This window comes from Bradyrhizobium sp. CAR08 (assembly GCF_052871955.1).
Genome location: NZ_JBIXJX010000009.1, coordinates 169,698 through 278,395, shown reverse-complemented (window position 1 = coordinate 278,395; position 108,698 = coordinate 169,698). Strand labels below are relative to the sequence as shown.

The 108,698-nt window shown below is 64.2% G+C and carries 114 protein-coding genes and 1 tRNA gene (2 of these 115 cut by a window edge); 61 read left to right on the top strand and 54 right to left on the bottom strand.

Annotation, left to right across the window (positions count from 1 at the left end; translation table 11 throughout):
• Positions 1-1,930 carry the 5' portion of a lytic transglycosylase domain-containing protein gene (locus ACIPUD_RS20880; protein WP_446481455.1) on the bottom strand. 260 nt of this gene lie to the left of the window's left edge, so 1,930 of the gene's 2,190 nt are visible here — the first part of the coding sequence; the start codon lies at positions 1,928-1,930; the stop codon falls past the left edge of the window.
• 324 nt (positions 1,931-2,254) lie between these two features.
• On the opposite strand from ACIPUD_RS20880, the gene ACIPUD_RS20875 reads away from it, so the two are divergent.
• The 3 genes from ACIPUD_RS20875 (at position 2,255) to ACIPUD_RS20865 (ending at position 4,635) form a co-directional block, all read left to right on the top strand.
• Positions 2,255-3,991, top strand: a complete 1,737-nt coding sequence (locus ACIPUD_RS20875; RefSeq protein ID WP_018458045.1) for an adenylate/guanylate cyclase domain-containing protein — start codon at positions 2,255-2,257, stop codon at positions 3,989-3,991.
• A gap of 105 nt (positions 3,992-4,096) precedes the next feature.
• Positions 4,097-4,273: a hypothetical protein gene (locus tag ACIPUD_RS20870; RefSeq protein WP_018458044.1), complete on the top strand. Its 177-nt coding sequence runs from the start codon at positions 4,097-4,099 to the stop codon at positions 4,271-4,273.
• Positions 4,274-4,422: 149 nt separating this feature from the next.
• Positions 4,423-4,635, top strand: coding sequence for a hypothetical protein (locus tag ACIPUD_RS20865; RefSeq protein WP_018458043.1), 213 nt, complete (start codon positions 4,423-4,425; stop codon positions 4,633-4,635).
• Between the two features lie 152 nt (positions 4,636-4,787).
• On the opposite strand, the gene ACIPUD_RS20860 is transcribed toward ACIPUD_RS20865, so the two are convergent.
• Entirely contained in the window at positions 4,788-4,961 is a 174-nt protein-coding gene (locus ACIPUD_RS20860; protein ID WP_018458042.1) for a hypothetical protein, read from the bottom strand.
• 200 nt (positions 4,962-5,161) lie between these two features.
• Here ACIPUD_RS20860 and ACIPUD_RS20855 point away from each other — a divergent pair, with 200 nt between their 5' ends.
• Entirely contained in the window at positions 5,162-5,740 is a 579-nt protein-coding gene (locus tag ACIPUD_RS20855; protein ID WP_446481454.1) for a hypothetical protein, read from the top strand.
• 26 nt (positions 5,741-5,766) lie between these two features.
• Here ACIPUD_RS20855 and ACIPUD_RS20850 read toward each other — a convergent pair whose 3' ends face one another.
• Complete coding sequence (locus ACIPUD_RS20850; protein WP_446481453.1) at positions 5,767-5,988, bottom strand: hypothetical protein; 222 nt, start codon at positions 5,986-5,988, stop codon at positions 5,767-5,769.
• On the bottom strand, positions 5,988-6,440 hold the full coding sequence (locus ACIPUD_RS20845) for a hypothetical protein (RefSeq protein ID WP_446481452.1): 453 nt from the start codon (positions 6,438-6,440) through the stop codon (positions 5,988-5,990). The genes ACIPUD_RS20850 and ACIPUD_RS20845 overlap by 1 nt, the downstream gene beginning before the upstream one ends.
• 84 nt (positions 6,441-6,524) lie before the next feature.
• Between ACIPUD_RS20845 and ACIPUD_RS20840 the strand changes: the two genes are divergently transcribed.
• The 3 genes from ACIPUD_RS20840 to ACIPUD_RS20830 all read left to right on the top strand — a co-directional run bounded on the left by ACIPUD_RS20840 (position 6,525) and on the right by ACIPUD_RS20830 (position 10,698).
• Positions 6,525-6,923, top strand: coding sequence for a MerR family transcriptional regulator (locus ACIPUD_RS20840; RefSeq protein WP_317244184.1), 399 nt, complete (start codon positions 6,525-6,527; stop codon positions 6,921-6,923).
• 1,242 nt (positions 6,924-8,165) lie between these two features.
• Entirely contained in the window at positions 8,166-9,890 is a 1,725-nt protein-coding gene (gene ilvD / locus ACIPUD_RS20835) for a dihydroxy-acid dehydratase (protein ID WP_446481451.1), read from the top strand.
• A complete protein-coding gene (locus tag ACIPUD_RS20830) occupies positions 9,877-10,698 on the top strand; it encodes a tetratricopeptide repeat protein (protein WP_007590646.1) in 822 nt (273 codons plus the stop codon). The genes ilvD and ACIPUD_RS20830 overlap by 14 nt, the downstream gene beginning before the upstream one ends.
• A gap of 15 nt (positions 10,699-10,713) precedes the next feature.
• Here ACIPUD_RS20830 and xth read toward each other — a convergent pair whose 3' ends face one another.
• Positions 10,714-11,511, bottom strand: a complete 798-nt coding sequence (gene xth, locus ACIPUD_RS20825) for an exodeoxyribonuclease III (protein ID WP_247487485.1) — start codon at positions 11,509-11,511, stop codon at positions 10,714-10,716.
• 133 nt (positions 11,512-11,644) lie between these two features.
• On the opposite strand from xth, the gene ACIPUD_RS20820 reads away from it, so the two are divergent.
• On the top strand, positions 11,645-13,966 hold the full coding sequence (locus tag ACIPUD_RS20820) for an ATP-binding protein (protein WP_446481450.1): 2,322 nt from the start codon (positions 11,645-11,647) through the stop codon (positions 13,964-13,966).
• Positions 13,967-13,975: 9 nt separating this feature from the next.
• Here ACIPUD_RS20820 and erpA read toward each other — a convergent pair whose 3' ends face one another.
• Complete coding sequence (erpA, locus tag ACIPUD_RS20815; protein ID WP_007610737.1) at positions 13,976-14,305, bottom strand: iron-sulfur cluster insertion protein ErpA; 330 nt, start codon at positions 14,303-14,305, stop codon at positions 13,976-13,978.
• 134 nt (positions 14,306-14,439) lie between these two features.
• Between erpA and ACIPUD_RS20810 the strand changes: the two genes are divergently transcribed.
• The 12 genes from ACIPUD_RS20810 to surE all read left to right on the top strand — a co-directional run bounded on the left by ACIPUD_RS20810 (position 14,440) and on the right by surE (position 26,563).
• Positions 14,440-15,648, top strand: coding sequence for a deoxyguanosinetriphosphate triphosphohydrolase (locus tag ACIPUD_RS20810; protein ID WP_026233487.1), 1,209 nt, complete (start codon positions 14,440-14,442; stop codon positions 15,646-15,648).
• Between the two features lie 9 nt (positions 15,649-15,657).
• Positions 15,658-17,448, top strand: a complete 1,791-nt coding sequence (gene argS / locus ACIPUD_RS20805; protein ID WP_446481449.1) for an arginine--tRNA ligase — start codon at positions 15,658-15,660, stop codon at positions 17,446-17,448.
• Positions 17,449-17,587: 139 nt separating this feature from the next.
• Positions 17,588-19,162, top strand: coding sequence for an SPOR domain-containing protein (locus ACIPUD_RS20800; protein WP_446481488.1), 1,575 nt, complete (start codon positions 17,588-17,590; stop codon positions 19,160-19,162).
• Positions 19,163-19,207: 45 nt separating this feature from the next.
• Positions 19,208-20,236: a beta-N-acetylhexosaminidase gene (gene nagZ / locus ACIPUD_RS20795; protein WP_446481448.1), complete on the top strand. Its 1,029-nt coding sequence runs from the start codon at positions 19,208-19,210 to the stop codon at positions 20,234-20,236.
• On the top strand, positions 20,233-21,072 hold the full coding sequence (locus ACIPUD_RS20790) for a segregation and condensation protein A (protein WP_027518127.1): 840 nt from the start codon (positions 20,233-20,235) through the stop codon (positions 21,070-21,072). Before nagZ ends, ACIPUD_RS20790 begins: the two co-directional genes overlap by 4 nt.
• Positions 21,073-21,092: 20 nt before the next feature.
• Complete coding sequence (gene scpB, locus ACIPUD_RS20785) at positions 21,093-21,845, top strand: SMC-Scp complex subunit ScpB (protein ID WP_018458030.1); 753 nt, start codon at positions 21,093-21,095, stop codon at positions 21,843-21,845.
• A gap of 166 nt (positions 21,846-22,011) precedes the next feature.
• On the top strand, positions 22,012-22,248 hold the full coding sequence (locus tag ACIPUD_RS20780; RefSeq protein ID WP_007610722.1) for a twin-arginine translocase TatA/TatE family subunit: 237 nt from the start codon (positions 22,012-22,014) through the stop codon (positions 22,246-22,248).
• An 88-nt stretch (positions 22,249-22,336) separates the two neighbouring features.
• Positions 22,337-22,891 carry a Sec-independent protein translocase protein TatB gene (tatB, locus tag ACIPUD_RS20775; RefSeq protein ID WP_018458029.1) on the top strand — a complete coding sequence of 185 codons (555 nt, stop codon included), beginning with the start codon at positions 22,337-22,339 and terminating at the stop codon, positions 22,889-22,891.
• Positions 22,888-23,700 carry a twin-arginine translocase subunit TatC gene (tatC, locus tag ACIPUD_RS20770; protein WP_018458028.1) on the top strand — a complete coding sequence of 271 codons (813 nt, stop codon included), beginning with the start codon at positions 22,888-22,890 and terminating at the stop codon, positions 23,698-23,700. The genes tatB and tatC overlap by 4 nt, the downstream gene beginning before the upstream one ends.
• Positions 23,701-23,899: 199 nt before the next feature.
• Positions 23,900-25,231: a serine--tRNA ligase gene (gene serS / locus ACIPUD_RS20765; RefSeq protein ID WP_018458027.1), complete on the top strand. Its 1,332-nt coding sequence runs from the start codon at positions 23,900-23,902 to the stop codon at positions 25,229-25,231.
• A gap of 94 nt (positions 25,232-25,325) precedes the next feature.
• The gene (locus ACIPUD_RS20760; RefSeq protein ID WP_247392816.1) at positions 25,326-25,688 is read left to right on the top strand and encodes a hypothetical protein; all 363 of its coding nucleotides are present in this window, start codon (positions 25,326-25,328) and stop codon (positions 25,686-25,688) included.
• A 107-nt stretch (positions 25,689-25,795) separates the two neighbouring features.
• Entirely contained in the window at positions 25,796-26,563 is a 768-nt protein-coding gene (gene surE, locus ACIPUD_RS20755) for a 5'/3'-nucleotidase SurE (protein ID WP_085353192.1), read from the top strand.
• A 35-nt stretch (positions 26,564-26,598) separates the two neighbouring features.
• Here surE and ACIPUD_RS20750 read toward each other — a convergent pair whose 3' ends face one another.
• The gene (locus ACIPUD_RS20750; protein ID WP_007590670.1) at positions 26,599-26,970 is read right to left on the bottom strand and encodes a response regulator; all 372 of its coding nucleotides are present in this window, start codon (positions 26,968-26,970) and stop codon (positions 26,599-26,601) included.
• Between the two features lie 225 nt (positions 26,971-27,195).
• Between ACIPUD_RS20750 and ACIPUD_RS20745 the strand changes: the two genes are divergently transcribed.
• The gene (locus ACIPUD_RS20745) at positions 27,196-27,846 is read left to right on the top strand and encodes a protein-L-isoaspartate(D-aspartate) O-methyltransferase (protein WP_026233485.1); all 651 of its coding nucleotides are present in this window, start codon (positions 27,196-27,198) and stop codon (positions 27,844-27,846) included.
• Positions 27,847-27,955: 109 nt separating this feature from the next.
• Positions 27,956-29,341 (top strand): LysM peptidoglycan-binding domain-containing M23 family metallopeptidase, encoded by a 1,386-nt coding sequence (locus ACIPUD_RS20740; protein ID WP_204511287.1) that lies wholly within the window; start codon positions 27,956-27,958, stop codon positions 29,339-29,341.
• 157 nt (positions 29,342-29,498) lie between these two features.
• Here ACIPUD_RS20740 and ACIPUD_RS20735 read toward each other — a convergent pair whose 3' ends face one another.
• Positions 29,499-30,515 (bottom strand): ATP-binding protein, encoded by a 1,017-nt coding sequence (locus ACIPUD_RS20735; RefSeq protein ID WP_317244189.1) that lies wholly within the window; start codon positions 30,513-30,515, stop codon positions 29,499-29,501.
• 180 nt (positions 30,516-30,695) lie between these two features.
• Here ACIPUD_RS20735 and yajC point away from each other — a divergent pair, with 180 nt between their 5' ends.
• From yajC to ACIPUD_RS20705, 6 genes are read left to right on the top strand one after another with little or no spacing between them, the layout of a single operon-like run.
• Positions 30,696-31,061, top strand: coding sequence for a preprotein translocase subunit YajC (yajC, locus tag ACIPUD_RS20730; protein ID WP_007610701.1), 366 nt, complete (start codon positions 30,696-30,698; stop codon positions 31,059-31,061).
• Between the two features lie 59 nt (positions 31,062-31,120).
• Complete coding sequence (gene secD / locus ACIPUD_RS20725) at positions 31,121-32,725, top strand: protein translocase subunit SecD (RefSeq protein WP_018458020.1); 1,605 nt, start codon at positions 31,121-31,123, stop codon at positions 32,723-32,725.
• A gap of 10 nt (positions 32,726-32,735) precedes the next feature.
• Positions 32,736-33,755, top strand: coding sequence for a protein translocase subunit SecF (gene secF, locus ACIPUD_RS20720; RefSeq protein WP_018458019.1), 1,020 nt, complete (start codon positions 32,736-32,738; stop codon positions 33,753-33,755).
• A gap of 60 nt (positions 33,756-33,815) precedes the next feature.
• Entirely contained in the window at positions 33,816-34,199 is a 384-nt protein-coding gene (locus tag ACIPUD_RS20715; RefSeq protein WP_018458018.1) for an Mth938-like domain-containing protein, read from the top strand.
• Complete coding sequence (locus ACIPUD_RS20710) at positions 34,196-35,059, top strand: phytoene/squalene synthase family protein (protein WP_317244190.1); 864 nt, start codon at positions 34,196-34,198, stop codon at positions 35,057-35,059. The genes ACIPUD_RS20715 and ACIPUD_RS20710 overlap by 4 nt, the downstream gene beginning before the upstream one ends.
• Before the next feature lie 45 nt (positions 35,060-35,104).
• Positions 35,105-36,349, top strand: a complete 1,245-nt coding sequence (locus ACIPUD_RS20705) for a threonine ammonia-lyase (RefSeq protein WP_018458016.1) — start codon at positions 35,105-35,107, stop codon at positions 36,347-36,349.
• A gap of 16 nt (positions 36,350-36,365) precedes the next feature.
• On the opposite strand, the gene ACIPUD_RS20700 is transcribed toward ACIPUD_RS20705, so the two are convergent.
• The 5 genes from ACIPUD_RS20700 to ACIPUD_RS20680 form a co-directional block, all read right to left on the bottom strand.
• A complete protein-coding gene (locus tag ACIPUD_RS20700; protein WP_368508006.1) occupies positions 36,366-37,544 on the bottom strand; it encodes an aminotransferase class V-fold PLP-dependent enzyme in 1,179 nt (392 codons plus the stop codon).
• Between the two features lie 78 nt (positions 37,545-37,622).
• The gene (locus ACIPUD_RS20695; protein ID WP_085384636.1) at positions 37,623-38,180 is read right to left on the bottom strand and encodes a CAP domain-containing protein; all 558 of its coding nucleotides are present in this window, start codon (positions 38,178-38,180) and stop codon (positions 37,623-37,625) included.
• A gap of 105 nt (positions 38,181-38,285) precedes the next feature.
• Positions 38,286-39,380, bottom strand: coding sequence for a serine/threonine protein kinase (locus ACIPUD_RS20690; protein WP_446481447.1), 1,095 nt, complete (start codon positions 39,378-39,380; stop codon positions 38,286-38,288).
• A 7-nt stretch (positions 39,381-39,387) separates the two neighbouring features.
• Complete coding sequence (trmFO, locus tag ACIPUD_RS20685) at positions 39,388-40,815, bottom strand: methylenetetrahydrofolate--tRNA-(uracil(54)-C(5))-methyltransferase (FADH(2)-oxidizing) TrmFO (RefSeq protein ID WP_446481446.1); 1,428 nt, start codon at positions 40,813-40,815, stop codon at positions 39,388-39,390.
• 126 nt (positions 40,816-40,941) lie between these two features.
• Positions 40,942-41,094, bottom strand: coding sequence for a DUF1127 domain-containing protein (locus ACIPUD_RS20680; RefSeq protein ID WP_018458011.1), 153 nt, complete (start codon positions 41,092-41,094; stop codon positions 40,942-40,944).
• A 617-nt stretch (positions 41,095-41,711) separates the two neighbouring features.
• Here ACIPUD_RS20680 and ACIPUD_RS20675 point away from each other — a divergent pair.
• Positions 41,712-42,038: a hypothetical protein gene (locus tag ACIPUD_RS20675; RefSeq protein ID WP_018458010.1), complete on the top strand. Its 327-nt coding sequence runs from the start codon at positions 41,712-41,714 to the stop codon at positions 42,036-42,038.
• Between the two features lie 76 nt (positions 42,039-42,114).
• Here ACIPUD_RS20675 and ACIPUD_RS20670 read toward each other — a convergent pair whose 3' ends face one another.
• Entirely contained in the window at positions 42,115-42,939 is an 825-nt protein-coding gene (locus tag ACIPUD_RS20670; RefSeq protein WP_446481445.1) for a lytic murein transglycosylase, read from the bottom strand.
• Between the two features lie 130 nt (positions 42,940-43,069).
• Entirely contained in the window at positions 43,070-43,978 is a 909-nt protein-coding gene (locus tag ACIPUD_RS20665) for a DUF2189 domain-containing protein (protein WP_026233481.1), read from the bottom strand.
• Between the two features lie 334 nt (positions 43,979-44,312).
• Here ACIPUD_RS20665 and ACIPUD_RS20660 point away from each other — a divergent pair, with 334 nt between their 5' ends.
• On the top strand, positions 44,313-44,696 hold the full coding sequence (locus ACIPUD_RS20660; RefSeq protein ID WP_085384623.1) for a DUF3597 domain-containing protein: 384 nt from the start codon (positions 44,313-44,315) through the stop codon (positions 44,694-44,696).
• Between the two features lie 53 nt (positions 44,697-44,749).
• Here the strand turns inward: ACIPUD_RS20660 and ACIPUD_RS20655 are convergent, their stop codons facing one another.
• The gene (locus ACIPUD_RS20655; RefSeq protein WP_018458006.1) at positions 44,750-45,025 is read right to left on the bottom strand and encodes a GNAT family N-acetyltransferase; all 276 of its coding nucleotides are present in this window, start codon (positions 45,023-45,025) and stop codon (positions 44,750-44,752) included.
• 248 nt (positions 45,026-45,273) lie between these two features.
• Positions 45,274-45,630, bottom strand: coding sequence for a hypothetical protein (locus ACIPUD_RS20650; protein ID WP_018458005.1), 357 nt, complete (start codon positions 45,628-45,630; stop codon positions 45,274-45,276).
• Positions 45,631-45,809: 179 nt separating this feature from the next.
• Here ACIPUD_RS20650 and ACIPUD_RS20645 point away from each other — a divergent pair, with 179 nt between their 5' ends.
• Positions 45,810-47,417, top strand: coding sequence for an acyl-CoA synthetase (locus tag ACIPUD_RS20645; protein ID WP_446481444.1), 1,608 nt, complete (start codon positions 45,810-45,812; stop codon positions 47,415-47,417).
• A gap of 9 nt (positions 47,418-47,426) precedes the next feature.
• Positions 47,427-48,287 carry a PCC domain-containing protein gene (locus ACIPUD_RS20640; protein ID WP_247401917.1) on the top strand — a complete coding sequence of 287 codons (861 nt, stop codon included), beginning with the start codon at positions 47,427-47,429 and terminating at the stop codon, positions 48,285-48,287.
• Positions 48,288-48,303: 16 nt separating this feature from the next.
• Here ACIPUD_RS20640 and ACIPUD_RS20635 read toward each other — a convergent pair whose 3' ends face one another.
• Positions 48,304-50,376, bottom strand: coding sequence for a DUF1217 domain-containing protein (locus ACIPUD_RS20635; RefSeq protein ID WP_446481443.1), 2,073 nt, complete (start codon positions 50,374-50,376; stop codon positions 48,304-48,306).
• Between the two features lie 1,163 nt (positions 50,377-51,539).
• On the opposite strand from ACIPUD_RS20635, the gene ACIPUD_RS20630 reads away from it, so the two are divergent.
• Both ACIPUD_RS20630 and ACIPUD_RS20625 read left to right on the top strand, forming a co-directional pair.
• Complete coding sequence (locus ACIPUD_RS20630; protein WP_018458001.1) at positions 51,540-52,121, top strand: SRPBCC family protein; 582 nt, start codon at positions 51,540-51,542, stop codon at positions 52,119-52,121.
• A gap of 2 nt (positions 52,122-52,123) precedes the next feature.
• Complete coding sequence (locus ACIPUD_RS20625; protein WP_018458000.1) at positions 52,124-53,077, top strand: YVTN family beta-propeller repeat protein; 954 nt, start codon at positions 52,124-52,126, stop codon at positions 53,075-53,077.
• A 48-nt stretch (positions 53,078-53,125) separates the two neighbouring features.
• Here ACIPUD_RS20625 and ACIPUD_RS20620 read toward each other — a convergent pair whose 3' ends face one another.
• The 5 genes from ACIPUD_RS20620 to ACIPUD_RS20600 all read right to left on the bottom strand — a co-directional run bounded on the left by ACIPUD_RS20620 (position 53,126) and on the right by ACIPUD_RS20600 (position 59,395).
• A complete protein-coding gene (locus ACIPUD_RS20620) occupies positions 53,126-53,800 on the bottom strand; it encodes an HAD family hydrolase (RefSeq protein WP_018457999.1) in 675 nt (224 codons plus the stop codon).
• A gap of 18 nt (positions 53,801-53,818) precedes the next feature.
• Positions 53,819-54,382 carry a DinB family protein gene (locus tag ACIPUD_RS20615; protein ID WP_026233478.1) on the bottom strand — a complete coding sequence of 188 codons (564 nt, stop codon included), beginning with the start codon at positions 54,380-54,382 and terminating at the stop codon, positions 53,819-53,821.
• 46 nt (positions 54,383-54,428) lie between these two features.
• Positions 54,429-57,410: an excinuclease ABC subunit UvrA gene (gene uvrA / locus ACIPUD_RS20610; protein WP_018457997.1), complete on the bottom strand. Its 2,982-nt coding sequence runs from the start codon at positions 57,408-57,410 to the stop codon at positions 54,429-54,431.
• 282 nt (positions 57,411-57,692) lie between these two features.
• Entirely contained in the window at positions 57,693-58,382 is a 690-nt protein-coding gene (locus ACIPUD_RS20605) for an outer membrane protein (RefSeq protein ID WP_018457996.1), read from the bottom strand.
• Positions 58,383-58,612: 230 nt separating this feature from the next.
• Positions 58,613-59,395 (bottom strand): outer membrane protein, encoded by a 783-nt coding sequence (locus ACIPUD_RS20600; RefSeq protein WP_026233477.1) that lies wholly within the window; start codon positions 59,393-59,395, stop codon positions 58,613-58,615.
• 458 nt (positions 59,396-59,853) lie between these two features.
• Between ACIPUD_RS20600 and ACIPUD_RS20595 the strand changes: the two genes are divergently transcribed.
• Positions 59,854-60,351 (top strand): single-stranded DNA-binding protein, encoded by a 498-nt coding sequence (locus ACIPUD_RS20595; RefSeq protein ID WP_446481442.1) that lies wholly within the window; start codon positions 59,854-59,856, stop codon positions 60,349-60,351.
• Between the two features lie 371 nt (positions 60,352-60,722).
• A complete protein-coding gene (gene gyrA, locus ACIPUD_RS20590; protein ID WP_085353167.1) occupies positions 60,723-63,467 on the top strand; it encodes a DNA gyrase subunit A in 2,745 nt (914 codons plus the stop codon).
• Positions 63,468-63,572: 105 nt separating this feature from the next.
• Here gyrA and ACIPUD_RS20585 read toward each other — a convergent pair whose 3' ends face one another.
• Positions 63,573-65,426 (bottom strand): potassium transporter Kup, encoded by a 1,854-nt coding sequence (locus tag ACIPUD_RS20585; RefSeq protein ID WP_085353166.1) that lies wholly within the window; start codon positions 65,424-65,426, stop codon positions 63,573-63,575.
• A 206-nt stretch (positions 65,427-65,632) separates the two neighbouring features.
• Positions 65,633-65,890 (bottom strand): hypothetical protein, encoded by a 258-nt coding sequence (locus tag ACIPUD_RS20580; RefSeq protein WP_018457991.1) that lies wholly within the window; start codon positions 65,888-65,890, stop codon positions 65,633-65,635.
• Positions 65,891-66,137: 247 nt separating this feature from the next.
• Between ACIPUD_RS20580 and coaD the strand changes: the two genes are divergently transcribed.
• From coaD to ACIPUD_RS20540, 8 genes are all read left to right on the top strand, one after another.
• Positions 66,138-66,632, top strand: a complete 495-nt coding sequence (gene coaD, locus ACIPUD_RS20575; protein WP_018457990.1) for a pantetheine-phosphate adenylyltransferase — start codon at positions 66,138-66,140, stop codon at positions 66,630-66,632.
• Positions 66,633-66,673: 41 nt separating this feature from the next.
• Positions 66,674-67,237, top strand: a complete 564-nt coding sequence (locus ACIPUD_RS20570) for a peptidylprolyl isomerase (protein ID WP_018457989.1) — start codon at positions 66,674-66,676, stop codon at positions 67,235-67,237.
• Positions 67,238-67,245: 8 nt separating this feature from the next.
• Entirely contained in the window at positions 67,246-67,671 is a 426-nt protein-coding gene (locus tag ACIPUD_RS20565; RefSeq protein ID WP_446481441.1) for a hypothetical protein, read from the top strand.
• Entirely contained in the window at positions 67,668-68,132 is a 465-nt protein-coding gene (locus ACIPUD_RS20560; protein WP_018457987.1) for a peptidylprolyl isomerase, read from the top strand. Before ACIPUD_RS20565 ends, ACIPUD_RS20560 begins: the two co-directional genes overlap by 4 nt.
• Positions 68,133-68,274: 142 nt before the next feature.
• Positions 68,275-69,348 (top strand): tRNA preQ1(34) S-adenosylmethionine ribosyltransferase-isomerase QueA, encoded by a 1,074-nt coding sequence (gene queA / locus ACIPUD_RS20555; RefSeq protein ID WP_446481440.1) that lies wholly within the window; start codon positions 68,275-68,277, stop codon positions 69,346-69,348.
• Positions 69,349-69,405: 57 nt separating this feature from the next.
• The gene (locus tag ACIPUD_RS20550; protein ID WP_018457985.1) at positions 69,406-69,648 is read left to right on the top strand and encodes a type II toxin-antitoxin system VapB family antitoxin; all 243 of its coding nucleotides are present in this window, start codon (positions 69,406-69,408) and stop codon (positions 69,646-69,648) included.
• The gene (locus tag ACIPUD_RS20545; RefSeq protein WP_018457984.1) at positions 69,648-69,809 is read left to right on the top strand and encodes a type II toxin-antitoxin system VapC family toxin; all 162 of its coding nucleotides are present in this window, start codon (positions 69,648-69,650) and stop codon (positions 69,807-69,809) included. Before ACIPUD_RS20550 ends, ACIPUD_RS20545 begins: the two co-directional genes overlap by 1 nt.
• Positions 69,806-70,021, top strand: coding sequence for a hypothetical protein (locus ACIPUD_RS20540; protein WP_446481439.1), 216 nt, complete (start codon positions 69,806-69,808; stop codon positions 70,019-70,021). Before ACIPUD_RS20545 ends, ACIPUD_RS20540 begins: the two co-directional genes overlap by 4 nt.
• A 113-nt stretch (positions 70,022-70,134) precedes the next feature.
• Here ACIPUD_RS20540 and ACIPUD_RS20535 read toward each other — a convergent pair whose 3' ends face one another.
• The 4 genes from ACIPUD_RS20535 to ACIPUD_RS20520 form a co-directional block, all read right to left on the bottom strand.
• On the bottom strand, positions 70,135-71,172 hold the full coding sequence (locus ACIPUD_RS20535) for an aspartate-semialdehyde dehydrogenase (RefSeq protein WP_446481438.1): 1,038 nt from the start codon (positions 71,170-71,172) through the stop codon (positions 70,135-70,137).
• Positions 71,173-71,391: 219 nt separating this feature from the next.
• Positions 71,392-71,994 (bottom strand): PepSY domain-containing protein, encoded by a 603-nt coding sequence (locus ACIPUD_RS20530; protein ID WP_018457982.1) that lies wholly within the window; start codon positions 71,992-71,994, stop codon positions 71,392-71,394.
• 247 nt (positions 71,995-72,241) lie between these two features.
• A complete protein-coding gene (locus tag ACIPUD_RS20525) occupies positions 72,242-72,988 on the bottom strand; it encodes a TetR/AcrR family transcriptional regulator (RefSeq protein ID WP_018457980.1) in 747 nt (248 codons plus the stop codon).
• A gap of 133 nt (positions 72,989-73,121) precedes the next feature.
• On the bottom strand, positions 73,122-74,306 hold the full coding sequence (locus tag ACIPUD_RS20520; protein WP_085384037.1) for a patatin-like phospholipase family protein: 1,185 nt from the start codon (positions 74,304-74,306) through the stop codon (positions 73,122-73,124).
• Between the two features lie 227 nt (positions 74,307-74,533).
• On the opposite strand from ACIPUD_RS20520, the gene tgt reads away from it, so the two are divergent.
• Entirely contained in the window at positions 74,534-75,682 is a 1,149-nt protein-coding gene (gene tgt / locus ACIPUD_RS20515; protein ID WP_247296644.1) for a tRNA guanosine(34) transglycosylase Tgt, read from the top strand.
• Positions 75,683-75,697: 15 nt separating this feature from the next.
• On the opposite strand, the gene ACIPUD_RS20510 is transcribed toward tgt, so the two are convergent.
• Positions 75,698-75,916, bottom strand: a complete 219-nt coding sequence (locus tag ACIPUD_RS20510) for a hypothetical protein (RefSeq protein ID WP_026233474.1) — start codon at positions 75,914-75,916, stop codon at positions 75,698-75,700.
• Positions 75,917-76,115: 199 nt separating this feature from the next.
• On the opposite strand from ACIPUD_RS20510, the gene cysK reads away from it, so the two are divergent.
• Together cysK and ACIPUD_RS20500 are read left to right on the top strand one after the other, a co-directional pair.
• Positions 76,116-77,093, top strand: a complete 978-nt coding sequence (cysK, locus tag ACIPUD_RS20505; RefSeq protein WP_018457976.1) for a cysteine synthase A — start codon at positions 76,116-76,118, stop codon at positions 77,091-77,093.
• 3 nt (positions 77,094-77,096) lie between these two features.
• A complete protein-coding gene (locus tag ACIPUD_RS20500; protein WP_007610629.1) occupies positions 77,097-77,339 on the top strand; it encodes a BrnA antitoxin family protein in 243 nt (80 codons plus the stop codon).
• Between the two features lie 75 nt (positions 77,340-77,414).
• On the opposite strand, the gene ACIPUD_RS20495 is transcribed toward ACIPUD_RS20500, so the two are convergent.
• Together ACIPUD_RS20495 and ACIPUD_RS20490 are read right to left on the bottom strand one after the other, a co-directional pair.
• Positions 77,415-78,845, bottom strand: a complete 1,431-nt coding sequence (locus ACIPUD_RS20495) for a caspase family protein (RefSeq protein ID WP_018457974.1) — start codon at positions 78,843-78,845, stop codon at positions 77,415-77,417.
• A gap of 203 nt (positions 78,846-79,048) precedes the next feature.
• Entirely contained in the window at positions 79,049-79,924 is an 876-nt protein-coding gene (locus ACIPUD_RS20490) for a DMT family transporter (RefSeq protein ID WP_085353150.1), read from the bottom strand.
• Positions 79,925-80,075: 151 nt separating this feature from the next.
• Between ACIPUD_RS20490 and ACIPUD_RS20485 the strand changes: the two genes are divergently transcribed.
• Entirely contained in the window at positions 80,076-80,474 is a 399-nt protein-coding gene (locus ACIPUD_RS20485; protein ID WP_247392007.1) for a RidA family protein, read from the top strand.
• A 52-nt stretch (positions 80,475-80,526) separates the two neighbouring features.
• On the opposite strand, the gene ACIPUD_RS20480 is transcribed toward ACIPUD_RS20485, so the two are convergent.
• The 3 genes from ACIPUD_RS20480 to ACIPUD_RS20470 form a co-directional block, all read right to left on the bottom strand.
• Positions 80,527-81,072 (bottom strand): hypothetical protein, encoded by a 546-nt coding sequence (locus ACIPUD_RS20480; RefSeq protein WP_026233473.1) that lies wholly within the window; start codon positions 81,070-81,072, stop codon positions 80,527-80,529.
• Positions 81,017-81,361 (bottom strand): hypothetical protein, encoded by a 345-nt coding sequence (locus tag ACIPUD_RS20475; protein WP_018457970.1) that lies wholly within the window; start codon positions 81,359-81,361, stop codon positions 81,017-81,019. The genes ACIPUD_RS20480 and ACIPUD_RS20475 overlap by 56 nt, the downstream gene beginning before the upstream one ends.
• Positions 81,362-81,560: 199 nt before the next feature.
• The gene (locus ACIPUD_RS20470; protein WP_018457969.1) at positions 81,561-82,148 is read right to left on the bottom strand and encodes a formyltransferase family protein; all 588 of its coding nucleotides are present in this window, start codon (positions 82,146-82,148) and stop codon (positions 81,561-81,563) included.
• Positions 82,149-82,334: 186 nt separating this feature from the next.
• Between ACIPUD_RS20470 and ACIPUD_RS20465 the strand changes: the two genes are divergently transcribed.
• Both ACIPUD_RS20465 and ACIPUD_RS20460 read left to right on the top strand, forming a co-directional pair.
• Entirely contained in the window at positions 82,335-82,523 is a 189-nt protein-coding gene (locus tag ACIPUD_RS20465; protein ID WP_446481437.1) for a hypothetical protein, read from the top strand.
• A 437-nt stretch (positions 82,524-82,960) separates the two neighbouring features.
• Positions 82,961-83,197, top strand: coding sequence for a hypothetical protein (locus tag ACIPUD_RS20460; protein ID WP_026233472.1), 237 nt, complete (start codon positions 82,961-82,963; stop codon positions 83,195-83,197).
• Between the two features lie 3 nt (positions 83,198-83,200).
• Here ACIPUD_RS20460 and ACIPUD_RS20455 read toward each other — a convergent pair whose 3' ends face one another.
• The 3 genes from ACIPUD_RS20455 to ACIPUD_RS20445 all read right to left on the bottom strand — a co-directional run bounded on the left by ACIPUD_RS20455 (position 83,201) and on the right by ACIPUD_RS20445 (position 85,989).
• Entirely contained in the window at positions 83,201-83,503 is a 303-nt protein-coding gene (locus ACIPUD_RS20455) for a hypothetical protein (protein WP_026233471.1), read from the bottom strand.
• Between the two features lie 91 nt (positions 83,504-83,594).
• A complete protein-coding gene (locus tag ACIPUD_RS20450) occupies positions 83,595-85,643 on the bottom strand; it encodes an acetoacetate--CoA ligase (RefSeq protein ID WP_446481436.1) in 2,049 nt (682 codons plus the stop codon).
• Between the two features lie 118 nt (positions 85,644-85,761).
• Positions 85,762-85,989: a hypothetical protein gene (locus ACIPUD_RS20445; RefSeq protein WP_018457964.1), complete on the bottom strand. Its 228-nt coding sequence runs from the start codon at positions 85,987-85,989 to the stop codon at positions 85,762-85,764.
• Between the two features lie 518 nt (positions 85,990-86,507).
• Here ACIPUD_RS20445 and ACIPUD_RS20440 point away from each other — a divergent pair.
• Positions 86,508-87,617: an AI-2E family transporter gene (locus ACIPUD_RS20440; protein ID WP_026233470.1), complete on the top strand. Its 1,110-nt coding sequence runs from the start codon at positions 86,508-86,510 to the stop codon at positions 87,615-87,617.
• A gap of 145 nt (positions 87,618-87,762) precedes the next feature.
• A complete protein-coding gene (locus ACIPUD_RS20435; RefSeq protein WP_026233469.1) occupies positions 87,763-88,149 on the top strand; it encodes an NUDIX hydrolase in 387 nt (128 codons plus the stop codon).
• A 1-nt stretch (position 88,150) separates the two neighbouring features.
• Here the strand turns inward: ACIPUD_RS20435 and ACIPUD_RS20430 are convergent, their stop codons facing one another.
• The 4 genes from ACIPUD_RS20430 to ACIPUD_RS20415 form a co-directional block, all read right to left on the bottom strand.
• Positions 88,151-88,441: a hypothetical protein gene (locus ACIPUD_RS20430; protein WP_446481435.1), complete on the bottom strand. Its 291-nt coding sequence runs from the start codon at positions 88,439-88,441 to the stop codon at positions 88,151-88,153.
• Positions 88,442-88,545: 104 nt separating this feature from the next.
• The gene (locus ACIPUD_RS20425) at positions 88,546-88,773 is read right to left on the bottom strand and encodes a hypothetical protein (protein ID WP_018457959.1); all 228 of its coding nucleotides are present in this window, start codon (positions 88,771-88,773) and stop codon (positions 88,546-88,548) included.
• A 133-nt stretch (positions 88,774-88,906) separates the two neighbouring features.
• Positions 88,907-89,149 (bottom strand): hypothetical protein, encoded by a 243-nt coding sequence (locus ACIPUD_RS20420; protein WP_007590794.1) that lies wholly within the window; start codon positions 89,147-89,149, stop codon positions 88,907-88,909.
• Positions 89,150-89,470: 321 nt separating this feature from the next.
• Positions 89,471-89,641 carry a hypothetical protein gene (locus ACIPUD_RS20415; RefSeq protein WP_007590796.1) on the bottom strand — a complete coding sequence of 57 codons (171 nt, stop codon included), beginning with the start codon at positions 89,639-89,641 and terminating at the stop codon, positions 89,471-89,473.
• A gap of 488 nt (positions 89,642-90,129) precedes the next feature.
• On the opposite strand from ACIPUD_RS20415, the gene ACIPUD_RS20410 reads away from it, so the two are divergent.
• The gene (locus ACIPUD_RS20410) at positions 90,130-90,792 is read left to right on the top strand and encodes a hypothetical protein (protein WP_446481434.1); all 663 of its coding nucleotides are present in this window, start codon (positions 90,130-90,132) and stop codon (positions 90,790-90,792) included.
• 174 nt (positions 90,793-90,966) lie between these two features.
• On the opposite strand, the gene ACIPUD_RS20405 is transcribed toward ACIPUD_RS20410, so the two are convergent.
• Positions 90,967-91,326 (bottom strand): hypothetical protein, encoded by a 360-nt coding sequence (locus ACIPUD_RS20405; protein ID WP_143273397.1) that lies wholly within the window; start codon positions 91,324-91,326, stop codon positions 90,967-90,969.
• Positions 91,327-91,487: 161 nt separating this feature from the next.
• Here ACIPUD_RS20405 and ACIPUD_RS20400 point away from each other — a divergent pair, with 161 nt between their 5' ends.
• Complete coding sequence (locus ACIPUD_RS20400; RefSeq protein ID WP_446481433.1) at positions 91,488-91,694, top strand: hypothetical protein; 207 nt, start codon at positions 91,488-91,490, stop codon at positions 91,692-91,694.
• An 83-nt stretch (positions 91,695-91,777) separates the two neighbouring features.
• On the opposite strand, the gene ACIPUD_RS20395 is transcribed toward ACIPUD_RS20400, so the two are convergent.
• The 7 genes from ACIPUD_RS20395 to ACIPUD_RS20365 all read right to left on the bottom strand — a co-directional run bounded on the left by ACIPUD_RS20395 (position 91,778) and on the right by ACIPUD_RS20365 (position 97,687).
• The gene (locus ACIPUD_RS20395; protein ID WP_018457954.1) at positions 91,778-91,960 is read right to left on the bottom strand and encodes a hypothetical protein; all 183 of its coding nucleotides are present in this window, start codon (positions 91,958-91,960) and stop codon (positions 91,778-91,780) included.
• Between the two features lie 69 nt (positions 91,961-92,029).
• A complete protein-coding gene (locus ACIPUD_RS20390; protein ID WP_446481432.1) occupies positions 92,030-92,221 on the bottom strand; it encodes a hypothetical protein in 192 nt (63 codons plus the stop codon).
• Between the two features lie 48 nt (positions 92,222-92,269).
• Entirely contained in the window at positions 92,270-92,653 is a 384-nt protein-coding gene (locus ACIPUD_RS20385; protein ID WP_446481431.1) for a hypothetical protein, read from the bottom strand.
• A 113-nt stretch (positions 92,654-92,766) separates the two neighbouring features.
• A complete protein-coding gene (locus ACIPUD_RS20380; RefSeq protein ID WP_446481430.1) occupies positions 92,767-93,123 on the bottom strand; it encodes a hypothetical protein in 357 nt (118 codons plus the stop codon).
• A gap of 674 nt (positions 93,124-93,797) precedes the next feature.
• Positions 93,798-93,873, bottom strand: a tRNA-Lys gene (locus tag ACIPUD_RS20375).
• Positions 93,874-94,191: 318 nt separating this feature from the next.
• Positions 94,192-96,867: a glycosyltransferase gene (locus ACIPUD_RS20370; RefSeq protein ID WP_446481429.1), complete on the bottom strand. Its 2,676-nt coding sequence runs from the start codon at positions 96,865-96,867 to the stop codon at positions 94,192-94,194.
• A gap of 214 nt (positions 96,868-97,081) precedes the next feature.
• Positions 97,082-97,687, bottom strand: coding sequence for a beta-1,3-glucan biosynthesis protein (locus ACIPUD_RS20365; protein WP_018457948.1), 606 nt, complete (start codon positions 97,685-97,687; stop codon positions 97,082-97,084).
• Between the two features lie 329 nt (positions 97,688-98,016).
• Between ACIPUD_RS20365 and ACIPUD_RS20360 the strand changes: the two genes are divergently transcribed.
• Positions 98,017-99,576 (top strand): glycoside hydrolase family 17 protein, encoded by a 1,560-nt coding sequence (locus ACIPUD_RS20360; RefSeq protein ID WP_162496338.1) that lies wholly within the window; start codon positions 98,017-98,019, stop codon positions 99,574-99,576.
• Here the strand turns inward: ACIPUD_RS20360 and ACIPUD_RS20355 are convergent.
• Together ACIPUD_RS20355 and ACIPUD_RS20350 are read right to left on the bottom strand one after the other, a co-directional pair.
• On the bottom strand, positions 99,536-99,916 hold the full coding sequence (locus ACIPUD_RS20355) for a hypothetical protein (protein WP_018457946.1): 381 nt from the start codon (positions 99,914-99,916) through the stop codon (positions 99,536-99,538). The genes ACIPUD_RS20360 and ACIPUD_RS20355 overlap by 41 nt on opposite strands.
• 110 nt (positions 99,917-100,026) lie before the next feature.
• Entirely contained in the window at positions 100,027-101,409 is a 1,383-nt protein-coding gene (locus tag ACIPUD_RS20350) for a hypothetical protein (RefSeq protein WP_446481428.1), read from the bottom strand.
• A gap of 174 nt (positions 101,410-101,583) precedes the next feature.
• Between ACIPUD_RS20350 and glmU the strand changes: the two genes are divergently transcribed.
• Entirely contained in the window at positions 101,584-102,939 is a 1,356-nt protein-coding gene (gene glmU / locus ACIPUD_RS20345) for a bifunctional UDP-N-acetylglucosamine diphosphorylase/glucosamine-1-phosphate N-acetyltransferase GlmU (RefSeq protein ID WP_204511261.1), read from the top strand.
• A gap of 6 nt (positions 102,940-102,945) precedes the next feature.
• Here the strand turns inward: glmU and ACIPUD_RS20340 are convergent, their stop codons facing one another.
• Positions 102,946-103,164 (bottom strand): hypothetical protein, encoded by a 219-nt coding sequence (locus ACIPUD_RS20340; RefSeq protein ID WP_018457943.1) that lies wholly within the window; start codon positions 103,162-103,164, stop codon positions 102,946-102,948.
• Between the two features lie 220 nt (positions 103,165-103,384).
• Here ACIPUD_RS20340 and glmS point away from each other — a divergent pair, with 220 nt between their 5' ends.
• The 3 genes from glmS (at position 103,385) to ACIPUD_RS20325 (ending at position 107,036) form a co-directional block, all read left to right on the top strand.
• Positions 103,385-105,211, top strand: a complete 1,827-nt coding sequence (glmS, locus tag ACIPUD_RS20335; RefSeq protein ID WP_204511260.1) for a glutamine--fructose-6-phosphate transaminase (isomerizing) — start codon at positions 103,385-103,387, stop codon at positions 105,209-105,211.
• A gap of 89 nt (positions 105,212-105,300) precedes the next feature.
• A complete protein-coding gene (locus ACIPUD_RS20330; RefSeq protein ID WP_204511259.1) occupies positions 105,301-106,074 on the top strand; it encodes a DUF502 domain-containing protein in 774 nt (257 codons plus the stop codon).
• A 104-nt stretch (positions 106,075-106,178) separates the two neighbouring features.
• Entirely contained in the window at positions 106,179-107,036 is an 858-nt protein-coding gene (locus tag ACIPUD_RS20325) for an NAD(P)-dependent oxidoreductase (protein WP_085353114.1), read from the top strand.
• Between the two features lie 28 nt (positions 107,037-107,064).
• Here the strand turns inward: ACIPUD_RS20325 and ACIPUD_RS20320 are convergent, their stop codons facing one another.
• Positions 107,065-107,580 (bottom strand): adenylate kinase, encoded by a 516-nt coding sequence (locus ACIPUD_RS20320; RefSeq protein WP_018457939.1) that lies wholly within the window; start codon positions 107,578-107,580, stop codon positions 107,065-107,067.
• A gap of 178 nt (positions 107,581-107,758) precedes the next feature.
• Here ACIPUD_RS20320 and ACIPUD_RS20315 point away from each other — a divergent pair, with 178 nt between their 5' ends.
• Both ACIPUD_RS20315 and ACIPUD_RS20310 read left to right on the top strand, forming a co-directional pair.
• Positions 107,759-108,148 carry a hypothetical protein gene (locus ACIPUD_RS20315; RefSeq protein ID WP_018457938.1) on the top strand — a complete coding sequence of 130 codons (390 nt, stop codon included), beginning with the start codon at positions 107,759-107,761 and terminating at the stop codon, positions 108,146-108,148.
• Positions 108,149-108,254: 106 nt separating this feature from the next.
• A protein-coding gene (locus ACIPUD_RS20310) for a helix-turn-helix domain-containing protein (protein ID WP_377790927.1) crosses the window boundary here: on the top strand, positions 108,255-108,698 show its 5' portion. It continues 387 nt past the right edge of the window; the window shows 444 of its 831 coding nt (coding positions 1-444); the start codon lies at positions 108,255-108,257; the stop codon falls past the right edge of the window.

Sequence of the window (108,698 nt, the reverse complement as noted above, 5' to 3'; positions counted from 1 at the left end):
TGTAGCCGGCGAAGGTCATGATCTGGTTGCCGCGATATTCCGACATGAGCGCACTGAGCTCGGCCGCGCCCATCTGCGTGTTGTAGACGGGATCGGAGACCATCTTGTCCCAGTCATAGGTCAGGCCGAAGCGCTTTGCGGTGTCGCGGCCCGCTTCCGGCGTCACCTGCATCAGCCCGACTGCGTTGGCGGCCGATTTGTCGCGCTGGTCGAACGAGCTTTCGGTGCGCGCCACCGAATAGATCACGCTGGGATCGATCGCGGGCGCCACCTGCTTATGTTCAGGGATGCCGATGGTCGGGAAGGCGTAGTGATCGAGCGCGAGCCCGCGCGCCAGCGCCGACTTGCCGACCTCCAGCATCACGCGCGCATCGTTGCGCCGGCCGGCGAGCTCGCCGAGCGCTTCGAGTGCGGCGACGTCGGTGCTCTCCTTGGCAAAATCCTCGGCGAAGTAAAACACCATGTCGCGCTCACCGACGCCGTAGAGCATGTCGGCGGCGCGCACGCGCTCGTCCGCGGGCGGCGCGTCGACTGCTGCCAGCACGGGCGAGGGCGCACGCAGCTCGATGCGGTCGAGACCGAGCCTGGCGCGGGCGAGCTGGCCGTAATAGGCGGTCGGATAGCGCGCCGCCGCCTGATAGCTCAGGCGCGCATCGGCCGGTGCGTTCATTGCCTCGGCCGCGCGGCCGCGCCAATAATGCGCGCGCGACAGCGCGATCGGATTGGCGGAGCCTTCGTCGATCGCGGCGAAATGCGTCATCGCCGCCTTGGGATCATCGAGATAGCGCAGCGCGATCCAGCCGCACATGAAGTGATAGTCGGCGCGATAGACCTCCATCGCGGGCACGGCTGCCGAGCGCACCAAATCATAGGCGGTTTTGAACTTGCCCTGATCGAGCAGCTTTCGCGCGAGCAGGCGGCGCTCGCGCCACCAGGCGTCGGTGTCTTGCGCCGCCATCGTATCGGGCGCGGCGGCCAGGATCACCTCGGCCGCGTCGTCGATGCGGTCATTCTGGAGATGCCATTGCGCGCGGCACAGCACATAGCCGAGGTCGCGGCGCGCCTCGGCCGAAATGTCCTCCAGGTAATCCTTGGCCTTGCTGGCCTTGCCGGTGACTGCGGCGCAGGCCTTGACGATCGCGAGCGCATCCTCGCCGAGCCGCTTGGCTGCGCGCCGCGCCCCCGCATAGTCCTTGGCGCCGAGCCGCTTGTCCATGCGGGCGCGATGATCCTCGGCGGTCAGGAGATCGCGGAACGCTTGGTAGGAATCCTCCTCACTGCGCTCGGACAATTCGTCCGTGCGCCAGGCATCGCGCACAAGACGCGCGGCCCTGTCGCTGTCGCCCTCGGTCATTAGCACGCGGGCGAGCGCGAACTTGCCCTTGGCGCTGGTCGGCCGGTCCATCGTGAATTTGTGCACGGTCGCCGCGTCGGCCTTCTCCTGCCACAGCCGCGCCTCGGCGCGGCGGCGGAGCAGCTCGCTGCTCGGCCAGTCCGGATTGGCGGCGAGGAAGGCGGCGTAGCGCTTGAAATTCGCCGTGCTTTCGGAATGGCGCAGCATGAACCAGTCGGCGAGTTTCTGTCCGGCCGGGTCGGCAATGCGGTCGCGCGCCGCGCTGGCGTCCTCGGTCTTGCCCTTCCGCGCGAGATCGATGGCATCCTTCAGCGCGGCGAGATCGCCAGTCAGCGGCGGGGCTGCCGGCTTGTCCGAGGGCGCGTCGTCCTGCTTCTTCGACTTGCGCTTGGCCTCGGCATGCTTGCCGTGCCGCGCCTTGCCGGCGGAGGCGTGGCGCTGCTTGCCGGTTTTCGCCTCATGCGTCTTCTTCGGCGCGGACGATTTGTGACCGCTCTTCGCTGCCAGCTCTGTAGGGATGAAGGCCAAAGCGGCCACGGCAACGACACACGCGAGCGAGCGTAGGCACTGGTTCATTCCGTGGTCCCCCTGCGAAACCAGTACAAACCAAAGTCCGCGACGAGATGCGGCTCGAGAATCAAAACGGCGTCAAAATGGTGACACGACGTCGTTTCGCATCCTGAAGCTGTTCCAACAATGCGGCGAAATACGGATGGAGCCAGGGAACCTGTGCAACGGCGGGGCGAGCGGGTCTCTTAACCTTCATTAACGAATACGGCTCGCGCGACGGTTGCGGCGGTTCAGGACGCCTCGAAGCGGCCAAATTGCGCGTATTCCCGGCGGCAAATCCGTTGTATTGGGTTCCAAAGCCTTTCCCCTTCAGCCCATTGTTCCGCGCCCATGCCGATTTTCAACCAGTCGATCCGGCGCAAGATCGTCGGGATTGCGCTCGGCCTCATCATCCTGATGGTCGTCACCGCGATCCTGTCGATGGTGATGTCCAGCCGCGTCGGCCATCTTCTGGATGAGCTGACCGCGCGGTATATTCCGGCTTACGGCCACCTGGCGCGGTCCAATGTGCGTTCGCTGGAGCGGGCGCTGGCGATGCGGCGCATGGTGATCGCCAAAATGCAAACGCCGCCGGACGAGGAGGGCTTTGCGGCGCGGCTGAAGATCTTCAGGGAAACGGACGCCCAGGTCGAGCAGGAGGCCGAAGCCGCGCGAAAGCTGATCAACGCGATCATCGACGATGAGAGCACACCGTCGGACAACGCGGCACTCGCCCGGATCGAGACGCGCATCGAGAATGCAGTCAAGGAGCTTCGCCGCGAACTCGACGAGGAGGACGCCAAGCTGCTCCGGCTGCTCGATGCCAAGGACTTTGCGGCCACGCGCGACGTGCTCGTCCATGTGGACGCGCTCCGCGATCTCTTCACCCAGCGGATCGATGCGATCCGCGCCGAGATGCTCTCGCAGGTGTTCGTGAGCACCGCGCAGGTGATCCGCCATCAGCGCCAGGCGATCATCGTCTCGGGCATCGTGACCATCCTCGCGGCGATCGTCGGACTTGCCTTTGCGATCATGGTCTCCACCGGGATCACGCGACCGGTCCGGCTCTTGCTGGCCGGCACCCGCGAAGTCGAGGCGGGCCGCTTCGACAAGACCATCAGTGTCTCGACGCAGGACGAGATTGGCGAACTCGCCTCCGCCTTCAATCGCATGGTCGAGCAATTGCGCCAGAACGAGCGCATCCGCGAGACCTTTGGCCGCTACATCGATCCCAAGGTGGTGCAGGGGCTGATTGACCGGCCGGAGGTCGCCGTCGACGGCCAGCGCCGGGTGATGACCATCATGTTCTGCGACATGAGCGGCTTCACCGCGATGAGCGAGGGCATGACCCCGCGCGGCCTGGTCAAGGTGATGAACCACTATTTTACCGTCATGTCCGGTCCGATCAGGAGCAACCGCGGCATCATCGACAAATATATCGGCGACGCCATCATGGCCTATTGGGGCCCTCCCTTCATCGAGGAGGAAGAGCCGGCGCTGCTCGCAGGCCTTGCTGCGATCGAAATGGCCGATCAGGTGCCCGCGCTGCAGAAGCAATTGCCGGATCTGCTCGGCATCCGCGCCATGCCCGGGCTTTGCGATCTGCGGATCGGCATCGCCACCGGCGAGGTCCTGACCGGCAGCATCGGCTCCGAGCTGATGATGAGCTTCACCGTGATGGGCGACGCCGTGAACCTCGCCTCACGACTGGAGGCCGTCAACAAGACCTATGGCACCCGTATCCTGATCTCGCAGGCGACGGCGGACGCGATCGGCTCGCACCTCGGATTGCGCGAGGTCGACCGTCTTGCGGTCGCCGGCCAGAGCGCGCCGCAAACGATCTTCGAGGTGATGGGCCGGGCAGGCGCACTCACGGCCGCGCATGAGAGCCTGCGTTCTCACTACGCCGAAGGCCTCGCCGCCTATCGCGCCCGCCGCTTCGACGAGGCCCGCGCGGGCTTCAACGCGGCACTTGAAGCCGTCCCAGGCGACGGCCCCTCGCGGGCAATGCTTGCTCGTATCACGCGGTTCGAGGCCCATCCGCCGGACGAGGGCTGGGACGGCGCCTGGCGGTTGGAGCAGAAATAGTCGGCCGCGCGGGAAAAATTGATTCTACTCGATAACGATGTTCGCAGTGACCTATTTCCCGGGCTTAGGTTTGGTGTCCTTGAGGCGTTTGATGGGGACACGCCGATGACAGAACTTGAGAACAGGCTCGAACGGTTCGAGACGCTCACCGCCGAATGCGAGCTGATCGCCAGGCTCGCCACCGACAGCACCAAGCGTGAGTTTTATCTGAAGCTCTCGGAGCGGTATCGCCAGCTGGCGGTGGACATGCGGCAGGCCATAGCGAGCCAAGCTGCGGCCTGACGCCGGCAATCCGTTCTTAACACTTGGCGCGCATCCTCAATGCAGATGCGGGGACGCCTCCGGTGATTTCCCGCTGTGGTAATGCCGGGGCTCGCTGCGGTGCAGCGCGCGTCGCGAGATTGTTTTGTCGTGCCTAGCAGGGCGATCCCATGCGCCTTTTTGCGGTCATCATGTTTGGACTCATGACGGCAGCCTGCAACCAGGAGCAGGAGATCACCGGCTCGACCCCGGTCTGCGCGATGCGGAACTACACTTCCTTCAATCCCCGCGACATGACCCAGTGCGTTGCCGCCTGCAAGGCGTGCGACCACGGCAACACGGTCACCTGCAGCACGTCGTGCACGCTCAAGGGCGCCCGCTGAGCGGCTCCGCCTCCTGGTTCGGGGCCGATGGTGTCTCGACGGTGTTTTGGCACCGGAACGATTCACATGGATCAATCATTGAAGGGATGGCAGGACGCGGAGTCCTTTGGAATGGGTATGCTCGATCCCGGTCGGTTCCTGGTGTCATGCTCTCACTGCGCAGCCTGGCCGATGGCCGCCAATGTAAGACGTTCGAGCTGGTCGGCTTCGCCGAACGAGGTCCGCTTCGTTTGCCCGCGCTGCCGCCGCGAGGAGACCGCGATCATCTCCGCCTCCGGCGAGTTGACGCCGATCCGGCGCGTCGACGTCCCGCCGCGCGACGTCACCGCGGCCTGGGCTCAGGCCCAGCGCCCAAGAGGGCGAGCGTAGCCCGCCGTTTAAGGAGAAGAGGGCCGAGCGCAGCCAGCTGAGGGCAAGAGGGCGCGCGTCACCATCCGTCGGGACCTCTGATGAGGCGGTTGGAACTGCCGCGGGAGGTGATCCAAGCAGGTGCAAATGTGCTAGGATCGTCGGCATGAGTTCATCCATGCCCCGTCCAATCCTGCCGCCCCTCGGCGGCCGTTTCCGCCTTAACCCGGTCGCGGTGCGCCTTGCGCCGCTGTTCGGCTTCGCGCTGCTGATCGTGTCATGCGCGCTGGGAAGCTTTGCATTGGCCTGTGCCACGCCGTTTGCGGCTTGCGCGGTTGTCGCCGCCGCCATGCTGCCGCTGCGTCCGGCGCTGCTCGTCGTCACGGGCGCCTGGCTGGTGAACCAGGGCATCGGCTTCGGCGCGCTGCACTATCCGATCGACCCCAGCACTATCGCCTGGGGCTTCGTCATCGGCGCTGCTGCGCTGCTATCGACCGCAGCAGCATCGACGGTCCTCCGTAGGCTGCCGCAAGGCCGCACGCCGCTGATGCTTGCGATTGCATTCGTTGCCGCCTACGCGGTCTATGAGTTCGCGCTGCTTGCCGCGACGCCGGTCCTGGGCGGCGAGGGCGCCTTCACCGCCGCCATCGAGACCCGGATCGGGCTGACCAGCGCCATCTGGCTCGCCGGCCTCGTCGCCGCCTGTGAGATCGTCCGTCTGGCCGATCCGTTCGGGCGCGCGATGCGGAACGCCTGAGCGCCAACCAAGGCACTGAAGTCCGGTCATGCCGATAACCGGACCTTTGCCCAGCGCTGCAAGGCGACCGCTGTCCAAACCGTCTCGACAAACTCGAACGGCCAGGCGCCCTGGAGAAAGCCATAGACCCCGCTGAGCGCGCAGGCTGCCGCGAAGGCCAGCACGAAATGCGGTCCGCGCGGCTCGAGCGCGTAAAACAGCAGCATCGCACTGACCGACAGCAGTCCGAAGATTGTGATTGCGTGCATCAGCCGGCCGGAGGCTTCGGCTTCTTGGCGACACCGAGGGTGTGGAAGACGGCGGGCCCCATCACCGGCCACAGCGCGGCCGTCGCGGTCAGAACGGTCGCGGCGCACATTGCAGCCAGCACGGACGATCGGATTTTCAAGCCGCGCGTCCGCGATCGACAGACGATCCAGACCCAGGCGCAGACCACGACGGCGATGGACAGTTTCGTCATCAGCCCGTGCGCATGGTCGAGCACCGCGATCAGGCTGCCCACGCTGGCGAGCACGACAGCGGGTAGGGTGAACGGCAGCACACAGCACGCCGTGCAGGCTGCCGCGACAACCGCGGTTGCGACCGCCGTGCCGGCGGCCTTGCCGCCGCCTGGTTCGACCCTTGGTTCGGTCTGGGCTCCGCAGCCGCATCCTGGCGACGTCTCGGACGAAAGGCTGCAGGACGGTCCTATAACGCTCATGTGATTCTCCTCATGCTTGTGCGCCACGGACCGGATCGCTACGCCCTCAAGCCACTTGAGGTTCAAGCGAAAAGTGAGAGCTCCATGAGAATTGGCGTCCTCGCCAAGACGGCCGGCGTTTCGGTTCCCACCATCCGCTACTACGAGAGCATCGGTCTTCTGACGCCGCCGGCGCGCCAGGGCGGCCAGCGCATCTACGGCAGCGACGCTCTCGGGACGCTCAGCCTTGTCAGGCATTGCCGTGAGCTCGACTTCTCCATCGACGAGACGCGCGACATCCTCGCATCGGTTCAGCGGCGCTTGCCCTGCAGCGATACGAAGACATTTGCAGAGAAGCATCTCGGATCGATCAGGAAGAAAATTGCGGAGTTGCGGACACTGGAAGCGACCATGGTCGCGCTGGTCAGCGGCTGTGAGACGACGTGCAGCGGCAGTGCTGCGCCGGACTGCGTGATCCTGCAGCCAGGATGCGGGCCCGCCTGATCCCGGATAGCGCCTTGAAGTGCACGATGCCGTTGCGGTTGCCTGTCGGGCAAAACACTTGATCATTTCCCGACATGTCCGTGTCAAGCCGGGGCATCCAAAATATTCCGCTTTACCGAAATTCGGAAATGGCGTATGTGTCGCGCATCCCGGCTCATCCTTGAGGGCGATCTTGTGGTCGTCATGTTCGCGAGCCGGGCTTGCGGTGGACGCGGCAGCGTTCGGGTGCGAGAGGCCAAGGGCAGGGCGGATTGCTCTCCGTGAGCCCAAGGCTGCGTTCCGACGAGCGGCGCTGCTAGGCTTCGTCTCGTCTGTAAGTTTTCGGCTCCACGACAGGGCTGGAAAAACTGCGGCGAAATGGCGAGCCGTGCGTACGGCAAAACCGTGTGGTCCTGGCCGTCGTTGCTACCGTCAAGCTCTTGCGGATGCGGCATCTGCGTCAACCGGCGCGGTACCGGTGACTTCTGCAAGGGCGAGGGAGGCCAGAGAGAATTCGGCTCCCGGGAGAGCACGGCATAAGCCGTCCAACCATCGCGCAGGGAAGGCCGAGTGATTGGCTACACCTGTATGCTGCTGTGCGGTTCTCTCTGCGTGTGCTTTTCGCGCAGCGGACCGCGGGTGCCAGCCGGCACCCGGCCTTCCCTGCGCCCTCTTGGATAAAGGGGCGGAATGACCAAGCAAAGCTCGGGCGAAATATGCCGCGAGGACGCGAAGCGTGTCTGCAATCAAAATGCGAGCTGGAAGAGTGCCGCTGCCGCCTCATAGTCCGTCATTGCTGCGCTCAAAGACGATGTGGAGAGAGTGTGCACAACACTTCGATCTGTGGCCTGGACGCAGCGCCCTTGCGGCGCGTCCGGACAGGCGGGGAGATGATGAAGCGCCGACTCACCTTGGCTGCGCCTCGTGGTCGCGCCGAAGTTGCAACGCAGGCACGCACCGGAAACTTGAAGTTGTGGATTGTCCTCCCGCCGGGGGTATCGCAGTAAGCTCGATCGTGTCCTCACGGCCACGATTGTGCCGTCCGTGCAACACCCGTCACGGATTTAACCATCTTCTCTGTCCGTTCGCAACGACGCCGCTTTTTGGCCACACCCGAGCATGAATAAAATCACTCGAATATTTTAGCGGCAGCGGTGATCCTGGAAGACGACGGAAATCCCCAAGGTCGATTCAAAAGGTCGATTCAAATCTTGGCTCTGATTTTTCGGGTCTGAAAGGGTTGGCCGGGGAAACTGGTTTGCGATGGACGCGAAGAGCAACATCAAGCAGAGGCTGCCGAGCCGTCACGTGACGGAAGGTCCTGCGCGCGCGCCCCATCGCTCCTACCTCTACGCCATGGGTCTGACCACCGACCAGATCCACCAGCCCTTCGTCGGCGTCGCCTCGTGCTGGAACGAGGCCGCGCCCTGCAACATCTCCCTGATGCGCCAGGCGCAGGCGGTGAAGAAGGGCGTCGCAGCCGCCGGCGGCACACCGCGCGAATTCTGCACCATCACCGTAACCGACGGCATCGCGATGGGGCATGACGGCATGCGCTCCTCGCTGCCGTCGCGCGAATGCATCGCCGATTCCGTCGAATTGACGATCCGCGGCCACGCCTATGACGCTCTCGTTGGCCTGGCCGGCTGCGACAAGTCGCTGCCGGGCATGATGATGGCGATGGTCCGTCTCAACGTGCCCTCGATCTTCATCTATGGCGGCTCGATCCTGCCCGGCAATTTCCGGGGCCAGCAGGTGACCGTGCAGGACATGTTCGAAGCCGTCGGCAAGCACTCGGTCGGCGCAATGTCGGACGAGGACCTCGACGAGATCGAGCGCGTGGCGTGCCCCTCGGCGGGTGCCTGCGGCGCGCAGTTCACCGCCAACACGATGGCGACCGTCTCCGAGGCGATCGGGCTGGCCTTGCCGTACTCGGCCGGTGCTCCGGCACCCTATGAAATTCGCGACGCCTTCTGCATGACCGCGGGCGAGCAGGTCATGGAGCTGATCGCCCAAAACATCCGGCCACGCGACATCGTCACCCTCAAGGCGCTGGAGAATGCCGCCGCCGTGGTCGCCGCGTCCGGTGGCTCGACTAATGCTGCACTGCACCTGCCGGCAATCGCGCACGAGTGCGGCATCAAGTTCGACCTGTTCGACGTCGCCGAAATCTTCAAAAAGACACCGTACGTCGCGGATTTGAAGCCAGGCGGCCGTTATGTCGCCAAAGACATGTTTGAAGTAGGTGGCATACCGCTTCTGATGAAGACGCTGCTCGACAACGGATTTCTCCACGGTGACTGCATGACCGTCACCGGTCGAACGATCGCCGAAAACCTCAAAAGCGTGAAGTGGAATCCGCACCAGGACGTGGTGCACCCGGCAGACAAGCCCATCACCGTCACCGGCGGTGTGGTCGGTCTGAAGGGCAATCTGGCGCCAGAAGGTGCGATCGTGAAAGTCGCGGGAATGTCCAACCTCAGGTTCACCGGTCCGGCCAGGTGCTTCGACCGTGAGGAGGATGCTTTCGAGGCCGTCCAGAAGCGCACCTACCGCGAAGGCGAAGTCATCGTGATCCGCTACGAGGGGCCGAAGGGCGGTCCCGGCATGCGGGAAATGCTCCAGACCACCGCGGCGCTGACCGGCCAGGGCATGGGCGGCAAGATCGCGCTCATCACCGACGGCCGCTTCTCCGGCGCCACCCGCGGCTTCTGCATCGGCCATGTCGGGCCGGAAGCCGCCATCGGCGGCCCGATCGGGTTGCTGGAGGACGGCGATATCATCGAAATCGACGCGGTCGCCGGTACCCTTAACGTAAAATTGAGCGACCAGGAGCTTGCCAAACGCAAGACCAAATGGACCGCTCGCGCGACTAACCACACGACGGGCGCGCTCTGGAAATATGCTCAGCAGGTTGGACCAGCGGTCGGTGGGGCAGTGACCCATCCGGGCGGCGCGCACGAGAAACAGTGCTATGCGGACATCTAGGCGTACCATCGTTGCATTTGTGTTGGGGGCTACTGCGCTGGCCGCGCCGGCGCTCGCCTTTGACGGCGCACCCGTCAGCCAGAAGGATGCGACCATCCCGGTGGTCACGACCTTGCCGGGCGCAGCAGGCAAGGTGCGCAATGTACCGCCAGTCGTGCCCCAGGAAACCTCGCTCAGCGCCCTGCAATATGCCGCGGAGGGTGGCCACCCCATCGCGCAGTGGAAGCTCGGCCGCATGTACGCCAATGGCGACGGCGTCGCCCAGGACGATGTGCGTGCGTTCGAGTATTTCACCCGCATCGCCAACGCGCACGCCGAAGACAGCCCGTCCGCGCCGCAGGCGCAGATCGTCGCCAACGCCTTTGTGGCGCTCGGCCGCTATTATCTCAGCGGCATCCCGAATTCGAAGGTCAAGCCGGACCAGGAGCGGGCGCGGGAGATGTTTTCCTATGCCGCGTCCTATTTCGGCAATGCGGATGCGCAATACGATCTCGCCCGCCTGTACCTGAAGACGCCGGACGCTTCGCGCGAGGATTTCCGCTACGGCGCGCGCTGGCTTGGGCTCGCCGCGCAGAAGGGTCAGCACGAGGCCCAGGCGCTGCTCGGCCAGATGCTGTTCAACGGCGACCGCCTGCCGCGGCAGGCCGCCCGCGGCCTGATGTGGCTGACGCTGGCGCGCGACAGCGCAGGCAGCGACGAGACCTGGATCAAGGAAAACTACAACCGCGCCTTCGCAAAGGCCTCCGACGACGATCGCGCCATGTGCCTGCAGATGCTGGAGCAATGGGTGCAGGGTCGACGGGAGTGATGGGTTGAGGCGGCCTCACGCCGCCTCAAGATCGAGATCCGCCCACACCGGCACGTGGTCCGACGGCTTCTCCCAGCTGCGCACATAGCTGTCGATGCCGACATTGGCGAGCCGGTCGCTGGCCTGTGGCGACAGCAGAAGGTGGTCGATCCGCAGGCCATGGTTCTTCTGCCAGGCGCCGGCCTGGTAGTCCCAGAAAGTGTAGAGCCCGGGCTCGTCGGTGACGGCCCGAAGCGCATCGGTCAGGCCGAGGCCGAGCAGGGACTGAAAACTCTCCCGCGTCTCGGCCTTGAACAGGGCGTCCTCGGTCCAGGCGGCGGGATTATGGACGTCCCGGGCATGCGGGATGACGTTGAAGTCGCCTGCGAGGATCAGCGGCTCCTCGGTCTTGAGGCGCTCCTTCGAATACTCAAGAAGCCGCGACATCCATTTGAGCTTGTAGGGATATTTCTCGGTCCCGACCGGGTTGCCATTGGGCAGATAGAGGCAGGCGATGCGCAGCACGCCGGACTTAAGCGTCACCACGCCTTCGAGGAAGCGGGCATGCGCATCCTCGTCGTCGCCGGCCAGCCCCGACTTGGTCTCGTCGAACCGGAGCTTGGAGAGCAGGGCGACACCGTTGAACGTCTTCTGCCCGTGGGTGACCACGTTGTAGCCGAGCGCCTCGATCTCCAGCCGCGGGAAGGCGTCGTCGACGCATTTGATCTCCTGGAGGCAGACGATGTCCGGCTGGCACTCCTTCAGCCAGGTCAGGAGGAGATCGATGCGCTGCCGGACCGAGTTCACGTTCCAGGTGGCTATTCTGATGGGCATCTTGGCGGCTCCGGGCAGGGGCCATGGTTAGAACAAAATGCAAACGCGCCCGTCAAGGACGCTGCGAAATCTCCCACAAAATTAACCCGGCTTAAGTCGGGCCTGGGCCATTGATCGTGAAAAGGTTTTTCGAATGGGACGGCCGAACAAAGCCATGAAGCGAACCGAGCCCCGCGACGGGTTGATCGGCGCGTTCCTGTACTGGCTCGGCGGCTACGAGATCGAGGACGGCCTGACCGCCGGTCTCAGCGAGCGCGAGCTGAGCCGCATCCGTGCCAAGCAGATCGACGCGGTGATACGCCTGATCCCGGTGACGATGGCCGTCACTATGCTCAACGTCGCGGTGGTGCTGATTTTGTTCTGGGGCCGTGGCTGGAACGCGATCTGGGGCATGACCCTCGCCACCGCCGCCTCGCTCGCGGTGCGCGCGTGGCGGCGCTCCCACCAAAGCCCGCCGCAGGAAGCCTCGCCCCGCGCCGCGCGGCAGATGTTGCGGCAGGCGTTTTTCCTCGCCGCAATCTGGGGCACGCTGCCGGTCGCGCTGTTCAGCCGCATCGAGCCGACCAGCCAGCTCGTCCTGGCTTGCCTGATGGTCGGCATGATGTCCGGCGGTGCCTTCACGCTCTCGACCTTCCCGCGCGCGGGCCTCGTCTATCTCGCGACGACGACGATCGCCTGCGTCGCGGCGTTGCTGTTGTGCGGCACCGGGCCGTATCTCGTGACCGCGGTGTTCCTGCTGCTGTTCGCGTTCTTCATGGCGCGCAATATCGTCTCGCAAGGCAATCTGTTCCTTGGCAATCTCAAGGCCCAGCTCGAGCTCGAGCGGCAGACCGAGATCATTTCGCTGTTGCTGAAGGATTTTCAGGAGAATGCCAGCGACTGGCTGTGGCAGACGGACGCCGAGGGGCATCTGGTCGACGTGCCCGAGCGCTTCGCCGCGGTCGCACAGCTGCCACTGGCCTTGCTGAAGGGCTCGCATTTCGCCGACGTGCTCGACATGCTGTGCCCCGAAGACAAGAGCGCGGCCTACAATGTCGTCGGCCTGATGGAGCACGCCGAACCGCTGCACGAGATGAACCTCAAGGTCGTCGCCGGCGGCGAGGCGCGGCTGTGGTCGCTCACCGCGAAGCCGGCCTACGACCGCGACGGTCAATTCCTCGGCTATCGCGGCTTCGGCCGCGACGTGACCGAGCGCTGGCGCGCGGAAAAGGCCGAGGCCGAGAGCCGCGCCAAATCGGATTTCCTCGCGGTGATGAGCCACGAGATCCGCACGCCGATGAACGGCGTGCTCGGGCTTGCCAGCATGCTGCTGGAGACAAAACTCGATCCGGAGCAGCACGAGGCCGTCATCACGATCCGCGAGTCCGGCGACAATCTCCAGCGCATCCTCAACGACATCCTGGACCTCTCCAAACTCGAGGCTGGACGCTTCGCGTTCGAGGTGATCGACTTCGCGCCGCAGGCGCTGGTAGAGACATTGGCGACCGTCGTGCGCGCGAGTGCCAAGAGCAAGGGGCTCACGGTCAAGGTCAAGCTCGATCCGAACCTGCCGCCGACGCTGCGCGGCGATGTCGCGCGTATCCGCCAGGTCCTGCTCAACCTCGCATCCAACGCGGTGAAGTTCACCGACCAAGGCGAAGTCACGATCGCAGCCGTCTGTCAGGCCCGCCGCGATCTGCTCGCCACCGTCGAATGGAGCGTGACCGACAGCGGTATCGGCATCGCCCCCGAGAAGCTTGGCCAGCTCTTCTCCGACTTCGCGCAGGCCGACGCCTCGATCAGCCGCCGCTTCGGCGGGACCGGGCTTGGGCTTGCGATCTCCCGGCGCATCATCGAACAGATGGGCGGCACCATCGGCGTCACCTCGACGCCGGGCGAGGGCTCGACATTCAGCTTCACGCTGGTGCTGCCCTGGAGCCAGGAGCAGGCATCCGACTACATTGCCGACCGCGACGAAGCCGACTACCTCAAGGCGCGTATCGCGAGTCTCGACCGACCGCTGAGGGTGCTGGTCGCCGAGGACGACGCCGTCAACCGCATGGTCGTGAGCAAGATGTTAGGGGCCTTCGACGTCGAGCTGCGCGTCGTCACCGACGGCGTCGAGGCCGTCGCGGCGGCCTCGGAGGAAGACTACGATCTCGTGCTGATGGACGTGCGGATGCCCGACATGGACGGCCTTGCCGCAACCCGGGCGATCCGTGCGCAAGGTGGCCGATTCGAATCCTTGCCGATCATCGCGCTCACCGCCAATGCCTTCCCCGAGGACGTCAAGATCTGCCGCGAGGCCGGCATGTCGGACTTCCTGGCCAAGCCGCTACGCAAACCCGCGCTGCTGGCGGCGCTGCTGCGCGCGCTCGATGGACATGTGATGGCGGGAGACGCACCACTTCAGCCGGAGCTCATGTCGGTCGACGTGGAGTGGACGGACGAGGAAAGGCAGATGACCGGCGCCTAGCCGGCGACGTCAGATCGAGAAGCTGGTCCCGCAGCCGCAGGACGCCGTGGCGTTCGGATTGTTGACGCGGAACGAGGCGCCGATCAGATCGTCGACGAAATCGACCTGCGACCCCGCCAGGAACGGCTGCGAGGCGGAATCGACCAGCACCACCGCATTGTCCTGCTCGATCACGAGATCGTCGTCAGTGCGGGCACGGTCAATGTCGAACTTGTACTGGAAGCCGGAACAGCCTCCGCCCTCGACCGAGATCCGCAGCATCGCGCCAGACCCTTCGCCCTTGAGGATCTCCCCAATCCGGCGTGCGGCCTTGTCACTGATGGTCACGTCAGTCGTCATCGTTCGTCTCCGATAGGCCCGCGGTCACACCAAGGTCACCTGAAGGTCACGTGCCCTATTCAGTTGGTATCCCGCGTCCGGCATAGTTAAGTGCCACCATACGCAGAATCAAATGGATAGAGACTAAATTCGCCGTGTCCGTCGGAATGGCTGCCCCCCACGCGCCCTATGCCTGCGATCCGGAGCGCAGTCGCGGCCGATTGGTCGCGGAACCGCCAAGCCGGACCCGCAGCCCGTTTCGACGGGATTGCGACCGGGTGATCCATTCCACCGCGTTCCGCCGGCTGAAATACAAGACCCAGGTGTTCGTCTTCCACGAGGGCGACCACTACCGCACCCGGCTGACCCATTCGCTGGAGGTGGCGCAGATCGCCCGCGCGCTGGCCCGGCAGCTCGGGCTGGACGAGGACCTCACGGAAACCCTGGCGCTCGCCCACGATCTCGGCCATCCGCCGTTCGGGCACGCCGGCGAGCGGGCGCTGGACGCCTGCCTGAAGGATTTTGGCGGCTTCGATCACAACGCCCAGACGCTCCGCGTCGTTGCGGCCCTGGAACAGCGCTATCCCGAATTCGACGGGCTCAACCTGACCTGGGAAGCGCTGGAGGGCATCGTCAAGCACAACGGCCCGCTGACCGATCGCAGCGGTGCGCCGGCCGGGCGTTATCGCGAGCGCGGCGTTCCCGTCGGCATCGCCGACTACATCAAGATCTATGATCTCGAATTGTGGAGTTTCGCCTCGCTGGAGGCACAGGTCGCCGCGATCGCGGACGACATCGCCTATGATGCCCACGATATCGACGACGGTCTGCGCGCCGGCCTGTTTCACCTCGACGACCTCAAGGTGATGCCGCTGACCGCGGAGATTATCGCCGAGACTTCTGCGCATTACCCCGATCTCGAAGACGTCAGGCGCGGCGCCGAGCTGGTGCGCGAGCTGATCTCACACTTGATCGGTGCCGTGTTCGCCGAGGCCCAGATAAACCTTGCCGCCGTGAAACCGCAATCCGCACAGGACGTGCGCCAGCAGAGCCGGGCATTGATCGCATTCCCCGCCGCGGTCGCCGAGGAGGAGGCCGCCATCAAGCGCTTTCTCTATCAGCACATGTACCGCCACAAGCGGGTCATGCGGGTGATGGGCGAGGCGGAACAGATCCTGTTCGACCTGTTCGCAAAATACCTCACCTCGCCCGGCGAGCTGCCGCCGGAATGGCTGGTCGGGGCGGAGGCGGACAATGAGGGCGACCGGGCCCGCCGGATCGGGAATTTCATTGCCGGAATGACCGACCGTTTCGCCCTGACCGAGCACCAGCGGCTCTTTGACTCGACCCCGGATTTGCGTTAGGCGGCGCCCATGCCCGACACATCCTCAGCACTGCACCTGTTCGCCGACGTGCTCGCACGCGTGCACGCGGTCTGCCGCGCGCTCGCGGCGGAAGCCAACTGGCCCGAGGGCATCGATTTCTCGCGCGTGGTGGTCGAGCCGCCGCGCGATGCTTCCCATGGCGACATGGCGACCAACGCAGCCATGGTGCTTGCGAAAGAGGCAAAGGCAAAGCCGCGCGACCTCGCCGAGCAGATCGCCGAACGGCTGCGCGCGGACCCGTTGATCGCCAAGGTCGACATCGCAGGTCCAGGCTTCATCAACCTGACGCTGGAGCCGGCCGCATGGGCCGAGGCGCTACGGACCGTGCTGCGCGAGGGCGCCGATTACGGCCGCGTCCGCGGCGGCTCCAAGGTCAACGTCGAATATGTCTCCGCCAACCCCACCGGACCGATGCATGTCGGCCATTGCCGCGGCGCCGTGTTCGGCGATGCGCTGGCGAGCCTGCTTGAATTCGCAGGCCGTGACGTCACGCGCGAATATTACATCAACGACGCCGGCGCGCAGGTCGACGTGCTCGCCCGCTCCGCGTTCCTCCGGTATCGCGAGGCGCTCGGCGAAGACATCGGCGCGATGCCGGAAGGCCTTTATCCCGGCGACTATCTGAAGCCGGTCGGGCAGGCGCTGGCGCAGGAGCACGGCGACAAGCTCCTCGCCGTGAGCGAGGGCGCGTGGCTACCGACGGTGCGCGCCAAGGCGATCGCGATGATGATGGACGAGATCAAGGATGATCTCGCCGCGCTCAACATCCGCCACGACGTGTTCTTCTCCGAGCGCTCGCTGCAGGACGCCGGCAACAACAAGGTCGCCGAGACCATCGATTTCCTGCGCGCCAAGGGCGACGTCTACCAGGGCCGTCTGCCGCCCCCAAAGGGGGCTCCGGCCGAGGATTGGGAAGATCGCGAGCAGTTGCTGTTCAAGGCGACCGCCTATGGCGACGACGTCGATCGCCCGCTGGTCAAGTCGGATAATTCCTACACCTACTTCGCCGCCGATATCGCCTACCACAAGAACAAGTTCGACCGTGGTTTCGCGGAGATGATCGACGTCTGGGGCGCCGACCATGGCGGCTACATCAAGCGGATGCAGGCGGCGGTGAAGGCGACGACCTCCGGCAAGGGGGCGCTCGACGTCAAGATCGTCCAGCTGGTGAAGTTGCTGCGCAACGGCGAGCCGGTGAAAATGTCCAAGCGGAGCGGGGACTTCGTCACCTTGCGTGAGGTGGTGGATGAAGTCGGCCAGGACGCCGTCCGCTTCATGATGCTCTACCGCAAGAACGACGCGGTGCTCGACTTCGACCTCGCCAAGGTCATGGAACAGTCGCGCGACAACCCGGTGTTCTACGTGCAGTACGGCCACGCCCGCGGCCACTCGATCTTCCGCAACGCCCGGGCCGAGGTGTTCCCGGAACTCCCGGAGGAAACGGAAAAGCGCATCGCCTGGCTGGGTGAGTCGGCGGTGGAACGGCTGTCGGACCCGGCTGAACTCGACCTTCTTAAGCGGCTCGCAATATTTCCGCGCATGCTGGAAGCGGCCGCAACCGCCCACGAGCCGCACCGAATTGCCTTCTATCTCTATGATTTAGCCAGCGAATTTCATGCACTTTGGACGAAGGGGCGCGATTTGCCCTATTTACGCTTCATTATCAATAATGATGCAGATCTAACGAAGGCGCGGCTGGCCATGGTCCAGGGCGTCGTCTCTGTCCTGGCATCGGGCCTCGCCATCCTCGGCGTCCATGCTCCGGACGAGATGCGGTAGTTTGGGGCGAACTACTTAAGGGATTTCGGGGGTAACCGGCAGAAGCCGGATCGCTTAGACTTGGTTGAAAGCCTTGTGGGTCGAAAGCCGCGCCTTGGTCGAGGGGCGCGCGGCTTTCCCGAAGGGACGCATCATCACGATGGCCGAACGATATCAGGACAGACCGTTTCCTTCCGATGACTATCGCGGTGGCGATCAGCATGGGAGGGCGGAGAGCGGTGATCCCTTGGCCGAACTTGCCCGCCTGATCGGGCAGACCGATCCGTTCGCAGCGCAAGGGCGGCCGGGCGTGCACCCGCCTGCAGCACCTGCGCCTGCCCAGAGCTACCAGGACGACGACTATCGCCAGGACGATGGCCAGCAGGACTATGCCGAGCAGGCCCCGCCGCCGCCCGGGCCACCCTCATGGATGCGGCGCGCCAATGTGCAGCCGCAGACGGTGCCAGCTGAGCCTGCCTATCCCGCTTCCGTAAACCCGGTTCATCCACTGCATCGTTATTCAGCCCAGCCGACTGCGCCCGAGCCTGAACCTGATTATCGTCAGCCGCAGGCCTATCCGGATCAGGCCTATCAAGCTCGCACCCATCAGGGGCAGGCCTATCAGGATCAGGCATATCAGCAGCCCGATCAGGCTTACCAGGAGCAAGCCCACCAGCAGCCCGATCCGGCGCGCTACGACGAGGCGCTCTACGGACGGCTGGAGGCGGGCGAGCAGGACTATCAGCGCGATCCCGCCTATCCCGACGATCCTTACGCGTTCCAGAGCGACTATCCCGAGGCCGATCTCGACGAGCCGAAGAAGCAGCGCGGCGGCATGATGACCGTCGCGGCGATCCTGGCCCTTGCCGTGGTCGGGACCGGCGCTGCGTTCGCTTACAAGACCTATGTGGGCTCGCCCCGCAGCGGCGAGCCGCCGATCATCAAGGCCGACAACACGCCGACCAAAATCGTGCCGGCGCCGTCGGACTCCTCGGCCAAGGTACCGGACCGCATGGTCACCGGAGATGGCGCCGAGAAGATCGTGCCGCGCGAGGAGGCGCCTGTCGACGTCAACGCCAAGGCGGGAGGTCCCCGCGTGGTGTTCCCGGCGCTGAACCAGAACGCGAACCCGCCGCCAGTCGCGAGCGTGTCGCCGTCCAGCATTCCGCTGTCGAGTGCGGGCCCGAATCCGAGCAACGGCACGCTGCCGAACAATTCGCCGCGCGCGATCAGGACCGTGGCCGTGAAGGGCGATCAGACCGACGCCACCGCGTCGCAAGCGGCCACGGCCGCGAAACCGACAGCTCTCCCGAAGCCCGTTGCGGCACCAGCTGCACCACGCACGCCGCCGACCTCGGCCAATGCCAGTGCCAATCAGCCGCTCTCGCTTGCGCCGCAATCGGCGTCGGCCGCGGAGCCACCGCAGCGGATGGCTGCGACCAATCCGACGCAAATTGCGCCCGCGAGCAGCGGTGGCGGCGGCTACGTCGTGCAGGTCTCCTCGCAGCAGACCGAGGATAGCGCCCACGCCTCGTACCGGGTGCTTCAGAGCAAGTACGGCAGCGTGCTTGGCTCCCGCGCACCCGTGGTCAAGCGGGTCGACCTGACCGACAAGGGCAAGGGAATCGTCTACCGCGCCTTCGCTGGGCCGTACGGATCGCTCGAAGAGGCGAACCAGGCCTGCAACAGTTTGAAATCCGCTGGCCTGTCTGCCTGCTTCGTCCAGAGGAATTAACGGCCGTTTCCTTGACCCTCTCGCGGGTCAGGGTTAATCGGCCGTATGAGCACGCGGGCCTTCATTACCGGCGTTTCCGGAACGGAACTAACCGCCGCCGAGCGGGAGTTTATCCGCAGCGAACGCCCGTGGGGCTTCATCCTCTTCAAGCGCAATGTCGAGACGCCGGCTCAAGTTGCTGCACTCGTTGCGGAATTGCGGGCGGTTGCGGGTCTCGCTGATGCCCCTGTCCTGATCGATCAGGAGGGTGGGCGGGTGCAGCGCCTGACGCCGCCGCATTGGCCGGTCTATCCGCCGGGCGCTATTTTCGCAGGCCTCTACGATACTGATTCGGCGCTCGGGCTGACCGCGGCGCGCCTCAGCGCCCGGCTGATCGCGTGCGATCTCGCAGATCTCGGCATTACCGTGGATTGCTTGCCGCTGGCCGACGTGCCGGTGGCTGGCGCCAACGCCGTCATCGGGAACAGGGCTTACGGCACCGAACCGGGAAAGGTCGCCGCGATCGCCCGCGCGGTCACTGAGGGCCTGGAACAGGGTGGCGTGTTGCCGGTGCTCAAGCACATCCCCGGCCATGGCCGAGCTACGGCCGATACCCATTTCAATCTGCCGACGGTCGACACGTCGCGCGACGAACTGGATCGCACCGACTTCGCGGCATTCAAGCCTTTGGCGGATTTGCCGATGGCCATGACTGCACATGTTGTGTTTAGCGCGGTCGACCCCGCCCATCCGGCGACGACATCTGCGACAATGATCGCTGAGGTGATTCGCGGCGCAATCGGGTTCCAGGGTTTGTTAATGAGTGATGACGTGTCGATGAACGCGCTGTCGGGCAACATCGCCGAACGGACCCGCGCCATTTTTGCGGCCGGCTGCGACATGGCCCTGCATTGCAACGGCAACATCGAGGAAATGCGTGAGGTCGCCGGCCAGACACCCGAACTGGCGGGCAGGGCGCTGGAGCGGGCGAACGCCGCGCTCGCTGCGCGTAAAGGACCGCAACCGTTCGATCGCGCGGCCGCGCGCGCCGAACTGGAGGCATTGATCGCACGGGCAAACACGGCATCGGCATGACCGCAGAAATCCTATCGTTTGAAACCGGGCGGCCCGCAGAGCTCGCCGAGGGTGAGCCGGCGTTGGTGGTGGACGTCGAGGGTTATGAAGGTCCGCTCGACCTGCTGCTCGCACTGGCGCGGCAGCAGAAGGTAGATCTCGCCAAGATCTCGATCCTGGCGCTCGCCGACCAATATCTCCACTTCATCGAAGCCGCGCGAAAGATCCGCCTCGAGCTCGCCGCCGACTATCTCGTGATGGCGGCATGGCTCGCCTTCTTGAAATCGCGTCTGCTGCTGCCGGAGCCGCCGAGTGCGGAAGGCCCGAGCGCCGAGCAGATGGCAACGGCGCTCGCCAATCGGCTGCGCCGGCTGGAGGCCATTCGTGAAGCCGCCAACCGGCTGATGAACCGGCAGCAATTGCTGCGCGACATTTTCCCGCGCGGCGAGCCCGAGCAGATCGCCGAGATCAGGCATCCGAAATATACCGCGACGCTCTATGACCTGCTCACCGCCTATGCCGCGCAGCGCCAGTCGCGCGTGCTGGCGAGCGTGCATCTGGCCAAGCGCACGGTGTGGTCGCTCGCCGAGGCGCGCGCCACGCTGGAGCGGCTGGTCGGCAGCATCAGCGAGCAAGACGATTGGGGCGTTCTCGACGATTTTCTGCTTCAGCATGTCGCCGATCCGACGCAGCGCGCGACGGTGCTCGCCTCGAGTTTCGCGGCTGCGCTCGAGCTGGTGCGCGAAGGTCAGCTCGAGCTGAATCAGAAAGAGGCGTTTGCGCCCATCTATTTCCGGAAGGGGCGCCCCAAGCCGGTCATGGACGCAGCTCCTGCGCCCGATGCGCCGGTCGCTTAGTGCAACAAGGAGAATCTGCCATGGCAAGCCTGGCTGAAGTGCGGGTAGAAGAGGCCGAGCCGATGGAGAACGAGTCCCAGGCACGTCCCGAAGAATTGCGGCTGCTGGAAGCGCTGCTGTTCGCTTCGAATGAACCGCTGGACACCGCGACGCTGGCCAAGCGCATGCCCGAGGGCGTCGACGTGAAGGCCGCGCTCGAGCAGTTGCAGGCCGACTACTCCCTGCGCGGCGTGAATCTCGTGCGGGTCGCCAACAAATGGACCTTCCGTACCGCGGGCGATCTCGCCTGGCTGATGACCCGCGAGAGCACCGAGACCCGCCGCCTGTCGCGCGCCGCGATCGAAGTGCTGGCGATCATCGCCTATCACCAGCCGGTGACGCGCGCCGAGATCGAGGAGATCCGCGGCGTCGTCACCTCGAAGGGCACGCTGGACGTGCTGCTGGAAACCGGCTGGATCAAGCCGCGCGGTCGTCGCAAGACGCCGGGCCGTCCCTTGACCTTCGGAACCACCGAGGACTTCCTGTCGCAGTTTACTCTGGAACAGCTCGGCGATTTGCCGGGCCTGGAGGAGCTGAAGGGCACGGGCCTGCTGGATTCGCGCCTGCCGACCGGATTCAGCGTGCCGACGCCGTCGGATGACCCGACTTTGCGGGAAGACGAGGATCCGCTGGAGCCGGGCGAGGACCTTGATCTGGCGCTGGCGCCCGCGGTCGAGCCCGAGACGCCGCCGGAAGGCGGCCATGAGGGGGGCGGGGGTGGCAGCGAGGACTGAAGTCCCGGCCTTTTACCGGCCGCCTGCGACCAGTTAACACTAGCAAAATTACGTAGCGCCAACAGCGAATTGGCGCTGCCTTGGTCCTTGTTTTTGACACCTGCCAAGCCTAGGTTTCGGTGAAGATCGGCCGGTCCCCGGCCATGCGCGTTTGGAGGGTTGCAGGATGGGTTCACTCAGCATTTGGCACTGGGTCCTGGTGATCGCAGTGGTCCTGCTGCTGTTCGGTCGCGGCAAGATCTCGGATCTGATGGGCGACGTGGCGCAGGGCATCAAGGCGTTCAAGAAGGGCATGCAGGACGACGACAAGGTCGCCGACAAGCCCGAGCCGGCCAAGTCCATCGAGCACAACAATGCCGCGCCGACCGCGGCACGGTCGGACGTCGGCAGCAAGGCCGTCTGAGCCAGAGAGCACGCGAGACGCGGGTAGCGGACCCGATCCTGCGCGCGAGGGATTGGGCCGGCTGCGGCTGGCGTGAACGGAAGACCTCATGTTCGACATCGGGTGGAGTGAACTGGTCCTGATCGGGGTCGTGGCCCTGATCGCCATCGGCCCGAAAGAGCTGCCGGGCGTGCTGCGCATGGTCGGGCAGTGGATGGGCAAGGCGCGCAAGATGGCCGCCGAATTCCAGGGCCAATTCCAGGAAGCGATGCGCGAGGCCGAAATGGCCGACCTCAAGAAGAGCTTCGACGAGGTCAAGGAAGCGGCTTCCGGCTTCGCCGGCAACAATTTGATGACCTCGCTCCAGAAAGACGTCAGCGACGCGCTCCGCGTCGATGCGCTGGACAAGCCCGCCGAGACCTCGATCTCCACCGCTGTCGAACCGTCGGCGACTTCAAGCGAAGCGCTGACGACGCCCACCACGCCGGAAGCGCCGACGCCGGAGACCTTCGTGGAAGCCGAGGCACATGCGGCCGTGAACGAGCCGCTCGCCATCACCCGTGAGGTCGAGCAGGCGCAGGTCGCTCAAGGTTCGGTCACGCAAGATTCGGTCACCCAGGACACTGCGCCGGCCGAGGCGATTAAGGGCGCCAAAGCGTCATGAGCGCCGCCGATATCGAGGCCAGCAAAGCTCCCCTGATGGACCATTTGATCGAGCTGCGTTCGCGGCTGATCAAAGCGCTGCTCGGCTTCGGCATTGCCTTCATCTTCTGCTTCTTCTTCGCCAAGCAGATCTACAACGTGCTGGTCTGGCCGTTCGTGTGGATCGCGGGTCCCGAGAACTCGAAATTCATCTACACCGCGCTGCTGGAATATTTCATCACCCAGCTCAAGCTCGCGCTGTTCGGCGCCGGCTTCATCTCGTTCCCGATCGTCGCGACACAAATCTATAAGTTCGTCGCTCCCGGACTCTACAAGCACGAGAAGCAGGCCTTCCTGCCGTATCTGGTCGCGACCCCGTTCTTCTTCGTGCTGGGCGCAGCACTGGTCTATTTCGTCGTGCTGCCCATGCTGGTCCGCTTCTCGCTCGGCATGCAGCAGGCCGGCAGTGACGAGACCGCGCAGATCCAGCTGCTGCCCAAGGTCGGCGAATATCTGTCGCTGATGATGTCGCTGATCTTCGCCTTCGGCATCGCCTTCCAGCTTCCGGTGATCCTGACGCTGCTGGGGCGCATCGGCATCGTCACGTCTAAAATGCTGCGCGAGAAGCGCCGCTATTTCATCGTCGTTGCCTTCGTCATCGCGGCCGTTCTGACCCCGCCCGATGTGCTCAGCCAGTGCTCGCTCGCGATTCCCTTGCTCGCGCTCTACGAGGGCTCGATCATCGCGGTGGGAATTGTGGAGAAGAAGGCTGCAGCTTCGCAAGCCTCTAGCGGCACCGACGTATCGACGCCGGCCAATCCGGCAGAGTAGGGCGCCCCATACTCCGGTGTCATTCCCCGCGAAAGCGGGGAATCCAGTACGCCGCGGCCTATCGGGGAATCAGTGATGTTTCTGGAATACTGGATCGCCCGCTTTCGCGGGCGATGACAGCCGTGCTAGGGGAAGCAGCCATTTGCATAAATGCAAATCCAGGATTTGCAGGGTTGCAACAAGCCCCAGGACCACGGCCATGCACGACATCAAATCGATCCGCGACAACCCGCAAGCCTTCGACGCCGGCCTCGCACGACGCGGCCTGAAGCCGATGTCGGCATCGCTGCTTGCGATCGACGAGACCCGGCGTGCGGCGATCCTGGCTTCCGAGCAGGCGCAGGCGCGGCGCAATGCGGCCTCAAAGGAAATCGGCGATGCCAAGAAGACGAAGGACGAGGCGCGCGCGGCGAAGCTGATGGCGGAGGTCGCCGAGCTCAAGACCACCATGCCGGAGCTCGAGGCGACCGCGAAGGCTGCCGACGAGGAGCTCGCCAAGGAGCTGGCGGCGATCCCCAATCTGCCGCTCGGCGAGGTGCCCGATGGTGTCGACGAGCACGGCAATGTGCAGCGCCATGTCTTCGGCAACAGGCGCAACTACGCGTTCGTGCCAAAACCCCATGACGATCTCGGCGCCGCGCTCGGTGACATGGATTTCGAGACCGCAGCGAAGCTCTCCGGCGCGCGCTTCGTCGTGTTGAAGAAGGGACTGGCGCGGCTCGAACGCGCGCTCGGCCAGTTCATGCTGAATCTACACGTTGACGAGCACGGCTATACCGAGATCAATCCGCCGCTGCTCGTGCGCAACGAGATCATGTTCGGCACCGGACAATTGCCGAAGTTCGAGGACGACCAGTTCTGGGCGATCAAGGGCGAATTGCTCGCCGCGCCCGACCATGAGCGGCTCCGGACCGAGCGTCTCGGGATCATTCCGACCGCGGAGGTGGCGCTCACCAATCTCGTCCGAGAATCCATCCTCGACGAAAAGCAGCTGCCGATGCGGCTGACTGCGCTGACGCCGTGTTTTCGCGCGGAGGCGGGCGCCGCAGGGCGCGACACCCGCGGCATGATCCGGCAGCACCAGTTCACCAAGGTCGAACTGGTCTCGATCACGACGCCGGAGACGAGCAAGGACGAGCACGAGCGCATGCTCGCCTGTGCCGAGGAAGTGCTGCGACGGCTTGAGCTGCATTACCGCGTGATGACGCTGTGCACCGGGGATATGGGTTTCTCGTCGCAAAAAACCTATGACATCGAGGTCTGGATGCCGGGTCAGGGCGACGGCGGGGCATTCCGCGAGATCTCAAGCTGCTCGGTTTGCGGCGATTTCCAGGCCCGCCGGATGGACGCGCGCTCGCGCGGCCCCGATGGCAAGCCGCGGTTCGTGCACACGCTCAACGGCTCCGGCACAGCGCTAGGCCGCGCGTTGATCGCCGTGATGGAGACCTATCAGCAAGAGGACGGCTCGATTGCGGTCCCCAGCGTGCTCCAGCCCTATATGGGCGGGCTGAAGGTGGTCGCACGCGACTAGGCGTGCCGCCAATCTGAAACGGAGAAACGTTTGGTTGCGAAGATCGGGCGGCCGGTTATCCTGCCGGCCACCCGACAACGCGAACCGATCGTTCATGGCCTTGCACCGCGATATCTTCTGGGTCGGCAGACAATGGGCGGTGACGGGTGCCGGTATCCAGGCCGTCGATCAGCGGCTGCGTGGCGTGCTCGACATCGCGATCACGCGGCTCTGGGACGACGATCTGGTCCAGAGCCGGCGCGCCAAGCCCGGTGTGAATGCCGCGGATTTCGACCAGGCACTGTCGCTGGCACGCGAACGCTTTCCGCAGGCGCCGGTGCCGGACGCGTTCGTCGCACAGCTGGAGGCGCTCGGCGTCATCGAGGCTCCCATCGTGAGCCCGGTCGTGCCGGCGATGAAATTGCACGCGGAGGGCCGGCTGGCGCGCTTCCTGCCGCAATGGCGCGTTCGCCGATAGCCGGCCAAGCCGGCAACAACCGGGTGCCGCCCCCAGCCGGCCGGTTTGCCTGATCGGCCCCGGCCGGATAAGACGGCTCAGACCCGCTTCAGGAATCGACCTTTCCCATGCGCATTCTCTGCACCAATGACGACGGCATCCACGCCCCCGGCCTCAAGGTCCTGGAGGAGATCGCGCGTGCATTGTCCGATGACGTCTGGGTGGTCGCGCCTGAGCTCGACCAGTCCGGCGTGTCGCATTCGCTGTCGCTGAACGATCCGCTGCGCCTACGCGAGGTCGGACCGCGGCATTTCGCGGTGCGCGGCACGCCGACCGACTGCGTCATCATGGGCGCGCGCCACATCCTCGGCGCCAAGCTGCCCGATGTCGTGCTGTCCGGCGTCAACAAGGGCCGCAACGTCGCCGAGGACGTGGTCTATTCCGGCACCATCGCCGGCGCGCTGGAGGGCACCATCCTGGGGCTGCCGTCCTTCGCCCTGTCGCAGGAGTTCAGCGTGGAGACCCGCGACCGGCCGCTGTGGGACACGGCCCGCAAATTCGGGCCCGACATCCTGCGCAAGGTGATCGCCGCCGGCATCCCGAAGGACACCGTCATCAACGTCAACTTCCCGGCCTGCGCGCCGGAGGATGTGCTGGGCATCCGCGTGACGCGGCAAGGCAAGCGCAATCTCGGCTTCCTAAGGATCGACGAGCGCAGGGACGGCCGTGGCAATCCGTATTTCTGGATCGGCTTCGAGCGCACCGCGATGATGGATACGCCGGCCGACGGCACCGATCTCGCGGCGCTCCGCGAACGCTACGTCTCCGTCACGCCGCTCAGGCTCGACCGGACCAACGAGGCGTTTTCCGAGGCGCTGAGTGCGACGCTGAAGTAAGTCCGACGCTGAAGTAATCCGACCTGGAATGGGGCCTAGCCGCCGCGAAGCGCGGCTTCGATGGTCTTGCCGAGGGCGTCGAGCTGAAATGGCTTCTGAAGCGCCGGCCGATCGCGGTACTGCTCGGGCAGGCCCGAGGAACCGTATCCGGTGGCGAAGATGAACGGGCAGCCCTTCGCCTTGATGACATCGGCGACCGGCGAGATGACCTTGCCGTTGACGTTGACGTCGAGAATGGCGATGTCGAACTCGGTTGCCTGGGCGAGCCGCATGGCTTCGGTGATGTCGCCCGCCTCGGCTGCGATCTTGTAGCCAAGCTCTTCGAGCATGTCCGCGACCATCATCCTGATCATCACCTCGTCTTCGACGAGGAATACAGAGCGGCCAGTAAGCCCCGTCGCGGTCATGGTCGAGTCCTTGCCCATTGCCAAAAACGTTCGCAGATAACATGAATCGACGCAATGCGCGTTTCGACGAACGGATGCCTGAAAATGGCCATCGCGGCTCGCCCGTTGCAAGCCAATTTATGGTCAACTACGCCATCCGAAGCCTATCATGGGTTCCCTGAGCCGGAACAGGAATCTCGCGCCCGGGTTGGGCGTCCCGGACCGCAAACACAGCACAAGCAGGCAATGACCCCCCATCAGCACCCGCCGGAAAAGATGATGTTTCAGCTCACGCTGAGGCGTCGGGGCATCAGCGACCAGGCGGTCCTGAGGGCCATGGAGGAGGTGCCGCGCGATCAATTCGTCGACGACGCCGATCGGGACGGCGCATATCGCGACAGCGCGCTCCCGATCGCCTGCGGGCAGACCATCAGCCAGCCCTTTGTCGTCGCCTACATGACCGAGCAGCTCCAGCTTCAGAAGAAGCACCGCGTCCTCGAGATCGGCGCCGGCTCGGGCTACCAGGCGGCGGTGCTGTCGCGGCTCGCCGGCCAGGTGTTGACGGTCGAGCGCTACCGCAAGCTTGCGGATGCCGCACGTATCAGGCTTGAAAAACTCAACTATCACAACGTCGAGGTGATGCTGGGCGACGGACTCAATCTGCCCCCCAATATTGGCCCGTTCGATCGCATCATCGTCACGGCCGCGATGGAGCAGCTCCCGGAGAACCTGGTCGAGCGGCTGGAGGTGGGTGGCATCCTGATCGCGCCCGTCGGCCCGCATCAGGGGGTGCAGACGCTGATCCGGCTGAGCCGGACCGAAGCCGGGATCGAGCGCAAGGAACTCGTCGAGGTCCGCTTCGTGCCGGCGCTGCCCGGCGTGGCGCGGGAGCTGTAGAATTCCAGATTGGCTGCGCTGCCAACATCTTATTGGGAGGGTTAAGCCGTTATTTACTCGGCGCGTGTTTACTTAAAACACCAGTTCTGTTGCGTACGAGTGAGTAACCATGTCCGTTGCCGCCGAGTTGCTTTACTCGCGCCGTGTGCCGCAGGTCGCGGTGCTGGCGCTGATCTCCTTCAGCTTCGCAGGGTGCAGCGCCGACATGTCGTCGCGCATGTCCCAGTCGAACTTCTCCAATCCCTTCGCGCAGGAATCGACCGGTTCGGTGCAGCAGGCCCCGCCGCCGCAGCGTGAGTTGCCGCAATATTCGCGGCCGCAGACGCAGTCCGGTTATTATCAGTCGCAGCCTTTGCCGCCGGCGGTATCCACGCCGCAATCCTACCCCGTTGCAGCAGGCGGTGTGTCCGGAGGCGGACGCGGCGTGGGCTCCTACGCACCCCCGGCGCAGCCGCATCTCGAGACCACGGCCACCGTGCCGCCACGCTCGGTTGCAGCCGCCCAGCCGGTCGGCGGAACCAAGATCATCGTCGGCACCAGCGATACGCTCGACCTGCTTGCCAAACGCTATCGCGTCACGCCGCAGGCGATCCTCGCCGCCAACGGCTATAAGGGGCCGCGCGCGCTCTCGCCCGGCCAGCAACTGATCATTCCGCACCAAGCTACGGCGGCTGCGCCCGCGCCGCTCATGGCTCCCGTTGCCGCTGCCCCAGCGCCCGCTGCGAAGCCGGTTGCGGCCGTTGCCGCGCCGTCAAGCACGCACTTCGTGAACCACGGCGACACGCTCGCCAGCATTGCCCGCAAGAACCATATCTCGGCGGCCGAATTGGCCCGCGCCAACGGCCTCGATCCCTCTGCAAAACTCAAGCTCGGCGCCAGGCTGGCCGTGCCCGGGGCCAAGACCGCCGCTGTCGCAGCACCGCTTGCCGCGGCTCCGGTCGGAGCCGCTCCCGTCGCGGGGACGCTGCAGCCGGTTGCTGCCGCGCCTGCGCCCGCCACCAAGATGGCCGCCGTCGCCGCGCCGGTGCAGAGCGCGCGCCTGGCCCAGGCCACCGCCAACGTCGAAGACAAGGCCGCGGACACTCCCGCGAAAGCTGCGGAGACCACCAGCGCGCTGCCGACTTTCCGCTGGCCGGTGCGCGGCAAGGTGGTCACGAGCTACGGCGCCAAGACCAATGGCAAATCCAACGACGGCATCAATCTCGCGGTGCCCGAGGGCACGCCGGTCAAGGCGGCCGAAGACGGTGTCGTTGCCTATTCCGGCAACGAGCTGAAAGGTTACGGCAATCTGGTCCTGGTTCGGCACTCCAACGGCTACGTCACCGCATATGCCCATGCGAGTGAGCTGATGGTGAAGCGCGGCGATACCATCAAGCGCGGCCAGGTCATTGCCAAGTCGGGTCAATCCGGGGAGGTGGCGTCGCCGCAGCTCCACTTCGAGATCCGCAAGGGATCGAGCCCGGTTGATCCGCTTCAATTCCTGAACGGGGCGTGATGAGGCCTACATTGTCTCCCAACTGAAGCTGTCGTCGCCCGGCTTGACCGGGCGACCCAGTACGCCGCGGCCTCTCGATCGATCACAACCGTCTCTGGAATACTGGATCGCCCGCTTTCGCGGGCGATGACAGTTTTGGGTTGGGCTATGACTGTGGCTACGTCGCCGCCAGCTTGACGCCGAGCCGTCCCGCAAGCTCCTGGACGAACTGCCAGGCGACACGGCCCGAGCGCGAGCCGCGCGTCGTCGACCATTCAAGTGCCTCGCGTTCCAGCGCGTCGTCGTCGATCTTCACGCCGAAATGGCTGCAATAGCCCCGCACCATGGCGAGATATTCGTCCTGGCTGCAGCGGTGGAAGCCGAGCCAGAGGCCAAAGCGATCCGACAGCGAGACCTTCTCCTCGACCGCTTCGCCGGGATTGATCGCGGTCGAGCGCTCGTTCTCGATCATCTCGCGCGCCAGCAGATGGCGGCGGTTGGAGGTGGCGTAGAGGATGACGTTCTCCGGCCGCCCCTCGATGCCCCCTTCCAGCACCGCCTTGAGCGATTTGTAGGATGCATCATTGCCGTCGAAGGAGAGGTCGTCACAGAACACGATGAAACGGAAGGACGAGGCACGAAGCTGCTCCATGAGGGAGGGCAGGCTCTCAATGTCCTCGCGATGAATCTCGATCAGCTTCAGTCTGTCGGCCGGTTTGCGCTCCGCGTTGATGCTGGCATGCGCCGCCTTCACAAGCGACGACTTGCCCATGCCGCGCGCGCCCCAGAGCAGCGCGTTGTTGGCGGGCAATCCGTTGGCGAAACGCTCGGTGTTCTCCATCAGGATGTCGCGCATCCGGTCGACGCCCTTGAGCAGGAACATTTCGACGCGGCTGACCCGCGGCACCGCCGCAAGGCGGCCGTCCGGGTGCCAGACGAAAGCATCCGCCTGCTTGAACGACTCGCGTTCGGCGGCGGGCTTGCCTTGCGCGGAGAGGTGCGCCGCAATCGTCTCCAGCGCGCGAACGATGCGCTGCTGGGAGACGTTTTGGTTCGTCTTGGACGTCGTCTTGGAAATCGTCTTGGAAGCCGCCTTGAGGGCCACCTTGGGACGTTTTGCCGCGACGCGGGCTGCCTTCGCGGCAGGGGTGCGAGGGCCTTTGCCGGCCGGGCTTTTGCTTGGTTTTTGGGGCATGTCCGAAGTTCCTGAGAATGCAGCCTTATCGGGCCTGTGCGCGCGCCGCAAGGTGGCTAAAAGGGCGGTCTGGCAGCGTTGCAATTGGGGCAATGGCCGCTATAGTCCGCGCGAATTTGACCGAACCGGTCGCCATTTGGGCCTGACCGGTTTTCCCCCGTTCTCACGAGGATCGTCCGAATGCTGATTACCCCTGCGTATGCCCAGGCTGCGGGCGCCGGCGACACCAGCGGCATGCTGATGTCTCTGCTGCCGTTCGCCCTGATCTTCGTGATCATGTACTTCCTGATTCTGCGTCCGCAGCAGAAGAAGGTCCGTGACCACGCCGACCTGGTGAAGAACATCCGCCGCGGCGACACCGTCGTGACCTCGGGCGGTCTCGTCGGCAAGGTCACCAAGGTTGTCGACGACGACCAGATCGAGTTCGAGATCGCCGATGGCGTGCGCGTGCGGCAGATGCGCTCGATGGTCTCCGGCGTGCGCGCCAAGGGCGAGCCGGCCAAGGAATCCAAGGAAAGCGCCAAGGAAGACGCCGCGTCGAAGTGAGTGCTTCCGCGAGTCTCTCAAGTTTTCCTGCAAATCTCCTGATCTGACAGGTCCAGTCGATGTTGTATTTCACGCGGTGGAAGGCGCTCGGGATTATCCTGACGGCGCTGATCGTGTGCCTCTGCGCGGTCCCGAACTTCTTCCCCGAAGCGCAGGTCAAGACCTGGCCCGCCTGGGCGCAGCGTCGGCTCGTGCTCGGCCTCGATCTTCAAGGCGGCTCCTATCTGCTGCTCGAGGTCGACGGCAACTATGTGAAGAAGGAGCGGCTCGACCAGGTCCGCGACGACGTTCGCCGGACGCTTCGCGATGCCAAGATCGGCTTCACCGGCGGCGTCACCGTGCGCAACGACGCGGCCGAGGTTAGGATCACCAAGGAATCGGACCTGCAGCCTGCGCTCGCCAAGCTGCGCGAGCTGTCCCAGCCGCTGGGCGGACTGGTCGGATCCAGCGGTCAGCGCGACCTGGATGTGACTGACGCCGGCGGTGGCGTGATCCGCCTTACCATCCCGCAGGCCGCGATGCTCGACCGCATGCGCAAGACCATCGAGCAGTCGATCCAGATCGTCGAACGCCGCGTCAACGAGCTCGGCACCGTCGAGCCCGTCATCCAGCGCCAGGGCAACGATCGCATTTTGGTGCAGGTCCCCGGCCTCCAGGACCCGACCCGGCTGAAGGAATTGCTGGGCAAGACCGCGAAGATGGAATTCCGCATGGTCGATACGTCGGTGCCGCCCGATCAGGCGCAGCAAGGACGTTTGCCGCCGGAATCCGAGCTTCTGATGAGCGCGTCACCGCCGCCCACACCCTATGTGGTCAAGAAGCAGGTGCTGGTCGCCGGCGGCGACCTGACCGATGCCCAAGCGAGCTTCGACCAGCGCACCAGCGAACCCGTCGTGAGTTTCAAGTTCAATACGTCGGGCGCGCGCAAGTTCTCGCAGGCCACGCAAGAGAACGTCGGGCTGCCTTTTGCGATCGTGCTCGACAACAAGGTCATCTCGGCTCCCGTGATCCGCGAGCCCATCACAGGCGGACAAGGCCAGATCTCGGGCAGTTTCACGGTGCAATCGGCCAACGATCTCGCGATCCTGCTGCGCGCCGGCGCGCTGCCGGCACCGCTCACGGTGGTCGAGGAGCGCACCGTCGGTCCGGGCCTCGGCCAGGACTCGATCGAAAAGGGCGAGCTCGCCGCCTATGTCGGCTCGATCCTGGTCATCATCTTCATGCTCTTGACCTACCGGCTGTTCGGCGTGTTCGCCAACATCGCGGTGGCCATCAACGTCGCCATGATCTTCGGCCTGTTGTCGCTTCTCAACGCCACGCTGACGCTGCCCGGCATCGCGGGCATCGTGCTCACCGTCGGTATCGCGGTCGATTCCAACGTGCTGATCTACGAGCGCATCCGCGAGGAGTTGCGTGGCGGCCGCAACGCGATCTCGGCGATCGACGCCGGCTTCAAGCGGGCGCTTGCGACCATCCTCGATTCCAACATCACCACTTTTATTGCCGCCGCGGTGCTGTTCTACATCGGTACCGGTCCGGTGCGCGGCTTCGCCGTGACGCTCGGAATCGGCATCATCACCACGGTGTTCACCGCTTTCACCCTGACCCGGCTGATCGTGGCCTGGTGGGTGCGGTGGAAGCGGCCGCAGAGCGTGCCGATCTAGGAGCCTGATCGTGAATCACACTGTTCTCATCGGGCTCGGCGTCCTCATTGCCATTCTCACCGTGGTTGCGGCATTCGGCTGGCTGCCGTCGCTGCGCATCGTCCCCGACGATACCCATTTCGACTTCACGCGTTTTCGCCGGATCAGCTTCCCGATCTCGGCGGCGTTGTCGATCGTCGCGATCACGCTGTTCTTCACCCATGGACTGAATTTCGGCATCGACTTCCGCGGCGGCACCCTACTGGAGGTGCAGGCCAAGTCCGGCACCGCCGATATTGCGGCGATGCGTACGACGTTGGATGCCCTGCGTCTGGGCGAAGTCCAGTTGCAGCAATTCGGCGGCCCCGCCGATGTCCTGATCCGTGTCGCGGAGCAGCCGGGCGGCGACGCCGCCCAGCAGGAGGCCGTGCAGAAGGTCCGCACCGCGCTTGGCGATTCCGTCGACTATCGCCGCGTCGAGGTGGTGGGACCGCGCGTATCGGGCGAATTGCTCGCCTACGGCATGCTCGGCCTGATGCTGGCGATCGTCTCGATCCTGATCTACCTCTGGTTCCGATTCGAGTGGCAGTTCGCGCTTGGCGCCATGATCGCCAACGTGCACGACATCGTGCTCACGATCGGGTTCATGTCGATCAGTCAGGTCGATTTCGACCTGACCAGCATCGCGGCGCTTCTGACGATTTTGGGCTATTCGCTCAACGACACCGTCGTCATCTACGACCGCATCCGTGAAATGCTGCGGCGCTACAAGAAGATGCCGATGCCGCAGCTCCTCAACGAATCAATCAACTCGACGCTGTCGCGCTCGATCATCACCCATTTCACTGTGACGCTGGCGCTGCTGGCCCTGCTGCTGTTCGGCGGCCATGCCATCCACAGCTTCACCGCGGTCATGATGTTCGGCGTGGTGCTGGTCGGCACCTATACCTCGATCTTCATTGCGGCCCCGATCCTGATCTATCTCGGCGTCGGCGAGCATCGCGAGGATGCGGTCGATAAGGCTACGCCGGCGAAGAAAAGCAAGGCATGATCCGAACCGCATGCCCTCGCAGGAGTTTGGGAGGGCAGTAAGCTCATTCGGACGAAGCTCATGGCCGGCGATCCCAACGCACCGCATTTCCCCCGCTCGGCGCCGATCGAAGCCTATGGCAAGGGCGGCTTTGCCTTTGCCGGCATGTCGCATCGGGGATCGCTGCTTTGCCTGCCCGACGCGATCTGGGCCTGGGACATAACGGACCCTGCAAAGATCGACCGCTATTCGCTGGATCGAGTCTTCAAGTCTGCCAACAGCATCGACACGCTCCTGGTCGGCACCGGAACCGGGGTCTGGCTGCCGCCGCCGGAACTGCGCCAGGCGCTCAAAGCGGCGAGGGTGGTGCTGGATGCGATGCAGACCGGTCCCGCCGTGCGTACCTACAACATCATGATGGGCGAACGGCGGCGCGTCGCGGCCGCGCTGATCGCCGTGCCATGAGTGGCTCCGCGCCGCCGCCGGATTCTGTTGCGTTCTGTGCTGACCTCGTGCGCAGCCACGACTTTCGGCACTATGCCGCGACCCTGTTCGCGCCCGCTGCCGAGCGCCGCGGGCTGCTGGCGCTCTATGCCTTCAATGTCGAGATCGTCCGCGTCCGCGATCAGGTGAGCCAGCCCTTGCCCGGTGAAATCCGCCTGCAATGGTGGACCGACATGCTGTCGGGCCAAGTCCATGGCAGTGCCGAGGGCAATCCGGTGGCGGCGGAGCTGCTCCGCGCAATCCGTGATTTCGACCTGCCGGTCGAGCCGCTGTCGCTGCTCGCCGACGAGCATCAATTCGATCTCTACAACGACCCAATGCCAACAATGGCGGCGCTGGAGGGCTACCTCGCGGCGACCTCATCGGCGCTGTTCGATCTCGCCGCCCGGATCATGGGACCACCGTCGGCGGCGGCCGAGCATCTCGCCCGCCATGCCGGGCTGGCGCAGGGCATCGTACAGGTCATCGCCAATCTGCCGCGCGATGCGGCGCGCCGGCAATTGTTCCTGCCGCAGCAGGTGCTGGCGAGCCACGATTGCGACGTGGAAGACGTGTTCGCCGGAAAGGAGACGCCAAACTTGCGCGCCGCGCTGGGCCAACTCTCGGGCGAGGCGCAGCAACATTTGACGACGGCCTTGTCGCTGCTGGTGGAGGTGCCGGCATCAGTGCGTCCAGCGTTCCTTCCGCTCGGACAAGCGCGGGCCGACCTCAAGCGCCTGTCGCAACCCGGGCGCAATCCATTTACGCCGCAACCGTCATCGCGGCTGCGTACGCTGTGGACGCTGTGGCGGGCTTCACGTTCGCGGGAATTTACCAAATAGCGGTTGGCTTATCGCCGGAGCCGGGCAAATGCTCTATGCTGTCCTATGGCTGAGTTGTCCCAAACCATATCTTCCGATCTGGGCGGCCTTCCGGTCGTACCGGCCGACATCCATGCCGCCGCCGAGACGATCCGCGGCGCCGTCGTCGAGACGCCCTGTAGCTACAGCCGCACGCTGAGCAATATCTGCGGCTGCGACATCTGGCTGAAATTCGAGAACCTCCAGTTCACGTCCTCGTTCAAGGAGCGCGGCGCGCTCAACCGCCTCAAGGCGCTGACGCCGGAGGAGCGCGCGCGGGGCGTCGTCGCGATGTCGGCGGGTAACCACGCGCAGGGCGTCGCCTATCACGCCAAGCGGCTCGGCATTCCCGCCACTATCGTCATGCCGGTCGGCACGCCCATGGTGAAGGTCGAGAACACCAGGCATCACGGCGCCGAGGTGGTGGTGACGGGCGCCACGCTGGAGGAGGCGGCCGCGTATGCGCGCAGCCACGGCGAAGTCCATGGCATGATCTTCGTCCATCCCTATGACGATCCGCTTGTCATCGCAGGGCAGGGCACGGTCGGGCTGGAAATTCTCGAGGCCGTGCCGGAGCTCGATACGCTGGTCGTCCCGATCGGCGGCGGTGGCCTGATCAGCGGGATCGCCATTGCCGCGAAATCGATCAAGCCGTCGCTGCGGATCCTCGGCGTCGAGGCCTGGCTCTACCCCTCGATGTACAATGCCATCCATGACGGCAATTTGCCGGCACGTGGCGACACACTCGCGGAAGGCATCGCGGTGAAGTCGCCCGGCAAGATCACGACCGAAATCGTCCGCCGCCTTGTCGACGACATTGCGCTCGTCAACGAAGCCGAGCTCGAGCGCGCGGTGGCGACCCTGATCTCGATCGAGAAGACGGTCGTCGAAGGCGCCGGTGCCGCTGGCCTCGCCGCGCTGATGTCCGACCCGTCCCGTTTCGCCGGTCAGAAGGTCGGGCTGGTGCTGAGCGGGGGCAATATTGACACACGTCTGATCGCATCGGTCCTGACCCGCGAGTTGGCGCGCGAGGGGCGGCTCACCCAATTGTCGCTCGACATTCCCGACAGGCCCGGCCAATTGGCTGCGGTCGCGGCACTGCTGGCCGAGGCCGGCGCCAACATCATCGAGGTCTCGCACCAGCGCACGTTCTCGGATCTTCCGGCCAAGGCGACGTTGCTGCAATTGGTGATTGAAACCCGCGACAGCGCCCATCTCGACGAGGTCATGGCGAAGCTTGGCGCATCCGGATTGAGTGCGCGCTGTACCTGAGCGTGCATGATCGCCGCTATCGCCGCGTCAAACCCGCCAAATGGACGATCAGCCGATCGATCTCCGCGTCCGTATTGTAGTAGTGCGGGGAGGCGCGCACCACCGGCGGCAGCGAGCGGATTTCGGCATCGATGCGCGTGCTCGACGGATCTGAGGCACCGATCGTGATGCCGGCTGCGGCCGCGTCGCTGACGACCGCTTCCGCCTCGTACCCTTCCACCGTGAAGCTGACGATGGCTCCCGGAGCGCGTCCGAGGTCGCGAACTCTGATGCCGCGAATGGATGCAAGGCCGCCCCGGAGGCGGTCCGCCAGCATGCGGCAACGCCGCTCGATCGGGCCGATCCCGATATCGAGGGCATAATCGACAGCCGCGCCGAGCCCAAGCCGGGCTGCGTAGTTGTTCTCCCAGGTCTCAAAACGCCGCGCATCGTCACGCAGCCGAAAAGCGTCCCGGGAGACCCAGGGTGCGGCGAAGTGATCGATCATTGGCGGTTCGAGCCGCTGCAGCATTTTTCGGCCGACGTAGAGAAAGCCGGTGCCGCGCGGGCCGCGGAGGAATTTACGCCCGGTCCCCGACAACATGTCACAGCCGATGGCCTCGACGTCGACCACCATCTGTCCGACTGCCTGGCAGGCGTCGAGCAGATAGGGGATGCCGTGCGCCCGCGCTATCTTGCCGACGGCTGCAGCCGGATTGACCAGCCCGCCATTGGTCGGAACCCAGGTGATCGCAATCAGCTTCACGCGCTCATCGATCATGCGTTCGAGCGCGTCGACGTCGAGCTCGCCGCTGGCATCGCTCGGCACGACGTCGATCGCGACGCCTGTTCGGTTGGCGACCTGAAGAAAGGCGACATAGTTGGCCGCGTACTCCGCCTCGGCGGTCAGGATCCGGTCGCCCTTGCTGAATGGAAGCGCGTAGAAAGCCATCTGCCAGGCAACCGTCGCGTTCTCCATGAGGGCGATCTCATCGGGCGCGGCGTTCAGGAGGCGGGCGACCGAGCCGTAAACGGATTCAAGTCGGCGCGCCTCGCGGTCGGCGGCGGCATAGCCTCCGATCTCGCTCTCCAGATCGATGTGTTCCTTCATCGCCGCAACCACCGACGCCGGCATCAGCGCTGCGCCCGCGTTGTGGAGATAGGCGAGCCGAGAGGCAGCCGGGGTGTCGCGACGAATTCGGTCGATATCCATCATCCATGCCTCCGCGTCTCGCGATCCTCATGCATGGATTAAACGCGTCGAGGGATGCGAACAAGATGGCCAAGCTTGGTCTCAGATGCAAAGGCCGAGCAGCTTGATGTGGCAGCCGCTGGATTTTGGCTTGCTGGCGGGCGCAGCCTCGCGCTTCACCGCAACCAGCGGCTCCCCGTCTTTCTTGCCTTTGCCTTTGCCCTTCGGCTCGTAGTCGCCGGCGATCACCATTGCCCAATAGGTGCGCTTGCCGCTAGCGTTTTTCGCGCTCGCGATCCCGACGCGGGAAGCGTTGTGCAGCAGCAGATTCTTGCGGTGTCCCGACGAGTCGATCCACTGTCCGAGGGTCTTCTCGAAATTGTCGTAGCCGTAGGCGATGTTCTCGGCGGCGCGGCCTGCGCCGGCCGGTGCGACCCGGCGGTTGAACGGGCCGAGGGCGTCGTGACTGAGGTCGTCCTTCGTCGCCATCGCGCGCGCCTGGTCCATGGCGATGCGGTCGAGGGTCGAATCGCGGACGACGCGGACCTCACCATGCTTGAGGCGGAAGCTCGAGATCAGCTCGGCGGGGGACTCGGCCATTGCGGACGTGGTGGCGAGCAGCAGAAGGCTAGCGATCAGGCCGCCAACCACACGATGCATCATGTACCCCCGAGTGCCCATGACCCCGCCAAGTCCCCCCACCAAGTTCGAATTATCGGATCGCTTCTCTATCGCCAATGTGGACGCTTCAAGGCGTGATCCACGTTAGCTCGCCGGCAGGTCGGCCTCGAAATTGAAGCGGTCGCGCAGGTTCTTGCGCTGCTCCAGGATGTCCTTGAGGAAAGCACGGTCCTGGTCGTTCTTCATCATCGGCTCGATCAGGTCGAGCTGGTTCATGGCGACCAGTTGCAGGATCTCCGTGCGCGGCTTGCCGTCCGGATTGCGTGGCAGTGCGTGCACGACCTGGATGTGTTCCGGCGGCTTTGGCCCCTTGGCAGCGGTGAGCTCGTTGCGCAATTGGCCTTCGAGCGCGGCCTGATCGGCTTCGACGAAGGCATAGAGGCCGACACCGGAGCGGCGGTCGGCAAAGGCGACGATGGCGGTGTCGCGCACGGCGGGGTTCTTGCGGATCAATTCTGCCAGCACCGGCGCGTCGTTGACGAGCCTTCGGCCGCCGCCTTCACGGTCGGTGAAGTTGAACAGGCCGCGGGTGATTGCCCGATAGACCTTCTTGCCGGTGGCGAGCCAGAGGCTGGCGGCGAACGACTTCTTCGCCAGGATCTTGCGCTCGCGCGGCGTCAGCGCCTCGGGCGCGTAGGATCGCTTGTGCTTGAGCAGATGCCGGAGATCTTCATAGGCCAGGATCCGGTAAAGCCGGCCGCGACGGTCGAAGCAGGCGGCGAGCTGGAAGTCGGTCACATAGGCGCGACCGTCGCGGCCGACCAGCCAGTTCTGTTCCTTGGCAAGATCGTTGTGGCAGATTCCGGCGCGGCGCAGCCGTCGCAGCGCGGCCTTCGCCGAGCGAAAATAGGCGAGGTCGCCATGCGGTTTCGCCAGATGCAGTGCGACACCATCGACGAAGCTGCGCACCAGCGCGCGGCGTCCGGCCCACAGCAGCTCCGGGCCGACATCGAGTCCCTTAGCGAGTGCCAGCGCATGCTTCTCGCGGGCGAACAGGTGGCGCGCCAAAAGGAATGACCACCACGGCACCTCGTCGAGGCGGCGCTGCACCGCGTCGACCTCGCCGTCATCGTCGCGGAATCGGCCGCGCTCGACGGTCGAGAACACGTCGCGCTTGAGCAGCACGCCCTCGGTCCAGCGCGCCGAGAGTGTTGCGGCGTCGTCTTTGGGAAGGTTCATCGAAAACTCACGCCGCGGCGGCAATGCGCAGGTGATCGGCGATCCAGCGATCGAGATCGGCGAGCGCCAGCGCGCTCATCGCCTGCTTTTTGGCCACCGTCTTCTCGTTCCCGCGCAGCCGGCTTCCGTCGGGCTTCTTCGTCGGTGCGCTGGCGAGCGGCGGGAACAGGCCGAAATTGATGTTCATCGGCTGGAACGAGCGCGTGCCGGGCTCGATGGTCTCGATATGGCCGCCGGTGATGTGGCCGAGCAGGGATCCGAGCGCAGTCGTGACCGGCGGACTCGCAAGCGTCTCGCCGCGCACCTCCGCTGCCGCATAGAGACCGGCAATCAGGCCGACGCTGGCGGATTCCACATAGCCCTCGCAGCCCGTCATCTGGCCGGCAAAGCGCAGCCGCGGCTGCGCGCGCAGGCGCAATTGCCCGTCGAGCAGCTTTGGCGAGTTGAGAAAGGTGTTGCGATGCAGGCCGCCGAGGCGAGCAAATTCGGCCTTCTCCAGCCCCGGAATGGTGCGGAAGATGCGCTGCTGCTCGCTGTATTTCAGTTTCGTCTGGAAGCCGACGATGTTGTAGAGCGTGCCGAGCTTGTTGTCCTGGCGCAGCTGCACGATCGCGTAGGCCTTGGTGGTGGGATCGTGCGGATTGGTGAGGCCGACCGGCTTCATCGGTCCATGGCGGAGAGTCTCGGGGCCGCGTTCCGCCATGACCTCGATTGGCAGACAGCCGTCGAAATAGGGCGTGTTGGTCTCCCATTCCTTGAACTCGGTCTTCTCGCCGGCGACCAGCGCTGCGACGAAGCCGTCATACTGCTCCTTTGTCATCGGGCAGTTGATGTAGTCGGCGCCGGTGCCGCCGGGACCGACCTTGTCGTAGCGTGACTGAAACCAGGCCACCGACATGTCGATGGATTCGCGGTGCACGATCGGCGCGATCGCGTCGAAGAAGGCGAGGGCGTTCTCGTCGGTCAACTCGCGGATCGCATCGGCCAGCGGCGCCGAAGTGAGGGGGCCGGTCGCAACGATGACGTTGCTCCACTCGGCCGGCGGCAGGCCTGCGACCTCACCGCGGGCGATCTCGATCAGCGGATGATCGTTCAGCGCCTTGGTGACGGCCGCCGAGAAGCCGTCGCGGTCCACCGCCAGCGCGCCGCCGGCGGGTACCTGGTTGGCGTCGGCTGCGCGCATGATCAGCGAATCGAGGCGGCGCATCTCGGCATGCAGCAGGCCGACGGCGTTGTTGGCGGCATCGTCCGAGCGGAACGAATTGGAGCAGACGAGCTCGGCAAGCCCATCGGTGCGGTGTGCCTCGGTCATGCGGGTCGGCCGCATCTCGTGCAGCACCACGGGCACGCCGGATTCGGCCACCTGCCAGGCGGCTTCGGAGCCGGCAAGGCCTGCGCCGATCACGTGCACGGTATTTGATTGGGGTCCTGTCATGGGGCGGACAGGTAGCGCTTTTCGGCGATCAGTGGAATCGCCGAGATCGAGTTTTCTGCCTCCGGATGCGACAACGCCCGCACGAGGCGGGCGCTATCGGTCCGTCCGGTTCAGGGCTGAACGATATCAGCCCTGATACTGACCGGCGGCAACGCGCGGGATGTCCGAGCGATCGAGGCCGATATCGGAAAGCTCGCGATCGCTGAGCTGGGACAGCTCGGCAACATTGCGCTGATAGTCCCGGAAAGCTTGGATCATGCGGATGAGCGAGAGCAGCATTGGTAATCTCCTGTAGTTCGATTCAGCTCTTGCCCGAGCCTCATCGTTGAAATGAATATAGGTGAGAGTGGTGCAGTGCGAAAGTTCCGATGCTGCGATGCAGCTAAGCGCTGAGTGCATGGCGCTGGTAACGGACGATTAACCCGAAAGCACTCCCGCCCAAAGGGTAGGCGGAACGGGGAGCACAGGTCTGAAGTCCCGTGAATTCACGGATTTGCTATGGGCTAGTCGGTTCCGTTCGGAGCGAAATAAGTCGCTTTGCTCTTGTCCGCAAGCGGATCGACTAGCTTCTATAACCAAGTCTCACATGCGAGAATCGCATGATTCTAATGAATTGATACTCATTACTTGGCGCGTGCGTACACTTTTGCCAACTCTCGCCAGCGATTCGCCTGGTTGCAGCGGATCCACATGACGAAGGGCGGCGAGTCAGGACTATCCCGCTTGGTTAGCCACAACCGTCCCCGCTCGCAGTGCACACACGCTGAACGTGTGGCGTTGATTACAAGCGTGTAATGAAAATCAGAAATTTTGCATGCAGCTCTGCGCGCCGCGCAACATCACGCAATTCTCGCGGGGAATTCATTGCGTCAAGTTGCCGCGCCCGGAGGAAGGTGATGTCGCAGATTCCGGCAATGTCGCTGGCTCTGGCCCAAGAACAAGAGAAGGAAGGTAACGTCATGACGAAGTTACTCGGGGTTATCGCAATTGCCGCCGTTGCGTTCGCCGTCACGCCGGCCCAGGCCGCCAAGCACGCCGCCGGCGGCTGCAGCTCGGCCAATCTGGAGAAGACAGAGACCGCGATCGAAAACATGGCCGATGGTGACGGCAAGTTCGTCGCGCAGAAGGAGATCGCGGCCGCGCAGGACTCGCTGCTCAACGGCAAAATGGGTGCGTGCGGCGCGCATCTGAACAAAGCGATGCACGCCACCATGGGCAAATAGGAACTTCAGGAACGCATTAGGAGAGGGCCGGTCGCCGAGCGATCGGCCCTACGCTTTTGTCCTGCAAGCATCTCATCTAAGGGGCGCGCGCGAGCTGGGTGGCGAAATAGGCGACGGTCTTCGAGTAGACCTCGCTCTTGTTCCACTGCTGCAGCACCGCGAAATTCGGACTGCCCGGCTGCCAATCCTTACCCTTCTGCCAGCCATAACCGGCAAGATAGTTCGCGGTGGAGGCGAGCACGTCAGGGGCGTTGTGCAGGAGATCGCGCTTACCATTGCCGTCGAAATCGACGGCGTATTTCATCCATGACGACGGCATGAACTGGGTCTGTCCGAGCTCGCCGGCCCAGGCGCCCTTCATGTCGGCCGGTGCGAGGTCGCCGCGCTGGACAATGCGGAGCACATCCAACAGCTCGGCGCGAAACTGCTCGGAGCGCCGGCAGTCATAGGCCAGCGTCGCCAGTGAGCGGATGGTCGCGAACTTGCCGGTATTGACGCCGAAATCGGTCTCGAGACCCCAGATCGCGACCAGCACCTCGCCAGGCACGCCGTAGGTCTGCTCGATACGCGACAGCACCGAGCCGTATTGCTTCATCATGTTGGAGCCGCGCGTCAGGCGCGGCGGCACCATGCGGCCGGAAAACTCCTCGAAGGTCTGGCCGAAGACCTTCTGCGAGCGGTCGCGGTTGAGCACGTTCTGATCGAGCGTCACACCGGCGAGCCCGGCGGAAATGGCCTGTTGCGAGACGCCCTTGGCCGCGGCGTCCGTTTTGAAGTCTGCAAGCCACGCGTCGAAATTGCCTGAACCGCAGGCAACAGCGGCGAGCGCTGGCTGAGCGGATAGGATGGACGCGGTGATGGCTAAGGCTGCGAGGGCGAGACGAGAAATCGTCGGGGTCATTCGAGCAAATAAATTCCGTGAAGTGATCTGAACGGCGCGCGCAATCTCGATGGAAACCGCGGCCAAAGCAAGGCGTATGACAGTGCGCGATCCTGCCCGCACCGGGGCAGGATCGCATGTCACGATATCGTCAGGCGTCGGTCCGATTGCGCCAGGGGAAGAGGTTGGCGGGGAAGTCGGCGGCCGGCTTGCGTGCACGATGCGGCGGAGGCGGCACCGGACGCGCGCCCGGATCGGCCGCGATCACCTTGCGGTAGAGATGCCAGGTGGCATGGCCGAGCACGGGGACCACCACGGCAAGGCCGAGGAAGGCCGGAATGGTGCCCAGCGCCAGCAGGACGGCCACGATCAGGCCCCAGGCCGCCATCGGCACCGGGTTCTTCGCGACGACGCGCAGTGACGTCACCATGGCCTCGAACGCGCCGGCATGGCGGTCAAGCATCAGCGGGAACGACACGGCGCTGATGCACAGCGCGGCAAGGGCGAACAGGAAGCCGGTGCCGCAGCCGACCACGATCAGCCACCAGCCTTGCCGGCTCGTGAGCACGCGCGTCAGAAAATCCGAGATCCCGGATGCGCCTTCATAGCCGAAAGCGGCGACATAAATTGCCTGCGCGGTCGCAACCCAGGTCACGAACAGGGCCAGCAGCAGCGCGCCGAGACCGAGCATGGCGCCGAACGAGGGCGAACGCAGCACCTCCATGGCGTCCCAGGCGCTGGCCTCCTCATGGCGCTCGCGCCGGCTGGAGAGCTCGTAGAGACCGAGAGCGGCGAACGGGCCGATTAGCGCGAAGCCTGCGGCCAGTGGGAACAACAACGGCAACACTGAATAGCCCATCACCACGCGGGCGAGCACGAGGCCCAGCACAGGATAGATCACGCAGAGGATGATGGCGTGGCTCGGCACCGCCTTGAAATCGTCCCAGCCGCGCTTGAGCGCATCCTGCAGATCGGAGAGTTGGATGGTTCGGATCACCGGTCCAGCCGCTTCGGCGGTCTGGGCCATGGACGGGACATTGCCCGGGTAGAGTGTGGCCATGGTCGCTAGCTCCCTTGCCATGCGGCCGCATCTGGCGCCAGCAACGGCGCAAGCGGCCGCTATTCTGAGTTTCGCGATCCCCAACCAGACGCGAATTCCGGATGGCATCGCGAACTGAACGTCAATCGTACGCCCATTTGCGAGTCCTGTCCCTCACGCTTGGGTGAGATTCGATGCCGCGGTGCAATCTCTACAGTGTCATTCGGTCGTTATTTCGCCGCAGATAAGCTGATGCTGCGTGCTTGTTCGCGGAACTTTGGCGGGCGCAACGACGCAACTTGGTCTATAAGTGCCACTCAAGGCCCTTCCAGCGGGTCCTTTTCGGGGAGCAGACATGAGCATTTTCGGGAAAATTATGGGCGCGATCTTCGGTAGCCAGCCAGCTTCCGCCGCGCCCGCAGGCAGCGCACCGTCGGGCAGCGCGCCCGCAGGGGCCGCGCCGAGCGGATCCGCGGCGACGGTGGACGTTGCCTCGATCGTCGACGCGGCGGCCGCTGCGCACAAGGGCGAAAAGCTGGAATGGCGCACCTCGATCGTCGATCTGATGAAGGCGCTCGACATCGATTCCAGCCTCGCTGCGCGCAAGGACCTCGCCAAGGAGCTCGGCTACAGCGGCGACACTAACGATTCCGCGACCATGAACGTCTGGCTGCACAAGCAGGTGATGTCCAAGCTCGCCGCCAATGGCGGCAAGCTGCCGCCGGAGATCAAGCACTGACCGATCGCCCGGTCGCAATCCAAGGGCCCGCGATCGCGCGGGCCCTTTTGCATTCAGGCGACGAGATCCGCATCTTCCGGATGCCTGTCGAGATAATCGACGACGAAACCGCAACCGGCAATCACCTTCCTGCCGTCGCGCCGGATCAATTCCAGCGCGCCCTTGACCAGCTCGGAGCCGATGCCGCGGCCGCGCAGCGCGCGCGGCGTCTCGGTGTGGGTGATGATCACCGCCGACGGCGTCAGCCGGTAATTGGCGAAGGCGATTTCGCTGCCGACATCGAGCTCGAAGCGGCTTCTGTCCTTGTTATCCCGTACCGACGGCGCCATGCAAAAATCCTTCCGACATGCTGCTTGCCTCTGATCTAGGCGCCTCAACCGGTCCTTGCCAAGGTGCGAGCAAGAGTGGTTGCCGCAGGGGAGATATCCGGAAACTGCGTGTCCCGCTCAGCCTGGAATTGAAGCCGGGCTTGCCGACGGTGCAGGAGTCGTTATGGAAGCTCGGGGCGTTGTAGCCCCCCGCCGCTTCTCGCAACGCCGGCGTTGGATCTCTTCCTAGGCCTGATCGCCCGGATGCTTCAATCGGTCGCCTTGGCGAGCCTGGAATCCTCCGGCTGCGCCTGCGGGCGCAGGCATCCCTGGCAGATGACGAGGGAACGGTTGACCATGGCGTCCCGTTCCTCCTCGATGCCATCCTTCGCCTGCCACCATTCCTTTGAATAGGGCTGAAGCGCGGCTTGCGACCTGTTGCGCTCGGATCGGGCCGCGCGCACTGGTTCTGAAGCAGCGCGCGGGTGATTGGGATTTTCGCCGGCGCCGTCCCAGGCATAGCGCGCGGGCTTGAAGGCAGGATCGGAGGCGAGGTGCGCTTGTGGGCCCACGGCACATCCGGCAAGCGCCAGCGATAACATGAGGAGGGCGGGCGCTTTGACCATGATGCGGCACTCTGTACGCGAGAACTGAGCGAGGTTGCGCCGATCATGTTTAAAATTTCCTGAACGGTTGGATGGGCTGCGCTGCGCCCGGCAACCTTGCAGGGCTCCTGGCGATGGCGATAAATGGGCTGCAATGAGCGGGCGGCTCGCGTGCCGTCCGCCGCCGAAGAGGAAGCCCGATGCAGCCCCTGCGCATGTCCCGCCGCGTCATGAATCTCGCTCACATGCTGACCCAGAATGCGCGGCGGCATGGGGCGCGTCCCGGTTTCGTCTGGGGCGACAGATCCTGGACCTGGCGCGAGATCGATGCGCAGGTCTCGGCACTGGCAGCCGCTCTCGCGGCGCGCGGGATCGCGAAGGGCGACCGCATCCTCGTTCATTCCAAGAACGGCGATGAGATGTTCTTCTCGATGTTCGCCGCGTTCCGGCTTGGCGCGGTCTGGGTACCCACCAATTTCCGCCTGATGCCGGACGAGGTCGCCTATCTCGCGCGGGCCTCCGGCGCGAAGGCGTTTCTGTGCCATGTCGATTTTCCCGAGCACGCCGCGGCCGTAAGCGGTGGCGCGCTGGAATTCACCTGGAGCATCGACGGTCGGGCGCCGTTTGCCGAGACGTCGGTTGCGGATGCCGTCGCGTCGCGCGCCGGCACGGTGGTCGAGAACGTCGCAGTCGAGCACGACGATCCCTGCTGGTTCTTCTTTACATCGGGCACCACCGGCCGCTCCAAGGCTGCGGTGCTCACCCACGGTCAGATGGGTTTTGTCGTCACCAACCATCTCGCCGATCTTACGCCCGGCGTCACCGAAGCAGATGCCTCGCTGGTGGTGGCGCCGCTGTCGCATGGCGCCGGCGTGCATCAGCTGGTGCAGACCGCGCGCGGCGTGTGCACCGTGCTGCTGCCGACGGAGAAATTCGACATTGACGAGGCGTTCCGCCTGATCGAGGCGCATCGCGTCAGCAATCTCTTCGTGGTGCCGACCATTCTGAAGATGATGGTCGAGCATCCCGCCGCCGACAAATACGATCATTCCTCGCTGCGCCATGTGATCTATGCGGGTGCGCCGATGTATCGCGAGGACCAGAAGGCTGCGCTGAGGAAGCTCGGCAAGGTGATCGTGCAGTATTTCGGCCTCGGCGAGGTGACCGGCAACATCACCGTGCTGCCGGCAGCGCTGCATGACCCCGAGGACGGGCCGCACGCGAAGATCGGCACCTGTGGCTTCGAGCGTACCGGCATGCAGGTCTCGATCCAGGACGACGAGGGCCGTGAACTCGGCGCCAACCAGAGCGGCGAGATCTGCGTAATCGGCCCCGCGGTGCTGGCCGGCTACTATGACAATCCCGAAGCCAATGCGAAGGCTTTCCGCAACGGCTGGTTCCGCACTGGCGATCTCGGCCACATGGACGAGGAGGGGTTCGTCTACATCACGGGACGAGCCTCCGACATGTACATCTCCGGCGGCTCCAACATCTATCCGCGCGAAATCGAGGAGAAGATTCTGACCCATCCTTGCGTCGGCGAGGTCGCGGTGCTCGGCGTACCCGATGCGACCTGGGGCGAGGTCGGCGTTGCCGTCTGCGTCGCCCGCGAAGGCGCGAAGCCGGTGAGCGAAGCGGAGATGGCGGCATTCCTCGGCCCCAAGGTCCCCCGCTACAAGATGCCGAAGCGGTTCTTCTTTTGGGAGGCCTTGCCGAAATCCGGCTACGGCAAGGTTCCCAAACGGATGGTTCGCGACGAGCTCGAGGCGCGCGGGCTGCTCGATCTCGACAAGACACGGGCGGGCTGAGCGAAGGTCATGCGCAGCATCAAGCAGCCCGGCGCGCCGGTCGCCGAGCGCATCCAATGGGCGGAGGCGAGGGGACGCGCTTTCTCCTTCACGCTTCAAGCAGGTCTGCCGCTGCTGGAGGCGGCGCGCCGCGGTTTCGCCGCGGAGGGATTCGCCGGCGGCGTGCTCAGCTTCGGGCGCGGCGCGCTCGGGCCGTTCGGCTATGTCATGCCGGCGCTGTCGAAGACCAGCGAGAACGCCGCGTTTTATAGCGACACATTCCGGCCAAGCGGCGTGACGCGCACCAGGCTCGGCAGCATGACGCTGGGCATGCGCGATGGCGCCCCGTTCTTTCATTGCCATGGGCTGTGGACGGAGGCTGATGGCCGCGCCGGTGGTGGCCACATGCTGCCGGACGTGACCGATGTCGCCGAGCCGTTCGAGGTCGAGGCCTTCGGCATCGATGGTGCGATGTTCGCCGCAGAGCCAGATCCCGAGACCAATTTCAAGCTGTTCGGGCCCGTGGCGGCTGCGAGCACCGGCGCACGCACGACCAGCCGCGCTTTCGCGCTGCGGCTGCGCCCCAATCAGGATTTCGCGGGCTGTCTCGAAGACTTCTGCCGCGCGCAAGGCATCGCGCGCGCGAGGATCCATGGCGGTGTCGGCTCGACCATTGGGGCGCGCTTCACCCATGGCGGCGTGACTGAGCCCTTCGCGACCGAGCTTGCGGTAACCGGCGGCGCGATTGCGGCCGGCTCCTCCGGCGCCCTCGAAGCCGCACTCGATGTCGCCCTGATCGACTACACTGGCGGCATAGCGGAGGGCCGTCTGATTCGTGGCGACAATCCCGTGCTGATGACCATGGAGCTGGTGCTCGAGGTGTTGGGCTAGTATCGGCGAGCGATCATCAGCGGGTGCGCAGCTTGGCGATGGCCAAGTATGTGGAGTCACTGATCCCCGAACTGGATCCCTGAAACAGGTTGAGCAGGGGGGATTGACCCTGGCCGGTGCTCTGGCTGTTTCTGATGTCATACATGGCGGAGAAACGGCTCAACAGCTTTGTCACCTTCGCGGGATCGGACAGATCCTTGATCTTCATGAATCTGTCTACGAACTTGGCCTGCTGATCGATCGGCATCGCCGCCATCGAGTCAGGCAAATCGAAAGTGGTCCTGAACACCTCCGAAAGAGCCTTGTCGGCAAGGATGTCGTATGCGGACGTGATGTCCCCCGCCTTTCGCTGGAAATAGAGCGCAAGGCGCACGCCGGGATTGGCATCGCCCTGCTGCTGCTCCAGGCTTTGCTCGACATAGTTCGCTTGTGTTTCCCGAAACTGATCCCGCTTCTGCGGACCCATCATCGGAAGACGCGCGACGTTGCCTTTACTGTCGAAATTGAACGACGCCACGATTTCGGCAAAGCGAGGATCGCTCTCGGTGTTCGCGAAGCTCTTTGGATCGTTCAGGTCGGAGCTGAAGATCTTCTTGAGAAATTCGGTGCTGACCTTCCTGGGATCCAGACCCTTGGCCAAGAGAATGAAATCGACCATCGGCCTGTTTGCGAGAAGATCGGAAACACTGTCGATGCCGGTGATGGCTTGCTGATATTCCGACGCATCCTTCGTGGCCTGTGCCCGAACGGCGGCCTGCTGCTGGGGCGTTGCCGTGCTGGCGCTCTTCACCGCTCCAATGACATAGTCCTTCGCGATCTGCAGGACTTCGGCCGGGTCCTGAGCCACCAAGGGGGTCGTCAGATTGCCTTTTGCGTCGAAGTTGAAGGCGCGGGCCAGCTCCAAATATCGATTGTCCTTGAGGGTATAGACGTAGCTCTTGGGGTCGTTGATGTCGCTTTCGAGCACAGCCTTGACAGTCGCCGGCGAGACGTTTGCGGGATCGAGGCCGACAGCTCCCAGCGCAAAATCATAAACGCCCGGTGTCGATACGAACGCCTGGACTGAATTGATCTTGAGAATGGCAGTTCTGAATTGCCTGATTGCAAAAGCTTCATTCAACGGGCTTGCCGCCGAATAGACGGCGGACTTGCTGTCGTCGAACTTCTGTTTCGTGATCGTGACATTTGCAGCAGTCTGCGCCGACACACCTGACGGAAGCGACCCGTCGGAGGAAAACTCGAACGCACCGGCCAGGTCGACGAACCCGCCAATCGTCCCTATCTGCTCGCTAAGGCTGGAAATGCTGCTCGCATATGACTCCAAATGATGCTTTTCGACCAGAATCTGGACGTTCAACTGGGTCACGTTCGCGCCCGGTTGCGATAGTTGGGCGGTGTAGTCGGCGATCCTTGAATTGGCCGCGGTGACATCCGATCGGGCCTGAGCAAGGTCGGCGTTGAGGCCACTTAGCTGAGAAGCGAAAGTGGTGTTGACGTAGCTGTTGGGATCGGATGGATCGCTGCGCAAGACCTGGCTTATGGTGTCACGCGACCACTTGCTTTGATCGATCCCGTACGCCGAATAGACATAGTTGCGAAGACGGTCGTTGTTCAGGAACTGGTTTGCACCGCTGATGTTACCGATTTCGGCGCTGTAGTAATTCGAATCGCCGGCAAGTGCATCGACCTGGCTTTTCCTGGTCGCCGTGTACAGACCAATCATCTCGTCGGTCTGGTTCTCCGATTGCGCCACCGGCGTGGCACTGCCATTGAAGGAAAACGCGGCGGCGAACTCACGGTAACGCTTGTCGACCAGCTTGTTGACAAAGCTGTTTGCGTCGGAGAGGTCGCTCTCCAGCACCTTTTTCATGAAGGCCTTGGCGTAGGCCATGTCTTCCAGGCCATACGCCTTCGTTGCATAATGATAAAGGCGATAGTCTTTCATGAAGTCGTCGACGGACTTCACCTTGCCGATGTGGGCTTTGTAATAGGCGGCCTCTCGCGCTACGTCCTGTTGCTGTTCGACCCGCGTCAGGGACTGCTTGAGATTGCGCGTGATGTAGCTGTAACTGAAATACGTTGATACCATCGCGCACTCCTACGGTCCCGGACGTCCGTCAATCATTGCGGGGTCGCGAGGTGGGGCTGGCCTCATGCCGGCAAACTGTCTCAGAGCCAGGTTCTCCAAGGCCATTTTCGGACCGCGATCCCAGATTCAAGTTTGCCCTCGCGAGGCATATCGGGTTTTGTTGCTGCATGTTTCTCAGATACAGCTTTCGTGAGGGTTGCGTTCCGGATATGTCCCGATCAAGAGATCGATCGGAATGGCTCTCGTCCCGAACGCGACGCAGCGCCATAGCGCGTCGAAGACGCGCGTAAACGCGCTTACGGCGGTGTGGCGTTGAGCCGGGATCCAGAAGCCGTGCATTCTGCCGCAGGATGGGTCACGGCTCTGGGGCGCATCGCCGAAGGGGCGCTGCGCCGCGTCCGGGGCACGAGAGCCCGAAGTCATCTGGCATTGCTATTCGCGTGATACGCGCGGTTTCGCATTCTCGCGGCCTGTGCGGCCCGAGCTTTGCGGCATTCTTTGCCCCCAAAATGCCGAGGGCGCAGGGAAGGCCGGGTGCCGGCTGGCACCCACGGTCCACTGTGCGAAGGTTGCGCTACGAGAGGCTGCACAGCGGCATACAGGTGAAGCCCAACACACGGCCTTCCCTGCGCAGTGGTTTTACGGCTTATGTCGTGATCTCCCCGGGGAGCGATGCACTATTGCCCCCGTCGCCTTGCGGATGGCTGACGCTGCGGCCCGGTCGGCCCGCACGCATCACCGCAAGACTTGGCGCACAGACCCCGGGCGCCAGGACCACACGATTTTGCCGTACGCAGGCTGCACCGGTCGTGTGCGCGACACTTTCGCTCACGGTTGCCCGCCCTGCGAAGCCTTCGCGCCGGTGTGGCCCACGTCCACCACGTCCCATCCCGCGTTCGTGACGATCGCGATCCGCCCCTCGGCCGGGTTGGGATGGCTCTTTATATGATAATCCGAAATGCGGATAAAGAGAAATATTTTTAAGCGCCGTGATTGACCCGCTTATTGGTGTTTTGCCCGCCGGGGCGGCAAGGGGTTGTGGGGCGCGCGAGCCCCGCCGCAACGCGGCCACGAACGGGTCTCCCCGCGGCCGCAAAATGCGCTACCATGATTCCAGCGCGCTTCAAGTCGCGCATGATCACCGACACGTATGAGGAAACGAGATGAGGGTGACGATTGGACGGCGCACGGTCCTGGCCGCGGTGCTGATTGCCGCGGGCGCGGTGGCTTTGACGGCGGCGTTTGGCCCGGTTTCGACATCGGCCTGGGCCCACGGGCCGACCCGTCAGAAGGTGCGCGAATCCATCGAGATCAACGCCGCCCCGGCCAAGGTGTGGGCCGCAATGGGCAATTTCCAGGACATGAGCTGGCTGCCACCTGTCACCAAGACCGAGGGCGAGAAGGGCAACGAGATCGGCGCGACGCGCAAGCTGACGCTGACGGGAGGCGCGACCGTCGACGAGGAGCTCTACAAGTTTGACGCCGCCGCGATGAGCTATTCCTACCGGATCACCAATGTGGACGTGAAGGTGCTGCCGGTCACCAATTATTCCTCGACATTGACGGTGACGCCGAGCGCTGACGGCAAGGGCTCGACGCTGGAATGGGCCGGCGCGTTCTATCGTGGCTTTCCCAACAACGAGCCGCCGCCGGAGCTGAGTGACGAGGCCGCGGTCAAGGCGGTGAAGGGGCTGTACCAGGCGGGCCTCGAGGCACTCAAGAAGAAGATCGAGAGCGGAAGCTGACGGTGCGGGCGCTGGTCCTGGCGGCGCTCGCCGCCAGCTTTTGCCTGGCCGGCATCGCGCATGTGTTCGCCGAAGAGGCATTCGTCACCAACCAGCTCAGCGACGATCTGATGGTCGTGGACCTCGCCACGGCGCGCAGCGTCGCGACCATCCCGATCGGCGGCAAGCCGGCCGGCGTCGCCGTCAGCGCGGACGGACGTTTTGCCTATGTCACGAGCCCGGATGCCAAAGCCGTGACGGTGGTGGACGCAGCAACGCGGCAGGTTGCGGCGCGGATCGAGGTCGGCGGCGGGCCGCTCGGCATTGCCGTCGCGCCGGATGGCCGCACCGTCTATGTCGCGGACTGGTATGCGGCGGCGGTGCGGGTGATCGACGCGGCCTCGCGCAGCGTCACGGCCAGCATTGCGGTCGGCGCCTCGCCATCGGGGCTCGCGGTAACGCCGGATGGCAAGCTGCTGCTCTCGGCCGACCGCGACGACGACAGTGTGTCGGTGGTCGACACCGCGACGCGCCAGCGCACGACGACCATCAAGGTCGGCACCCGTCCGTTCGGCGTCACCATCGATGCCGAGGGCAAGCGCGCCTACACCGCCAATGTCGGCTCCAACGACGTCTCCGTGATCGACATCGCCACTGGGGCCGAGACCGGCCGCGTGCAGGTCGGGATGCGCCCTTATGCGGTGGCGTTGGCGCAGGGCCGCGGCTTCGTCACCGATCAGTATGGCGGCACTGTCAGCGTGTTCGATCTGGCGACCTTGAAGCCGCTCAAGCGCATCAATGTCGGCGATTATCCCGAAGGCATTGCCGCGACTGCCGACGGCAAGCGCATTATCGTCGCCTGCTGGGAAAGCAACACGCTCGATATCATCGATGCGGTCGAGCTGAAGCTGATCGGCGAGGTCAATACCGGCGACGGCCCGCGCGCGTTTGGGGCATTCTTGCGCAGGACGGAGTAGGGGCGTGTAGCCCGCGTGAGCGGAGCGACATGCGGGACGGGGCTCTCCTCATCCACCGGCGTTCCCGGATATCGCTTCGCTCATCCGGGCTACGGCACCGGGGCACAGCGTCCATACAATCTCATCCATCTGATCAAACATGTGATCCGGCACCATCGCCCGCAGCGCCGCCGGCGCCGCATAACCCCAGCCCACCGCTCCGCAGGCAATTCCCACTGTCCGCGCCGCCTCGATGTCGCGCACTTCGTCGCCGATCGAGATGACCTTGCCCGGCTCCACGCCGGCGCGGCGGATGACCCGTCGGAACTTCGCGGGCTTGCCGAAAAGCGAGGCCGCGCAATCGAAATGGGCGAACAGCGTCGCGCAATCGCCGAGCTTCTCGCGCGCATTGGCTTCGCTGTCCGACGTCACCATCGCGAGCTGCACGCCACTCTCCGCCAGCGTCCGCAGCATTGTCTCGACCCCCGCAAACAGCGAAATCTCCGCTGCAGCCTCCGCCTTCAGTCGCCGCGCATGCCGCGCGATCGCCGGCAGCTTCCACAGCGGCACCTCGAGCCGGCTCAGAATCTCCCGCGAAGAAGCATGCCGCAGCCCCTCGATATCCTCGTCCGCGACGCGGCGGAAGCCGAAGCGATCGGCGACGTCGTTGATGGTGCGCAGGAACCACGGAAAGCTGTCGGCCAGCGTGCCGTCGAGATCAAAGATGGCGAGGGAGTAGGGCATGGAGACGAAGCTACACCGCTAGGCTTTCCACACGGTTTCCTCGGTCCATCCGAGTTGGTCGAATTCGGTGGCCCTGAGCGGCGCCTCTCCCTCGGCGAAGAACTCGTCAAGCTGAGGCGGCGCGACGCTCGTTTCGGACAGCATGGCGTGCGCTTGTCCGCGGTGATGAATTTGATGCTGGAACAGATGCATGAGCAGTCGGTCGCGGCGTTCGGCCTGGACCCGCGTGTCGCGGTTGATCCGCACAATGCCGTTGAGAATCTCGGGCGTCAGTGCATCGCACATGGCGATCAAGCGCTTGTCGATCGCGGCTTGCGCAGGCTTCAGCGCAGCAAGGGAAAGGTGCGGCACGTCGTTCTTCCAAGCTGCCGGTCCCAACCATCCGCCCTCCAGTGCATCGACATAGAAGAGGTCGATGACATGGATGTGGTTCAGCGTGCGTTGCAGGCTCGGAAAGAAGCCGGTCCGCTCGGCTTCGAAGTCGGCCTGAGACAGCGCCGCGCAAGCGGTGAGCAGCCGGTGGTTTGCCCAAGCATTATTGTGGGCGAACGCACGATAGGTTTGCACAAGTCCGGCAGGCAAACTCAGTCTCCCTCAGACAATGTGTCGGCCGCTCCCGCGGCGTAACCTACTCGGCCGCCTCGCTCGCCGCGCGTCTCCGCTTCGGCTTCCGAGCCTTCGCCAGCACCGGCGCCAGGAACTTCCCCGTATAGCTCCGCGGCGCTTTTGCGATGTCCTCTGGCGGGCCCCAGGCGACGATCTCGCCGCCGCCATCGCCGCCTTCGGGGCCGAGGTCGATGACCCAGTCGGCGGTCTTGATCACTTCGAGATTGTGCTCGATGACGACGACCGTGTTGCCCTGCGCGACCAGCTCGTGCAGCACCTCCAACAGCTTCTTGACGTCGTGGAAATGCAACCCGGTGGTCGGCTCGTCCAGGATGTAGAGCGTGCGGCCGGTGGCGCGCTTTGACAGCTCTTTTGCGAGCTTGACGCGCTGGGCTTCGCCGCCCGAGAGCGTCGTGGCCTGCTGGCCGACATGGATGTAGTCGAGGCCGACGCGATGCAGCGTCTGGAACGTCTCGCGTACACGTGGGACCGCCTTGAAGAACTCGGCCGCTTCCTCGACGGTCATGTCGAGCACGTCGGCGATGCTCTTGCCCTTGAATAGGACCTCCAGCGTCTCGCGGTTGTAGCGCTTGCCCTTGCAGACGTCGCAGGTGACGTAGACGTCGGGCAAGAAGTGCATCTCGATCTTGATGACGCCGTCGCCCTGGCAGGCCTCGCAGCGGCCGCCCTTGACGTTGAAGGAGAACCGGCCGGGCTCGTAGCCGCGCGCTTTCGACTCGGGCAGGCCGGCGAACCATTCGCGGATCGGCGTGAAGGCACCGGTATAGGTCGCGGGGTTGGAGCGCGGCGTGCGACCGATCGGCGACTGGTCGATGTCGATGATCTTGTCGATGTGCTCGAGGCCCTCGATGCGGTCGTGCGGCGCGGCGCCTTCGCTGGCATTGTTCAGCTTGCGGGCGATCGCCTTGTAGAGCGTGTCGATCAGCAGCGTCGATTTGCCGCCGCCGGAGACGCCGGTGACGCAGGTGAACAGGCCGAGCGGAATTTCGGCCGTAACGTTCTTGAGGTTATTGCCGCGCGCGTTGACCACCTTGATGGTGCGGCGATGGTTCGGCGGGCGCCGCTCGGGCACCTCGACCTCGAGCTCGCCGGTGAGATATTTGCCCGTCAGCGAGTTGGGGTTGCGCATGATCTCGGCGGGCGTGCCTTCGGCGATGATGTTGCCGCCATGCATGCCGGCGCCGGGGCCGATGTCGAGCACGTGGTCGGCGAGCAGGATCGCGTCCTCGTCGTGCTCGACCACGATCACGGTGTTGCCGAGGTCACGAAGTCTCTTGAGCGTGTCGAGCAGGCGCGCGTTGTCGCGCTGGTGCAAGCCGATCGAGGGCTCGTCGAGCACGTAGAGCACGCCTGTTAGCCCCGAGCCGATCTGCGAAGCCAGCCGGATGCGCTGGCTTTCGCCGCCGGAGAGCGTGCCGGAGGAGCGGGAGAGCGTGAGGTAGTTGAGGCCGACGTCGAGCAGGAAGGTGAGGCGCTCGCGGATCTCCTTGAGGATGCGGCCGGCGATCTCGTTCTGCTGGGTGTTCAGCGCCTCCGGCACGGTCTCGAACCACGCGCCGGCGCCCTTCACCGACATCTCGGAGATGTCGCCGATATGCTTGCCGCCGATCTTGACGCAAAGCGCCTCGGGCTTCAGCCGAAAGCCGTGGCACGCCTCGCAGGGCACGTCGTGGAAGTACTTCGCCAGCTCCTCACGCGCCCACTCGCTCTCGGTCTCGCGATAGCGGCGGTTGATGTTGGTGATGACGCCCTCGAACGGCTTCTTGGTGTCGTAGGAGCGGACGCCGTCCTCGTAGGAGAACTTGATCTCGTCCTCGCCGGAGCCATGGAGGATCGCGTTCTGCGTCTTCTTGGGCAGATCCTTCCATTTGGTGGTCAGCGTGAACTTGTAGTGCTTGCCGAGCGCAGTCAGCGTCTGAATGTAATAGGGCGACGAGGATTTGGCCCAGGGCGCGATTGCGCCCTTGCCAATGGCGAGCTCCTTGTCGGGAATGACGAGGTCTTCGTCGACATGCTGCTCGACGCCGAGGCCGCCGCACGCAGGACAGGCGCCATAGGGGTTGTTGAACGAGAACAGCCGGGGCTCGATCTCGGGGATGGTGAAGCCGGACACCGGGCAGGCGAACTTTTCCGAGAACAGCATGCGCTCGGGTCCGCTCTTGTCGTGGATCTTTGCGGTCTTCTTCTTCTCTTCCGCGGGTGCTGCCGCAGCCGGCGCATCCGCGAATTCGATGACGGCGAGGCCCTCGGCAAGTTTCAGCGCGGTCTCGAAACTTTCGGCGAGGCGCTGGCCGATGTCGGGGCGCACCACGATGCGATCGACGACGACGTCGATGTCGTGCGGGAATTTCTTGTCGAGAACAGGGGCTTCGGCGAGCTCGTGGAAGGCGCCGTCGATCTTGACGCGCTGAAAGCCCTTCTTGAGCCATTCGGCAAGCTCTTTGCGGTACTCGCCCTTGCGGCCGCGCACGACCGGCGCGAGCAGATAGAGGCGCGAGCCCTCGGGCAGCGCCAGCACGCGATCGACCATCTGCGAGACGATCTGGCTCTCGATCGGCAGGCCGGTGGCGGGCGAATAGGGCACGCCGACGCGCGCCCACAGCAGGCGCATGTAGTCGTAGATTTCGGTCACCGTGCCGACGGTGGAGCGCGGGTTCTTCGACGTCGTCTTCTGCTCGATCGAGATCGCCGGCGACAGGCCGTCGATCTGGTCGACGTCGGGCTTCTGCATCATCTCCAGGAACTGGCGGGCGTAGGCAGACAGCGATTCGACGTAGCGGCGCTGGCCTTCGGCGTAGATGGTGTCGAACGCGAGCGAGGATTTGCCGGAGCCCGACAGCCCCGTGAACACCACCAGCTTGTCGCGGGGAATCTCGACATCGACGTTCTTGAGATTGTGCTCGCGCGCGCCACGGATGGTAATTGCGCGCAGGTTTGATCCCACGTTCTGCTGTTGGCGCTTCGCCTTGATCACTTCATCCATCCGGGTTGCCCTCAAGGAATCCCAAAGGCGCGCGATCGCGCCAACAAAAAAGGCGCGCTTCGCCCGGAACCGGGATCGGCGCCGATGGGGTTGTCAGCGAACGTAGGAAGAACGGAGACGGATTTCCAGTGGGACTTGCGAATCGTCAACGGATTGTTGGCGCACTGGCGGCATCTGGCAGGAGCAGGGTGGAACTGCGCGGCAACGTGCCCGACAAAACAAAAAGGCCGGCACAAGGCCGGCCTTTCGTAACGCGGATGGCGTTGGGGCTAAGTACTGAACTCAGTACTTGGCGACCACCGGGCCCCCGAAGTGATAGTTCACGCCGACCTGCACGGTGTGAAACTCGAGCGTGCCGGAGGGCAGGGCGCCCGAGAAGTAGGTCTCGCCGCCGAGGCTGCGAAAGAGGTACTCGCCCTTGACCGACCACTGCGGAGCGAAGAACGCTTCGACGCCCGCACCGACGGTCCAGCCGGAGTGCCACTTGCTGTCGGAAACGGTCACGCCGAGCGCGCTGACGCTGAGCTTGTTGTCGATCCAGGCGTAACCACCGGTGCCGTAGAACAGGACGTTGTTGACGGCGTAGCCGATGCGGCCGCGCACGGTTCCCATCGCATCGGTTTTGGAGCTGAGGGTGGTGCTGACGAGGCCGAAGCCGGGGACGGCAACGGGGCCGGTGACCGACGCGCTGACATCAGCCCAGGAACCATCGGCCTCGACGCCGAGCACGACATTGCCGGTCTGCCAGTTGTAGCCGGCAGTACCGCCGACGAAGCCGCCCTTCATCTTCGGGTCGGTCGAGGAATTTTCCCAAGCGCCGCCACCGACGATACCGAGGTAGAAGCCGGTCCAGTTGTAGACCGAAGCCATGGCCACCGGGGCCTTGGTGTAGGGGCGCGCCGCGAGATCAGCGGCCGAAGCCGGGGCGGCGAGAGCGAACAAACAGGCCGAAGCCAACAAAACCTTTTTCATTTTCAACTAATCCCAGTCCCAGTTTCTGATTGTGCCTTCCACGATAGGGAGGGCATCGGACTCACTTGCCCAACTGATGCCGTACTTACACCAGTGAAGCCGCAAGTTGTGTCACTCAAAAGCAACAACGGTCGGAAAACGGAACGGTTATTGACCGATTAATATTGGAGAACTGCACAGCAAAAGGCCGGCGCAAGGCCGGCCTTCGAAGTGCGATATGTCCAGCGCGATCAGTACCTTGCGATGGCCGGACCGCCCCAGCGATAGTTCAAGCGGACCAGGCCCATGTCTACGTCCTGGCGAATCCGGTCGCTGCCGAATACCGCACCCGCGGGCGTTGTGAAGCCGATCGTGCGATCGCCAAGGAAGATGTGGTCGTACTCAAAGCCCAGCGACCAGTTCGGGGCGAAGCCGAATTCCAGACCGGCTCCGACCGTGCCACCCCAGCGAGTCTCCCGGGCCGAAGCCAGCAGCGCGCCCGCGCCGGGCGTACCCGCAGCAGCGTAGATGTCGTACTTGTCACCGACGACGGCGGCGCCGCCCTTCACGTAAAGCAGCACGTTGTTCCAGGCGTAACCGACCTGACCGGTGATGAGACCGAAAGCGTCGATGCGGGAACGGTTGCGATCACCCGTCACCAAAGCGGTACCAGGGAAGAGGGTGCTCACGTTGTCGCCCCGGAAATCAGCCCAGTTGCCCTGGCCTTCCAGACCGAACACCCAATTGGCGGACTGCCAGCGATAGCCGATCTGGCCGCCGACGGTGCCCCCTGTTGCATTGTGACAGCCTTCGCCGACGAGAACGCCGGTCGCGGGCGTGACGAAGTCCCAGCACTTGTGGCTGGAGCCACCGCCGCCGTTGATGCCGATGTAGAAGCCGCTCCAGTCGTAGATGGCGGCAACCGCCGGCGGCGGGGCTTTGGTGTAGGGACGCGCGGCCATGTCCGCCGCGCTTGCGGGAGCGGACAAGCCCATCGCCACTGCACCGATTGCACAAATAAGAAGCTTATTCATTGCCAGTCTCCCCAGGTTTCGTCCGCTTCTTATTTCCCCGAAGCGGCTGATCAGGCGCGAGGGCCCATATGAACTAAGTCCGAGGCAACCGTAGCTCTACGGAGCGGCAGAGTCCGTCTCCCAAATGCAACAAGACCGGGGCAGTGCGAGTACCCACAACTTGCTGAATGTTAAGTTCTTTCTTCCATTTTTGGGAACCTACAAAGGTTCCAATCGACGCGTGCCTTCCGCAACACGTTTAGCCGATCGATCCCACACCTCATTGCTGTCCTCCGCCAAGAACAAATCTGGAACGAACCGGAGGTCGATGCTATATGTGGGGATAACCGGAGGGGTGACGGACTGATCGTCGTCCGCAAGTGTTCGGCGAGCGTATAGGGTCGCCTCAACAGGCACGGCGGAACGCGGGAGCGGACCGGCCTTCTTGAATTCAGTGGCATTCGGAGCGGAGAGCGGAGATGGCGGGAAGCGTCAACAAGGTCATTCTGGTTGGAAATCTCGGCAAGGATCCTGAAATCCGCCGCACCCAGGACGGGCGGCCGATCGCCAATCTGAGCGTCGCGACCTCGGAGACGTGGCGCGACAAGGCGACTGGCGAGCGCAAGGAAAAGACCGAGTGGCACCGCGTCGTGATCTTCAATGAAGGGCTCTGCAAGGTCGCCGAACAGTATCTGAAGAAGGGCGCCAAGATTTACGTCGAGGGTGCGCTCCAGACCCGCAAATGGACCGACCAGAGCGGTGTCGAAAAGTACTCGACCGAAGTCGTGCTCCAGGGGTTCAACTCGACCTTGACGATGCTGGACGGTCGTAGCGGCGGTGGCGGAGGCGGCAGCTTCGGCGACGAGCCGGGCGGCGATTTCGGCTCCTCCGGTCCGGTCAGCAGCGCGCCGCGGCGCCCTGTTCCCGCCGGCGGCGGTGGCCGCAACAGCGACATGGACGACGATATCCCGTTCTGAGCGATTCCGCTCCAAGAACGCGGCGCCTGATGCGGACGCGCCGGCCGGATGGGCGGCGCTTCTCATCTCATGTCAGAACATCCCACTAATCGACAGGACGGGCTCGGCATTTCCGGGCCCGCTTCATGTTTGGGGTGAGCTCGGATTGCGGCTTGGCAAACGCGCCGACGCGGCAAGCTCACCGCGCGGTTTTCCACGCGTGAGCGGCGATTTTGCAAGGCCGATGCGAGTGCTGTCCGAGACACCGCTCGCAAGGGCTTAAGTTGTTGGAAAAATAGGCGGAAAAAGCGCTTCCCAGAACGCCGCGAGGGTGGTTATCAGAGGCTCGATGCGCTATATGATTCCCAGATAAAACCTCACCGGATTTCCCCTTGGCTGACGACGACGACAAGCCCGGCGACCAGCCGGCGCAACCCTCGGATATTCGCCCCGTCTCCATCTTCGAGGAGATGAAGAAGTCCTATCTCGACTACGCCATGAGCGTGATCGTGGCGCGGGCGCTGCCTGACGCCCGCGATGGCCTGAAGCCGGTGCATCGCCGCATCCTGTACTCGATGAACGAGCAGGGGCACACGCCGGACAAGAAGTACGTCAAGTCCGCCCGCGTGGTCGGTGACGTCATCGGTAAATATCATCCGCATGGCGACCAGTCGATCTACGACGCCATGGTCCGGATGGCGCAGGACTTCTCCATGCGCGTGCCGCTGATCGACGGCCAGGGCAATTTCGGCTCGGTCGACGGCGATCCCCCGGCTGCCTATCGTTATACCGAAGCCCGATTGACGAAGGCGGCGCTGGCTCTGCTGGCCGACATCGACAAGGACACGGTCGACTTCCAGCCGAACTACGACAACAACGAGACCGAACCGTCGGTCTTGCCAGCCAAGTTCCCGAACCTTCTCGTCAACGGCGCCGGCGGCATCGCGGTCGGCATGGCGACCAACATCCCGCCGCACAATCTCGGCGAGGTCATCGACGCCTGCGTCGCGCTGATCGACAACCCCGCGCTCACCATCGACGAGCTCATCAACATCGTGCCGGGACCGGACTTCCCGACCGGCGGCGTCATCCTCGGACGGCAGGGCATCCGCGCCGCCTATCACCTCGGCCGCGGCTCGGTCATGATGCGCGGCAAGGTCGCGATCGAGACCATCCGCAAGGAGCGCGAGGCGATCATCATCACCGAGATTCCCTACCAGGTGAACAAGGCGACGATGGTCGAGCGCATCGCCGAGTTGGTCAAGGAAAAGAAGATCGAGGGCATCGGCGACCTGCGCGATGAATCCGATCGCGACGGCTACCGCGTCGTCATCGAATTGAAGCGAGACGCCGTGCCGGATGTGGTGCTCAATCAGCTCTACAGGTTCACGCCGCTGCAGACGAGCTTCGGCGTCAACATGGTGGCGCTCGACAGCGGCCGTCCACGGGTCATGCACCTGAAGGACCTGCTGGCGATCTTCGTCGACTTCCGCGAGCGGGTCGTCACGCGGCGCACCAAGTTCCTGCTCGCCAAGGCCCGAGATCGCGCCCATGTCCTGGTCGGTCTCGCCATCGCAGTCGCCAATATCGACGAGATGATCCGCGTCATCCGGACCTCGCCCGACCCGACCACCGCCCGCGACACCCTGATGTCGCGCGACTGGCCGGCCCGGGACGTCGAGGACATGCTGACGCTGATCGACGATCCGCGCCACCGCATCAGCGAGAACGGCACGATCCGGCTGTCGATGGAGCAGGCGAGGGCCATTCTCGATCTGCGCCTGCAACGCCTCACCGCACTCGGCCGCGACGAAATCCGCGAGGAGCTCGACAAGCTCGCCGGCGAGATCGCCGACTATCTCGACATCCTGCGCTCGCGCGACCGCGTGCTGGGCATCATCAAGTCCGAGCTCGCCGAAGTGAAGGCCGAGTTCGCAACCCCGCGCCGCACCGTCATCATCGAGCAGGAAGGTGAGGTCGAGGACGAGGACCTGATCCAGCGCGAGGACATGGTCGTCACCGTCTCGCACGCCGGCTACGTCAAGCGCGTGCCGCTGTCGGCCTACCGGGCCCAGCGCCGCGGCGGCAAGGGCCGCGCCGGCATGCAGACCCGCGATGAGGATTTTGTCAGCCGGCTGTTCGTGGCGTCCACGCATACTCCGATGCTGTTCTTCTCCTCGCGCGGACAGGTCTACAAGATCAAAGTCTGGCGCCTGCCGATGGCCGCGCCGAATGCGCGCGGCAAGGCGCTGATCAACATCCTGCCGCTGGAGCAGGGCGAGCGCATCACCACCATCATGCCGCTGCCGGAGGACGAGTCCACCTGGGGCAATCTCGACGTGATGTTTGCCACGACAGGCGGCAACGTCCGGCGCAACAAGCTGTCCGACTTCGTGGATGTCCGCCGCTCCGGCATCATCGCGATGAAGCTCGACGACAATGAAGCGATCGTCGACGTGCAGATCTGCACTGAGCACGACGACGTGCTTTTGACCGGCGCCGGCGGCCAGTGCATCCGCTTCCCCGTGACCGACGTGCGGGTGTTCACCGGCCGCACCTCGATGGGCGTGCGCGGCATTGCGCTTGCCGAGGGCGACAAGGTGATCTCGCTGGCGATCCTCCGCCACGTCGAGACGACGTCCGACGAGCGCTCGGCGTACCTGAAGATGCGTCGTGCGGTCGCCGGCGAAGCTGCGGCCGAGGAGCCGGCGGCGGACGCCGAGGCCGAGGAGACCTCCGGCAGCTTCCAACTCGCCCAGGAGCGTTACGTCGAGATGTCAGCGCAGGAGCAGGTCGTGCTGACCGTGTCCGTCAACGGTTACGGCAAGCGGACGTCGTCCTACGAGTACCGCACCACGGGCCGCGGCGGCAAAGGCATCGTCGCCATGAGCGTCAACAACCGCAACGGCAACCTCGTAGCGTCGTTCCCCGTGGAGGATGCTGATCAAATCATGCTGGTTACCGACAAGGGCCAGCTGATCCGCTGCCCGGTCGAAGGCATCCGCGTCGCCGGCCGCTCGACCCAGGGCGTGATCGTGTTCGACACCGCGGAGGACGAACACGTCGTCTCGGTCGAGCACATCACGGAAGAGGCCGAGAGCGGAAACGGGGCGAATGGGGAGTCGAACGGGGAGTGATGCGTCACCCCCTAGCCCGGATGGAGCGCAAGCGAAATCCGGGTTCTTCATTCGGACGGCTGTCCCGGATTGAGTTGTGCTCGATCCGGATACTTCACTGACCAGCTAAATCTCCAGCTCCGTGCCGAATTCCACCACCTGCTTGGTCGGTACGCCGAAGAACGCGGCGGAGCGTTCGGCGTTGCGTTGCAGGAAGGCGAACACGGTTTCGCGCCAGACCCACATGCCCGGCACGTCCTCGCGCGGGATGATGGTCTCGCGGCCGACGTAATAGGTGATGTCGGAGAGATCGATGCCGGGCAGCTTGCCGTGGCGGCAGGCGAAGGTCAGCCCTTCGTAAATCGTCGGGTTCTGCATGAAGCCGTAATGCAGAACGACGCGGGTAATGCCGGGAATGATCTCGATCACCTCGATGCGGTCTTCGTCGGCGATGTGAGGAAGCTCCTCGATCAGCACGGTGACCAGGACGATGCGCTCGTGCAGCACGTGGTTGTGCTTGACGAACTGGGTCAGTGCCAGCGGCACGCCGCGCGGCGCCGAGGCCAGGAACACGGCGGTGCCGGGGAGTCTGGCGCTGCACTGGTTGACCGCGGTCTCGATCAGATCCTCCTCGGGCTGGCGCAGCTTCGCGCGTGCGGCTTCGACGAGCTTCACGCCGCTGCGCCAGGTCAGCATCAGGAAGGCGACGAAGCCCGCCAGCATCAGCGGAAACCAGCCGCCCTCGAACAGCTTGATCGAATTGGCCGAGAAGAAGATCAAATCGATCACGAAGAAGAAGCCGTTCACGGCAACCACGAGCCACGGTGAATAGCCCCACTGGATCGCGACCAGGGCGGCGAGCAGCGTGGTGATCGCCATCAATAGCGACACCGCGATGCCGTAGGCGCCGGCCAGCGCCTCCGAGCTGCCGAAACTCAGCACGGCGCCGAGCGTTGCGGCGGCGAGCAGCCAGTTCACCAACGGCACGTAGATCTGACCGATCGCGTCGCTCGTGGTGTGACGGATCTGCATGCGCGGCAGGAAGCCGAGCTGGATCGACTGCTGCGTCAACGAGAACACGCCGGAGATGATGGCTTGCGAGGCGATCACGGTCGCGACCGCCGAGAACGCGACCAGCGGATAATGCAGGGCGTCGGGGCAGAGCTGGAAGAACGGATTTTCGATCATGGTGGGATCGGTGATCAGCAGCGCGGCCTGGCCGAAATAGTTCAGCACGAGCGCAGGCAGGCAGATCGCGAACCAGGCCAGCCGGATCGGCAGGCGGCCGAAATGCCCCATGTCGGCGTACATGGCTTCGCCGCCGGTCACCGCGAGGAAGGCGGCCCCCAGGATCGCGAAGGAGACATGAAAATCCTGATGGATCAGGAAGTCGAACGCATAGAGCGGGCTGAGCGCCGCCAGCACCGCCGGCGCCTTGACGATGCCGTGGATGCCGAGCGCTGCCAGCACGAAGAACCAGGCCAGCATCACCGGTCCGAAGATGCGGCCGATGAAGCCGGTGCCCTGCTTCTGCATCATGAACAGTCCGATCAGGATGACGACGGTCACGGGCACAACCGCCGGCGCGAGCGAGGGTGCGTCGACCTTCAGACCTTCGATGGCTGAGAGCACGGAGATGGCCGGCGTGATCGCGCCGTCCCCGTACAGTAGCGCGGCGCCGACGAGGCCGACGACCAGCAAATGCGCGCGCCAGGTACCGGGTTGAGCGTTGCGGGCATGCAGCAACGCCAGCAGCGCGACGATGCCGCCTTCGCCGCGGTTATCCGCACGCAGAATCAACAGCGCATATTTCAGTGAGATGATCAGCAACAGCGCCCAGAGGATCAGCGAGGCGACGCCCAGAACGGCATCGTTCGTCAAAGTGCCGCCATGGGCGGCGGCCTTGGCGGCTTCCTTCAGGGCGTAGAGGGGGCTGGTGCCGATATCGCCATAGACCACCCCGAGGGCGCCCATGGTCATGGCAATCGGCAGTGGATCAGGTTGATGGCCGGAGGCGACTGCAGGCGTGCTGGACAATGGCGACCCCCCGATGGGATCGCGCCCGACGGGTCATTCCGACGGGCGCGAGCATCAGGCAGTGTGCGACGGGACGTCGCAAATATCCATGGGGTATATCTTTGGGGTTTATCTTGAGAGTTAGCTGACGCGAAACTGACAGACCCCCACTACGGAGTACGGTTGGCAGTCACAAGGCGAGCCTCGCGGATGTTGGCTTTGGTGCCGGCCTGGCGGAGGCAGGACGCTTCGAAATTCGGCCAGGCCTGCTGCGAGCAGTCCTTGCCGACGGTACGGATATCGAGCCGGTCGCTCTTGGCAAGCGGCTGCGGCACGCTCGCCTCGACGGTGGGGGCGAAGCCGGGCAGGAGCGTGAGGGTGGCAGCAACACACGCAGAAATGGCGATCGCCGAAAGAGCCTTGATCATGACAGTCCCCTGTGATGCGGCCGCTACGCCCAGTGTGCGGCCCGTCGTTCGTTGGCTGGATTAGTAACCATGGCCAGTTTCCGGACGTCTTCGCGAACGCGGGAAATGGTTTCGTTCGCGCTCCGTTTTGTGTCGTGGCCGCCCTCAGGACGAAACAATTCGGCGCATTCCGACACGCTTCTGCGGAAAAACCGCCAGGGAACCTGACCGGCTTGCCGGGCCGGGCAGGGCGCGGTAGGACGTGGCCATGCCGCGCATTGCTTTCTATCCAGGTTCCTTCGACCCCATCACCAACGGCCATCTGGACGTGGTCCGGCACAGCGTGTCGCTGTGCGACAGGCTTGTTGTCGCGATCGGGGTGCACCCCGGCAAGAAGCCTCTGTTCTCGACCGAGGAGCGGCTGAAGATGCTCCATGACGTCTGCGGGCCGGTGGCCGCCCAGGCCGGCTGCGTGCTCGAGGCCGTGACGTTTGACGATCTGTCGGTGACCTCGGCGCGCAAGCACGGTGCCACGATCATGATTCGGGGCCTGCGCGACGGCACCGACCTCGACTACGAGATGCAGCTCGCCGGCATGAACGAGGCCATGGCGCCCGAGGTGCATACGATCTTCCTGCCGGCCTCTCCCATGGTCCGCCCGATCACCGCCACTTTGGTGCGCCAGATCGCTGCCATGGGCGGGGATGTCTCGGCCTTCGTTCCGCCGCTGGTTGCGGCCCAGCTCAAGGCAAAATTCGCCTGATAACGGCGCGTTTCCTTTCTCATCTCTGATCCGGAGTTGTCATGATCCGAATTCTCGCAGTTCTTGCCGCGGTTCTGTTCGCGGTGCCGGCCTTCGCGCAAGCCTTGCCGGCCGGCCTCGACAAGGCCAACGCCATCGTCATCGACTCCACCAAGGGCCGCATCGTCATCAAGCTCCGGCCGGACCTTGCGCCCCAGCACGCCGAGCGCATCAAGCAGCTCGCGCGCGAGGGTTTTTACAACAACGTGCCGTTCCACCGCGTCATGGATGGCTTCATGGCGCAGACCGGCGACGGTCAGAACTTCAATGGCACCGGCGGCTCGAAATATCCGAACCTGAAGCAGGAATTCTCGAAGGTGCATTTTGCGCGCGGCATCGTCGGCATGGCCCGGCGCGGCGACAGCGTCGACACCGCCAATTCGCAGTTCTTCATCATGTTTGCCGACGGCGGCAGCCTCGACAACCAGTACACCGTGATCGGCGAGGTCGTGCAGGGCATGGACGTCGTCGACAAGCTGAAGAAGGCGCCTCCCGGATCGAGCGGCGGCACCGTCACCGACCCCGACAAGATGGTGAAGGTGCAGGTCGCTTCCGACATCAAGTAGGAGCGGCGATGGCGCGCTCCGGTGGCAAGCTCCTGCTGGTTGCCGCGGTGCTGCTGCTCGGCGTCCCGGGCGCGGTCGCCGAGGACGCACAGGTCAACACCATCCAGGACATCTTCCGGCATTTGCGCACCTGCTGGAAGCCGCCGCCCGCCGCCAGGGCCCGCCCGATCGACATCACCGTCGTGGTGAGCTTCAACCGGGCTGGAAACATTCTGGGCCATCCGAGGATTACCTATGAATCCGCGGAGGCTTCCGACAATGACCGGCTGCAATACCGGGTCGCGGTGATGGAGGCATTGCAACGCTGCACGCCGATGCCATTTACCGATGCGATGGCCGGCGCCGCTGCGGGGCGTCCGTTCGCGATCCAGTTTCGCAACCGCAAGTCTTCACCTGACAGGACTTCACCCCCAACCCAAGAGAGACGAGCATGAGCGCCACCGAAAACACACTGATCCTCGAGACCACGCAGGGCCCCGTCACCATCGAGATGCGGCCTGATCTGGCGCCCGGCCACGTCGCACGCATCAAGGAACTCGTGCGCGAAGGCTTCTACGACGGCATCGTGTTCCATCGCGTGATCGACGGCTTCATGGCGCAGACCGGCTGCCCCCAGGGCACCGGCACCGGCGGCTCCGGCCAGAAGCTGAAGGCCGAGTTCAACAAGGAGCCGCATGTGCGCGGCACCACCTCGATGGCGCGCGCCGCCAGCCCGGATTCCGGCGATAGCCAGTTCTTCATCTGCTTCGACGATGCCCGCTTCCTCGACAACCAGTACACGGTGTGGGGCAAGGTCACCGAGGGCATGGAGAACGTCGACAAGATCAAGCGTGGCGAGCCCGTGCAGAATCCCGACAAGATCGTCAAGGCGCGGATGGCGGCTGACGCGGCGTAGGCGTTCAACCCTCATGGTGAGGAGGCGCGTAGCGCCGTCTCGAACCATGAAGGCCGAGCTGCAGCAGTGGGGCCTTCATCCTTCGAGACGCGCGTTCCGCACCCCTCAGGATGAGGAGTGACTGTGCGGCCCTGAGTCCGAGATGCGCACCGATCTCTTCGATTTCGACCTGCCCGCCGAGCGCATCGCATTGCGCCCGGCGAGCCCGCGCGACTCCGCGAAGATGCTGGTCGTCGATCACGGCACGCTGCGCGACCAGGTCGTGGCTGACCTGCCGCAATGGCTGAAGCCGGGCGACCAGCTCGTCGTCAACGACACCAAGGTGATCGCGGCGCAATTAAAAGGCCGTCGCATCGGCCGCGAGACCGAGCCGAAGATCGAGGCAACGCTGATCAAGCGCCTCGACGGCTCGCGCTGGCAGGCGTTGGTGAAGCCTGCCAAGAAACTCATCGCCGGCGACCGCATCCGCTTCGGCAATGAGGGCAAGGTCTGCCTGCTCGGCCATCTCGACGCCGAGGTCGAGGCGAAGGGCGGGGAAGGCGAGGTGACGCTGTCATTTTCGTTTCACGGCCCGACGCTGGATCAAGCCATCGCCGATCTCGGCAGCCCGCCGCTGCCGCCCTACATCGCCTCGAAACGCACGCCTGATGATCAGGATCTCGCCGACTACCAGACCATGTTCGCTGTGAACGAAGGCGCCGTTGCCGCGCCGACAGCAGGCCTGCATTTCACCCCGGCGCTGGAGCAGGCGATGCACGCGCGCGGCGTCGGCATCAATCGCGTCACGCTGCATGTCGGGGCAGGGACCTTCCTGCCGGTGAAGGTGGACGACACCGAAGGCCACAAGATGCATGCCGAGTGGGGCACGCTGTCGGCCGAAACGGCGGAGCAGCTCAACACTGCGCGCAAGAACGGCGGCCGTATCATCGCGGTTGGCACCACGTCGTTGCGCCTGATCGAAAGCGCAGCCAGCGAGGACGGCACCATTGAGCCGTTCGCCGCCGAGACGTCGATCTTCATCACCCCCGGCTATCGCTTCCGCGCCGTTGATATTCTGCTGACCAATTTCCATTTGCCGAAGTCGACACTGTTCATGCTGGTGTCGGCGTTCTCCGGGCTGGAGGCGATGCAGCAAGCCTATGCACACGCGATCGCAACCGGCTATCGGTTCTATTCGTACGGGGATGCCTGTTTGCTGTTTCCGGCGCGGGAGTGACGCGGGCGGCGTTCTCGTGCTATACTGCTCATACGTTTTGCATGGATCGAGTGGCCGATGAACATCCGTTCCGCGAAAGTCGATGAGCTTGCCCAGCGCCTCGCCCGCCTGACGGGGGAAGATATCGAGACGGCGCTCGAACGCGCCATCGAGGAGCGCTTGTCTCGCGTGGCATCGCCGGCGGTCGATAGGAGGGCCGCCCTGACGTCGTTCCTCGAGCGAACCGCTGGCTTGCCCGTTCTCGATTCTCGGCCTGCAGACGAAATCCTCGGCTATGACCGTTTCGGGCTGCCGTCCTGATGGTGCTGGATACGTCTGCGATCGTCGCGACCGTCACCAACGAGCCAGATGGGCAGCGCTATCGGAAAGCCATGCTGGATGCTGCCAGCCTGTCGATGTCAGCAGTAGCAATCCTGGAAACAAGATCGTTCTCTCTGCTCGCCTCGGAGCATCGGCCGTGAAGTTCTTCGACGAATTGCTGGAGACTGCCGGGATTGTCGTAGTGCCGTTCGACGCAGACATGGCGAAAGGCGCGTTCGAGGCATTTCAACGCTTCGGCAAGGGCGGGGGACATCCGGCGCAGCTCAACATCGTCGATTGTGCGGTCTACGCTTGGCGAAAGCGCGTTCGCAACCGCTGCTCTTCAACAGACATTCTCCCCGCGTTGACCTGACCGCGCTATTTGCCATTGTAGGGTGGGCAAGGCGAAGCGTGCCGACCAACTTTCTTGATGCGAAGTGGTGGGCACGGCGCTTGCGCGCCTTTGCCCACCTTACGCATCTTCCGTTACGCCATCACCCGCTGTGGCAGGAGCTCCGCGATCTGCACCGCGTTGAGCGCAGCGCCCTTGAGCAGCTGGTCCGCCGCCACGAACATCGAGATCGAATGCCCGGAGGGGTCGCTGAAGTCCTTGCGGATGCGGCCGACCAGGACGTCGTCCTGGCCCGAGGCGTCGATCGGCATCGGGAAGTAGTTCCTGGCACGGTCGTCGACGACCTTGACGCCGCGCGCTCGTGCCATGATGGCGCGGACCTGGTCCTCGCTGATCGGCTTCTCGCATTCGAAGGTGATGGCCTCGCAATGAGCCCGCAGCACCGGCACACGCACGCAGGTGACGCCGATCGCGATCTTGTCGTCCTCAAAGATCTTGCGGGTTTCGTTGATGACCTTGGTCTCTTCGTCGTTGTAGCCGGTGTCAGGGTCGATCGCCGTGTTGTGGTTGAAGAGGTTGAACGCGTAGGGATGCGGCATCACCTTCGGCGTATAAACCTGCCCGTTGAGATTGGCGCGGGTGGACTCGACCAGCTCGTCCATGGCGGCAGCGCCGGCGCCGGAGGCCGCCTGGTAGGTCGAGATGATCACGCGCTTGATGCGGTTGCTCTGGTGGATCGGCCACAGCGGGACCAGCGCCGTGATGGCGGCGCAGTTCGGGTTGGCGATGATGCCCTTGTGGTCGCGGATGCGGTTCGCGTTGATCTCGGGGATCACCAGCGGCACGTTCGGGTCCATGCGGAAGGCGGAGGAGTTGTCGACGACGACGGCGCCGGCCTTGACCGCGATCGGCGCGAACTTCTTGGAGATGCTGCCGCCAGCGGAGAACAGGGCGATGTCAACGCCCTCGAAGGCGCGTTCGGTCAGCTCCTCGATGATGACGTCTTGCCCACGGAACGACACCGTCTTGCCGGCCGAGCGGGCGCTCGCCAGCGCCTTGAGCTTGCCGACGCGAAAGCCGCGCTTGTCCATGGTGGCGATGAATTCGGCGCCCACCGCACCGGTGACGCCGACAATCGCGACGACGGGATCGTTACTCACTTTGTCCTCCATTGAATTGCGATCTAAACAACAAAAAAGCCCCGGACCATCATGGGCGGGGCTTCGGTAGAGTGGATTGCGTTCTAGTCGACGACTACACGCGCACGCCTCCCCGGGCCCCGAAGGCCGTGGTGGTTTTAGTCGTGCGTTTGGTGGTCGCGAACATGGCGGGAGCTTATGCGGGAGAGTCCTGCCCCCGTCAATGGCTTTTCGGCGGGATTGGGGCTGCCGCTATTTGGTCCGGGCGCCCGGCGGTTCGAGGATGACCTCCTTGAGGTTGTCGCCACTGATGACGACGATCGCGAAATTCAGCCGGCCGCGTTCGCGCACCAGTCCGCCGCTGATGGCTTTGCCGGAGGCCGCGCGTTCGGCGACGTGGACGGCATCCGCAAGTCGGTGCTTGATGGCACCGAGCGCTGCGAGATTGCTGCGATCGTCGAGGTCGAGCTCGGCGAGAGGGAGGGCGGCTTCCCCGCCGACGAGCTCGCCGGTCGCGGCATTGATGGTGTGGCGCCAGATCCGGTCGTTGTGCAGGGTCTTCACCCGGTAGACCGGCACGCCTGAGGCTCCGTCGAAACTCACATCCGCCGTGGTGGCACCGACGTGGCGGGCTTCCGCAATCGCCATGGCCTGGTTGATCGAGATCGACGAGCTGCGGAAGCGCTCGATCTCGCGGCTGACCGCTTGGCGGTCGGCCTCGGCGTCACCATCTGTGTCGTTGTGAAGGGTGGTCGGCGTGCCCGTGCTCACGATCGCCCGCGCCGGCGCTGCGAGGAGGAGTGCGGACAGGGCGATCGCGAGCAGTCCCGAGATCCGTCGTTTGGCCGTCGTCATGCTCGAACCCTCGGCCAGCGAGTATGCCGGATGATCGTCAAGAATTTGCGGCCGACCTTGGGCATCGGTCGGCCGCTGAGCGTCGCGACGGGCTGTACCGCCGGGACGATCGAAGCGGTGCGGACCTCTTGGGGCTGGTGAAAAAGCGATCCGCATCGCCCTATAATTAAACCATACCGTATCGTTTTGTTTCGGTCAACGGCGCGGCCACGAGATCTCCCGGAAAGTTCGCAACCTCACGGAATTGTCAGCGCGACGGGCGGCGTCGCTGAGTGCCCTTGGCGGCACTCTGGCTGCCGTCCGCTGATCCCAGCGCGCCTGCCAGGAACAGCTTGATCGCAGCGCGCATGCGCTTTTCCGCGGCCTTCATCTCCGGCGGCGTTCCAAACGTCGCCAGACGATGGTTATGACCGACGACGACGTCGAGGAACACTTCCGCCGCGATGGTGGTGTCGTCGACGTCGAGCGCGCCTTGCGCCACCAGATGGTCGAAGAAGCGTGCCGTGGTGGCGACGGCCTTGAGCCAGCCTTCCTCCTTGCCGAGCTTGGCGATGTCGGGAAAGTTGATGGCCTGCGACGTCATCATGCGGCTGAAGGCGACGGCATCGGGTCCGCAGGTGAATGTCAGCATCTCGCGCCCGATCTCGACCAGCCGTTGCTCGACCGAGATATCCGAGGCGCTGCCGAGCTGCGTCTCGGCGGCCGCGGACAGCGGTGCCAGCCATCGCGCGATCTCGCGTCTCAGCACGGCTGCAAACAGGCCGCGCTTGTCGCCGTAACGGGCATAGACGGTGGGCTTGCTCACTCGCGCGGCTTCCGCGACCGCATCGAGCGAGGTCGCATCAAAGCCGCGATCCAGGAACAGGCGGGTGGCGACCTCGATCAGCCGCTGATCGCGCTCGATCGCGGCGCTTTTCGTCGGCCGGCCGCCGCGCGATTTCGGCACCTCGCGCCGCGGCGCCGCCGGTCTTGTCCTGGTCGCAGTCAATCCCATGCCCAATGATTCCTGCGCGGTCGTGACATCAGTCATTGCTCTATAACGCGCGGCAACGAGTGCGTCATGGCTAATCTGGCCGAATGACCGCATCGTCAACCGTCTCGGCACGGCCCCGTTCCTCACCGAGCGCTCACGGAAGCGTCGAAGTCCAGGCCTCGCCCGAAGCCGCCTTCTCATATCCGTACTGATACAGCGCCCGCATATAAGCGGTGTCGAACCCTTCCGAGGGGGCGGCCGGATAATCGCGCGCGATATAGGAGAGATGGAAGCCCAGGCGGTTGCGCTTCGCAAAATCATAAGTCGAGAAGATGATCGAGCGGGTCTGCGACTGGGTGATCGACGACAGGCTGCGGGAGGCAACGTCGATGGTGCTGTTGGAGACGAGCTCGAAATTGCGTTCGATCTTCTTGTTGACGAGGATGTAGATGTCCAGCTTCGCAGGGCCGGGAAGGCGACTGCCCTGGAAAAGCAAGGCTTCCGGCAGCGTCAGCACCGGGGCCGTCACACCGCCGTCGACATGCATCTCCTGAAATCTGCGGCCCTCGCCTTCGGCGTCGATCATGATCGGCGGAAACACCAGCGGGATGCTGGCGGAGGCCGCCATCACGTCGCGAAACAGCTTGAGCGCCTCGGACGTGCCGACCGCGGCGATCTTGCCCATGTCCCAGATCGCGGTGCGCTGGGTGTCGAGATCGGTCGTCACCACCAGCAGCCTTCGGCCCTTGGCGTTTTCACGAGCGACTTGCGCCATGATTTCGGGGCCGACATAGCGGGCGACGAGCTCGCGCAGCCGCGTGTTGCCGAACAGGCCGGACCCGAACAGCACGCGCATGATGCTAGGATCACTCAACAGGCTCTCCGCGACACCGCTGGTGTAGACCTCCTTCAACGTGTCGTCATATCGCGAGCCGAGAAACGCAAAGGGCGCAATCAGGCCGCCGGTGCTCACGCCCGAGACCACCGAGAAGGTGGGACGGGTTTTGGCCGCGGTCCAGCCGTTGAGCACACCGACGCCGTAGGCGCCATCTGCGCCGCCGCCTGACAGCGCCAGGTAGGACTTCGTCGCGGTGCTGGTGTCCTTCTCGAAATTGAATTTCGTGATGGGTTCGTCGGCGTAGCGCCGCAGGCCATCAATATCGAGCACGCGCGATGTGCTGGCTTCGGTGGCCGTATAGGGCGTGCGGGGCAGGGAGGTGCAGGCGCCGAGCGCCAAGCTGCACGTCAGGACCAGCAATCCGAACAGGCGGGCGCCGGTCCACCTCGTCCAGCCATGCGAACGGCCGGCTGGGTCAGTCGAACTTGAAGGGAGGGGCATTGCGGTGGCTGGCGATCACGCATCTACCGCCGCCGGCAACATCGCCGCGGCATCTCGTCCAGCCCAAGGTAAAACTACACTGTGTCGTTTTGTTTAACAAGCGTCGCAGGCGCACAATTCCGTGTCCCCCAATATTTGAACCCATTGTCCCAGTCTGATGCATAAGCCGGCCGAGGCATCGCCCGAGCGGGTTGATCGGCCTGCTCCGACACGCAATAAGCACCGTCATGAATCGTCCTGACACCGGTCTGCCCAATCATTTCGAACTGCTCGCCACCGATGGCGCCGCGCGCACCGGGCGCCTGACCACGCCGCACGGCGTGGTGCGCACGCCCGCCTTCATGCCGGTCGGTACCGCCGGCGCGATGAAGGGCATGCACTGGCGCGAGGTGCGTGAGGCCGGTGCCGACATCGTGCTCGGCAACACCTATCATCTGATGCTGCGTCCCGGCGCCGAGCGGATCGCGGCGCTTGGCGGCTTGCAGACATTCACCGGCTGGAACGGGCCGATGCTGACGGATTCCGGCGGCTTCCAGGTGATGTCGCTGGCGGATCTGCGCAAGGTCAGCGAGCAGGCCGTGACCTTCCGTTCGCATATCGACGGCGCCAAGGTCGAGCTGTCGCCGGAGCGCTCGATCGAGGTGCAGCGTTTGCTCGGCTCCGATATCGCCATGCAGATGGACGAATGCGTGCGACTGCCCGCCGAGCGCGCCGACATCGACCGCGCGATGCAATTGTCGCTGCGCTGGGCCGAGCGAAGCAAGCGCGCCTTCGAGAGCGCGCCCGACGGCTACATGCTGTTCGGCATCGTGCAGGGCGGCGACATACCCCAGCTTCGCCATGCCAGCGCGCAAGGCCTCATCGAGATCGGTTTCCATGGTTATGCCATTGGCGGCCTCGCCGTCGGTGAGCCGCAGGCGGTGATGCTGGCGATGATCGACGAGACAGCGCCGCTGCTGCCGAGAGAGCGGCCGCGCTACCTGATGGGCGTCGGCACACCCGACGACATCCTCGAGGCGGTCAAGCGCGGCATCGACATGTTCGACTGCGTGATGCCGACGCGCAATGGCCGACATGGCGTTGCCTTCACACGCTTCGGCCAGGTGAATTTGCGCAACGCGCGCCACGCCGACGATCCCCGTCCGCTCGACGAAGAGAGCTCCTGGCCGTCGGCGCGCAGCTACGCGCGCGCCTATTTGCACCATCTCGTCAAGGCGGGCGAGACGCTGGGTGCGATGCTGCTGTCCGAGATCAATATCGCTTATTACCAGTTCCTGATGCAGGGCATCAGGGACGCGATCGCACAGGGAACGTTCGAGGAGTTCTATCGGCGTACGCGCGAAGACTGGGGGAGGGGCGACATCGCCCCGCGCTAGGTCAAGTGCAAAACGTCAGTTGCAGACGAGGCGCTGCTTGACGGAGTGCTTGGTCACGAAGCCGTAGCCGCAATTGTCGCAGGTCCAGAGATAGCTGATCACGTGTTCCGACAGATACGCAGAACCTTCGGCGGCGATCATGGAGTCGGCGCAGACGGGACAGGCCGGCAACTCACTGCAACGCGGAGCGCGGTTCGGTGCGACGGTCGACAACACTTCAGCGACTGCTGACATCGTGGTGACCTCCCGGCTTGAGACCTAAGTCTAACATAAGCAGAATCAGTTGACGAGGTCGCAACACAAATGCGTTGGTTTTCTGATAATTATTGCTCACGCGATTTTGCGATGCAGCGTATTTAACATGTAACGCAATCTCGCTTGCGTGTCGCCGCAGGCTGTCTAGAAGCACAATCGTCGCCACAGGGAGTTCATCATGGACGCATCGTCCACCACGGGTGCAGCGCACCAACCCGGCCGCGGCCGGATCTATGACTCGATCGTCGATGCTTTTGGCGACACGCCGATCGTGCGCTTGCGCCGGCTGCCGGGCATGCATGGCGTGAACGCGACCATTTTGGCAAAGCTTGAATATTTCAACCCCGCCGCAAGCGTGAAGGATCGCATCGGCGCGGCCATGATCATCGCCATGGAGAAGGCCGGAATCGTCAAGCCCGACACCGTGCTGATCGAACCGACCTCCGGCAATACCGGCATCGCGCTGGCCTTCGTCGCGGCGTCGCGCGGCTATAGGCTCAAGCTGGTCATGCCGGAGTCGATGTCGATCGAACGCCGCAAGATGCTGGCCTTTCTGGGCGCGGAGCTGGTGCTGACACCGGCCGCGCAAGGCATGAAGGGCGCGATCGCGACGGCCGAAGAGCTGTTGAAGACGACGCCGAATTCGGTGATGCCGCAGCAGTTCAAGAATCTCGCCAATCCCGAGGTGCACCGCCGCACCACCGCGGAGGAGATCTGGAATGACACCGCCGGCAACATCGACTTCTTCGTCGCCGGCGTCGGCACCGGGGGCACCATCACCGGCGTCGGCCAGGTGCTGAAGCCGCGCAAGCCCTCGCTGCGCGTGGTTGCGGTCGAGCCGGAGGAGAGCCCGGTGCTGTCGGGTGGCCAGCACACGCCGCACAAGATCCAGGGCATCGGTGCGGGCTTCGTCCCTGACATTCTCGATCGCTCGGTGATCGACGAGATCGTCAAGGTCAACTCGACGACGGCGATCGAGACCTCGCGGGCACTGGCGCGGCATGAGGGCATTCCGGGCGGCATCTCCTCGGGCGCCGCGATTGCCGCGGCCGTCGAGATCGGCAAGCGACCCGAAGCTGCGGGAAAGACCATCCTGGCTATAGTGCCGTCCTTCTCCGAGCGGTATCTTTCGACGGCTCTGTTTGAGGGAATCTAGGACATGGCGGATCAACCACCGAGGCGGCCGCGGACGTTGGGCGACGCCAGGACGGAGGCCGAGGCGGCGTTCAAGAAGGTGACGGCGAAGGTCGCTGCGGCGCCGCCAAAGCAGAACGTGGCGCCGGGGGTCAAGGAGCAGGTCACGCTGCGGATCGACCAGGACGTGCTGGAGCATTTCCAGTCCGGCGGGCCCGGCTGGCAGGACCGCATCAACGAGGCGCTGCGAAAGGCCGCCGGGAAGTAGACGCCAAAGCTTTGGTTATTCGTAACGAAAAAGCCCGGCGCGAGCCGGGCTTTTGTATCTGCGATTGGCCTCGCCTCAGCGGCGGAACATGCCGCCCATCATGCCGCCGACGACACCGCCGACGAAGGCTGCGCCGGCAGGATCGCCGCCGCTGCTGCGATGGGGAGCCGGTGCGGGCGCGCTGCTGGCCGCGGGGGCGGCGGCCCGGCGAGCTGCCTTCTGGCTGTTGTCGCTCGCGGTCGGCGGGCCGGCCACGACTTCCGAAAGCAGAGCCTTGTGCTGGAGCTTGTTCAGGTAGCCAGACGCGGGATAGCCGCGCGCCGCCTGCCAGCGCTTGAGCACCGACCGGGTCTCGTCGCCGAAGACGCCTGTCTGTTTGTTGTCGAAGCCGAGCCCGCCCAGGCGACGCTGAACGTCGCGGCGCTGGTTCTTGTCGAGGCCGATTTGGTCCTCGGTAAGCTGGGTGGCCTCTTCGGTGAAGGTCGCGGGATCGACGCCAGCGGTGAGGGTGCGCGTCGCGGTCGAGGGGCCGCTCTTGATGGCCGCGAGGCGTGCCAGCGCAAGCGCCTTGAACTGACCGTTCGGGTAGGCGGAGAGGTAAGCGTTGAGCTCTTCCGACTTATTGCTCTCCTTGACCGAACGCCAGTATTCGAGCTCGACACCGTCCGAGCTGCCGCCCGTCGCCATTGGCACGCTGCCAGCAGCCGTCGGTGCCGCATTGGCGACCTGCGTCGTCGGAGCCTGGTTGAGATAGACCGCGCCGGTCAAATTGGTGTGGCCCCAGGGCAGCTGCCCCTTGTGGGTCTCCTCGTTGACCTGGGCGCGGACCGACGTCATCGCCTGCTGGATCTCGACACCAGGCTTGGTGATGTTGTCGATGAGCGCACGGGTGAACGGGCTGTTGTTGCCCTCTTGGCCGTCGAGCGCGGTCTGGCCCGGGCCGGTGGCGAACGCGATCAGCGTGCCTTCGCCGGATTTCATCTCGGCAAGACCGCTCTGCACGTTGACGCTGCGGGTCGCGGAGTTCGATTTGATCTTGGCGGCAAACGGATTGTCGCGGCAGGCGTCAAGGAACACCAGCTTGACCTTGGCGTCGCCCATGGTCTGCTCGAGCGTCAGATCGATGTTGATGGCGGCACCGAGCTTGACGTCCATCTCCGACTTGATGTCGGCGTCGACAGGCAGAAGATAATTGGAGCCGCCGACCGCGATGCCGTGACCGGCATAATAGAACACTGCGACGTCGGAGCCCTGCGCCTTGCGGCCGAAGTCCAGCAGCTTCTCCGTCATCTGGTCGCGCGAGAGGTTCGAACCTTCGATCACCTCGAAGCCGACATTGCGCAGCGTTGCCGCCATCGCCTTGGCGTCGATCGGCGGGTTCGGCAATTGTGCGACGTTCTTGTAGGTGCCGTTGCCGACGACGAAAGCAACGCGGCGGTCGGCCTTCGCGGCACTGACCGACAGTGCCATGCACATCAGCGACGCGAGGAGGGTGAGAGTGCGCATCTGGAATCCCCAACAGAATCGAAATTGCAGGCAGCAACGAATTGGCACGAACTTACATGAAGTGCCCGCCTCGGCGCCACCAAAACGGCAGTTCGTCGCGTTCAACCCGCTGCTGTGTGGCAGAATGTGCACGATGGAATACCCTTCCAACGTGATCCAAATCACACGGCCACTTGGTTTTGTCGCGCGAGGCGGCGCGAGGTTCAGCGCGCGGGAGCAGGATCTGCCGGAGCTGGCTTTAGATTCAGGAGATTGCCGAACAGGATCAGCGCGGCGCCGACCACCGTCCAGGTGTCAAGCCGCTCCGAATACAGCAGCCAGCCAGCGGTCGCGGTCAATGGAACTCGCAGGAAGTCCATGGGAACAACGATGGTCGCATCCGCATAGCGCATCGCGCTGGCGAGGCAGTAGTGCGAAAACGTGCCGCAGACGCCGATCACGCCGACCCACGCCCAGACGTAGGCGGAGGGCCACGTCCAGACGAACAGCGTCGGAATGAAGCCTGCGACCGATTGCACCACCAGCATCCAGAACAGGATCGACAGCGCGCTTTCGGTGCGGGTCAGCGATTTGACGAGCACCATGGACACGCCAAAGCCCATGGCGGCGCCGAGTGCGATGAGTTGACCGGGATTGATCTCGCCGGTGGCGGGTCGGACGATGACGATCACACCGAAAAGGCCAAGCGCGATGGCGGCGATCTTCCACGGCGTCATGCGCTCGGAGAGAAGGCTCGCTGCGAGCAGCGCCGTCCAGATTGGCATGGTGAACTCGATTGCCACCACCTGGCCGATCGGGATCAGCGTCAGCGCGAAGAACCAGCCGAGCTGCGCAACATAGTGCACCAAATTGCGCCCGATGTGCTGCGGCAGGCGCGACGTCCTGAGCACTTTGAAGCCGCCGGCCCGATAGATGAACGGCGAAAGCAACAGGAATCCTAGCAGCGAACGCACTTCCATGATCTGAAATACATTCAGCTCGCGCGTGGTCTCGCGCCCGGCGACCGCCATGACCAGCATCAGCGACAGCCAGCCAGCCATCCACAGGGCAGCCATCGTTTTGGACGGTGTCGTGTTCATCGGCGCGGGTGTGAGAGGCGAGGGTCTTGAGGGAAGGCCGGTATCGGCGACATCCTCGCCGTTTGCAACGGTCAAATCTGCCGGTGCAGCGATGCAGGGCGCCGTGCTAAGGCATCAGTGAACAACGAGAACAATCGGGAGATCTTCGCTCATGCACATCTTGCAGCCGGCCGAGTGGAAAAAACCGCGCGGCTTTTCCCATGGTGTCGTGGTCGAGGGGCCGGGCCGCTGGGTGGTGCTGGCCGGGCAGACCGGCGGCGACGAGACTGGCAATTACGCGCCTGACATGGCAGCGCAGGTCGGGACCGCGCTGAAGCGGATCATCAAGCTCCTGGGCGAGGCCGGCGCCGGCCCCGAGCATATCGTCCGCCTGACCTGGTACCTGACCAGCCGCAGCGAATATGAGGCAGCCGGGGCCGGCATCGGCGCGGCCTGGAAGGAAACGCTGGGGCGCAATTTCCCGCCCTCGACCTTGCTCTACATCGGCGGCCTCGTGGACGACCGGGCCAAGGTCGAGATCGAGGTCACGGCGTTCGTGCCGGGCACATAAAAAATCGACCCGGCGAGATCGCCGGGTCGATTGTCAATCTACTCGTATCGGCTTAGCGCGACAGCGAGATGTTGGCGCCGCGGAACTGGCTGTCGGCGCGCATCGTGACGTTCTGCTTGTTGCCGGACGTCTTCAGCGAAATGTTGGCGTTGAAGCCGGCAGTGGAGGCGAGCAGCTCATAGTTTCCGCCGGCGCCGCGACCCGAAAGGGAGCCGCTGATATTGCGGCTGGCCTCGGACCAGCTGCCCGCGATGGCGCTGCCTTCAGCCTTGACGTTGGCGCCGAGGTTGAACTTGTAGGCGTCGCTGGCGCAGGTCAGAGACAACTCCATGGTCGGTCCGATCGGAGCGTATTTCGCCCGGCAGCGGATCCGTTCGGTCGAGCCGTCATCCAGGGTGACCGTGCCTGAGCCGCTCCAGCTGCCGGCCAGCGGGGCGAACGGGCCGGACTGGGCCTTGCTCTCGGAGTTGGCAATTCCGGCGGCAAACATAACGGCGGCCGCGATCAGCAGCCGCCGGCCCACACCGCTCGTCACGATTTTTCTATTGGCGCGATGCTTCCCACCGCCCGCTGCACGGTATGCCTGCAGATGCTCCATTCCACTTCCCCGATCCGGCGTTGCCGCTGAGTTGACCGTTGGCATATGCACCATTGATCGAAACTTTCACAAGTCCCCCGCTGCCGATGGTGCCGGAAACGTTAGCGCCGGGCGCGGTGATCTTGCCGTCGGCAACCGTCAGCAAGGAGCTCGCGGTCGGCTCGCAGGTGCCGCTCTTGGTGACGATGGTGACGTGCCAGTTGCCGTCATAGGGGGTCTGGGCAAAGGCGGGCGCGGCGAGGGTGGTAACTGAGGCGGCACAGAACGCCGCAATGCGAGCAAAACGCATAAAATCCGTCCTTGAATTTGTCTGATATGCTGACCCTTATTCGGGCCAAATGTGACGGAAATTTGGTGCAGTGCCAAATCGAAAATTGTTCCTGTGGGAACAATGGTTTATTTGGGTTTCAGGCTGGGATTCTTGAAGCAAAATCAATGCCCCGTCACGTTAAGAGTAAACGTCAGGAGATCGACTCAGGAAAAGGGCCTCAGGAAAGACTTGGCGCTGAAGTCGCGAACTGCTCGTCTTGAGTCTTGGACGGCAGCGCCTTGTGGACCTTGGCATAGTCGATCACGTCGGCCAGCAATTTGAGCCCGAGCGGGGCGAGCGCGCGCTCCCACAGTTCCCGCGCCGTCTCGCCCTTCTTGACGAAGCACCACTCCTGGGCCGCGATGGCGCCAGCGTCCATGCGATCGGCGAGGTGATAGATCGTGCCGCCGGCGATCGGATCGCCTTCCTTGATGGTCCATTCCACGGCCGCCTTGCCGCGGTGACGCGGCAGCAGCGAGGGATGATAGCCGATCCCGCCCAGCTTCGCTGCCTCAAGCGCGTCCTTGCCGATCCGGGCGTGGCTGTGCGCGGTGACGATCAGATCGGTGTCGGGGGCGATCTCGGAGGCCACCACCAGTTTGGGATTGGCCTGGACCACGACGTCGATGCCCGCCGCCTTGGCTGTTGCGGCGAGACGATCCTCGGCGTCGGCCACCACGACGCGCACGATCGAGACACCATGCTCCCGGAGCATGTTCAGGGTGGTCACGCCGAAATGGCGGGAGCCGACAAGAGTAATGCGCATGGGTGTCCGATCCGTCTCGCAACTGCGTCATCTCCCGATAACACGTCCGGACGTCCTGTCACCACCCGCGCTGGGTTTGCGCCGGTTATCAACAACGCGCCGGGCGAGGCTGCGCGATGAATTCCGCGATTGCGGTGTCGGCCGGTCCGGTGCTTCCATGCGCATGGCATCGGCTCGAGTGAACGCATGCGGAGCGCGTGGTTTGTCCTTCTCGCGGCCCTGGTTGCAACCACTTCGGCGCGCGCTGGCGGACCGCCCTATCCCGTGGTTCCGCCCGAGGTCGGGGTGGCGCCCTTCATCGGCCCGACCTGGGACACCTATCGCTGCGCGGAAGGGCCGGTCACCAATTTTTATCACGGCGCCTATTACGGCTAAGGAGCCGCCGGCGCTCTATCGCGGCTACGCGTACCGGCCGCATTACCGCTACAGCGCCTACCGCAGGCTGCCGCGCAAATATTTCTGCGTCACAGACTAGCGTTGCCGCGCCGCCACGGTGGTGCGGCGAGTGCCGACGGCCGGTTCCTGTGTTTCGTTTTTAACAGAGAGACCCAGGATTTGCCGTTAGAACGTGGACCGACCGGGGCTGGCGACATTTCAACCCGCATCCGTTTTCGAACCCGGATTTGGCCGCTGGCGTGATCGCCAGCGGCTTTTTCATGCTCGGCCATCACGAAATCATCTGACGGTAACGTGATCTCAACCAGCTTGGCGTATCGACGAATCCGTCGCGGATTTGTATTGCGTACCGCGACACCGAGATTGTCGCGCCGGCGCGGGTGCGCCGTGCGGGCTTTTTCGCCGGGACCTATTTCATGCCGAGCGCGATTGAGCAGATCGTCGACGTCTATGTCCGGCTGAAGAACCGGCGCGGCCTCGACGAGCTGATGATGCACAGGCAACGGCTTGCAGTCGATCTGAAGAGCAGGTCCGGCTACGACTTCAGCCTGCCGATCGGCCAGATCGACGAGGAGATCGCGATCATCGAAGCCGGCCTCAGCCGGCTCAAGTCGGGCGATATCGCCGCGACGGACGACGGACGGCCAGTTTGACGTTCAGTCGCGCCGGCCACCGTCGATGACGGTGAACAACGGCCGCGCCTGGGTCGGCTCGACCAGCAATTCCTCCACCAGCGCGGCCGCCGCATCGACATATTTGCGCGTCGGCTTGTCGAGGGGACGCGTGGCCTCGTCGTCGAGCGCGACCTTGGCGGCCTCGACCAGCTTGCGCATTCGCGCCGCGTGGTCATCGCCCGCCGTCAGCGTCGCGCGGGCCAGCGAGCGCAGCACGAACAGCTCGCCCTCGAGGCGGAGCAGACGGTCGTTCAGCCTGGAGAGGACGGCGTTGAGGTCGGCCATGGCGCGCGTTCGTTGCGGAAGATGCATCCTGCTCTAGCGGCGATCGGTGAACGGAGTCCAAACGGCATCGGCGCAATTGCGGCGATCTCCCTCAAGTCTCGCTCCGCGCCAGATAGTCGCGTGCGAAGGCGAGATACCAGTCGAGGCAGGCGGGATTGGCCATCGCCTCCCGGTTGATGACCTTCTCGACGGGCTGGCCGAGCAGCAGCTTCTTGATCGGCAGCTCCTGCTTCTTGCCCGAGAGCGTGCGGGGAATTTCGGCGACCGCAAAAATCTCGTTGGGCAGGAATCGGCGCGAGAGGCCGGCCTCGATCGCCTGGTTGATCTTCGCCTGCATCGCGCCGTCGAAGGCGACGCCTTCGCGCAGCACCACGAACAGGGGCATGTAGCTGTCACGGCCGAGATATTCGAGATCGACGACGAGGGAATCCAGCACCTCCGGCAAGGCCTCGATCGCGGAATAGAGTTCGCTCGTGCCCATGCGCAGGCCATGCCGGTTGATGGTGGCATCGCTGCGGCCATAGATGATGCAGGAGCCGTCCGGGTCGACCTTGAGCCAGTCGCCATGCCGCCACACCGGCCCACGGCCGGTGCCGTCGAAATTGTCCGGATAGGTCTCGAAATAGCTCGCGCGATAGCGCGCACCGCCCTTGTCGTTCCAGAAATAGAGCGGCATCGACGGCATCGGCTCGGTGCAGACGAGCTCGCCGACCTCGCCGATGACGGCGCGGCCCTGTTCGTCAAAGGCTTCCACGGCAGCACCCAGCAGACGGCACTGCATCGCGCCCGGCGTCTGCGGCAGTTCGCGATTGCCGCCAATGAACGCGCCGGCGAAATCGGTGCCGCCGGAGATGTTGGCCCACCAGATATCGGCCTGCGCCTTGCTGCCGTTGGTCTTCGACAGGCCAGCGAAGCGGTTGTTGAACCAGGCTTGGGTGTCGGCGCTCAGCGGAGAGCCGGTCGAGCCGAGACATCGAAGCTGTGAGAGATCACCGGCGGCGACGAGGTCGACCTCGGCCTTGGCGCAGTTGGCGAAGAACGCGGCGCCCGCGCCGAAGAAGGTCGCTTTCGACTGCGCGACGAAGCGCCACAGCGTGGTCCAGTCTGGCTTGTCCCTGGCGCCGCCGGGGCTGCCGTCGAAGATGCAGCAGGTAGTGCCGCTGAGCAGGCCGCCGACCTGGCTGTTCCACATGATCCAGCCCGTCGAAGAGTACCAGTGATAGCGCTCGCCGAACGAGGTCTCGTGGTAGGAGCAGCCGAGATCGTTGTGCAGTCCGAGCAGCGCCAGCACCACGATGACGATGCCGCCATGGCCGTGCACGATCGGCTTCGGCAGGCCGGTGGTACCGCTGGAATAGACGATCCAGAGCGGATGATCGAACGGCAGCCAGGCCGGCTCGAACGCGTCGATCTCCGCGCCGGTTGTTGCGCTAATTTCGGAGAGCAGGGCGTCGGCCGCTGCGGGCGCGGCGGCCTCGCTGTGCAGGATGACGTGCTCGACCGTCGGCAGCGACCGCCGCAGCTCGGCGAGGACGTCTTTGCGATCGTGCCGGCGGCCGGCATAGGTGACGGCGTCGCAGGCAATCAGTACTTTCGGTTCGATCTGCTTGAAGCGGTCGATCACGGCGGGCGCGGCCATGTCGGGCGCGCACAGGCTCCAGATCGCGCCGATGCTGGCGCTCGCCAGGAATGCGATGATGGTCTCGGGGATGTTGGGCAGATAGGCGGCGACGCGGTCGCCGGGCTTGATGCCTTTTTCTTTCAGATGCAGCGCGAGCGCAGCCGCCTTGCGCCGCAGCTCCGGCCAGCTCGTCTCGCAAAGCCTGCCGTCCTCGCCACAGCTGACGATTGCGGGCAGGCCGGCGGCGTCAGCCGCGTCCACGTGGCGGAACACCTGCCGGGCATAGTTGACCTGCGCGCCGGGAAACCAGAGCGCGCCGGGCATCTTGCGCTCGGTGATCACGGCGGCAAACGGCGTCGGCGATTGCAAATCGTAATAGTCCCAGATGGCGTGCCAGAACCCGTCGAGATCGCGCACCGACCATTGCCGCATCTCCTCGTAGCTGTCGAAGTTGAGGCCGCGCTTCTCGGCGAGCCAGGTGCGGTAAAGGGCGATCTGGGGAACGAAGGGTGAGGTCATTGCGTGTCGGCTTCAGTTGCGGGGCGGAGAGTTTAACCGTTGCCGCAGAGTAGCAGAAGCCGCAGTTCGGGCAGGGGGCGTTGACGGGAGTAGCTGGTCTGGGTCCGGTGGAAGCAGTCTACCCGCCGGCTCCGGCCCAACGCCTTCCGAACACGGGTGGCTTGGTTTTCACCGCTTCCCAGCCGAAGAAATGATGTTTGCCGGACCATGTGTGCACCACGCCGCTGCAGATGCTGCACTTGAAGGTGCCGGAATGCGCTTCGGCGTGCTCCTCCCTTGTCGCCGTGTAGTTCATGCTGCAACCCGCGCAGGTGAATTCTTCGATCGTCCAGATGGTATTGGCCATTGCACCGAAGTGGTTTGAGGGACCTCGATGGAAGCGTAGGTGCACGCCTTTGCATCGACGTAAACCGGTCGGCCGAAATCCGGTTAATCACCGTTAGCCAAGCCGGCATCACGTCGCGCACCTTGCCGGCGCTCGCCCACGGCGCCGCCGCAAGATCAATCGCCGGTCCGGATGCTTCGCATGTCCCGGTCGATGCACATCTGAACGCGCCTGATGGCGAGCAACGGCAGCCTGCCTTGCACGCGCCCGGTGCGGGCCCTGTCGCCGACGGCATAGGCGTAGCGCCAATAGCCCGGTGCGCCGTTTGGCTTCAGCGAAAAGCGGATGCCGCGGTGAATTCCCGCGTGTGCGACGGGCTCTCTGGGGCGGCGTGCCATCGTCTCGGAATGCAGAATGGCCCGATGCGTTCCTAATCGCCGGCTCGTGCCGGCCCGGTCGTCTTGACGCCGGGTGCGCGGCTGGCAATAACGCGGGGCCGCGCAAGTGCCGGAACCCGCGTCAATGCCGCAAGGAAAGCCGTGCCCGTGAAAAGTCTGCGTCAGCTCCTGACGGGCGAGGACATCATCCAGCTCGTGATCCGCGTCGGCCTGCTCGGCCTGCTGATCATCTGGACCTTGCTGATCATCCGCCCCTTCGTGCCGATCCTTGCCTGGAGCGGCGTGCTCGCGGTCGCGTTCTACCCGGCCTTCAGCTGGGTCGCCAAGATCCTCGGCGGCCGGCCCAAGACCGCAGCGGCGATCCTGACCCTGATCACGCTCGGCATCGTCATCGGTCCTGCGACCTGGCTCGGTATCAGCGCAGTGGACGGAGTGCGCGAGCTGGCGCACCAGCTCGGCACCGGCGACCTCGCGCTTCAATCGGCGCCGGAGCAGCTCAAGTCGTGGCCGGTCGTTGGCCCCTGGTTATTCGACCTCTGGGAGCAGGCCTACAACAACATCCGCGCAGTGCTGCGCGAGGTGGCGCCGTATCTCCAGCCGCTGGCGGGACCGCTCTTGTCGCTCGCGGGCGATGCCGGCGTCGGCACGCTCCAGTTCCTGGTCTCGGTGTTCGTGGCCGGCTTCCTGTTTCCGCACGGGCCGCGGCTGGTTGCGGCCGGCCGCGGTTTCCTGTTTCGCATCGTGCCCGAACAGAGCGAGCATTTCCTGGGGCTCGCGGGCGCGACCATCCGCGCCGTGGCGCAAGGCGTGATCGGCGTCGCGATCGTGCAGGCATTGCTCGCCGGCATCGGCTTCAAGCTTGCCGCGGTGCCGAGCGCCGGCCTGCTCGCCTTCATTGTGCTGCTGCTCTCGATCGTGCAGATCGGCGCCTTCCTGGTGCTGCTGCCGGTGATCATCTGGATCTGGACCGCCAAGGACGTCACCACCGCGCTGCTGCTCACCGTGTTTCTCGTCCTCGTCGGTTTCCTCGACACCATGTTGAAGCCGCTGGTGATGGGGCGCGGCCTGACCACGCCGACCATCGTCATCTTCGTCGGCGTGATCGGTGGCACGCTCGCCCACGGCATCGTCGGCCTGTTCATCGGCCCGATCATCCTGTCGGTGGCCTGGGAGATGATGATGGCCTGGATCAGGACGGAGGACCGGGCAGAGGCGGGGGCAAGGGCGGGCACAGCGGCGGGCGAGGGCTGATCTGGCGCCTCGAACGGCGGGATCGGCCTGCCGGGTTTAATCAGATCTGACGGCCTTGGCCCGGGTGATCAAGATCCATCCGGAACTTGTCTATCCGACTAGACAAGTTACCATGGGCTCGATTCTATTTTCGATTACGGCGGACATGGCGAAGTCTTCCAAACTGGTTGCCGCCAAGCGCGGCAAGGTATTGTTGGTCAGACGCCGGTCGGACGGCCTGTGGATGTTTCCGGGCGGCCGCAAGCGCGCGCGCGAGTCCGACAAGGACTGCCTGCGGCGGGAGATCAAGGAAGAGCTGCCCAAGCTGAAGCTCGGCCGGATCAGCCTCTGGAAGGAAGTGACGGCCAGGAACAAGCGTTCCGGCCGCAAGATGAGCGACGCGATCTTCATCGCCAAGGGCGCCAAGGGCAGGCTCGCGATCGGCGACAAGCACGAGATCGACCGCGCCGTCTGGCAGAAGCCGCGCGGCATCCGCCTAACGCCGACCTCGCGCTACATCCGCGACCGCCTGTTTCCGCGGAAGCGCGGGTGAGCTAGTCCTCCTCGTCCTCCGACGAGTGCTGTATCCGTCCGGTCCGGGTCCGCGAAAAATTGCCGCGCACTTGCGGCGCGGACACCCTGGCCATTTCGGTTTCGCGCCGCTCCTTGCGAGCCTGGCGCGCGCGCTTCATGGCCTGCTTGACCTGAGGGTTCGGTGAATCCTCCGCGAAGAACAGCACCACCTCGCAGCTCGGACATTGCCTGGAATAGCCGTCCTGCAACCGTCCCGCGCGGTCGCGGAATACGGTCTTGCAGCGCGTGCACTGAATCTGGACGAAACTCATGCGCGGTCGATCGACAATGACTGATGAAAATGGATCGTCAGGTGATCCCAAATGTCTGAAGAAAGCTTGAACGCGTCGGCGACTTCAAGCCGCTCGATCAGGCGCTATTGCTTGGCCGCCATCGTGTCCAGGCAATGGTTGAGATAGACGGTGCGATCCCTGGGCAGCACCTTCTCGAGATCCGCCTTCAGCGCGCATTCGCGCTGCCGCATCTGCTCGGCCCGCCGCTTCTCGGCCGCCTCGCGATATTCGGGAGCAACCTTGTTGGGATCGACGAGAGCCTGCGAGCGGGCGGGAGCCGTCACGGCGAGTGCAATGGCGGTGATGATCATGAACTGTTTCAAATGAGCCTCCGTAAAAGGCTCATCCTAGCGCTCGGGCGGCGAGGGCTCAAACGGCAAGTTCGCCGAGACGCCCGGCAGCCCAGTTGATTCAACTACCTGAAGTTGGGACTCGTGACGTCCGTCACTTCGGGACGTGGTCGATCTTGTGGCCGAGATGCCCGGTGTCGTGATCGCGCCGCAACTGGCTCAGCGATGTCTCGTTCAACTGATGCAAGACCTCGCTGAGTTCAGTCGTATCCGGATAACCGGCAGCAAAACCCTTGCCGTAGATCTTGCGCAACGTACCGACCAGCGTGTTGCCGTGCTTCTTGCTGATCGCGCCATCCTTGTCGCGGTGGCGATGATCCAGGCCCGTGTCCTTCATGGCTTTCTCCCTGAGCGGCGTCTGCGCGCCTGGAGAGAGCGTGCTCCCAAACGAGTTGATTGGCAACGGCACGGCGCGCGGCAGTTGAGCCTCGTCAAGATGTGGAAAGATCGAAGGCCGTGTGAAGCAGTTCACAAGCGATGGTCGAGATCGCTGCTACGAAGGCCTCATTGCTTGACCGATTGATATTTTGAAAACGCCCCAGCGCTCCACCAGGCGCTGGGGTTTTCACGTCGATCACCGCCACGGCCAGAGCGCGGGGCGCGCGATCGGTCGGGTGCTTTTCGAATGATGCCGAAGGCTGGTGCCGAAGGCGGGCGACTACGCGGCTTGCTCCTCGAACGAGGTGTAGACCTGGCCACCTGGACCGATCACCTGAACGCCCCAGCACCCGTCGGCGATGAGCTCCTTGGCCTTCTTGAGGGCGGCGGTGAGTGACAGCCGCTTGAGGCTGACGATTCCTGCCGTGTCGAAACCGCTGATTTCAAACATGCCGCTCCTCCCTGTTTTGTCGAATCCTACACTTTTTGAGCGGGTTGTCTCGCGGCTTTTGGGACAGGGGCCCGGCGCACGAGCAGGCGATGGCCAAAATCGCGAAAACAACCCCATGCACAGTAGCTAAGTCCCGCTGGCGCAACGCTTTCTTTTTGGCCCACGGCGGTCCTGCATCCGGCGGAGACGCCGGTTGACGCGTCGGGCAAAACAGGGGTAGTCTGCCAACTTCGGAAAATCCGCTTCGGACCAGGGCGGCTTCCCGGGATGGGGAGGAGCTCGCGCACCGGCCTGCCTGTCATGACCCTCGCACGACCCCGTAGTCGGCCGGGATGGCCGGGGTCTGCAGCAGGCCGCGGCCGCTAACGTGGAATTAAGCTGAAAAGCCCACAATTTTAGACAGTTGTAGATGGGTGCTGCGTAAGGGAGCTGTCGCGAGGACGTTCCGGCGACGGCTTCCCGTTGCTCGCTCATTTGGGGTCAATGCCATGACCGCGACTTTCGAAACGCAAGGCCTTGTCGAACAGCTCGACCCTGCAGCACTGGCTGCGGCCATCGCCGCCGGCGAACCCGCAAGTTTGGACGCTCCGGAACCGATCAAGCGATCCAGCCGGACGTCCGTCATGGCGCTGTCGGTGTGTGCCCTGGCCATCAACGGCGCCGCGGCGATCTACACATGGCCGTCCGGCTTGCCATCGCTGAATCTGAGCAGCCTGGCTGATCTGCTCCCGCGCCAAGAGCCTTCAGCGCCGAAGCCGGATCCGGTTGTCGCGGCCTTGAAGGATATTCAGTCGACCCAGCAGCAACACACGGCTTCGCTGCAGGAGAGCAATCAGGCCTTGCAACAAAACGCGGCTGTGCTGCAGGCGGATTCGATGGTGCTGCTTTCGCTCCGGCAGAGCATCACGGATGAACGGGTCGATGTGAGGAAGGTATCTTCGCAGCTGTCCACGCTGATTGCGAAGATCGACTCGCTGCAAAATGCCATGATGTCGGACGTCACGTCCTCGGTTCGAAGAGCGCATGCGCGCTATGGACTGTCCGCCGCGATGCGCAAGCGGATCGTTCGGCAGTCGAAATCTGCAGGTCCCGTTTCAGTTGGAGGAGCGCCGCTGAGCGTGCCTGCCACCGTTTCGGGCCCGGAGAGCTGAGGATAGGGTCAGGCAAGTGATCTGGGACTTTGTCCGCGCTCACTTGGCGGGCTCACGTGAGCGCGGCTTTTTACCCGACTTGGAACTACGGAATGCTGGTGACAGTGCGCTCCGGCACTGTCACCGGATCCTAAGAAGCGACCAGGGGCCCGCCGGTTTGCCCTGAGGGGCCGTTCAATAGTAACGACGCCGCGGACGGCGCTCGTAATAGTCATCGCCGTAATAGCCTTGCCGGCCCTGTTGAAACTGCGGCGGAACCGTTCCGGTCGGGTAACACTGGCCGTCGCGGGTATCGATATCGGCACCGTTTCCGCAAGGAACGGGATAATGGCCATAGCCTCTACCGCCACCATAGTACTGCCGTGCAGCCTGTTCTTGCGGCGGCAAGTAGCCGTTGGGGTAGCACATGCCGTCGCGGGCGCTGACGTCCCAGCCGTGGCCGCACGGCGGTGGGTGCACAGGGACACGGTATTGAACCTGATGAACCTCACCGAGCTGTAGAGCCAGCAAGGTTGCGACAACTGCACCGATCATCGGACTTCTCCCAATCGCACTATGCCTACGCCTGAGCGGCTGAATGATCGCTGAACGGGTTCACGCCGGCGATCTTAACCTCACTTTAGGAAATCGTTGTTCGGCGGCGTGCCGTTGGATATAAAGGGAGCCGCCGTTAGCGTCAGTTGCGTCCGTGAGTCATGATTACCTATAAGCAGTACCATATCCAGCAAGTCGAGCACGGCCCCAAGCGCTGGGTTGCTCGCATCACGCGGACAGACGGCCAAAACATCCGCACGATAATGCCGGCGACTGAGCGTCCCTACCTCGACACGAAGCCGACAACGTCCGCCGACGAAGCCGAGGCGCTTGCCAAGGAAGGCATCGACTTCGGCGGCGTGGTGTAGGCCGTCGTCGGGGTCGACTGACATTCGTTCGCGAACTCGCCGGTGGCTTCATCCGCCTCCGCAGCCGGCTTTTCACCCAAGAACTATTGTGGCTCGGTTGGCTTGTCTCGCTCATGGCTCTCGGCTTCGGCGGCCGCGCACGCATCCATGCCATGGCATTTGCTCAGATAGTACCGAGCGCCTGCGAAGATCGAGCAAACAATCACCACGGAAACCAGCAGGAAGATCATCCACCGTCGGTTCAACATTCCCATGACCTTCTGCACCCGCCATCCGACGCGGCCCGTTCGCCTGACCGGCCCAGCCAGGCGAGGCGAGGGGTCGATAAGCTCAAATCAGACCTTGTGCTTCGGATTCAGTCTAGCCTCACGCTCCAGCCGCTCGGACTTCAGGCGTTTGAGGTTTTCCTGAAACTCCGGAGTGGCTTGGCTGTCCGCTATTGTCTGTCTCGATCCTATCGGATTGAGGGTCCTTCGCTCGGCTTCGTCCGCGACTTGTTGCTCGGCCGACCGTTTGGGTTTGATCATTTGCTTTTTGCCTTGAGGCCGAGATTGACCACGCGGGCGCCGGTCAAATCATTTTCGATTTGGCCGATCGCGTCGAACGTTCTGGAATTCCTCGGGTCCCTTGACGAGCCGCCGCTTGCGGCTGGCCTGATCATCCGGGCTCGCTTTGTTGTCTTTGAGCTTGTCGATCGCGTTGCCCGCCATTTCCCGAGCCCGCTCGGACGAGGCCTTGGCGGCAGACGTGACCGCGAGGGCAGGGGCGGGTTTGCCCAAGCCAATCTCGACCAGCCGACGGATAGATTCAGAACGAGCGGGAGTGTCTTGCTGCCCCGACGCCCATGAGTCGATCTGAGCGACAGTCGCCTCCGGCCAGCGCGTGCCGATCTGGACGCCCTGACCAGTAGCGGGGCGGCCGCGATGTTTTTTGGCACGAATCTTTTTTGCTGGTTTCATTTATTTTGGTACCAAAAAATCAAGCGGAGGGGAAGCGCGAACTTCCGATGACTGCGCCTGCTTGGTGCACTGTCACCGCAGTCCCCACGCAACATGTCGATCACAGATTGAAGTCAGGCGGCGCCCCGTAGAGGGAGCGCCAGTTGTACAGCAAATGGTCGGGAAGCATTTGCCCGGACGAAGGCCTGCAAGGCCGGCGTGATCTCGCTACTCGTGACACGCTTGGCAAGCTCATCTGCGATCTCGCTGGTGGCATCGCGAGACCGGCCTTCGATGGCGTTGAAGGCGACGATACGGACGGGATAGGCGTACTGCCCGGAGAGTAGGTCGCGGATGATGCTCTCGACGTCGGTGTCCTGCTCGTCGGTCTCGCGCCAGGAGCAGCCGGCGCGCGCGCCGAAGTCTTCCAGCACCAGGTAAATCTCCCGGTCAAGCCGATCCAGCGGCACAATCGACGGCGCATGACGCATGACGCAACTCCTACTCAAGAGGAGCAATCGTTCGACTGTCCGTTCGTTCCGCCCGGAACTCAGGCCGATAGGCAAATGAAAGAGGCGGACGTTTGAGAAGCGGTCTTACTTCTTTGGCAGAAGTCCCAAGACGAACCATTGAGCCGGAAACAGTGGAAACAGCAGCGCTCCCCAGATGAACCAAATGCGCCTAGACCGGCCTCTCTGTGCCGCAAAATTGGCGGTCACGCGCCCACACCACATCATCAGGGTGACAATGACCAAGCCAAACATGATTGAGGCAAGCATGGAGTGGCTCCTGCCGATGGTCCGTTGGTTATCATATAGGATTGGCCTGTCGCCGGGGAGAGAGCCCAAATCAAGATTGCGCGCTTAAGGCGGGGACGACCGGCGCCGCCTTACTTTACTTGTTCTCTGGCTCCGGTGACGAGGCGGAGCCCGGCGTGCGGGACGTCGGCACCGTCTGAGAGAGCGGCAACTGAGGCGGCCTATTTGGGGCGGAATGGCTTTGGGCACACCAGTTTTCCGGAAGAGTCTCGTCGGCAAGCGCCGACATCAAAGCGCCGCTCATTTGCGGCGGCAGGACGCGTCGGCAGCGGAATTCCAGCTGCCGACACAGTGCCGACATGGAGCTTTCTGTCGAAGTTGCGTTTGGGATTACTGCTTCATTGTGTTGGTGAGCGCGCTGGGGCTCGAACCCAGGACCCCGTGATTAAAAGTCACGTGCTCTACCGGCTGAGCTACGCGCTCCCATGGCCGCTGATGGCTTCAAAGAAATCGCCATCGTCTTCGGTCATTTGGAAAAGCATGTCTTGCCGCCACATCGACGCAAGCGTTGCGGAAAAACCGGCTGTTTCCGGATCATGCTTTCGGCCCGCGCTGTGTAGGGGGATGGGGCGCGGAGGTCAATAGCTCGGGTGGTTGCCGAACTTGAAGGCAACAGCGGGAATTCGCTCGCCGTTTCCAATGCTTGAGCCGGGATTTTCAACCCGAATGGCGGCCGTCATCCACGCCGAAGAAGCCGCGACGTCCGCCCACGGGACGGAGGATGCCACGTTCGGAGCCCCGTCAGTTCGCTTCCCGCCGGACCTCGCTCGGCACCGGCACTTGCTGCGGCGTGCCGGCGGGGGTGGGTAGCGCGACCGGGCGCAAGCCGATCAGCTCGGCGGTGCGGATCGCGCTGTCGCGCCAGAACTGGAACGAGTTGATGCGGCTGAGCTCGAGGATGGCGATGGCGACCGCGGCCAGGAACGGCAGGCTCTGCAGCACCAGCACGCCGGCGAAGATGTAGATCTCGGTGATCTGGCGGTAGCTGTTGGAGGCCACCAGCACGCCGGCGCCGATCAGGAGCAGGGCGCCGATCACGGCCTCCCAGAACGCCTGGAACTCGATCGACATCCTGGACAGGCCGCCCTTGGAGGTGCGCGCGAACGCAATGTGCTCGGTGATCAGTCCCTGCGCCACCGCGCGCGACACCGTCCACTGCACGCTCATCGCCGCGATCATCGCGCCCAGCATCTGGCCGGGCTTGATCGCGACGCGCGCGCGGTACATCGACAAGAAGTGTACGAGCGAGACGATGAAGGCGCCGATGATCGGCAGCGTCAGGATCTTGTCGGGGATGGCGATGTCGGCGAAGGCGACGATCGGCACCCAGACGAGGTTGAGCAGCGCCACGACGACGCCGAGGCTTTCGGCACCCAGCCAGTTCAGCCAGCCCAGGCCATATTCGCGCTTCTGGTCGGGCGTCAGCCGGCTCCGTCCGGGCAGGAAGTTCCGCCAGTGCTTCTTGACGATCTGGAGGCCGCCATAGGCCCAGCGGTGACGCTGCTTCTTGAAGGCCTCGTAGGTATCGGGCAGCAGGCCCTGGCCGTAGCGGTGGTTGGTGTAGTGCGTGGTCCAGCCGAGCTGCTGAATCGAAAGGCCGAGATCCGAGTCCTCGCAGATCGTGTCCGACGACCAGCCGCCGGCCATGTCCATCGCGGCGCGGCGGATCAGGCACATCGTGCCGTGCACGATGATGGCGTTGGTCTCGTTGCGCTGGACCATGCCGATGTCGAAGAACCCGGCATATTCGCCGTTCATGATGTAGTGCATGATCGACAGGTCGCCGTCGCGATGTTCCTGCGGCGCCTGCACCAGGCCGACGCTGGGATCGGCGAACGCCGGCACGAGGTCCTTCAGCCAGTCGGGATCGACGACGTAGTCGGCATCGAGGATGCCGATGATCTCGGCGTCGACGGCGGTGCGGTCCATCGCGATGCGCAGCGCCCCGGCCTTGAAGCCCTGCACCTTCTCGGCGTTGATGAACTTAAAGCGCTCACCGAGCGCGCGGCAATGATCCTGGATCGGCTGCCAGAAGGCAGGGTCCGGCGTGTTGTTGATGATGACGACGCATTCGTAGTTCGGATAGTTCAGCCGCGACAGCGCATCGAGCGTCTGCTTGAGCATCTCGACTGGTTCGAAATAGGCGGGGATGTGGATCGAGACCTTCGGGCAATAATTCTCGGGCACGTCCTCGACCGGCTTACCTTTCGTGAGCAGCCGCTGCGGCGGCCGGCCGAATGCGACGGCCGCGATCTCGTCGATGCGCGCCATCGCGATCAGCACGAGGGGAACAAGCAGGATCATGCCGAGCGTGAGCGCGAAGGCCGAGCCGAAGATGAAATAGTGCCCGTTCCAGAACGCGAACACGGTGGCAGCCCAGGCGCCGACGCCGTTGGCGGTGGCCGACAGCAGGAACGCCTGCTTCGCCGTCGGCTGCTGCAGCCGCAGGATCGGCAGCGACAGCAGGATACCGACGAGGAGCGCCACACCCATCAGCTTCCAATAATCGGGATTTTGCACCGGGCCGGTCCAGGCAAATTTCGGCTCACGGCTGGCGTTGAGGATGCCCCAGTACGGACCGACGCCGCCTTCGAAGTATTTCCAGGGCTGATCGATGGCCTCGACGATGTTGTATTCCATGCCGATGGCGTCGGCGCGGCTGACGAAGTTGCGCAAGGTCAGTGCTTGCTGGAACGGACCGGGGTCGGCGTTGCGTAAATTGTAACCCGCGCTCGGCCAGCCGAATTCGGCGATCACGATGCGCTTGCCGGGGAACAGGTTGCGTAACAGATTGTAGCGGTCGACGGCCTGGTCGACCGCCTGATCCGAGCGGAAGTTTTCCCAATAGGGCAGCACGTGGGCGGCGATGAAGTCGACGTTGGAGCCGAGGTCGGGATTGTCGCGCCAGATGTTCCAGATCTCACCGGTCGTGACGGGTACGCGGACCGCGCCCTTGACCTTCTTGATCATCTCGATGAGGTCTTCGACCTTCTGCTCGCCGCGGTAGATCACCTCGTTGCCGACGACGACGCCGTTGACGTTGCTGTTCTTGCGCGCGAGCTCGATGGCGGCCTTGATCTCGCGCTCGTTGCGATCCTTGTCCTTGTCGATCCACGCGCCGACGGTGACCTTGAGGCCGAACTCCGCCGCGATCGGCGGCACCAGTTCCACGCCGCCCGTGGACGAATAAAGGCGGATCGCGCGCGTCATCGTCGACAGCGTCTTCAGGTCGGCGCGGATTTTCTCCACCGTCGGAATGTTGTCGATATCAGGATGAGCCGAGCCCTCGAACGGGGCATAGGAGACGCTGGGCAGCAGGCCCTTGAAGTCGGGCGCGGGTTCCTTATCGCGCAAGACTCCCCAGAGGCCGGCGTGGAGCGCGGACACAAGCAACAGAACGGCGGCGACAACCCGCATCGCGGCTAAACCAAAAGGGGCTGAGGGGGCAGGGAAGCGGATCCGACCCCGAGATCCGACCAAGTCCGCGGCAAATGGAGCATACCTCTGCCGCGCGGTTTCACAACTGTCATCGCCTCATGACCGAATGAGGGCATGCACATTTCGAAATTCGCAGCAGTGCCAATTGCTTCTATCGCCGATCGTTCCTGAACGGAGGCTGAAACAATCGCGGCTATTTCGGGGGCGCCGGTGACGGGCTTGCCGCCGGCGAGGGGCTCGCGGCCGGCTGCGGCTGCGCATTGCCCGATGCGGGCGCGGCCGGCTGCGAGGCCGCGGCCGCCGCCTGCTGCGGCTGCGACGCCGGGTTGATCCAGCAAGCGTGCACACGGCTGTCCAGGGTTTCGGCGACCTTGGGATCGATCTGGCCGCCGAAGCGGGTCAGGCAGCGGAAGGCGGCCTGGATGTGGCCGCCGGGGCAGCCGAAACGGTCATAGAGGTCGAGATGGCGGAATGCGGTATCGAGGTCGTCCCGCCACATCAGCCGCACCACGCGGCGGCCGAGCCAGACGCATTCGGGGTTGCCGGCCGGGCCGCTGATGACCTGGGCTGCTTCGGCGAATTCGTCGGTGCGGCGCTGATTCTGAGCGGCATCCTTGGCCGTGTCGGCGGGCTGGGCGGCTGCCTTGCTCTGGTCGGGGGCGGGCGTGCCGCTCTGGGCGGAGGCCGCGCCGATACCCATCAGGCCGATACCCATCAGGATGACAAGGGAAGAAACGGCCAAGGTGGCGGCGAACTGCCGCAGGACCGCATTTCGTAACTCGAACACCCGTTGCCGCATGAATTCCCCAATATATCACTGACCGTCCGCGTCAGGACCTTCGCGGACGCGCTCGGTGATGGCGTCCAAATGGGTCTCCAATGCGGCGGAAAAGTCCTCCCGAGTCCATGGCCTGAATCTGGAATTTTGTCCAGCAAAGTCACGATCCTAGGCCTCGGTCGAACGGCCGCAGGTAAATTCCTCAGGGGAGGGATGGATCCATAACGGAGTCACCCCCTTGGCAGACGGCGTGCTAGCAGGTAATCGACGGCCCTTCGCGGAGGACGGAACCGATTTCTCTTCGTACGCCACTGGCGCTTCTGCTCGTTTCATTGGGTGCGATCGCTGCCGTGTGGTGGTGGCTTGCCACGCCGATCTCGCTCGCGCGCGCCCCGATCGATCCCGCCGACAAGGTCCAATGCGTCTCCTACGCGCCGTTCCGCGGCGAGCAGTCGCCGCTGAACGCATGGACTCATATCGAGGCCGATCAGATCGAGCAGGACCTGCGCCAGCTCAAGGAGATCACCGACTGCGTCCGCACCTATTCGATGGAGAACGGGCTCGACCAGGTGCCGGCGATCGCGGCCCGGATCGGCGGGCTGAAGGTGCTCCAGGGCATCTGGCTCTCCAGCAACCGCACCAAGAATTTCGAGCAGGCCGCGCTCGCCATTCGCCTTTCCAAGGATTTCCCCGGGATCATCACCAGCATCATCGTCGGCAACGAAGTGCTGCTGCGCGGCGAGATGACGACCGCGGACCTCGTCTCCATCATCCGCTCGGTGAAGGCGCAGGTCAGCGTGCCCGTCACCTATGCCGATGTCTGGGAGTTCTGGCTCAGGAATCGCGAGATCTATGACGCCGTCGACTTCGTCACGATCCACATCCTGCCCTATTGGGAAGACAATCCGGTGCGGGCCAAGTTCGCCGCCTCCCATGTCGAACAGATCCGCGAGCGCATGGCGGTCGCATTTCCCGGCAAGGAGATTTTGATCGGCGAAACCGGCTGGCCGAGCGAAGGGCGCATGCGAGATGGCGCGCTGCCGTCGCGCACCAACCAGGCGCGCGTGGTCTCGGAGATCCTGAGTCTGGCGAAAGCGCAGAAATTCCGCGTCAATCTGATCGAGTCCTACGACCAGCCGTGGAAGCGCAAACTGGAAGGCACCGTCGGCGGCTATTGGGGCCTCTATGACTCGGTGCGCCGGAGCCTGAAATATCCGCCGGGCGAGCCGATCAGCAATTTCCCGTACTGGAAATGGTACATGGCCGCCGGCATGGGCCTCTCCGTGCTGGTGTTCGCGGTCGCGGGCCTGACGTTGCGGCGCAGACCCTGGACGCCGCGCTTCTCGTCCTGGCTCGGCGTGGCGATCTCGGCAACCTCGGCCGGCATTCTGCTCGGGATCGGCGCCGACAAGATGTACTACGAGAGCTACGGCATCGGCGGCTGGCTGCTGTGGGGCGCGCTGCTCGCGGCTGGCATCCTGTCGCCGATCTTCTGCGCGCAGGCGATGGTGATCGGCCGCAGCCTTCCGACCTTCCTCGATCTGCTTGGTCCGCGCGAGGGCCGGAAATGGTCGAAGCTCACCGCCGTGCTCGGCTTGACGCTGGCAGTGACGGCGGTCATCGCGGCGCAGACCGCGCTCGGATTCGTGTTCGACCCGCGCTACAAGGATTTCCCTTACGCCGCGCTGACGATGGCGGTTGTGCCGTTTGCGCTGTTGATGCTGAACCGGCCGCAGATCGGCCAGCGTCCGATCGCGGAATCGGTCTTCGCCGGCGTGCTGACGCTGTCGGCGGCCTATGTGCTGTTCAACGAGGGCCGCGACAATTGGCAGTCGCTGTGGACCTGCGCGATCTATCTCTTGTTCGCGCTCACGCTGTGGCGGGCGCGGGCCGAGCAAATCCAAGAATGAGCAGGCCGATCGCCAGGCCCGACAGCACGACATTGTAGAGCACGATGCCAAGGCCCGCGGCGATGATGCCGGCGGTGAGCAGCACGATGGACGGCCGCATCAGGTTCAGCGTTGCCACCACCAGCGCGACGATGCCGAACACCGAATTCTTGAACAGCACGGTCGAGACCGAGCGCGCCTTGCAGACCAGGGTCTGAAGCCCGGCGTCGCAGGCGAGACCGACCTGCGAGTTTTCGATTCCGAGATAGCGCAGATAGAGCGCATAGCCGACGCTGGCGAAGCCGACGACGATCAGGAACTGCACCTGGTAGGGCGTGAGGCGGAAGGGCTTTTTTGTCATGGCGGCAATATGGTCGGGATGGTGGAACGGGGCAACAGGGGAGGCGCAAGTTTCTCGCGACCTGCGTGAGATCCTTCACCCATTACGCTGATGAATTGCCGCGAGGTAAGCTACCTTCTGAAGAACGACGACAGCGTCGATCCCGCCGACGCTGTCTCGGGCTTCGGCTGTGCGGCCGGCTGCGCCGCAGGAGCAGGCGCGGGCTCCTCGCGCTTCGATGAGCGTTTTGAGGAATAGCTGCGGCGATGCTTGTCGGGCTTGGCGGCCGGAGCGGACGCTGGGGCGGTCTCGGCTTGCGGCACCGAGTCCTGGGTCTTGTCGGAGTTCTTCTCCTGAACCCTGTCTTGGGTCTTGTCTTGGGTCTTGTCTTGAGTCTTGTCTTGCCCCTTGTCCTGCTTCTTCTCTTGGCCGCCGCGCATTGACAGCCGCTGGCCGTCGAACACGGTGGTCTCGCAGTGGCGGTCGTTCTCGGCGAGGCCGGCGCAGAGTTTTGCTGCAGCCGCTGCATTGATCAGCGGACCGGCGCCGAGGCGGAGCTGCATGCCAAGGCCGGTGTTGCCTTCCTTGATCATGATGATCGGCCGCAGCGCTGCGATTTCGGGATTGGATTTGGTGACCCCGCGCCACAGCGCGCGCAGGCCATCGAGCGAGTTGGCGCCACCGAGATCAATCGCAAAGCGCGTCTGCTGGACCGCGATCGCGGGAGCCTCGCTTTCGGCGGCCTCCTTGGCAGGTGCCGCGGCGACTTCGATCGGAGCGGGCGCCGGTTCTGGCTTCGTCTCGGCAGCCTTCTCGGTCGCCTTCTCTGCGGTTTCGGGCTGAACCAGTTTCGGGGCGGCCGGATCGGGCGGCGCCATGATCGATTTGGATGGGACCAACGGAAGCATCGGCAGTGCCGAATTCGTCGCCGGCAACTGCGCGACCAGCGAGGCCGCGGCCGCGCTCTGCGGCGGCGGACTCCACGGCTCCTTTGCGGCCTCGGCGCGCGGCTTGTCGTTGGCCGGAGCCGGTGTCGAGGCGACCTGCGCGATGCCGGGCGCCGGCGGGCCGATCAAGGCCGGCGCGTCCTGCGGCTTCGCAACGGACGCCTGCGGCGGCGTTGTCGTCTGCTTGGCGATGGCGCCGGTGACGGAATCGAGCCCTTCCTCCAGCACGGTGACGCGCGAATAGAGCCGGTCGCGATCGGTGTTCAGCGTCTCGATGGCGGAGGCGAGCCGGCGGGCCTCGTTCTGGCTCTCCTTGGTCAGGATCTGGAGCCGGTCGGCCTGGCGCGCGAGATCGGCGGATGCGACCTGGTCGCGCCGCCAGCCGAGCTGGGCCTGGTTGGCGAACACGGCAAGCACCACGGCGCCGACGGCCGCCACGCCCCATGAGCCCAGCCGCCACATCATGCCGCGATCGAACGAACTCTCCTCGGCCACAAGTCCGGAGAACAGCCCGCCGGTCTCCTTGGCGCCGAAGGCATCCGCCAGTGGGTCGGAATCCTTTGCCATGAACGTTAAGTGCCCAACCCCTGTCCGGCTTCCCCGAATCAATCAGGGAACATTAACAGGAAAAGCGTGTCGCACTTGAACTCCGGGCGTTTGCGGGGGTAGCAAGGCGATAGCTGATGAGGGCGGCCCGTCGCCCGCTGGCGCCGATTGATTCGGCCGATTGACAGGATTGCGATGACCGCCCGTTCCAGCCTCACGATCGTGCTCGCCGCCGGCGAAGGCACGCGTATGCGCTCACACCTGCCGAAAGTGCTGCATCCTGTCGCGCACCAGAGCCTGCTCGCCCACGTGCTCGCCGCGGCGCCCAAGGGAACCGGCACCTCGCTCGCGGTCGTGATCGGACCCGATCATCAGGCGGTGGCGGACGAAGCAAGGCGCATCCGTCCCGACGCGCTCACCTTCGTGCAACAGGAACGGCTCGGCACCGCACATGCGGTGCTGGCGGCGTGTGATGTCATTGCGCGGGGCGTGGATGATCTGCTGATTGCGTTCGGCGACACGCCGCTGATCTCGGCCGAGACCTTTGCGCGGCTGCGCGCGCCGCTGGCCAAAGGCGCCGCAATTGCCGCACTCGGCTTCCGCGCCGCCGATCCCACCGGCTATGGCCGCTTCATCGTCGAGGGCGACCGCCTGGTCGCGATCCGCGAGCAGGCCGATGCCAGCGCCGAGGAGCGCAAGATCGACCTGTGCAATGCCGGGGTCATGGCGATCGACGGCCGCCGCGCGCTCGCGATCCTCGACAAGATCGGCAATGCGAATTCCAAGGGCGAATATTATCTGACCGACGCGGTCGGCATTATCAGCGAACAGGGATGGGATGCCGTGGTGATCGAAACCAGCGAGGACGAAGTGCGCGGCATCAACACCAAGGCGCAGCTCGCCGAGGCTGAAGGCGTGATGCAGGCGCGGTTGCGGAAAGTGGCGATGGAGTCCGGCGTCACGCTGATCGCGCCCGAAACCGTCTATCTCGCCGCGGATACCGTATTCGGCAACGACGTGACGATCGAGCCCTTCGTGGTGATCGGCCCCGGCGTTTCGATCGGCGACGGCACGGTGGTCCATTCCTTCTCGCATATCGTCGAGACCAAGCTCGGCAAGAAGGTCTCGATCGGCCCCTATGCGCGGCTGCGGCCCGGCACCTCGCTCGGCGACGGCGCGCGCATCGGCAATTTTGTGGAGACCAAGGCCGCGACGCTGGAGGCCGGCGTCAAGGTCAACCATCTCTCCTACATCGGCGACGCCACCATCGGCGCCAATTCCAACATCGGCGCCGGCACCATCACCTGCAACTACGATGGGTTCAAGAAGCACAAGACGATCATCGGGCAGGGCGCCTTCGTCGGCACCAACTCCTCGCTGGTTGCACCGGTGACAATCGGCAACGGCGCCTATATCGGCTCGGGCTCCGTGATCACGCGCGACGTGCCTGATGACGCCATGGCGCTGGAGCGTAGCCCGCAGACCATCCGCGAAGGTGGGGCGGTGCGCTATCGCGAGCTGAAGACGGGTGGCAAGAAGCCGGAGAAATGAACGCCGCTATTCGTCGTCGGCGAATTCGGAGAAGATCGCGCGCGTCAGGCGCCAGCCGCGCGGCTTGGCACGCTTCGCCGGCTCGCCCGCGACATGCTTGATGAAGACGGGCTTGCTTTCCTTGCCGCGCTGGGGCGGCGGCCAATGCGCGAGGTGCGTGCCGGTGGTCTCGCTGGCGCGCACCGCCATCGATGACAGGCCTTTGCGGTTGGATGAGCCTTTCATGGCCTCTCTCCTTGGTACGCAAGGGTTGGCCAAATTTGTTGACAACAAGTTAACGCGCGCGGTTTAAGGCCCAGCCAGTTCGACGCAGGCGAGGCTCGGTCGCCGTCGGTGCTGTCTCAATCAGCAATAATTATTGAGTATCTGGTTCCTTAGGAACTTCGCTAAAAACCGAGCGCGTCGTTTAGGCGATTTTTCGACGATTTGGGGGATATTGATCCGCATGTGCGGGATTGTCGGCATTCTCGGGCGCCAGCCGGTTGCAGAGCAATTGGTGGATTCGCTCAAACGTCTTGAATATCGCGGCTATGATTCCGCGGGCGTCGCCACGCTCGAGGGCAAGCATCTCGAGCGCCGCCGCGCCGAGGGCAAGCTGAAGAATCTGGAGAAGCGGCTGGAGGCCGAGCCGCTCAAGGGCACGACCGGAATCGGTCACACCCGCTGGGCCACCCACGGAAAGCCGACCGTGAACAATGCGCACCCGCACGCGACCGAGCGTGTCGCCGTCGTTCACAACGGCATCATCGAGAATTTCCGCGAGCTGCGCGAGGAGCTCGAAAAGAAAGGCACGGTGTTCCACACCCAGACCGACACCGAGATCGTGCTGCATCTCGTCGACGACCTGCTCACGCGCGGCAACAAGCCGGTGGAAGCGGTGAAATTGACGCTGGCGCGGCTGCGCGGCGCGTTCGCACTCGGCTTCATCTTCGCGGGCGAGGACGATTTGATGATCGGCGCGCGCAACGGTCCGCCGCTCGCGATCGGCTATGGTGACGGCGAGATGTATCTCGGCTCCGACGCCATCGCGCTCGGGCCGTTCACCGACACGATCAGCTATCTCGAGGACGGCGACTGGGTCGTGCTGACCCATACAAGCGCTTCGATCTTCGACAAGGACGGCCATGCCGTCCAGCGCGAGAAGACCAAGCACGCGGCCTCGACCTCGCTGGTCGACAAGGCCAATTACCGCCACTTCATGGCCAAGGAGATCCACGAGCAGCCGGAAGTGGTCGGCCACACGCTGGCACGCTATGTCGACATGGCGACCGAGCGGGTCTCGCTGCCGGTCAAGCTGCCGTTCGACTTCAAGAACATCCAGCGCATCAACATCACGGCTTGCGGCACTGCGAGCTACGCCGGCTTCGTCGCAAAATACTGGTTCGAGCGTTTCGCGCGCGTGCCGGTCGAGGTCGATGTCGCCTCCGAATTCCGCTACCGCGAGGCGCCCTTGCGCAAGGGTGATCTCGCCATCTTCATCTCGCAGTCGGGCGAGACCGCCGACACCTTGGCCGCGCTGCGCTACGCCAAGGCCCAAGGCGTGCACACGGTGGCCGTCGTCAACGTGCCGACCTCGACGATCGCGCGCGAAAGCGAGACCGTGCTACCAACGCTGGCCGGCCCAGAGATCGGCGTCGCCTCGACCAAGGCGTTCACTTGCCAGCTCATGGTGCTGGCAAATCTTGCGATCGCGGCCGGCAAGGCCCGCGGCGAACTGACCGACGAGGACGAGACCAAGCTCGTTCACGGGCTCGTCGAAATCCCGCGTTTGATGTCGGATGCGCTCACCACCGAGCTCCAGATCGAGAAGCTCGCGCGCGAGATCGCGAAATCTCGCGACGTGCTCTATCTCGGTCGCGGCACCAGCTTCCCGCTCGCCCTCGAAGGGGCGTTGAAGCTGAAGGAGATCTCCTACATCCACGCCGAGGGCTATGCCGCCGGCGAGCTCAAGCACGGCCCGATCGCGCTGATCGACGAGACCATGCCTGTCGTCGTCATCGCGCCCTACGACCGGGTGTTCGAAAAGACCGTCTCCAACATGCAGGAGGTCGCCGCTCGCGGCGGCAAGATCATCCTGATGACCGACGCCAAAGGCGCGCAGGAGGCAACCGTCGAGTCCCTCGTCACCATCGTCATGCCCGATATGGCGGCGGCGTTCACGCCGATGGTCTATGCGGTCCCGGTTCAGCTGCTCGCCTATCATACGGCGGTCATCATGGGGACCGATGTCGACCAGCCGCGCAATCTCGCGAAATCCGTGACGGTGGAATAGGCAGAAGGGTCGAGTGCGGGACGCTTCGTGGTCTTCCAAAACCTGCTAGAAGACCCTAGCTTGGACGAAGCGACTGACTTGGAACCCGAATGAACCCCCGTGACGACGCGCCTGCGCCTCTTGATGCCGTGCTCGAGCCGCATACCGGCCTGATCGGCCGCTTCCGTAACTATTTCCTCACCGGCCTCATCGTGACGGGGCCGATTGCGATCACGCTGTATCTGGTCTGGTGGTTCGTCACCTGGGTCGATGGCGTGGTGCGGCCGTTCGTGCCGCTGGCCTATCGGCCCGAGACTTATCTGCCCTATGTCATTCCCGGCTGGGGGCTGATCGTCGCATTCTTCACGTTGACGCTGGTCGGCTTCCTCGCGGCCAATTTGATCGGCCGGACACTGGTCGATGTCGGCGAGACCTTCCTCGGCCGCATCCCGGCGGTACGCGCCATCTACCGCGGCCTGAAGCAGGTGTTCGAGACGCTGTTCTCGGGCAAGGGCTCGAGCTTCCGCAAAGTCGGCCTGGTTGAGTTTCCCTCGCCGGGCATGTGGTCGATCGTGCTGATCTCGCAAGCGCCGAACGAGGACGTCTCCCGCAGCCTGCCGGGTCAGGAGGAGCACGTCTCGGTGTTCCTGCCGTGCTCGCCGAACCCGACGACCGGCTTCTTCTTCTATGTGCCCAAGAGCAAGATCGTCGAGGTCGACATGAGCACCGAGGATGCCGCGACGCTGATCATGTCGGCCGGCGTCGTGCAGCCGGGCTCAGCGCCCGATTCGAAGAAGGCAGCGGCGCTGGCGGGCATGGCGAATGCCGCGCGTATTGCCAACGCCTCGGCGGCGGTGCAGCCCCAGCCTGCGAAGGTGGAGTAGGGCCATTCCCCTGCGGGATGGCCGCCGTTCACGCGGGCGTCTCGTCCTCTGCTAGTCTCCGATTGAACTGAGCGCGTTGCTCGGGCTTCGATCTGGAGTGCACGATGTCCAAAACTATTGCGATCCTCGCGCCCGGTGCCATGGGCAGTGCCGTGGCCCGCCGTCTCGGCGAGCACGGTGCGCGTGTGCTGACGTCGTTGAGAGGGCGGAGCGAAGCGACGCGCAAACGCGCCACGGATGCCGGCATGATCGGCGCCGAGGACGACGCGATCGCGGACGCCGACATCATCCTGTCGATCGTGCCGCCGGGCGAAGCCGTGGCGCTCGCCGAGCGGCTGGCCGGGCTGATCGTCCGGCGCGAGAAGAAGCCGGTCGTGGTCGATTGCAATGCCGTCAACGTCGATACCGTGATGAGGATCGAGGAGATCATCGGCTCGGCACAGGCGCCGTTCGTCGATGCCGGCATCATCGGGTTCCCGCCCCAGCCCGGTGGCAAGAGCCCGGCCTTCTACATGTCGGGCGAGCACGCCAAGGATGTCGCCGTGCTGAAGGATTTCGGGCTCGACGTGCGGATCGTCGAAGGGCCGGTCGGTGCCGCGTCCGCGCTGAAAATGTCCTATGCCGGGATCGTCAAGGGCCTCGCCGGGATCGGCGCGGCGATGGTGGTCGCGGCAACGAAAGCGGGGGCTGCGGATGCGCTGCGCGACGAACTCGCACTCAGCCAGCCCGCGGTTCTGGCCCGGCTCGAAGTCGCGCTGCCGGACATGATTCCGAAAGCCTATCGCTGGGTCGCGGAGATGCGGGAGATTTCCGGCTTCCTCGGCCCCGATCATCCGGCGAGCCAGGTTTACGAAGGCTTTGCGCGCTGGTTCGACCACCTCGCCGAGGATGCGAAAGGCGAGGCGGCGGATACCGACCTGATGAAGGCATTCGCCGCGCGCATCGCGCAGAAGAAATCCTGATCGTCCGGTCTCACGTCACCGCCATCCATCATGTGCCGTGCAGCGAATCCAGAAACCCCTGGATGTCTCGATCGCGTCTCAATCGCACGACCGGAACGTCAGCGCCATACTGCATACGCTCGGCCTCGATGACAGGCGCGCGCTCGGTGTCGTAGCGCCACGCCTCGCGCATCAATTTCCAGTCGAACTGCTCGGGGCACCCCTCCGGGAGATCAGGCCGGGCCTTGTCGCGATCGAAGGCGGATCGCAGGAGAATGCGCCACTGGCAGAGCCAGCGCGGGCGGTCGATGACGACCAGCGTATCGGCGCGCGCGAGCGTGAGATCGAAGGCAAGTCCCGAGAAGCTGCCGTCGACAACCCATGCGTCGCCCGCGATCGCCTCAGTAACCCGTGCTCGGAAGTTCGGTTTGTCGGATGGCTTCCATCCCGGCCGCCAGTAGAGCACGTCGAGATGCACCACCGGCAGCGCGAGCTTTTGCCCGAGATTTCGGGAGAGGCTCGTCTTTCCGCTACCCTGACAGCCTACAACGATGATCCGGCGCATCGTCGTAGGGTTCCATAAAGTCGGGCGAAGGGAAAGAGGAGGCCTCCGAACGCGCCTTATTACCTGGCATGTAATTGAGCCCATCTGCAGCCTGGCTACTGTCCCGGTTCATTCACCCGACAGGAAGCATTCCATCAAGCCTCCTGTCGCGTGTGTGTCGGTGCATGAGGAGAGAGCTATGCAAGTCGTGTTTACGAAGAAGGAGCCGCCGCAATGGCTGCTCGACATGTGGCGGGAGATCGACAACAAGACCTTCGGACCAGGCTTCGACTGTTTTACGGAAGATGCCGTTTGCAACCTCGGCGTCGCCGATTGGAAGGGGCGCGAGGCGATCCGCGGCAATCTGAAGGCCTTCATCGACACCGGATTCACCGCGCTCCATCACATCACCGAATATTGGGACGCGGGGTCGCTGAAGGTGTTTCGGGGTGTCGTGGACATGACACCCGATGATCCCTCAATGAAGACGGTTCATCCCACGATGACGCACTTCTTCTACATGGACGAGAGGAACGACACCAAGGTACGGCACTGGGTCGGTGCCGTGGGGCCGGTCGCCTTCGGTTGATCGCCACGAACCTGCTACCATCGGCGGTGGTGCCTCGGACAAGCCGACTTACCGCCGCCGATGCGCGTTGACGATGCCGCACATCGACAGGAAGGATCAGTCGGCCATGAAAGCGACGGCCAGTGCCCTCAAGACGCGCGCCAGTTCCGCGGGCGCGCTGCTGCGTCAATGGCGGGACATTCGCGGCAAGACGCAGCTCGACCTGTCCTTCGACGCCGGCGTCTCGCAGAAGCACATCAGCTTCGTCGAGAGCGGCCGCAGCGTTCCGAGCCGCCAGATGCTGCTTGACCTTGCGCAAGCCCTCGACGTGCCCTTGCGCGAACGCAACGAGCTGCTGCTGGCCGCCGGCTATGCGCCGTCCTATTCCGAGCCCGCGCTCGAGGCGCCCGCCATGACGAGCATCAACCGTGCCCTGCAACGCATGCTGCGTCAGCACGAGCCGTTTCCCGCCATCGTCATGGACCGGTACTGGAACGTGCTGATGACCAATGAGGCCGCGCCGCTTCTGTTCAATTGCTTCATCGACATGTCCGCACGGCCGGCGCCACGA

Coding starts and splice junctions, on each gene's coding strand:
- ACIPUD_RS20875 (WP_018458045.1), top strand. CDS start 2,255: ATGCCGATTTTCAACCAGTCGATCCGGCGCAAGATCGTCGGGATTGCG.
- ACIPUD_RS20870 (WP_018458044.1), top strand. CDS start 4,097: ATGACAGAACTTGAGAACAGGCTCGAACGGTTCGAGACGCTCACCGCC.
- ACIPUD_RS20865 (WP_018458043.1), top strand. CDS start 4,423: ATGCGCCTTTTTGCGGTCATCATGTTTGGACTCATGACGGCAGCCTGC.
- ACIPUD_RS20855 (WP_446481454.1), top strand. CDS start 5,162: ATGCCCCGTCCAATCCTGCCGCCCCTCGGCGGCCGTTTCCGCCTTAAC.
- ACIPUD_RS20850 (WP_446481453.1), bottom strand. CDS start 5,988: ATGCACGCAATCACAATCTTCGGACTGCTGTCGGTCAGTGCGATGCTG.
- ACIPUD_RS20845 (WP_446481452.1), bottom strand. CDS start 6,440: ATGAGCGTTATAGGACCGTCCTGCAGCCTTTCGTCCGAGACGTCGCCA.
- ACIPUD_RS20840 (WP_317244184.1), top strand. CDS start 6,525: ATGAGAATTGGCGTCCTCGCCAAGACGGCCGGCGTTTCGGTTCCCACC.
- ilvD (WP_446481451.1), top strand. CDS start 8,166: ATGGACGCGAAGAGCAACATCAAGCAGAGGCTGCCGAGCCGTCACGTG.
- ACIPUD_RS20830 (WP_007590646.1), top strand. CDS start 9,877: ATGCGGACATCTAGGCGTACCATCGTTGCATTTGTGTTGGGGGCTACT.
- xth (WP_247487485.1), bottom strand. CDS start 11,511: ATGCCCATCAGAATAGCCACCTGGAACGTGAACTCGGTCCGGCAGCGC.
- ACIPUD_RS20820 (WP_446481450.1), top strand. CDS start 11,645: ATGGGACGGCCGAACAAAGCCATGAAGCGAACCGAGCCCCGCGACGGG.
- erpA (WP_007610737.1), bottom strand. CDS start 14,305: ATGACGACTGACGTGACCATCAGTGACAAGGCCGCACGCCGGATTGGG.
- argS (WP_446481449.1), top strand. CDS start 15,658: ATGCCCGACACATCCTCAGCACTGCACCTGTTCGCCGACGTGCTCGCA.
- ACIPUD_RS20800 (WP_446481488.1), top strand. CDS start 17,588: ATGGCCGAACGATATCAGGACAGACCGTTTCCTTCCGATGACTATCGC.
- nagZ (WP_446481448.1), top strand. CDS start 19,208: ATGAGCACGCGGGCCTTCATTACCGGCGTTTCCGGAACGGAACTAACC.
- ACIPUD_RS20790 (WP_027518127.1), top strand. CDS start 20,233: ATGACCGCAGAAATCCTATCGTTTGAAACCGGGCGGCCCGCAGAGCTC.
- scpB (WP_018458030.1), top strand. CDS start 21,093: ATGGCAAGCCTGGCTGAAGTGCGGGTAGAAGAGGCCGAGCCGATGGAG.
- ACIPUD_RS20780 (WP_007610722.1), top strand. CDS start 22,012: ATGGGTTCACTCAGCATTTGGCACTGGGTCCTGGTGATCGCAGTGGTC.
- tatB (WP_018458029.1), top strand. CDS start 22,337: ATGTTCGACATCGGGTGGAGTGAACTGGTCCTGATCGGGGTCGTGGCC.
- tatC (WP_018458028.1), top strand. CDS start 22,888: ATGAGCGCCGCCGATATCGAGGCCAGCAAAGCTCCCCTGATGGACCAT.
- serS (WP_018458027.1), top strand. CDS start 23,900: ATGCACGACATCAAATCGATCCGCGACAACCCGCAAGCCTTCGACGCC.
- ACIPUD_RS20760 (WP_247392816.1), top strand. CDS start 25,326: ATGGCCTTGCACCGCGATATCTTCTGGGTCGGCAGACAATGGGCGGTG.
- surE (WP_085353192.1), top strand. CDS start 25,796: ATGCGCATTCTCTGCACCAATGACGACGGCATCCACGCCCCCGGCCTC.
- ACIPUD_RS20750 (WP_007590670.1), bottom strand. CDS start 26,970: ATGACCGCGACGGGGCTTACTGGCCGCTCTGTATTCCTCGTCGAAGAC.
- ACIPUD_RS20745 (WP_026233485.1), top strand. CDS start 27,196: ATGACCCCCCATCAGCACCCGCCGGAAAAGATGATGTTTCAGCTCACG.
- ACIPUD_RS20740 (WP_204511287.1), top strand. CDS start 27,956: ATGTCCGTTGCCGCCGAGTTGCTTTACTCGCGCCGTGTGCCGCAGGTC.
- ACIPUD_RS20735 (WP_317244189.1), bottom strand. CDS start 30,515: ATGCCCCAAAAACCAAGCAAAAGCCCGGCCGGCAAAGGCCCTCGCACC.
- yajC (WP_007610701.1), top strand. CDS start 30,696: ATGCTGATTACCCCTGCGTATGCCCAGGCTGCGGGCGCCGGCGACACC.
- secD (WP_018458020.1), top strand. CDS start 31,121: ATGTTGTATTTCACGCGGTGGAAGGCGCTCGGGATTATCCTGACGGCG.
- ACIPUD_RS20715 (WP_018458018.1), top strand. CDS start 33,816: ATGGCCGGCGATCCCAACGCACCGCATTTCCCCCGCTCGGCGCCGATC.
- ACIPUD_RS20710 (WP_317244190.1), top strand. CDS start 34,196: ATGAGTGGCTCCGCGCCGCCGCCGGATTCTGTTGCGTTCTGTGCTGAC.
- ACIPUD_RS20705 (WP_018458016.1), top strand. CDS start 35,105: ATGGCTGAGTTGTCCCAAACCATATCTTCCGATCTGGGCGGCCTTCCG.
- ACIPUD_RS20700 (WP_368508006.1), bottom strand. CDS start 37,544: ATGATGGATATCGACCGAATTCGTCGCGACACCCCGGCTGCCTCTCGG.
- ACIPUD_RS20695 (WP_085384636.1), bottom strand. CDS start 38,180: ATGCATCGTGTGGTTGGCGGCCTGATCGCTAGCCTTCTGCTGCTCGCC.
- ACIPUD_RS20690 (WP_446481447.1), bottom strand. CDS start 39,380: ATGAACCTTCCCAAAGACGACGCCGCAACACTCTCGGCGCGCTGGACC.
- trmFO (WP_446481446.1), bottom strand. CDS start 40,815: ATGACAGGACCCCAATCAAATACCGTGCACGTGATCGGCGCAGGCCTT.
- ACIPUD_RS20680 (WP_018458011.1), bottom strand. CDS start 41,094: ATGCTGCTCTCGCTCATCCGCATGATCCAAGCTTTCCGGGACTATCAG.
- ACIPUD_RS20675 (WP_018458010.1), top strand. CDS start 41,712: ATGTCGCAGATTCCGGCAATGTCGCTGGCTCTGGCCCAAGAACAAGAG.
- ACIPUD_RS20670 (WP_446481445.1), bottom strand. CDS start 42,939: ATGACCCCGACGATTTCTCGTCTCGCCCTCGCAGCCTTAGCCATCACC.
- ACIPUD_RS20665 (WP_026233481.1), bottom strand. CDS start 43,978: ATGGCCACACTCTACCCGGGCAATGTCCCGTCCATGGCCCAGACCGCC.
- ACIPUD_RS20660 (WP_085384623.1), top strand. CDS start 44,313: ATGAGCATTTTCGGGAAAATTATGGGCGCGATCTTCGGTAGCCAGCCA.
- ACIPUD_RS20655 (WP_018458006.1), bottom strand. CDS start 45,025: ATGGCGCCGTCGGTACGGGATAACAAGGACAGAAGCCGCTTCGAGCTC.
- ACIPUD_RS20650 (WP_018458005.1), bottom strand. CDS start 45,630: ATGGTCAAAGCGCCCGCCCTCCTCATGTTATCGCTGGCGCTTGCCGGA.
- ACIPUD_RS20645 (WP_446481444.1), top strand. CDS start 45,810: ATGCAGCCCCTGCGCATGTCCCGCCGCGTCATGAATCTCGCTCACATG.
- ACIPUD_RS20640 (WP_247401917.1), top strand. CDS start 47,427: ATGCGCAGCATCAAGCAGCCCGGCGCGCCGGTCGCCGAGCGCATCCAA.
- ACIPUD_RS20635 (WP_446481443.1), bottom strand. CDS start 50,376: ATGGTATCAACGTATTTCAGTTACAGCTACATCACGCGCAATCTCAAG.
- ACIPUD_RS20630 (WP_018458001.1), top strand. CDS start 51,540: ATGAGGGTGACGATTGGACGGCGCACGGTCCTGGCCGCGGTGCTGATT.
- ACIPUD_RS20620 (WP_018457999.1), bottom strand. CDS start 53,800: ATGCCCTACTCCCTCGCCATCTTTGATCTCGACGGCACGCTGGCCGAC.
- uvrA (WP_018457997.1), bottom strand. CDS start 57,410: ATGGATGAAGTGATCAAGGCGAAGCGCCAACAGCAGAACGTGGGATCA.
- ACIPUD_RS20605 (WP_018457996.1), bottom strand. CDS start 58,382: ATGAAAAAGGTTTTGTTGGCTTCGGCCTGTTTGTTCGCTCTCGCCGCC.
- ACIPUD_RS20600 (WP_026233477.1), bottom strand. CDS start 59,395: ATGAATAAGCTTCTTATTTGTGCAATCGGTGCAGTGGCGATGGGCTTG.
- ACIPUD_RS20595 (WP_446481442.1), top strand. CDS start 59,854: ATGGCGGGAAGCGTCAACAAGGTCATTCTGGTTGGAAATCTCGGCAAG.
- ACIPUD_RS20585 (WP_085353166.1), bottom strand. CDS start 65,426: ATGACCATGGGCGCCCTCGGGGTGGTCTATGGCGATATCGGCACCAGC.
- ACIPUD_RS20580 (WP_018457991.1), bottom strand. CDS start 65,890: ATGATCAAGGCTCTTTCGGCGATCGCCATTTCTGCGTGTGTTGCTGCC.
- coaD (WP_018457990.1), top strand. CDS start 66,138: ATGCCGCGCATTGCTTTCTATCCAGGTTCCTTCGACCCCATCACCAAC.
- ACIPUD_RS20570 (WP_018457989.1), top strand. CDS start 66,674: ATGATCCGAATTCTCGCAGTTCTTGCCGCGGTTCTGTTCGCGGTGCCG.
- ACIPUD_RS20565 (WP_446481441.1), top strand. CDS start 67,246: ATGGCGCGCTCCGGTGGCAAGCTCCTGCTGGTTGCCGCGGTGCTGCTG.
- ACIPUD_RS20560 (WP_018457987.1), top strand. CDS start 67,668: ATGAGCGCCACCGAAAACACACTGATCCTCGAGACCACGCAGGGCCCC.
- queA (WP_446481440.1), top strand. CDS start 68,275: ATGCGCACCGATCTCTTCGATTTCGACCTGCCCGCCGAGCGCATCGCA.
- ACIPUD_RS20550 (WP_018457985.1), top strand. CDS start 69,406: ATGAACATCCGTTCCGCGAAAGTCGATGAGCTTGCCCAGCGCCTCGCC.
- ACIPUD_RS20545 (WP_018457984.1), top strand. CDS start 69,648: ATGGTGCTGGATACGTCTGCGATCGTCGCGACCGTCACCAACGAGCCA.
- ACIPUD_RS20535 (WP_446481438.1), bottom strand. CDS start 71,172: ATGGAGGACAAAGTGAGTAACGATCCCGTCGTCGCGATTGTCGGCGTC.
- ACIPUD_RS20530 (WP_018457982.1), bottom strand. CDS start 71,994: ATGACGACGGCCAAACGACGGATCTCGGGACTGCTCGCGATCGCCCTG.
- ACIPUD_RS20525 (WP_018457980.1), bottom strand. CDS start 72,988: ATGGGATTGACTGCGACCAGGACAAGACCGGCGGCGCCGCGGCGCGAG.
- ACIPUD_RS20520 (WP_085384037.1), bottom strand. CDS start 74,306: ATGCCCCTCCCTTCAAGTTCGACTGACCCAGCCGGCCGTTCGCATGGC.
- tgt (WP_247296644.1), top strand. CDS start 74,534: ATGAATCGTCCTGACACCGGTCTGCCCAATCATTTCGAACTGCTCGCC.
- ACIPUD_RS20510 (WP_026233474.1), bottom strand. CDS start 75,916: ATGTCAGCAGTCGCTGAAGTGTTGTCGACCGTCGCACCGAACCGCGCT.
- cysK (WP_018457976.1), top strand. CDS start 76,116: ATGGACGCATCGTCCACCACGGGTGCAGCGCACCAACCCGGCCGCGGC.
- ACIPUD_RS20500 (WP_007610629.1), top strand. CDS start 77,097: ATGGCGGATCAACCACCGAGGCGGCCGCGGACGTTGGGCGACGCCAGG.
- ACIPUD_RS20495 (WP_018457974.1), bottom strand. CDS start 78,845: ATGCGCACTCTCACCCTCCTCGCGTCGCTGATGTGCATGGCACTGTCG.
- ACIPUD_RS20490 (WP_085353150.1), bottom strand. CDS start 79,924: ATGAACACGACACCGTCCAAAACGATGGCTGCCCTGTGGATGGCTGGC.
- ACIPUD_RS20485 (WP_247392007.1), top strand. CDS start 80,076: ATGCACATCTTGCAGCCGGCCGAGTGGAAAAAACCGCGCGGCTTTTCC.
- ACIPUD_RS20480 (WP_026233473.1), bottom strand. CDS start 81,072: ATGGAGCATCTGCAGGCATACCGTGCAGCGGGCGGTGGGAAGCATCGC.
- ACIPUD_RS20475 (WP_018457970.1), bottom strand. CDS start 81,361: ATGCGTTTTGCTCGCATTGCGGCGTTCTGTGCCGCCTCAGTTACCACC.
- ACIPUD_RS20470 (WP_018457969.1), bottom strand. CDS start 82,148: ATGCGCATTACTCTTGTCGGCTCCCGCCATTTCGGCGTGACCACCCTG.
- ACIPUD_RS20465 (WP_446481437.1), top strand. CDS start 82,335: ATGCGGAGCGCGTGGTTTGTCCTTCTCGCGGCCCTGGTTGCAACCACT.
- ACIPUD_RS20460 (WP_026233472.1), top strand. CDS start 82,961: ATGCCGAGCGCGATTGAGCAGATCGTCGACGTCTATGTCCGGCTGAAG.
- ACIPUD_RS20455 (WP_026233471.1), bottom strand. CDS start 83,503: ATGGCCGACCTCAACGCCGTCCTCTCCAGGCTGAACGACCGTCTGCTC.
- ACIPUD_RS20450 (WP_446481436.1), bottom strand. CDS start 85,643: ATGACCTCACCCTTCGTTCCCCAGATCGCCCTTTACCGCACCTGGCTC.
- ACIPUD_RS20445 (WP_018457964.1), bottom strand. CDS start 85,989: ATGGCCAATACCATCTGGACGATCGAAGAATTCACCTGCGCGGGTTGC.
- ACIPUD_RS20435 (WP_026233469.1), top strand. CDS start 87,763: ATGGCGAAGTCTTCCAAACTGGTTGCCGCCAAGCGCGGCAAGGTATTG.
- ACIPUD_RS20430 (WP_446481435.1), bottom strand. CDS start 88,441: ATGAGTTTCGTCCAGATTCAGTGCACGCGCTGCAAGACCGTATTCCGC.
- ACIPUD_RS20425 (WP_018457959.1), bottom strand. CDS start 88,773: ATGATCATCACCGCCATTGCACTCGCCGTGACGGCTCCCGCCCGCTCG.
- ACIPUD_RS20420 (WP_007590794.1), bottom strand. CDS start 89,149: ATGAAGGACACGGGCCTGGATCATCGCCACCGCGACAAGGATGGCGCG.
- ACIPUD_RS20415 (WP_007590796.1), bottom strand. CDS start 89,641: ATGTTTGAAATCAGCGGTTTCGACACGGCAGGAATCGTCAGCCTCAAG.
- ACIPUD_RS20410 (WP_446481434.1), top strand. CDS start 90,130: ATGACCGCGACTTTCGAAACGCAAGGCCTTGTCGAACAGCTCGACCCT.
- ACIPUD_RS20405 (WP_143273397.1), bottom strand. CDS start 91,326: ATGATCGGTGCAGTTGTCGCAACCTTGCTGGCTCTACAGCTCGGTGAG.
- ACIPUD_RS20400 (WP_446481433.1), top strand. CDS start 91,488: ATGATTACCTATAAGCAGTACCATATCCAGCAAGTCGAGCACGGCCCC.
- ACIPUD_RS20390 (WP_446481432.1), bottom strand. CDS start 92,221: ATGATCAAACCCAAACGGTCGGCCGAGCAACAAGTCGCGGACGAAGCC.
- ACIPUD_RS20385 (WP_446481431.1), bottom strand. CDS start 92,653: ATGAAACCAGCAAAAAAGATTCGTGCCAAAAAACATCGCGGCCGCCCC.
- ACIPUD_RS20380 (WP_446481430.1), bottom strand. CDS start 93,123: ATGCGTCATGCGCCGTCGATTGTGCCGCTGGATCGGCTTGACCGGGAG.
- ACIPUD_RS20370 (WP_446481429.1), bottom strand. CDS start 96,867: ATGCGGGTTGTCGCCGCCGTTCTGTTGCTTGTGTCCGCGCTCCACGCC.
- ACIPUD_RS20365 (WP_018457948.1), bottom strand. CDS start 97,687: ATGCGGCAACGGGTGTTCGAGTTACGAAATGCGGTCCTGCGGCAGTTC.
- ACIPUD_RS20355 (WP_018457946.1), bottom strand. CDS start 99,916: ATGACAAAAAAGCCCTTCCGCCTCACGCCCTACCAGGTGCAGTTCCTG.
- ACIPUD_RS20350 (WP_446481428.1), bottom strand. CDS start 101,409: ATGGCAAAGGATTCCGACCCACTGGCGGATGCCTTCGGCGCCAAGGAG.
- glmU (WP_204511261.1), top strand. CDS start 101,584: ATGACCGCCCGTTCCAGCCTCACGATCGTGCTCGCCGCCGGCGAAGGC.
- ACIPUD_RS20340 (WP_018457943.1), bottom strand. CDS start 103,164: ATGAAAGGCTCATCCAACCGCAAAGGCCTGTCATCGATGGCGGTGCGC.
- glmS (WP_204511260.1), top strand. CDS start 103,385: ATGTGCGGGATTGTCGGCATTCTCGGGCGCCAGCCGGTTGCAGAGCAA.
- ACIPUD_RS20330 (WP_204511259.1), top strand. CDS start 105,301: ATGAACCCCCGTGACGACGCGCCTGCGCCTCTTGATGCCGTGCTCGAG.
- ACIPUD_RS20325 (WP_085353114.1), top strand. CDS start 106,179: ATGTCCAAAACTATTGCGATCCTCGCGCCCGGTGCCATGGGCAGTGCC.
- ACIPUD_RS20320 (WP_018457939.1), bottom strand. CDS start 107,580: ATGCGCCGGATCATCGTTGTAGGCTGTCAGGGTAGCGGAAAGACGAGC.
- ACIPUD_RS20315 (WP_018457938.1), top strand. CDS start 107,759: ATGCAAGTCGTGTTTACGAAGAAGGAGCCGCCGCAATGGCTGCTCGAC.